The organism is Enterobacter cloacae complex sp. BZL2005 (assembly GCF_049238885.1).
In the GTDB taxonomy this organism is placed as follows: Bacteria; Pseudomonadota; Gammaproteobacteria; order Enterobacterales; family Enterobacteriaceae; genus Enterobacter; species Enterobacter roggenkampii.
Genome location: NZ_JBMKGI010000009.1, coordinates 1 through 113,792 on the forward strand (window position 1 = coordinate 1; position 113,792 = coordinate 113,792).

The following is a 113,792-nucleotide window of genomic DNA, read 5'->3' on the forward strand; positions in this document are numbered from 1 at the left end:
TCAGACACCGTCTGAATTTGCAGCGGGCTGGAGAAAGGGTCATTCTGAGAATGAAGATTCCGACGTTACTAACTGAGTGTTGTATCTAATCGTGGGGGCAGGTCACCTACCCAGTGTGTGGAAATGTTACTTGATGGCAAGGAATGGAGTAATGCATCAATAACATTCAATAAAGAAAACGCATCGTTTAAATGGAGTTAGCCATTATGAAGCCCAACCGCAGATGAACATTGTAATGGTTTATCCGATCAGCAAGTCAAGCCGGGTAAGCCGACGCAGAATGCGTTTATCGAACGGTTCAACCGGACGTACCGGACAGAAATCCTGGATTTTTACCTGTTCTGAACGCTGAATGAAGCACGGGAAATCACTGAACGCTGGCTGAATGAATACAACAGCGAGCGTCCTCATGAATCCCTGAATAACCTGACGCCGGAGGTAGCTTATTGGAATCGTTTTAATCTAGTAGAATTCAACTTTCGTTTGCGCTGTCATTGAAACTGGTTTCGGCGCCGGATTACCTGCGTTCTGTACTGTGGCATTACATATTTCAGGCACAAGCATTTCATTATAATGACAAGAACTGGTTGCTGTATAACCCTCCGAGAAAACTGATGAGTTTATTAGTTTATAATCAAGAGGCTTTCTTTTTTTATCAACATAAGATATTTCATTTTTAGACATAACGCTTTCTGAACTATAAAATTCAGAGCGCGTCAAATTATCGTCTTCATCATAAAAATGTTCAGATATTTTTTTGCCTAAAAAATAGGTGTCTTTAATTAATCCATTCGGGTAAAGAGTGTAACGCAACTCGTCACCGTTTTCATTTTTACTCAAAATGTGACATTTTTCATCAAGTTGTATTGAGAAAGGCTTGCCATCTCTATGGCCAATAAGACTTCCATTTGTATATTTTAGAATAGTTTCATGTCCAGAAGAAACATTATCAAGGTTTAAGCTATCAACACAACCATTTTTATTCAGCCTGATGGAGATTTTATAAGTAATTTTTCCATTCTCCTCAATATCAGTATCTAGGGATTTAACAGCCCCCTTAACTGGATTGAAATCAAACATAGTCGATAAGTTATAAAGTAGAGGTATGTAGTGATTTTCTGCAAAAGCCATGCTTGAAAATAAGGAAGTACAAAGGAAAAGAGTAGAAGTTTTATCATTTTTAAAATCTAAGCTCAAGTTACCCTCAAATTAAGTAAGCTCATTACAGCATGCTTACTGCTTATCTTCAACATTGATACTGGCGGAGATGATTGCGCCACCACTGCGCCGTTTGCCGTAAAGTCGCTATCGTATCCAAACGTCTGAACGCTACCCTTTATCACGTATCGGCGCCAGATTTCACGCAGCAGTAAAACGTGCTGGCATTCGCCGCCGGAATCCGTACCATACGCGGCATACAATTTTTGCCCCTGCTGGCTCCGAAGGTAGTACTCAATGCAACAGAATCAAGAGATTAACAAAAAAGAGCAATACAACCTGAATAAACTGCAAAAGCGACTGCGCCGTAACGTGGGCGAAGCCATTGCAGACTTCAACATGATTGAAGAAGGCGACCGCATCATGGTTTGCCTGTCAGGGGGTAAAGACAGCTACACCATGCTGGAGATCCTGCGTAATCTTCAGCAAAGCGCGCCGGTGAATTTTTCCCTGGTGGCGGTCAACCTTGACCAGAAACAGCCGGGCTTCCCGGAGCACATTCTGCCGGAATACCTCGAAAATCTGGGCGTTGAGTACAAAATCGTCGAAGAAAATACCTACGGTATTGTGAAAGAGAAAATTCCTGAAGGGAAAACCACCTGCTCTCTGTGCTCTCGTCTGCGCCGCGGTATTCTGTATCGCACCGCGACCGAGCTGGGCGCGACCAAAATTGCCCTGGGCCATCACCGCGACGATATCCTGCAAACGCTGTTCCTCAATATGTTCTACGGCGGCAAGATGAAAGGTATGCCGCCTAAGCTGATGAGTGATGACGGTAAACATATTGTGATCCGCCCGCTTGCCTACTGCCGTGAAAAAGACATTGAGCGTTTCTCTCAGGCGAAAGGGTTCCCGATCATTCCATGTAACCTCTGCGGCTCTCAGCCGAACCTGCAGCGTCAGGTGATTGGCGACATGCTGCGCGACTGGGATAAGCGCTATCCGGGTCGTATCGAAACCATGTTCAGCGCCATGCAGAACGTCGTCCCTTCCCATCTCGCGGATGTGGAACTGTTCGACTTTAAAGGCATCAATCACGAGTCAGAAGTCGTGAACGGCGGCGATCTGGCGTTTGACCGGGAAGAGATCCCGATGCAACCAGCAGGCTGGCAGCCGGAAGACGATGACAATCAGTTTGAAGCGTTGCGTCTGAACGTGCTTGAAGTGAAGTAAGCGGTTAGCGTCTCAGAAACACCGTCTGAGACGCTTCATGCTTTATTTCAGCAGACGTACGCGGCAGGTTTTACCCTTAATTTTCCCGTTTTGCAGCTGCTTCCATGCCTTATGGGCAACCGCCTGGCGAACCGCGACGTAGACATGCGCCGGATGGACAGCAATCTTACCGATATCCGCCCCGTCCAGCCCCACATCCCCGGTCAGTGCACCGAGTACATCACCAGGACGCATCTTGGCTTTTTTACCGCCATCAATGCACAGGGTCGCCATTTCGGCCTCCAGCGGCACAAGGCTGACGCCGGCTGGGGGATTCATCCAGTTCAGCTTAATCTGCAGCATCTCAGAGAGAATATTGGCGCGCTGCGCCTCTTCCGGAGCGCAGAAGCTGATGGCCAGACCGCTGTTCCCGGCGCGCGCGGTGCGGCCAATACGGTGCACGTGTACTTCCGGATCCCACGCCAGCTCAAAGTTCACGACCAGCTCAAGCGATTTGATATCCAGACCGCGCGCAGCGACGTCGGTCGCCACCAGCACGCGGGCGCTGCCGTTGGCGAAACGGACCAGCGTCTGATCGCGATCGCGCTGTTCAAGATCGCCATGCAGCGACAGTGCGCTCTGCCCGGCGGCATTCAGAGCATCACAAACCGACTGACAGTCTTTTTTGGTGTTACAGAACACCACGCAGGAGCCAGGCTGATGCTGGCTCAGTAATTTCTGCAGGAGCGGGATCTTCCCCTGCTGCGAGGTTTCAAAGAACTGCTGTTCGATGGCCGGCAGCGCATCTACGCTGTCGATTTCAATGGTAAGAGGATTTTTCTGCACGCGCCCGCTGATGGCGGCGATAGCTTCCGGCCAGGTTGCGGAGAACAACAGCGTCTGGCGATCGGCCGGTGCGAAACGGATCACTTCGTCAATGGCCTCGCTGAAGCCCATATCCAGCATCCGATCGGCCTCATCCATCACCAGCGTTTGTAGCGCATCCAGCGAGACCGTGCCTTTTTGCAGGTGATCGAGCAGGCGTCCCGGCGTCGCGACAATAATGTGCGGCGCATGCTGAAGCGAATCACGCTGGGCACCGAACGGCTGCCCGCCGCAGAGGGTTAAAATCTTGGTATTTGGCAGGAAACGTGCCAGGCGACGCAGTTCACCCGCAACCTGGTCTGCCAGCTCGCGGGTCGGACACAGCACCAAAGACTGGGTCTGAAAAAGCGCCGCATCGATATGCTGCAACAGGCCAAGGCCAAAGGCCGCCGTTTTCCCACTGCCCGTTTTCGCCTGCACGCGCACGTCACGGCCCTCAAGAATGGCGGGTAAGGCGGCCGCCTGAACAGGCGTCATCGTGAGGTATCCCAACTCGTTGAGGTTAGCGAGTTGGGCATCGGGCAGAACATTCAGGGTAGAAAAAGCGGTCACAATTGTCTCTCGTGGTGATCTTTGCGGTCAGATGGCGCGTATCCTCGCAGATCTCGCGGTCCGATGCGACAATTTAATCGGTTCTTCATCGGGCGGCGGGTCGGGCATCGGCTGGGGACGCGGGATGGGATCGGGCATAGGTACCGGATCGCTGGGGATAGGATCGGATTGACGCGATTGTGGCAGTAGCAGAGCGTTAAGGATGCTCATCATTCCCTCCATAATTTGCTGTCATCCCTTTTAGGGTAGACGCTCAGAATCAGGAGGCAAAAAAAAGCCGACTATGAAGTCGGCGTCGTACGAATCAATTGTGCTATGCAGTAATTCAAAAAAGGAAGTAAGACAATATGGAGCGCAACGCCCATCGCTTGACGTTGCATTCACCTGCGGGAGTAATATTGCACCTTACGGGGTAGATGTTTATTGACTTCGCTCAATTAAAAGAGCGTTTTAATCCCGGAAAAAGATGAAAAAAGCTTAAATTTACAGCCATTTACTACGATGCAACCACCATGCAACACCCCCAATCAAAACAACTAACATCACGCAAAACGCCGTAAAACCGTAGCGATAAGCGCCACCCGGAATTCCGCCCAGGTTGACGCCAAACAACCCGGTCAGAAACGTGCTCGGTAAAAACACCATCGCCATCAGGGACATCGTATAGGTTCTTCGCGCCAGCGACTCCTGCATCACCTGCGCGATTTCGTCCGCCATCACCGCCGTTCTGGCAATACAGGAATCAATTTCATCCAGCCCGCGGCCCAGCCTGTCGGCAATATCCTGCATTCTGCGCCGATGGTCGTCGTTCATCCAGGCGAGCCTTTCGCTGGCCAGCCGCGCATACACGTCGCGCTGCGGCGTCATGTAGCGGCGCATAACAATCAGCTGCTTGCGCAATAAGGCCAGAAAACCGCGCGGCGGGATCTGCTGATCGAGCAGGTTATCTTCCAGGTCGATGATTTTGTCGTGCAACTCTTCAATAAACTCACTGGCGTGATCGGTAAGCGCGTCACAGACGTCCACCAGCCAGCTGCCGCAGTCGATCGGCCCTGTGCCCTCTTTCAGATCGTTGACGATGTCATCCAGCGCCAGGACCTTACGCTGTCGGGTGGAGACAATCAGCCCATCGTCCATATAGACCCGCATCGCCACCAGCTGATCCGGACGTTCATCCGTGCTGCCGTTAATACAGCGGAGGGTAATCAGCGTCCCGTCACCCATGCGGCTTACGCGGGGCCGCAGGCTTTCACCCGCCAGCGCATCGCGCACGTTATTGGGCAAGAGCGGGGTCGACGCCAGCCAGTCAGCGCTGTCCGGATGGGTATAGTTCAGATGCAGCCAGCAGGGATGCGCACTGTCGATCACATCATTATCTTCCAGCGGTCGGGCACCGCCGCGGCCGTCCAGCACCCACGCAAAAACTGCGTCAGGAACGTTAAGTTCAGATCCTTTAATGCTTTCCACAGCACCTCCACCTTTTTAACTCTTTCGGTGTCAGTCTAGCTTTCATGAGGGGTTAAGCAACAACTATGTATTCCATCGCGCTGAAATCGCTCGGGAAATGAGCTGGGTGGGCAAATGTATGCAAAAAGCCTGGCATGCCAGGCTTTGTGTCGCTTTCAGAGAGAGTGCTCTGGCTGCTGGAGGAAGGAGGGTGAGCCGGTCGGTAATGGGGACGAAGACCCGTGATCCAATCTGAAATTCCGCGTGCGGGCCTGGAGTTCAATCACCTGATTGCGCAGTACATCCGAGGAGCCATTGAGTTCCTCCGCCATCGCCACGTTGCTTTGCGTGACCCGCTCCAGCTCCGATAGCGCCAGCGTGATCTGGGAAATACCTTTCTCCTGCTCAGACGTCGACGCGGAGATTTCATCCATTAAGCGACTGACGTTTCCCGAGCCCGTCACGATTTCATGCATATTCTTCTCTGCCTGCGACACCACGGTCGCGCCCTGCGTGACGTTACTGCTGGTGACTTCAATCAGCGCTTTGATATTCTTCGCGGCCTCTGCGCTGCGGTGCGCCAGGTTTCTGACCTCTTCCGCAACGACAGAAAAACCTTTTCCATGGTCGCCCGCTCTTGCCGCCTCAACGGCCGCGTTGAGCGCCAGAATATTGGTCTGGAACGCAATGCCGTCAATCAGCGAAATAATCTCCGTCATCTGCTGGGCGCATTCGGTAATGGACTGCATATTGTTGGCAACCTGCCCCATCAGCTCCCCGCCCTTACGCGCCTGCAGCGTCGCCATATTCGCCTGTTCACTCGCCAGGCGGGTGTTATCGGCGTTATTTTTAGTGCTCGCCGCCATTTGCTCCATGCTGGCTGCGGTTTGCACTAAAGACGCGGACTGCTGTTCGGTTTTGACCGAGAGCTGAGCGCTACGTGTCGAGAGCTGATCCGATAAGGTCATGGCGGTTTGCGATGACGCCCTGATCTCACGCACCAGCGTTGCAATGTTGCCGGACAGGCTGTTGATCCCGGGAATGAGTCGCCCCGCACAGTTATTGCCAAACTCCGGGATAGAAACCCCCAGGTTGCCGGCAGTCACCTCTTCAATACTTTTCTTCACCGTATTGATCGGCGTCACAAGATACCGGGTCATATAGACCCAAAGCAAAAATAGCGCAACGAAATTGATAGCGTTAAGGGAAATAAAGAGAGAGGGCTTGCTGGAAATTAGAACAACGACACCTGCGCTTACCAAAAATAGCGATAAAAGGAACCCGATAATAAAGGTTCTGACACTAATATTTCTTAGCATGATGATACCCACATTTTATATTTTGGTCGGCATCTAGACTTATAGCATTGGCACAAACGTTTTTCCTCGGAAACTTCACGGGTTTGTTGTTTCGCCGTTAGCAGCCTGGGATTTAGCTTAAGTCAGATGAAAAAAGCGTATTATTGAAAATGTTCTTCGCAGCATGCTGTGATACTGGTCTGCCGCCACGTTAAGCGATACCATCCGCTGCGGCGAACCGATACAATCGCCGTTATATTTAAGGAGCTTTGCTACTTTTATTCGCTCTTGTTTAGCAATGCTTAATACGTTAACAATGAGAATATATTTTATATTCTTAATGCGATGTAGAGTATTAATATGACTGGTCATGCTTCACGACAAATAACTAATATTGTTTGAATGCGCATGTTCGTTGCCAGATTAAGATGTGCCCGGCAGGCGAAATCGGTAACCCTCTCAGGCGTGGGATTGCATAATGCTCAATATATCGTGGGACCCTGTGTTAATCGCTATCTCTTATCTGGTGGCATTTATCGCCTCCTTTGTGGCGCTGGACAGTGCCGGAAAGATCCCCCTTTCCAGCCGAAAGGCTGCCCTGTTCTGGCGCATTGCCGGGGGTATGACGCTGGGGATCGGCATCTGGTCGATGCACTTTATCGGCATGCTGTCGATGCAGATGCCGATGATGATGCGCTATGACCTCTGGTTAACCCTTGCGTCTCTGGGCGTCGCGATTATTGCGTCGACCACGGCCCTTGATATTGCCGTCGCGGGAAAAAAACGTTCTTCGTTTCGACCGATCGTTGCCACGGCTATCCTGAGCGCAGGCGTGGTATCTATGCACTATATCGGTATGGCTGCCCTGATGCTGGATGGCAGCATTATCTGGGATCGCCGTATTGTGGGGTTGTCGGTGGTCATTGCCGTGGTGGCGTCCGGCACGGCGCTGTGGCTGGCTTTCCGCCTGCGAGACAAAGGGTTTTTTATCGAGCGCCTTCTCGCCGCCCTGGTCATGGGCGCCGCCATTTGTGCGATGCACTATATCGGCATGAGCGCCGCGCATTACCCGGAAATGTCGCATACCCTCCCCGGGGGGATCGGCGAGCTGGGGTTATCCATCTGGGTTTCTGTCACCACGCTCTGCCTGCTTGGCGTGATGTTAATTATTTCCCTTATCGATTCTCACCGGCGCACCGGCCGGCTGACGGATAATCTTCGACAACTCAATCGGCAGCTTGAGCTCCAGGCGCGCTTTGATGCGCTCACCGGACTCGCGAATCGCCATCAGATGGATCTCCGCATGCAGGACTGCCTGCGCAGCGCGTTGCTGAGCAACAGGCAATTTGCCGTTATTTTCCTGAACGTCGATCACTTCAAACGCGTCAACGATACCTGGGGTCACAGCGTCGGCGATGAGTTATTGATCACCGTCGCACAACGCATCACTTCCCGGCTCTCGCGTGAGATGACCCTGGCAAGGCTGGGAGGAGACGCTTTTATCCTGCTGGTGCCGGAATGTGACGACGACAAACTCAACGCCCTGCTCGCGTCGCTGCTAGAGGATGTGCGACGTCCTCTTTCGATCTGTGGTCATACGCTTAACACGACAATGAGTGCGGGCGTCAGCCTCTATCCTCAGGATGGCGAGACGCTGCATGAACTGAAACTCAAAGCTGATGCAGCCCTGCATCACGTCAAAGACGACGGCCGCAACGGCTGGGCGCGTTATAGAACCGAGATGTCGACAGCAATCCCGGCAAAACCCGGTTTTCTTCAGGAGCTCTCACAGGCGCTTGAGCGCGATCAGTTTGAACTGTGGTACCAGCCAACCTGGTATGCGCAAGAGAAGACTATCCATGGTTTTGAAGCCCTGCTGCGCTGGCGGCACCCTGAGCAAGGCGTTGTTCTGCCTGGTCTGTTTATCCCCTCGCTGGAGCAAACCGGCTTAATTATTCCGGTGGGCAACTGGGCCATTGAAGCGGCATGTCGACAGCTGCATTTCTGGACTGAACAAGGGTTCAGCCAGTGGACGTTATCGCTCAACTTATCCCCCGTCCAGTTCGAGCAACCGGACATTTTCCACATCGTATCGTCGATGCTGGAAAAATATAACTTGTCCCCGTCCAGGCTGATCCTTGAGGTCACGGAGAGCACCGCGCTGAAAAATCTCGACCGCAGCATTGAGTTGCTCAACGCCTTTAATCATGCGGGGATCACCGTCTCGATTGATGATTTTGGTACGGGCTACTCCAACCTGCTGATGCTGAGCGTGCTGCCGGCAAAAGAGCTCAAGATCGACAAAAGCTTTGTAACGTCGATGCTAGAAAATGAAAAAACCTACAAGCTGGTTGAAACCATTATGAGTATCGCCCGCACCATGGAGATGAACGTGGTGGCAGAAGGGATTGAAACGGAAGAACAGCAGGCGGTTCTCACCCGTCTCGGCTGCGACTACCTGCAGGGTTACCTCTTCTCCCGCCCCTTACCTGCCGAACAGGTGCCGTGGTTGCTTCTGCAGATAAACTCAGAAAGGCAAATTATCCCCCTTAATAAAATTCAAACGGACGCCGCATTTATTTCACAAAAAAACCATGCCTGACGGGGTTTAGTAGAGTATGTTTCAAAGCAGAACACACGAGTCACGTCTGTCATGATTGTCAGGCGTATTAAGCCGATGAACAGGAAATGCCTATGTCGCAAAACGGTTTTGAAGCGCTGAACGTTATTAAAACACCCGTGTGGCTTATTTCACCCGTTTCGGAAGAGATCGTTTTTGCTAACGTGGTCGCAATGCAGCTTATGGGAGATAAGACGCTCGATCAGCTGCGTAAAGGCATCTATTCCGCGAATGCACAAGCTCTCCTGTCGATGTATGTACCTGAACTGAAAACCGAGCAGGAGATCGTCGAAATCTGGACAATAAGAAGCCGGGATGGGCTGGATACGCCGTTAAGCTGTCGTCTCTCGCTTGCCCGCTACGCTCCCTGGGGAGATGTGATTGTCTTCGAGGGGATCGCCCAACATATCCTCTCAGGACTGAAGGCCAGCCGCTCCGCAACCTACCGGCGAAAAAAACAGGGGTTTTACGCCCGTTTTTTTCAGACCAACAGCGCGCCGATGCTGTTAATCGATCCTGCCCGCGATGGTCAGATTGTTGATGCCAACCTGGCTGCGCTCAATTTTTACGGTTACTCGCATGATGGTATGTGCAGCAAGCATACCTGGGAAATCAATACCCTGGGGCGAGACGTGATGCCCATTATGACCGCGATTGCCGCGCTGCCCGGCGGCCATAAGCCGCTCAACTTTGTTCACCGCCTTGCCGATGGTTCCACCCGCCATGTTCAGACGTATGCCGGACCCATTGAGATCTACGGTGACAAGCTGATGCTGTGCATCATCCACGATATCACCGAGCAAAAAAGACTGGAGCAAGAGCTGGAACATGCCGCGTTACGTGACTCCATGACCGGGTTACTCAACCGACGCCAGTTCTACGCGATTACCGACCCCAACAATCTCAATAATCGACCTGCCCAGCAGCAGTTTAGCCTGCTGCTGGTTGACACCGATCACTTCAAAAACATCAACGACCTGTTTGGTCATTTGAAGGGCGATGAGGTGCTTATTGCCCTCTCCCGAACGCTGGAAGCCTGTAGTCGGGAGAACGACATGGTGTTCCGCTGGGGGGGCGAAGAGTTCGTCATCCTGCTGCCGCATACCTCTCTCGACACCGCGTTGCAGATTGCCGAGTCGATCCGTGCAGCCGTTGCCCGCATTACGATTCCGGGCTTACCACGGTTTACCGTCAGCATTGGCGTGGCGCGACATAACCCGGGGGAGACGATTGATGAGCTGTTTAAGCGTGTAGACGATGCGCTGTATCGCGCTAAAAATGATGGGCGCAATAAAGTCCTTGCAGCATGAAACTGGAGTATACGGGAAAGCCCCGCTACAATGCCTGCCTCGAATAAATTAACGTCAGGTGGGTAATATCTGCAATGGGCAAAACAGAAATAATACTCACCTTAATTATTTTGCTCCTTATTATATTTGGCTTCTGGTTTATTTTTAGCGGGGAAATCTGGTATCTCGTCGAGTTTCTCGAAAATAGTCTTTATCCGACCTTCGACGCCCCTTAACGCACGTTTAATATCGTGTTTCACCTACCGGATTTGTCAGGTATCTGCCAGCCTGACGGCCGCGTAAGATACGCGTCGTTATCCTCCAACTACGTTGATAACGAATTACTTATTCACTTGCTTATGTTGCCCGTGCTCTGACGGGCTTTTTTATTTCCGGCATTTCAGCCACGCCAGGCTATATCTTAATCATCTTTAATGACAAGGGAGAGGAATGATGAGCAAGAAGATCCTGATGCTGGTGGGCGATTATGCCGAAGATTACGAAACCATGGTGCCTTTTCAGGCGTTACAGATGGTTGGTCATCAGGTGGATGCCGTCTGCCCCGACAAACCGAAGGGCGACTACATCATAACGGCAATCCATGATTTCGACGGCGCCCAGACCTATAGCGAAAAACCCGGTCACCGCTTTACCCTCAACGCCGATTTTTCCGCCGTGAAGGAGCAGGACTACGACGCGCTGCTCATCCCCGGCGGGAGAGCGCCCGAGTATCTGCGGCTAAATGAGGACGTGTTAAAGCTGGTACAGGCGTTTGACGCCGCGCGCAAACCGATTGCAGCGGTGTGCCATGGCCCGCAGCTGCTTGCCGCCGCGGGCATCCTGAAAGGCCGTACCTGTAGCGCCTACCCGGCGTGTGCACCTGAGGTCCGTCTCGCGGGGGGACACTATGCCACGATTGGCATCGATCAGGCACATGTCGACGGCAACCTGGTGACGGCTCCCGCGTGGCCCGCCCATCCGCAGTGGCTGGCGAAGTTTAATGCGTTGTTAGAATAATACGTTCCGGTCTTATCGCTGCCGAAAAGCACAGCGCGGTATCACCCATGGCAAAACTGGCGCTCACGTGCGCCAGTTCGCATTAACCATCAGTGCTTCTCAATATACATCGTCCGGCTATACGCCACGTCTTCCGGGTTATTAATCGGATACCCTTTCACCCACGGCTTAATCAGACGACCGTTGGTGTACTGGTAAATAGGCGCGATCGGCGCTTTCTCCATGAGGATTTTCTCCGCCATGTTGTAGTCCGTATTACGTGCTTTCGCCGTGGTTTCGAGCGTCGCCTGGTGGATTATTTTATCGTAAGCCGGATCGTTGAAGCGCGAGATATTGCCGCTGTGGGTTGAGGTCAGCAGGGACAGGAAGGTCGAGGGCTCGTTGTAATCCCCCACCCATGACGCGCGGATCACATCAAAATTGCCGGTGTTGCGGCTGTCGATGTAGGTTTTCCACTCCTGATTTTGCAGCTTGACATCCACACCGAGGTTTTTCTTCCACATGGACGCCACCGCAATGGCGATTTTCTGGTGGTTTTCCGACGTGTTGTACAGCAGGTTCAGCTTCAGCGGACGCTGAGGGCCGTAGCCTGCGGCCTGGAGCAAGGTTTTGGCCTGAGCGTTCAGCTCCTGCTGGGACATCTGCTCGAACGGCGAAGGTTCAGGCGTGAAGCCCGCCGTCACGTCAGGGGTGAAATGCCAGGCCGGTTTCTCGCCGGTACCCAGTACCTTATCCGCCATAATGCGGCGATCGATAGTCATGCTCAGCGCAAGACGAACCCGGGCATCGGCCGTCGGCCCCTTTTGCGTGTTAAACGCGTAGTAATAGGTCCCGAGCTGAGGCGGCGTATACACCTGGCCAGGAATATCCTTCAGGAGCTTCTGATACATGTTTTTCGGGAACGATTCGGTAATATCGATATCCCCTGCCAGATAGCGTTTCGTGGCGGACGATTCCTGATTAATCGGAATAAAGGTCACTTTTTGCAGGACAGTTTTCGCATTGTCCCAGTAGTGGGTGTTCGGCACGACAACCAGTTTTTCATTCACCACGCGCGTGTTCAGAACGTAGGCCCCGTTACCGACCAGCGCTCCCGGACGCGTCCACTCTTTCCCGCTTTCAACATTGGCTTTTTGCACCGGATAGAAGGCGAAGTTTGCCGTCAGGTTGCTAAACCACGGTAGCGGTTTATCCAGCTGGACGCGCAACGTTCTGGCATCCACCGCCGTCACGCCCAGGGTATCTGGCGCCGCTTTACCATCAATAATGGCCTGCGCGTTGCTGATGCCTGCCAGCGCCGCAAACCAGGCAAACGGAGAGGTCGTTTTCGGATCAACCAGACGCTGCCAGCTGTAGACAAAATCCTGCGCGGTAACCGGCGTACCGTCAGACCATTTTGCGTTATCGCGCAGGGTGAACGTCCAGATTCGGTTATCGTTGCTCTGCCAGCGCGTCGCCACGCCCGGAGTCAGTTCCCCTTTCTCATTCTGATTTACCAGCCCTTCGAAAAGATCGCGAATCACCTGAATCTCTGGCAACCCCACCGCTTTTGCGGGATCGAGCGAAGCCGGTTCGTCTTTAATGTGTCTGACCAGCTCCTGTTTTTGCGCCAGCACCGTGCCCTGTGGCACATCAGCAGCATATGAGAGTGAAGAGAGTCCGCACAGGCACAGTGCGGCAAAAAGACGCGAAACAGGATGCTTCATAAGATCCCCTTTAAAAAATTCAGGTAAAAAGCAGATGCGTAATTATTTGTTTCGACAGTAAGAAATGCAAACAACTTACGCCTGAATAGTGATTTAAGGCAATTCTCAGCCGTTAAGGAAACTATTTGATTAACAGCGGCTTTTGCACAACACTGCCTGTAGAGACTACGTTATCAGGATATCGTATGGCAACCACCCGACCCCGCGCGGAACGCGGCGCCTTCCCTCCGGGCGCTGAACAATATGGCCGCTCATTTTTAGGCGCATCGCTGATCTGGTTCCCGGCCCCCGATGCCGATCGCGACAGCGGTTTGGTTATTGCCGGCACGCACGGAGATGAGAACTCGTCTGTCGTCACGCTCTCGTGCGCGCTGCGGACGCTGACCCCGGCATTGCGACGTCACCACGTGATTCTTGCCGTGAATCCGGACGGCTGTCAGCTTGGATTACGGGCGAATGCGCGAGGAATCGACCTGAACCGTAATTTCCCTGCGGCAAACTGGCGCGCAGGGGAAACGGTATATCGCTGGAACAGCTCCGCCGAGGAGCGGGACGTGGTGCTGCTCACGGGCGATAAACCCGGATCGGAGCCGGAAACCCAGGCGCTGTGCCAGCTTATCCATAAGATCCACCCCGCCTGGGTTGTCTCCTTTCACGATCCGCTGGCCTGTATTGAAGATCCGCGCCACTCTGACCTGGGCGCGTGGCTGGCCCGGGCGTTCGCCCTCCCGCTCGTCACCAGCGTGGGCTATGAGACACCCGGTTCATTTGGCAGCTGGTGCGCCGACTTAAGTCTGCCCTGCATTACCGCCGAGTTCCCGGCGATCTCCTCCGACGAAGCCAGCGAAAAATACTTAAAGGCAATGATGGATCTGTTGCGCTGGCAGCCTCAGAGGTGAAGTACGCCGCTGGTAAAATTAAGCGCCGGTGAAACGTCAACGGCCAGCCACGTCGGGCCATCCAGATCGGCGAAACGGACCTGATTGACCAGCGGCAGCGCCGCACCGATCGCCCGCGAGGTGCAAAGCATGCATCCCAGCATCAGGGCGAACCCCTGCGCCCGGGCGTCCGCCGCCAGGGCCAGGGCTTCAGTCAGTCCGCCAGTCTTGTCGAGTTTGATATTGACCATGTCATAGCTGCCCTTAAGCGCGCTTAAATTCTCACGGGTATGACAGCTTTCATCCGCACAGACGGGCAACGGATGGATAAAATTCTTCAGCGCCGCATCCTCTTTTGCCGGCAGAGGCTGCTCCAGCATCGCCACGCCCAGATCGGCCAGCAGCTGGCATCGCGCGGCCAGCCCTTCGGGATGCCACGACTCGTTGGCGTCAACAATGAGCGTGGCTGACGGCACCGCCGAGCGAATGGCGACCATCCTCTCGCTGATCAGACGATCGTCGAGCTTCACTTTTAACAGCGTGGCCCCGGCGTCATAGAGCGCTTTCGCACTGGCGGCCATCTGCTCGGGCTCCCCAATCACGACCGTTTGCGCGGTAACGACGGACTCCGACACGACCACGCCCAGCAGTGACGTCAGCGATTTTTGCTGCTTAGCGGCTTCAAGGCTCCAGAGCGCACAGTCGATGGCGTTGCGCGCCGCCCCGGCGGATAAACGCTGCTGTAACGCGTCGCGCGTGAGGCCTTTTTGCAGGTCAGGTACCAGGGTCATGATCTGCGCCATCACGGATGCCAGACTTTCCCCATAGCGCGGGTAAGGCGTACATTCCCCGACGCCTTTAAACCCCTCTTCTTCGATTTCAACCACGACCACGCTGGCTTCACTTCGGCTGCCGCGAGAGATCACAAACGGGGTATGCAATGGCCAGGCTTCTTCATAGACCTTAACGCTTCTCATCACTGACTCCTTGCGGCCCGGAAAGGCGAAAAATTTGGTTTGCCGTGTTATCTGCTGATGGCATACACTAGCCACGACGTTAACTATATGTAAACAGGAAGATATCTATGTCACAACTCGTTCATTTCCAGGGCAACCCGGTTGCTGTAGCAGGTTCCATTCCGCAGGCTGGCAGCAAAGCGCAGGCTTTTACTCTGGTGGCTAAAGATCTGTCTGACGTCACACTGGCTCAGTTTGCGGGCAAACGCAAAGTACTGAACATTTTCCCAAGCATTGATACCGGCGTTTGTGCCGCATCCGTGCGTAAATTCAACCAGCTGGCGACTGAAATGGACAACACCGTGGTGCTGTGCATTTCCGCTGACCTGCCGTTTGCCCAGTCCCGTTTCTGCGGTGCCGAAGGCCTGAGCAACGTTATCACCCTTTCCACCCTGCGCAGCGCTGATTTCCTCGAGAACTACGGCGTCAGCATCGCGGAAGGCCCACTGAAGGGTCTGGCAGCACGTGCTGTACTGGTTCTTGATGAAAACGACACTGTCGTTTTCAGCGAACTGGTTAACGAAATCACCACCGAGCCGGACTACACTGCCGCGCTGGACGTGCTGAAAGCATAATAAGTCCTTAGCATTCTATACAACTTATTCTCAACCTCGCCACGGCGGGGTTTTTTATTAGAAAATAGCTGAATCGTTAAAGCTAAAATATTCATCGATCACAAAAATCATGCAATAAAGACAGCAACACGTAACATCCACGTGATCATTAACGCATTCTAATTGTTAAAATCACCTAATTTTAACCTCAGTGAAGCCCATCACATTTCCCTTTTTGTCTAAACATTAGATTTGCTTACGAAAGTAAATAATCGTTTCAGCAAAAAGGATAAAATATGAAGATCAAATTCGCTTTTACGCTCCTGGCGGTCCTGGTTTCTGGCCATGCCGCGGCTAAAACCTGGGTGCTGACAAGTGCTGAAAGCAGCGTAGAGAAAGGAAACTGGAAGATTTCCAGTGATGAGCTGAAAGTTAAAGATCAGACGTTCAGCATTGAGCAAAAAGTCTTGCATGGCGGCAAGCAGGAAGGCAGTAAAGTCATCATTATTAGCAGTAAAGATGGCCTGACGATTACGCTGAGCCCGACCCGCGGCATGAACCTTCTGCACGTTGAAGGGTTTGGCACCCGACTGGGATGGAATTCACCCGTCAAAGAGGTCGTCAATCCTGCCTATATCAATCTTGAAAGCCGAAACGGTCTCGGCTGGCTGGATGGTTTCAACGAGATGATGGTGCGCTGTGGCTACGAGTGGACAGGTCATCCGGTCACCGCAGATGGACAGATTTACACCCTTCACGGCAGGGCCGGGAATACCCCGGTATCACAGGTGGAAGTTGAGGTGGCGGATGCCGCCCCGCATGAGATCCGCGTTCGGGGTTTGATCAAAGAGAGCACGTTCAAAAAAGCGGATCTGCAGACCATGACCGAACTGCGCTACGTTCCCGGAACCAACCAGTTCAGCCTGCATGATGTTCTCACTAACCATGCCGATTACCCTCACGATTACCAAATCATCTATCACAGCAACTTCGGCACGCCGATCCTTGAAGAAGGCGCACGTTTCCTTGCGCCAGCGGTGAGCGTAAGCCCATTCAATGACTACGCCAAAGCGGGCGTTAACGACTGGCAAACCTATGCCGGGCCGACAAAAGGCTTTGATGAGATGGTATTTAACATTCAGCCGCTCGCCGACAACAACCACGAAACGCTCGCGGCGGTGGTCAATAAAGCCGGCGATAAAGGCGCATCCATCCAGTTTGATACGCGCCAGCTGCCCGTGCTGACCTTATGGAAAAACACCGATACGCTGAAGCAGGGTTATGTCACGGGCATCGAACCGGGTACCAGCTACGCCTACCCCGTGACGATTGAACGCCAACAGAAGCGGGTTAAGCAGCTGCAGCCTGGCGCCAGCGCGCAGTTTGATCTGACCTATACCCTGCTCCACAGCCCGCAGCAGGTGAAAGAGGTTGAAAGCAGGATTGCGTCGATTCAGGGCGAGACAAAAACAGACATCGTTAACACGCCGCTGGCGAAGGAATAAATCTAAAGTGAAAAGTAAAAAGCCTCTTTGCAGAGGCTTTTTTGTTATTCGTCACCTTTCTTATGATTCAAACCATACTCACGTAGCTTATTGGCGATTGCGGTGTGCGAGACGCCCAGGCGTTTTGCCAGTTTGCGGGTGCTGGGATAGCTGCGGTACAGCTGCGTCAGCACAGAACGCTCGAAACGGCTGGTGATGTCATCAAGCGACCCTTCCATCGCCTCTTCCCCTACCGATACCGTTCCGGCGTCGTAATCCGGCAACAGGATATCCTGCGGGCGCAGCTCATACCCTTCAAGCTGGGTCAGCGCACGATATACGGCGTTTTTGAGCTGACGAATGTTCCCCGGCCAGCCGTAGCGCATAAGCACCGTGCCCAGATCGGCAGACAGCTTCGGACGAGGAACCCCCTGCTCATCGGCAAAGCGGGCGACGAACAGCTCCGTAAGCGGCATGATGTCCTGCGGGCAATCGCGCAGCGGCGGAATGTTCAGCGTCAGGACGTTGAGGCGGTAATAAAGATCCTCGCGGAAGATCCCCTTTTGCACCAGTTCCACCAGATTCTTCTGTGTGGCGCAAATGACGCGCACGTCCACATGCACTTCGTGATCCTCACCGACGCGGCGGAACGTGCCGTCGTTCAGGAAACGCAGCAGCTTAGCCTGCATACGCGGCGACATTTCGCCGATCTCGTCCAGCAGCACGGAGCCGCCGTTAGCCTGCTCGAAGAACCCTTTCTTGCCCTCCGGCGCGTGACCAAACAGCTCGCTTTCAACGGCATCTTCCGGAATCGAGGCGCAGTTAAGTGCCAGATAAGGCTTAGCCGCACGCGGGCTCGCCAGATGCACGGCGTGAGCCAGCAGGTCTTTCCCGGTGCCGGTATCGCCGGTAATCAGCAGCGGCGCGGTCAGGCTCGCGAGCTTACGCGCCTGATCAACCACATGACGCATTTTCGGGCTGACGGCAATAATCTGGCTGAACGCGCCAACGTCCTGACTGGAGAGGTTTTGCAGCTGACGACCCATGCGTAGCGTCGAGCGCAGCATGATCACCGCCCCGGTCAACACGCGGGTATTCCCTTCCCCTTTCAGATAGACCGGCGTGATCTCCATCAGGAAATTCTGCCCGTTAATCACCACATGCTCGCTGTGCGTGTTCTGCGGATTGCTGTCCAGCCAGCGCTGGAAGTTAAAACCGGGGATCAGCTGCGCGGCGTGATGATTGCTGAGCTTCTCCTGGCTCTGCGCGAAAAGCTGGCAGCTCGCGTGGTTAACGCGCTCAACTTTGCTTTTCAAATCCAGAGAGAGGAACGGTTCAGGCATGGCTTCCAGCAGCGCGCTCAGCGCCAGGTGCTCACGCTCGGACGGCATCCAGGGAATAGTGCGTACATCCGTAACGCCAGCGATACGGCGGATTTCCGCCATCAGGCTGCTGAAGGTATTAAATTCAATTTCGGCAAAATTGAGGTAAATTCGCCCGACAGGATCGATCTCAATGCCACGTAAATCAATGCTACGTAAAACAAGAAGATCGAGTAATTCGCGGGTCAGACCGAGACGGTCTTCACAGAAGACTTCAAGACGCATGGGAAATTCACCGTTTTAAGCCAATAACAGTAAAATGATATGTCAGAACACGGTGATCCGGAAGATGGCTGTCAACAAATATTGACAGCCAGCACGATTAGTGAACAAAACCTCACGGCGAAGGTTTTTTATTGAGCGTCTCTTTGAGCTGGCCGATCAGTTCACGCCTGAAATCCCCCAGCCGGGGCTTATCGCCGTCAATCCAGGGCAGCGGACGGCAGACTTCCATCGCTTTAATCCCCAGGCGTGCGGTTAATAATCCCGCACCGATGCCCTGAGCCGCACGGGCAGAAAGACGCGCCGCCAGATCCTGCGACATCCAGTCCATGCCCACTTCGCGCACCAGCTCACTCGCCCCGGCAAACGCGATATTGAGCAGGACCAGCTTAAACAGTCTGATCCGACTGTAGTAACCCAGCTCTATGCCGTAAAGGTTCGCAATACGGTTGATCAGGCGCAGGTTACGCCAGGCGATAAAGGCCATATCGACCAGCGCCAGCGGGCTGACGGCAATCATCAATGTAGATTCCGCCGCAGAACGGCTGATCTCGCGCCGCGCCTGAGCATCCAGCACCGGCTGTACCATGTGGGAATAGAGCGTCACCACTTCCCGGTCATTCTGGGTCTCATGGATGGCAGCATACCAGCGCTGAAGCGCCGGATGCGACTGATCGATTCCGGCCTGGCTGGCCAGCTTTTCACAGAACGCGCGCCCTTTCCCGGTGCCGTGACTGTGGAGCAGATCCCGCGCTTCATCACGCTCGTGCGCGCGCTGTCGCAGACGCCAGAGTCGACGCCATTCGGTGGCAACCGACCCGACGCCAGCCCCCACAATCAGCGCGCCTGCGGCACATCCGCCCAGCGCCACCCAGTCCTGCGTGTGCCAGGCATTCATCGTCCACTGCACGCCCTGACCCACCACGCTTACGCCAAACAGCGCCAGACCGGCGGTGACCATCCTGCGCCACAGGCTGCGTTTTGGACGCAGCGCGGCGTCCACGACCGCCTCCGCCGGACCATCCTCAACAGCCGGCTCGTCCTGCAGCGCCGGGGCAAAGTTATCGGCCTGGGTACCGCTGAACGTCTGCGCCGTTTTGAACGCCTCCTGCGGGTTCTGCTCAAGCGTTCCGGTAAAGTCAATGCGCGGTTTTAACGGTTCCGTCATCGCAATTTATCTCCAATCAAAAACTCCAGCGCCGCATCCAGACGGATATGCGGTAAAGGCCTGTCGACGCTCATGGCCTGCGGGCGGAAGGCTTCAAACTGAAAGCCCTGTTTCTGCCAGAAGGCCTGGCCCGGCAGCCGCGCAGGCACTTCGCCTGGGTAGACAGTAAGCGGTTCACCGTCGCTGAGCCGGTTGCCGCGTAATGCCGGTATTTTCTCGCCGTTAAGGTCAATTAGCCCGCTTTGCGTCGCCTGCACGGACGCGAGCCCAAGGCAATCCATGCTGATCCCTTCGAAGGCGGCGTTTTGCCAGGCGTCCTGTACCAGCTGCTGTAGCAGCGACACCATATTGGCATGCTGGTCGACGGTGACGTGATCGGCTTTTGTGGCCGCAAAGAGCAGTTTATCGATCACCGGTGAGAAAAGACGGCGGAACAGCGTACGCTGCCCGTAGTGAAAACTTTGCATCAGCTGCGTAAGGGCAAGGCGCATGTCGTTGAATGCCTGTGGCCCGCTGTTGAGCGGCTGCAGACAATCCACCAGCACAATCTGACGGTCAAATCGTAAAAAGTGGTTCTTATAGAATCCCTTGACCACCTTCTCACAATAGTAATGGTAGCGCTCGCGCAGCATACCGGCGTTAGTATGCTTATCCGCCTGCGCCAGCGTCGACTCGCCCACCCCATCCACATCCGGCCAGGGGAAAAACTGAAGCGCAGGCGCGCCCGCTAAATCACCCGGCAGAACAAAGCGCCCCGGCTGAATGAAGTGTAACCCTTCCTGTTTACACTGGTGTAAATACGCCGTCCAGGCGTCGGCAATGGCCGCCAGACGGTTTTCATCTGCTGGCGCAAGCGGGTCCAGCCCTTCGCACAGCTGTCGCCATTTGGCCGACCACCCGGCGCGTTGCCCCTGCAGCAATCCCGTCATCTGGCGTGACCAGCTGAGGTAATCCTGCGCCAGCATCGGCAGGTCGAGCAGCCATTCGCCGGGGTAATCGACGATTTCAAGGTATAACGTGGAGGTATCCTTGAAATGGCGCATCAGGGATTCATTCGAGCGGAAACGCAGCGCAAGGCGAATTTCACTGACCCCTCGCGTCGGCGTCGGCCATGCGGGCGGGTCGCCATACAGCTGTGCCAGCCCTTCGTCATAGGTAAAACGGGGAATGCCAAAATCACGCTGTGGAACGCGCTTAACGCCCAGCAGACGCTCTTCCCGCACCGCGCCAAGCAACGGCAGACGCGCCCCGGCGTGCAGGTTCAGGAGCTGGTTCACCATCGCAGTGATAAACGCCGTCTTACCGCTTCGGCTCAACCCCGTCACCGCCAGTCGAAGATGACGGTCAACGCCGCGGTTTACCAGTGAATTGATTTCGTTTTTAAGTCGCTTCATCGCCGTCCTTCGTTGCCTGGAAGCCTTGAATGCATGGCTTCAGAATACAATAAATGGGGGCAGATCGTTGATTATCAATTCTTATTTATTGCTATTGCCGTTTTTTCTCCAGTAAGATGAACGCCATTGCTGTCAGTCCTGAGTGAGTAAGGTGTATGTCACCCACCATTTATGATATCGCACGGGTTGCGGGCGTATCGAAATCAACCGTTTCCCGCGTTCTGAATAAACAAACGAATATTTCTCCTGAAGCGCGTGACAAAGTGCTGAAGGCGATTGACGAATTAAATTATCAGCCCAACAAACTGGCCCGTGCCCTGACCTCTTCAGGATTCGATGCCATTATGGTTATTTCGACCCGTTCAACCAAAACCACTGCCGGCAATCCTTTTTTCTCCGATGTTCTTCATGCCATTACGGCAAAAGCGGAAGAAGAAGGATTCGATGTTATTTTACAAACCTCAAAAAGCAGTGAAGACGATCTCCTGAAATGCGTGAGTAAAATAAAACAGAAGATGATCAAAGGGATCATCATGCTGAGTTCACCCGCAAATGAATCCTTTTTCACCACGCTGGACGCGTATGGCGTACCGGTAGTGGTTATCGGCAAAGTGGAAGGTGAGTATCAGAATATTTATTCCGTCGACACGGATAATTTTCATGACAGCGCCACGCTGACGGAAACCTTTATCAAAAACGGCCGCCGGAAAATTGCCTGCCTGCATGCGCCGCTTGAATATCATGTTTCGATCGATCGCCTGGCGGGTTATAAAGCCAGTCTGGAAAAGCACCATATTGCGATTAACCCGGACTGGATCATGGATGGTGGTTATACCCATGAGAGTGCACTTAAGGCGGCTCTGGAACTGCTCTCTTCACCCACGCCGCCTGATGCCGTATTTGCTACCGACAGCATGAAATTACTCGGCCTTTATCGCGCGGCGGACGAGTTAAATCTGATGATACCGGAACAGGTGGTGATAGCCGGATACAGTGACCCGATGCTGTCTCTCATTTTAACGCCCGCACCAGGCGGCTTTGATATCCCCACCCGCAAACTGGGGGAAGAGAGCTGCGATCTTCTCTTCAGGCGTATTGCGGGTCACCCCGCCCCGCAAAAAGTGCTGGTTGATACCCATTTTTTACTGGCGGCCTCGCTGCGCTAAAACCAGGGGCACCAGGCCCCTGGAAGACCCACGGGTCAGAACGCGTAATTTACCCCAACGCCCGCATAGTGGAAGCGGTCGTTTTTACCCTCGTCATGGTTTTCCCATTCGTAGGCGTATTCAAGCGTCATGGATAAACCGTTGTTGAAGTCATAGGCGTACTGCATACCCAGACGGTTGAAATCATGTCCTTCACGCTCAGGATCGTCCTGCCAGTCCCAGTTCGACCAGCGATCGAGCCCCAGTCGGGTGTAAGGCGTTAAGGTCGTCTGACCCAATGAAATAGGCAGGTAGGCGCGAATTTCCTGAGTGGAGAACTCGCCGTTATTACGTGAACCGTCCATATTGAAACCGCGCTCTAAATAGTAATTCACTTTAGCGGCAAAGGTGTCGTTAATGGTCCAGGTAAAGCCCGTTTCGGTTTCGACGCGGCTGTCTGAGTAGCCTGTTTTTTCCAGATCGTTAGCAAACTGATACATGGCAAACCAGCCGCCGAAACGCCAGTCGTCGGTTAATTTAATATCCCAGTCCGGCTGAATTTTGTAGCGCTGCATATTTGCGCTGCCGTTTCTGGCGCCGTGTTCATCCTTAAAGTGATAGCCATAATTACGGAAACCACCGGTCAGACCGAACGTGAAATCATCGGTACCAATAAAACGATAGCGTAATTCAAATTCCGGGCGATCGAAATAGGTCCCACGGGTCATGCTGCTATAATCAACCGGTCCTTCCTGATACATCGCCAGCGAAATAGTCCAGGCATCCCAGGTCGCATTAAACCACACGGAGGGTTCATATAATCCGTCTTTATCTTCTCCCTGGCCTTCGACGTTTTCAATTTCATACATCGCGCCAATATTAAATTCCCATTGTTTAGCCGTTTCTGTTGCATGTGCGCAGCTCACCCCTGCGCACAGCACGAGCGCAGCACTTTTTAGTAGAGTACTCATAAAATATTCCCTTTATAATTAACAAACAAAAAACCGGAAATTTGCATTTCCGGCAAACACCTTTCTTATCTAATAGCCGCTTCGGTATCGGCGTCGAAGAAATGGCACTTATTCATATCGAACTGGATGCCGATATTATCCCCTGCGGCATAATCATTCGCTGCTCCCGCGCGAACCACCAGCTCATGGCCGCCAACGGTGGCGTAGAGCATGAACTCCGCACCGGTCAGTTCGGCTACGCTGACTTTCGCCGCGATATTTTCACCGCTACTCTGCTGGGTGAGAATATTTTCCGGGCGGATCCCAAAGACCACAGCTTTACGCTGATATCCAGCGGCTTGCAGTGCAGCGAGCTTGTCTTCCGGGATCGCCAGGCGCAGCGTTTCCGTGACGAAATAGCGGTCGTCGATGGCACCACGAACAAAGTTCATGGCTGGCGAGCCAATGAACCCCGCAACAAACATGTTTGCCGGCTCGTTGTATACCTGCTTCGGTGCACCGACCTGCTGAATAATGCCGTCTTTTAAGATCACAATGCGGGTCGCCATCGTCATGGCTTCCGTCTGATCGTGGGTCACGTAAATCATCGTGGTATTGAGCTTCTGGTGAAGCTTGCTGATTTCAGCCCGCATCTGCACGCGAAGCTTGGCATCGAGGTTGGAGAGCGGTTCATCCATCAGGAACACGCCCGCTTCCCGAACGATCGCCCTGCCCAACGCCACGCGCTGACGCTGGCCGCCGGACAGCGCACCGGGTTTACGCTTGAGGTACTCCCGTAAACCGAGGATCTGTGCGGCCCAGTTGACGCGCTCTTCGATAACCGCCGGAGCGATTTTCTGCATCTTCAGGCCAAACGCCATGTTGTCGTAGACCGTCATATGCGGGTAAAGCGCATAGTTCTGGAACACCATGGCGATGTCACGCGATTTGGCGGGCACATCGTTCATACAAACGCCGTCGATCACCAGTTCACCGGCGGAAATCTCCTCCAGCCCGGCAATCATGCGCAGCGTCGTCGATTTACCGCAGCCAGACGGGCCGACAAAAACGATAAACTCCTTGTCCTCGATTTCGAGGTTAAAATCCTTCACCACGTGGACCTGGTTATCGTAAATTTTCTGAATATGTTTCAGTGACAGTTGTGCCATTTTTAATTCCTTATCAATACGCCCGGGAGGCCCAGAAATCGGTCAGGCATTTCCAGGTCAGTTCCTGCGTTGAATGAAGCTGTAATCCCGCATGGGTCAGGCCTGAGCCAATCCCGACCGACAGCATGCCCGCCGCGTTGATCGCTTCCACGCCCGCGGGCGCATCTTCGACCCCAATGGCCGCCTCGGGGCGGACGTTCAGGCCAGCACACGCGGCGAGGAAGATCTCCGGGTCCGGTTTTGAACAGACGATACGGGAGGCATCGGCGCAAAAATCAAAGGCGTCATGAATACCCAGGGCATGCAGTATTCCAGGAGCGTTGAGGGAAACGGAGGCGAGCCCAATTTTGACCTTCGCCGCCCGAATGTCCGCCAGCACCTCCCGGATGCCCGGCAGCAGTGACGCCTCGGTCAACGACGACAGCGATGCGACGTAGAGCGCATTTTTCTTCCCCGCCAGCGCCAGGCATTGTTTGTCGTCAAACGCCCCCTCTTTCCCACCGTGTCGCAGGATCCGCTGCAGGGATTCCATGCGGCTAATTCCCTTCAGCTCCTCGTTGAACACCTCATCGATAGTGATGCCGATCTCCTGCGCGACCGAACGCCAGGCGAGAAAATGGAGATGCGCCGTATCGGTGATGACCCCATCAAGATCGAATACAACAGCTTCAGGCTTCATGGCTGGCCTCCGTGGTAGCGGTCCCATTAAAAGACGTAAGAAATTCCCTACGAGACAGTGCCTGCCGCTCCGATACGCATACCGTTTTTCCCCACAGGGTTAACGTGACGGGCGCGGTGGTCTCGATGGTTAAAACGTCATTTTCAAACGTGAAGCGCAGGCGAGCGTTCTGCCAGCGCAGCGGGAAGGCAAGTTTTCGCCAGCGAGCGGGTAGCTTCGGCGCAAGGTGCAGCTCGCCCTCAACAATCTGCATGCCGGCAAACCCCTGAATAACGCCGGACCAGATAGCCCCCGTGGCAGCGGCATGAATGCCGTCATCGCTGCTGTGCGGATCGTCGCCCAGATCGATAGCCACGCCAGCGCGCCAGAAGGCGTAGGCCCCTTCCGTATCGCCACAGCGGGCGGCCACAATGCCGTGAATGGCCTTGCTCAGCGAAGAGTCATGGATCGTACGTGGCTCGTAAAACGCCAGGTTGGCCGCGCACTGGGCGGGGGTAAATTTCTCCGGCAACAGATAGTTAAGCATCACCACGTCAGCCTGCTTGAGGATCTGCATCTCGTTAACTTCCGCGCGAGAGTAATCCAGCAGGATGGTCTGCTTACCCGCTTTGGCTTTATAGCGGCTTAAATCGATCGCCGGTTTCGCCATGAACGAATCGTCCTGCGGGATAACTCCCCCGGCGTCGGCTTCCGGCAGCCACAAGCGGGCCAGGAAGGTGGTCGCCTTCTCCATGAAGCAGGCATCTTCACGCTCAAACATCGACATAAACCGACATGCGCTGGCCACGTTGTACCAGGCCAGATAGTTGGTGTAGGCGTTGTTATTCACATGTTCGGTGTATTCGTCCGGCCCAATCACATCATGAATTTCCAGGCGCCCGTTAATCTCCGTAGCGCGGCCCATCCAGAACGTTGCCGTCTCTACCAGCAGGGTCAGCCCTTCATTGCGCATAAATGCGTCATCACGCGTGGCCTGCCAGTAGGCCACAACGGCCCAGGCAATGTCCGCCACGATGTGGTGTTCGGCCAGGGCGGAGGCCACTTTCTGCCGCATGCCCGTACGGATGTTGATGGCTGCAAACTCCGGCGTCTCCTCTTTGCCGCTTGCGGCGCTCTCCCACGGGAACAGCGCGCCCGGCCAGCCGTTGCGGCGGGCTTTTTCCCGGGCCCCGGCCAGGTTCAGCCAGCGATAGCGCAGCAGACTGCGGGCCACCTGCGGACGAGTGAAAAGATGGAAAGGCAGCATGAATATTTCGGTGTCCCAGAAGACATGGCCTTTATACCCCTCGCCGGTCAAGCCCTTAGCGGCAATGCTGCTCCGCTCATCATGGGCTGGCGTCATGGTGGTCAGATGCCAGACGGCATAGTCCAGCGCCATCTGATCGTCAGGAGATGGAGATGCAGAAGCCACTTCCACCCTGGCGTCACGCCATACGTCTTCCCATGCGCAGGCTGAACTCTCCAGCAGCGAGGCATAACCCCTTGCTGCACAAACCTTGAGATCCGCCAGCGCGCCGCGCGCGAAAGATTCCTGCGACAGGGCTTTATCGCTGCGATGGGCCACCCAGACCAACTTATCCAGCGTGACAGTGTCACCCTGCGGTATCGTCAGGGAATAGTGAGCAGAGAGCCGACGATTTTTAGCGGTAAAGCAGCTTTCGCTGTCTGCTGATAGCTGACAAAAAGCCGAGATAACAACGTCAGAGGCCCGGTCCTGTGTTTCATACACACCCTGCATATAGTGCTGGTCGAATACCCTGACAGAAATTTCATCCAGATGCTGACGGCCGGTATTGGTTTGTGTGGCATCAATACCGGTTTTCATCACCACCTGCGAGGCTGCATCCAGCGGGGTGATCGCAAGCTGCATGGCCACAAGCGGCAGCTGATCGAGAGAGACAAAACGACGACTCTCCAGGCGATAGCGCTTTCCGTTGGGCGAGCGCCAGACAACGCGGCGATGCAGCTCGCCGTTGGCAAACGCCAGCTCGCGCTGCCACTCAAGAATGTCCCCGGACAGAAGGGTAAAATTCACCCCGTCCAGCTCAACCTCGATACCGGTGATATCGGGCAAATTGATCAGCTCAGTGGTCTCATTACGTCCCGCCTGGTGATACAAGCCCGCAAGATACATCCCTCGGGTTTGCTGGGTGTAATCTTCTTCATGCGCAGCGCGAATGCCCATGTAGCCGTTACCGCATGCCATAATGGACGCGTACTTATTCAGACTGTGCGGACAAAAGCCCGGATCGGTTAATACAGACACGCTCAGCATAATGTTACGCTTTCTCCTGTTTCTGCCGACTGATAAAGCGCCGCGACAAGCTGCTGAATCACCAGCCCCTGTTCAGCATCTGCAATCATTACGGGCTCTCCCTGCACGTGGCGGACAAAGGCCTCCATGCTGCGTAAATGGCGCTGATCGTCAGCCTCTTCACGCTGAATCAGGGTCTGTAACGCCCCGGCGTCATCCTGATAAATATGTGCCGGGAAAAGCGTCGCCCCCGCTTTTTCACCGCAAAACGCGACATTCATGATCGACTGCTCGCGGATATTCAGCGCAAACGAGGTGTCCAGACGCAAAATGCCGCCGTTGCAGAATTCGATGGTGCCAAACAGGGCATCTTCCACCGTAAACTGAGCAGGATCCCACTCGCCAAACTGGCCGCTGCTTTTCCGGGTTCCCAGCCTCTGGAAACCGTGCGCCGTGACCCTTTTGACCGCCGGGAAACCCAGCACGTACATCGCGGCATCCAGCATGTGAATACCAATGTCAATCAGCGGCCCACCGCCCTGCAGCGCTTTATTGGTGAAGACGCCCCAGCCCGGCACGCCGCAGCGCCGCAGCGCCTGCGCCGAGGTGAAGTAGATTTCGCCCAGCGTTCCGTTCATCACGGCCTCGCGCAGCAGCTGCGTGTCGAGCGCAAAGCGGTGATGGAAGTCATATGCCAGCACTTTGCCCGCCTTGCGGGCAGCGATCCGCATCTCGTCGGCCTCTTGCGGCGTCATGGCAGGCGGTTTTTCGCACATCACATGACAGCCGGCCTCCAGCGCCGCCATCACATGCTCAAAATGAAATCGGTTTGGCGAACAAACGCTCACCACGTCCGGCTTAACCGCCTCCAGCATGGCGCACGCGTCCTGCCACGCCGACGGTATGGCATGACGCTCCGCAAAAGCCTGTGCCTGTTCGAGGCGGCTGTCCATGACAGCCACCATCTGAACATCACTGCGCGTGGCGTAATACGAGGCATGCACTTTGTCCGCAACCTGCCCGGCGCCAATGATGGCGACGCGCAGTGGCGACGTTGTTGAAGCACTCATCACGCTCGTCATCCTTAGCATTCGCGTAAATAAGTGAGGGAATCCCGGTAAGCCTGAGCGGGATCTTCAGCACGTACGCGGCACTCGTAAACCACATAGCCCTGGTAATTATCCGCACGCAGCTGATTGAACAGGCTGGCAAAATCGAGGCTACCGCTTCCCGGCTGGTAACGGTGATTATCGGCGATGTGCACATGGCCCAGCAGATCGCGGTGCTGATGCAGCGCCTCCGTCAGCGAATCTTCTTCAATGTTCATATGATAGAAATCGCCGATGATCTGCACATGCTTGAGGCCGTTCTCTTCGATATAGCGTCGTGCGTCAGCCAGGGTGTTGATCATGTGATCCTGATAGCGGTTCAGCGGCTCCAGGTAGACGGTGGTTCCGGTGCGCGCGGCCACCTCATCCAGCCAGCGCAGCGACGCACTCACCGCTTTGCGGTCGCCTTCCAGGCTGCGTGGAGAGGTCATCGGCGGCAAACGGAAGGTAAACATTCCCCAGGCTGCAGGCACAATAATGCCCTTGCCGCCCACTTCGGCCAGGGCTTCCAGAATGCGTTCAATCTGCGCTAAACCGTTCAGACGACGTTCTTCGATAAAGTCACCAATCCAGCCATCGTATCCGCCGCAGGCGGTCGTGACCGGCAGGCCGGTGGCCTTAATCGCCGCTTTCACCTCGGCGAGATTTTCCACCAGCAGCTTGCCGTCAATCTCATAGCCATCAAAACCCATCGCCTTGATGTACTCGAATTTCTCCAGAATGTTTGACGGGAAAAAGGCCTGATTTTGTGTTGCGATTTTCATGAGTTGCTTTCCTTAGCTTAAAAAGTGACGCCCATTTTGATGCTCAGTTCCGGATGCTGATCCACATATTTCATGTAGCTTTCAGCGCTGCTGGTGAAGGTCACAACCGGGTCGATCAGATCTTCACAATTCAGATAACCGTTCATCAGCAGTTCCCAGCAGGTCTCTTCAATACGCTTGCGGCTCCAGCGCGGGTAATCCGGGTTTGGCTCACTGCAGGCGCGGGAGAAGACAATCTTCGCGTTGTTGAAATGCGCTTCACGCCCCAGGTTAAAGCCTGCTGAGAACGGTTTAGCGAACGCAACGTAGGAGATGGTGCCGCCGTAGGCGAGGCCGCGCAGCGCGGACTGCAGCGCATCGGCAAAGCCGCTGGTCTCGATGATCACGTCTGCGCCCTGCTTTCCGGTCAGCTTTTTAATGTCCAGACCAACGTCTGTGCCGATTGGGTTCAGACAGTAGTCCGCACCGTGACGACGGGCGATCTCGCAGCGGTGTTCGATCGGATCAACGCCGATAACAACTGACGCGCCAGCTTTTTTCGCCAGCTGAATCGCAATCTGTCCGATGGCTCCCAGGCCGACCACGACAACAAAGTCGCCCACGCGGACGTTGGCATCACGCACGCCGCTCATGGCAAACTGTGCCGGATCGTAGCAGACGGCGTTCTTCCAGGATGCGCCCTGCGGCATTTTGCGCAGCTTGTAGTTGTTGACGGCATTCACGATAACCGTCTCCTGCAGCGGACCGTAGCAGCAAACGCGATCGCCAGCCTGGTATTCCGTGACGTCCGCACCGCATTCGATGATGTCGCCAACAATCATGTTGCCCAGCTGGAACTTACCGAACTCGATTCCGCGCGCTGCGCCCTCTTCACGCGGCGTGAACATCTGCCACTCCGCGTTGAACTCTTCATCGATAAACGGGCTTGCGGCGCGGAAATCGACCACTTCAGTGCCGTGCTTCGGGGCACCAAAGCGGGCACGAATTTTCACTTCATGTGCTTCCACAGCACGATCTTCATATTCCACCAGCGCCGCCACGCGTGGCGCTGTCGCAACTAATTTTTTCATGATTGACTCCTTGTTAAAATTGGCCGCCTCAGCCCTTCACGCCACCGGCGGTCAAACCACTTTTAATAAAACGTTCAGACAGGGCGTACATAATGACCACCGGAAGTGCCGTCACCAGCGATGCCGCCATCATGCGACCCCAGATATAATCGGGTGTGCTAAAGAGCGTGTTCAGCCCGACCGGCAAGGTGAAGTTGCTGGCGCTGGACAGGAAAATGGACGCAAACAGATAGTCGTTCCACGCCACCATGAAGCAGTAGACAAACACCGATACGAGCCCGGATATCGCCAGCGGTACGGTAATACGGAAGATGATTTGCAGGCGGTTAAGGCCGTCCATCATTGCGGCTTCTTCTATTTCGTCCGGGATGGTGTCGAAGTAGCTGCGCAGCATGAACACCGCCGTCGGTAACGTCTGCGTCACCATGGTGATAATCAGGGCCAGCTCGGTGTCGTAGATCCCCAGCGCGGTGATGATTTTGAACAACGGCACCACCAGCAAGATGCCGGAGAACATGTAGACGGTGTAAAAACTCGCGTTGATCGTCGTGCGTCCCTTAAAACGCAGCTTGGACAAGGCGTAAGCGCCCAGCGTACCGAGAAACACGGCAATCACCGATGAGGTCAGCGACACCACCATGCTGTTTCGGAAGTAATCCACAAACGGGAAGATCAGCGGGTTAAAGATGTCGATGTAATGCTGCAGCGTCCACGCCTGCGGCAGAATGGTCGGATGCAGCGAGATCGCCTCTTTGGCGCTCTTGAATGACGTCATCAGCATCACGAAGAACGGGGAGAGCGTGATGATCAGAAATACCGCCAGCCCGAGATAAAAACCAATACGGCTCAGTACGCGTTTATTTGTTGCCATTGAGGTTCACCCTTTTTCTGGTCAGCAGAATCACAGCGAAGATGATCACGAACAGCACCACGGAGATGGCCGCTGCTTTACCCAAGTCGTTGAAAGCGAAAGCAGTTTTGTAAAGATAGACGCCCAGAATATCGACCTTCGTGGTCAGCAGGTAGACGTCAGCAAACATGTAGAACATCCAGATGGTGCGAAGCGTGACCACCGTGGCCAGCACCGGCATAATCGCGGGCAGCGTGACGATCCGAAAACGTTGCCAGGCATTCGCGCCGTCCATTTCCGCCGCTTCATACAGGGATTTATCAATCGTCTGTAAAATCGCCAGGAATGAGATAAACGCGTACGGGAAGTAACGCCAGATCGCGAACAGCACCACCAGTACGAAGCTGCTGTTCGGGTTGTCGAACCACAGCGGCGCCTGGTCATACAGGTGCAACAGGTCTACGCCCAGATAGTTCACAATGCCGTAGCCGTTGTTGAACATGTATTTCCAGGCAAACACCAGCGAAATAGACGGCGTGACGTAGGATAAAATCACCAGTGAACGTGCCGTCTTACGCAGGCGAAACTCGCGATTAAAGAAGATGGCGACGGCCAGCCCCAGCACCGTGCTGCCAATCACCACCAGCGCGGTGTACCAGAAGGTCATCCACAGCGAGTGCCAGAAAGCGGCATCGCCGAGGATGCGAATGTAATTGTCCAGGCCGACAAACACGGCGCTAATGCGCGGATTGAGCGGCAAGCGTAAAAAACTGATTTCAATATTGGAAATCATTGGCCAGGCCACCAGGCCCCCCAGCAGAATCAGGCTGGGGGCCAACAGCAGCATGGCGAAAGGCATATCTGAACGACCAGAAAACAACGTCTTCATAATTTCCTTCCGCAGAGCGCTCCTATCGTTGTGTAATGAGATCAGTCAGTCGCTTCTGGCTGCTGCTTAACGTTGTGTTAAGGTCCTTCTGCCCCACCGTGACGTTATGTACCATGGAGCTGATAATGCCGGAGCCCGTCACGTCGCCCATGCGGGTGAAGTTTTTATCCCCAACCGCGCCAAACACCTGCACGTTCGGGAACTGTGCAATCAGCTCATAAGGCAACTGCCCAAACGCTTTAATCACGTCGTTGTTTTTCCAGGTATCCGTGCCCACCACCCCTTTGTTTACCGGCAGCGCCGCGCCCGGCGACATCATGACCCAGTCCGTCGCGTTTTGAGCCTGTTCCATCCAGGTAACAAACTTCTCGGCCGCTTTGGTCTCCTCTTCGGTTTGTCCGGTGGTGATCGTCAGCGAGGTGATCATGCCGTACACCGCCGATGAGTTTTCAGTCGGGACAACGAAGCCCAGGTTGGCAGGGTTTCCGTCCTTGTAGACGGCGGGCAGGATGTAGGTGGAGTAAACCGCCATCGGCGCAGAACCGTTCATGAAAGCGTCTTTGATCTCCATAACATCGTTCGAACCCGGCATGGTGGTCGCAGCCAGCGCTTTATAAAACGCCAGCGCTTTGGCCATTTCCGGGGTATCGATGTCGACATTCCCTTTTGCATCAAACACGTTCGCGCCACCGGAAAGGGCAAACTGAGAGAACGACTGTTCGGTCATCACGCTTTCCGCAGTCGGTAACGCGATGCCGTAATGTTTTTTAGCCGGGTCGTTCAGGCGCTGGCTGGCTTGCAGAAGCTGTTCCCAGTTATGCGGCTCCTCAATGCCCGCCGCGGCCAGCACATCTTTGTGGTACCACACGCCGGAGAGCCAGGCGCTGATCGGCACGCCCGTCCAGGCTGCGCCGTCTTCCGTGCGGACAACGCGCAAGATGCCGTCATAGAAGGTGTTTTCCCCCACCGCCTTAATTGCTTCAGCGATTGCGTCACGATCCAGAAGCTGTTCTTTATCCATCACTTTTGCATAGTCATGGCTGACCTCAATCACTTCAGGCAGCGCGCCGGTTCGCGCCAGCGTAATCACCTTAGTGTTGTAGGCATCCTCTTCTACCGGTACCTGTTTTATCGTGATGCCCGGGTTCTCTTTCTCGAATTTTTCGATCAGTTTCGTAATAACGGCCTGACGCTCCTGCTCGACCGACGAGTGCATAAACTCAATGGTGACAGAGGACGCTTTGTCATCCTTACAGCCTGATAACAGGGCGCACGAAACCAGTGCTGATATCAGCACCATTCTGGGTATTTTCATGTTTAAGGTCCTTTTTAGTTTTCTTTAATCCACAATACCTGCCATGGATTTAGGATCAGAGTCGTGTCGGTAATATCTTTTCCGCTAATCAATTCCCTTCCCGAGTGAATATCGGACTCAACCGTTTGAGAATTATCACTGAAATTAAACAACGCTGTTATTTTCTCACCGCAATCCGCCACACGGACAATTTTTAAAACATGCTTCCCTGACGCACTGAAATAAGCCTCACTGTCAGGATGGAATGCTTTTTCCGCCCGGCGCAATACGATTAACTGACTTAACGCACTGTAAACCTGATAACGGAGACTATTTTTATCTTCAAGCGCGCAATCAATTTGACCCGCGGCATATTTTTCACGATTTATCGCACGGTTATATCCCAGGCGCTCTACGCCATCATAATCATTACGGGAGCCGAGAATACTCTGAATATAAACTGCAGGCACACCGGGGAAGCTTAAGAGGACAGCATGGGCCAGAATAAACCGGGCAATGCGTTCGCTATCATGACTTTCTCGCGTACTTAAGGCATCAAGATAGGTCACGTTAATTTCATACGGGCTTCGTGTGCCATCCGGGTTATTTTTCCAGTTAACCAACGCACCTTCGGTCTGGAGCTTTTCTACAAGCGAAAGGATCTCCGACTCCGGTAAAATTCCGCGCAATGGGTTAAGACCAATGCCGTCATGCGAGGCCAGGAAGTTGAACCAGGTGGTTTTGGTGGAAGGCAACGCCAGCGACGCAGCCCACTGGCTCAGCGTGGTGACATCCTGGCTGTGCACGGCATGTAGCACCAGCGGAGGCAACGAGAACTGATAAACCATCTGCGCTTCATTTTCGCCGTTACCGAAGTAAGAGACGTTATCTTTATGCGGAACGTTCGTCTCGGTGATAATCACCGTGCCGGGGGCAACAGCCTCGGTAATGGCGCGGAAAAGCTGGATGAGCTGGTGGGTTTGCTTAAGGTGAATGCAGCTCGTTCCCGGTATTTTCCACATGAACCCAACGGCATCCAGTCGAATATATCGCGCCCCTTCAATAAGGTAATGCAGCAGCACGTCGACCATCGCAATCAGTACCTGCGGAGAGGCGAAGTTGAGATCGATCTGGTCCTCACTGAAGGTGGTCCACAGATGTCGCACGCTGCCATCATGAAGTGTGAAAGGCGTGAGAAGCGGTAAGGCGCGCGGACGCGTCACCGCGGATAAATCTGTCTCGGGATCGACAGAAATGAAGAAATCATCATATCCCGGCATTTGCTTCAGATAATTAGCAAACCAGGCACTTTTGGCCGACATATGATTGCAGACGAAATCAAACATCAAACTGGTTGTCTGTTTTAATTCAGCAACGTCACGCCATGTTCCCGTTTCAGGCGCAACTTCATGATAATCAATAACAGAAAAGCCATCGTCCGAAGACCATGGATAAAAAGGCAAAAGATGGACATGAGAAAAAGAATGCGAAAGCCATTTGTTATAAAAACGTGTAAAAACAGGGAGTGCTTTCTCCCCTTTCGCGGAAAACTGATCGGCATAGGTTATCAGAACGATATCTTTTTCATCCCAGCCCATTTTACGCCTTTCCGTAATAACAGAGGCGGCCTTTTCAATATTTTCCAGCAGCATATGAAGATGTGCTTCAGAAAACGTTTTTCCATAAACAAGATTAATGAGTGCTTTAATTTTTTCGTTCACTTGATTTTCCATGGTAGCGGTCCCACGGAATGGCAATCTACTCCCATGAAAAATATCTGTCAACGGACCGGGCAGGAGAAAAATGCGATTGCAAAGCAGCTCAGCGCAATATTGTGAGCTGCCGCAAAGAAAGCAGGTGAAATGAGGAAGTGCGGGTCATCATCGCCAGCCCCTCTCCTGGAAGAGAAAGGGCTGCTGCGAGCGGAAACTACTGGGATAAGTAGCGGCGTGACAGCCGTTTCGCCACCTTTTGCAACAGCGGTTCGAGCGCCACGGCCAGTACCATTCTGACCGGCTTGCGGGCAACCGATTTAATCGCCCACCCCGCTACCCCAGCCGGACCGTAACGTAACGCGGTCATCAGGACCAGCTTACCTGCGATTTTCAGGCCGGGTTTTACCTTCTGACCGGCCTGTTGCCAGTGTTGTTTCATCTCTTTTCTCTCTTAAAGCTGACGGAAACGACTTCTCAGCGTAAAGGTATCGGATGTGACATAACGTTCCATTTCCCGTAACCGCTTCTCACCTGCTGCGAGTTGCGCATCCACAGCATTGAGGAGATCGCTGCTGGTGGGAGCGCCTTCCGCCGCCAGTTCTGCTTCCGGCATCGGGTCAAGCACAAACGACAACACGATGTACGCAACCAGGGTAATAAATGCCAGACCGAAGAAGATCGACAGCACCGTCACCACGCGTACCAGCTTAACCGGGACGTCAAGATAGTGAGCCAGCCCGGCGCAGACGCCGCGCACCATGCCCTGCTGTGGAATTCGCCACAGCTTTTTGTTCAGATTCAGTCCAGACATTAACGGTCCCTCCAGTTTGGATGTTCAGCATCCAGGATGGCTTCCAGCGCCTGAATGCGTTCACGCATTTTGTTCGCCTCATCGGAGAGCTGTATCAGACGCTGTTGTTCACTCTGGGAAAGTTCGCCCCGTGAGGAACGGTTGCTGTAGTGCAGCCATAACCAAATCGGCAAAACGAACAGCACGAAAATCGTCAGGGGAATAGCCAGAAAAAGCGCGCTCATGTGTACTCCTTGTCTTACGATGCGGCACGTTCAGGTGCCGCAGGCATTATTATTGGTTGTCTTGCTTCATTTTGGCTTTCAGTGCCGCCAGCTGCTCGCTGATTTCATCATCGGCCTTGAGATCAGCGAACTGTTGATCCAGTGACTTCTGCTTACCGATGCCGTGGCTTTCAGCTTCCGCTTCCATCTGGTCGATACGACGCTCAAACGATTCAAAACGGGCCATCGCTTCATCCAGCTTACCGCTATCGAGCTGGCGACGCACGTCGCGGGAAGAGCTTGCCGCCTGGTGACGCAGGGTCAGCGCCTGCTGACGTGCGCGGGTTTCGCTCAGCTTGTTTTCCAGCTCGCCAATCTCTTTCTTCATGCGGGTGAGCGTGTCATCCACCAGCGTCACTTCATGCTCGAGCGTCGCGACCAACTCTGCCAGCTTCTGTTTTTCGATCAGCGCCGCACGGGCCAGATCCTCTTTGTCTTTGCGCAGCGCGAGTTCTGCTTTTTCCTGCCATTCATTCAGCTGAGCGGTGGCCTGTTCAATACGACGCGTAAGCTGTTTTTTCTCAGCCAGCGCGCGGGCGGAGGTAGAGCGGACTTCAACCAGCGTGTCTTCCATCTCCTGAATCATCAGACGCACCAGCTTCTGCGGATCTTCCGCTTTCTCCAGCAGTGAGTTGATGTTGGCGTTCACGATGTCAGCAAAACGAGAAAAAATACCCATAATTGACTCCTCATAGTTCTGTTATCGGGCAATGCCCTGCTGTATGGATAATACAATTCCCGTGCCAACTTTTTATCTTATTGATTTAATAGGCCATGATTGATTTTCATGCAGTGAAGAACTATTCTTACCTGGTGAATATCGCTAAGGAGTGGTTAATTTCATCATGCCCGGATACAAAGACAATTTACTCGGCGAAGCAAACAGCTTTCTGGAGGTGCTGGAACAGGTTTCTCGCCTGGCGCCGCTCAATAAACCGGTGCTGATTATCGGCGAGCGCGGTACGGGCAAGGAACTCATCGCCAACCGTCTGCACTACTTATCCGGGCGCTGGGACGGCCCCTTCATTTCCCTTAACTGCGCGGCGCTGAATGAAAACCTGCTCGATACCGAGCTCTTCGGCCATGAAGCGGGTGCGTTTACCGGCGCCCAGAAACGCCATCCCGGACGGTTTGAGCGCGCCGACGGCGGTACGCTGTTTCTTGATGAGCTGGCCACCGCGCCCATGCTGGTGCAGGAGAAACTGCTGCGCGTGATTGAGTACGGCGAGCTGGAGCGCGTCGGCGGTAGCCAGCCGCTCCAGGTGAACGTGCGCCTGGTGTGCGCCACGAATGCCAACCTGCCGGAGAGGGTGGCGGAGGAAACATTCCGTGCCGACCTGCTTGACCGCCTGGCCTTTGACGTCGTGCAGCTTCCTCCACTGCGCGAGCGAAGAAGCGACATTATGCTGCTGGCAGACCAGTTTGCGATTCAGATGTGCCGCGAGCTCGGACTGCCGCTGTTCCCCGGCTTCAGCGATTATGCGCGGGAGACGCTGCTCGCGTACCACTGGCCGGGCAATATCCGCGAGCTGAAAAACGTCGTGGAGCGCTCCGTCTATCGCCACGGCAGCAGCGAGACGGAGCTGGACAACATCATTATCGATCCTTTTCAGCGCAACGCGCCGCCGTCCGCACCAACGTCTCCAGGCGACGCCCCTGCTCTTCCCCTTGATTTGCGCCAGTTCCAGCACGACCAGGAGAAACAGCTGCTGGAGCAAAGCCTGAAGATGGCGAAATACAACCAGAAACGGGCGGCTGAACTGCTGGGTTTGACCTACCATCAGTTAAGGGCATTGCTTAAAAAGCATCAAATGCGCTAACAATATCAGCATTTAACAGCAGACATTTTACAAAACCAAGCCTGGATAACTGCTCCACTCCTTAGGACAACATACAATGCCATTCAATAATAAAAACATACTTATTACTTTCCTATCCCTCTGCTCATTTCAGACTTATGCCGCACAATGCACAGCGGAAACTTTCGCTAAAAACAAATTGAACAACCTCATCCTCCTGAACCAGCAGACAAGAACCGAAATCCCTAAGTCAGTCGAAATCACTGTTGATAGCCCTGATGGGTATATCCGCGCATCGGCTCAAAGCAACTTTGATCAATGCGGTGAACTCACTGGCAGCAGTGTTAAAGAGGTCAAAACCTCACCGGGACCGAAAAATGTTTTCACGACTACCAATGAAATTCAGTTAAACAGAACGGAATTTGGCTGGCGCATTCAGTTGGATGCGAACGGCGTAATAGTCGATAACAACAGTCAGAAGGCCACACAATTATATCGGCAGACGCTGGAGGGGATGTACCAGCTGAACAACAATGGACTTATCAGCCACGTGGTTAATCGTTCGATTATTGCGGCCACAAAACCAGGAGATAAAGATAAAACCACAGTGGGCGCAATAGACTACGTATTCAATTCATCAGGGTTGCTGGCAAGGGTGGTAAGCAAAGGAAGTTTGGCGATAGATAACTATACAACTGTATACAGCTATGATGACAATGATCGCCTGATCAAAACCGTGTCCCCCTCAACCATAGAAGAGTATACCTACGATAACGAGGGCCGTGATCTGTCCCTGAGCAAGACCCAGACGTATTTCACCATTGAAAAAAACCTGACAACGTGTGAGGAGTGGAACTCGCATGGAGAATGCACACGCGCCAATATGGATACCACGATTGTCCCAGCCGATCGGACGGGTAAACAGTATGTGGAAAAACATAAGGCCGTAATGACGACGAAATATGAATACTGGAACTGACCATTCAACCCGCCAAATAGGGTAGCCAAAATGGTATTGGAATCGAAATTGATGTTCGTGGTGTACCTGACTTCAGTAAATGTGGTGTGAGATGAAAATCATAATATTCGTTGTTTTACTTATTGCCAGTTTACCCTCGTCCCGGACAGCTGGATTAATGATGTTTTCATGCAACATATCCAGATATCAGGCGATGGTGAAGAAGCCATGAATAACTATGATTTCACAGCAATTCTGATCAATTTTGGCCTGTCTGCAATGATAGCGTTTGTACTGATGATGCTTATGAAAGTGCTGAAAAAATGAACCAGGGTGGCAGGTACGCACGTAACAACAAAGTGAGCATTTTTACTCTATGCTATTTAGACTGTTCGTATGCCATTGCCTTACCCGTACTTGATCTGCTCTCAGATCTGGTGATAAACGGCCGCATTTTACCGGCTATTTTTCTTCAGAAAGTATGATCCCAGATCTGATAGCGACAACATGTCTTCCTGTCATTCACGGCATACATTCACAAGCTTGATGCTATCCGCCGGAGCGAATCCTTCGTTTATAGCGAGTCAGATGCGCCACGAAAATGCTAAGATAGTTCATGAGGTATATTCAAAGTGGATTGCAGGTATGAACGTGCATCGGGTTGTGACGCTGAGTGACCGACTGTAAACGTTACTGCCCCCATTATGCCCTCAGGCTTAAACGATACTGGATAATGTCGTTTAAAATTAGTAGGATAGCCACTTCATATTTAATACCTTAAAAATTATGCGTCTGGTTTTATCGTCCTTTTTTGCACTTGGTCTGTTTAGCAGCCAGGCCTTTGCCGCGCCCGGGCAAACGCCGCAGCCTGACATTCGTGACAGCGGCTTCGTCTATTGCGTAAGCGGCCAGGTGGATACCTTCAACCCGCAAAAAGCGGGCAGCGGCCTGATTGTGGATACCCTTGCCGCGCAGCTTTACGATCGTCTGCTTGATGTAGACCCGTACACTTACCGTCTTGTGCCCGAGCTTGCGGAAAGCTGGGAAGTGCTGGATAACGGCGCAACCTACCGTTTTCACCTGCGCGATGATGTCGCGTTTCAGCGTACGCCGTGGTTTACCCCCTCGCGCAAGCTGAATGCGGATGACGTGGTCTTCACCTTCCAGCGTATCTTCAACCGCAATCACCCGTGGCATAACGTTAACGGCAGCAATTTCCCCTATTTCGACAGCCTGCAGTTTGCCGACACCGTGAAAAGCGTGCGCAAGCTGGATAACCGCACGGTTGAATTTACGCTGACGCGCCCGGATGCCTCATTCCTGTGGCATCTGGCAACCCACTATGCGTCCGTCATGTCGGCCGAATACGCGGCGAAGCTGACGAAAAAAGATCGTCAGGAACTGCTCGATCGTCAGCCGGTCGGCACCGGTCCGTTCCAGCTGGCCGAATACCGCGCCGGGCAATATATTCGTCTGCAGCGCCACGAGCATTTCTGGCGGGGTACGCCGCTGATGCCGCAGGTGGTGGTCGATCTGGGTTCCGGCGGGACGGGACGTCTGTCAAAACTGCTCACCGGGGAATGTGATGTGCTTGCCTGGCCTGCCGCCAGCCAGCTCACGATTTTGCGCGACGATCCGCGCCTGCGTCTGACGCTACGCCCGGGGATGAACATCGCGTATCTGGCCTTTAACACCGATAAGCCGCCGTTGAATAACCCTGCCGTTCGTCACGCCCTTGCGCTGGCCATTAACAACCAGCGCCTGATGCAGTCGATTTATTACGGTACGGCGGAAACCGCCGCCTCAATTTTACCGCGCGCCTCGTGGGCCTACGACGGTGAGGCTAAAATTACGGAATACAATCCGGCAAAAGCGCGTGAACAGCTGAAAGCGCTGGGCGCAGAAAACCTCACGCTGCAGCTTTGGGTGCCGACCAGCTCCCAGGCGTGGAACCCGAGCCCGCTCAAGACCGCCGAACTGCTGCAGGCGGATATGGCGCAGGTGGGCGTAAAAGTGATCATCGTACCGGTAGAGGGCCGTTTCCAGGAGGCGCGCCTGATGGACATGAATCATGATTTAACCCTCACCGGCTGGGCCACCGACAGCAACGACCCGGACAGCTTCTTCCGGCCGCTGCTGAGCTGTGCGGCGATAAACTCGCAGACCAACTACGCCCACTGGTGTAACCGGGAGTTTGACGCCGTGCTGCAAAAAGCGCTGGCTTCCCAACAGCTGGCCTCGCGCATCGACGCCTATGATGAAGCGCAGAAGATCTTAGCCCAGGAACTCCCGGTGCTGCCGCTGGCCTCTTCCCTGCGCCTTCAGGCGTATCGCTATGATATTAAAGGCCTGGTGCTGAGCCCGTTTGGCAACGCCTCGTTCGCCGGCGTGTCGCGTGAAAAAGAACAAGAGGTGAAAAAACCATGATTATTTTTACCTTGCGCCGGCTCCTGTTGCTGCTGGTGACGCTCTTTTTCCTGAACTTTGTCGGCTTTAGCCTGAGCTATTTCACGCCCCACGCCCCGCTCCAGGGATCGTCGCTGTGGGATGCCTGGCTCTTCTGGTTTAACGGGCTGCTGCACTGGGATTTCGGCGTGTCCAGCATTAACGGGCAGCTGATTTCCGAGCAGTTGAAAGAGGTTTTCCCGGCCACGATGGAGCTGTGCATTCTGGCCTTCGGTTTTGCCCTGATGGTCGGGATCCCCGTGGGCATGCTGGCCGGGATATATCGCAACAAATGGCAGGATAAGTTTATCAGCGCCCTCGCCCTGCTTGGCTTCTCCATCCCGGTCTTCTGGCTGGCGCTGCTGCTGACGCTTTTCTTCTCGCTGACAATGGGCTGGCTCCCGGTTTCGGGACGTTTTGACCTGCTCTATACGGTTAAATCGTTGACGGGCTTTGCCATTATCGACGCGTGGCTGTCCGATTCCGTGTGGCGGCATGAGATGATCGTCAGCGCCCTGCGCCATATGGTGCTGCCGGTACTGACGCTGGCGGTTGCGCCAACAACCGAAGTGATCCGCCTGATGCGCCTGAGCACCATTGAGGTGTTTGACCAGAACTATGTCAAAGCCGCCGCCACGCGCGGACTGTCGCGCCTGACCATCCTGCGCCGCAACGTCCTGCACAACGCCCTGCCGCCGGTTATTCCGCGTCTGGGATTACAGTTCTCCACCATGCTCACGCTGGCCATGATCACCGAGATGGTCTTTAGCTGGCCTGGCCTCGGGCGGTGGCTGATTAACGCTATCCGCCAGCAGGACTACGCCGCGATTTCCGCAGGGGTGATGGTGATTGGTTCGCTGGTGATTATTGTTAACGTGTTGTCCGATATTCTGGGTGCCATGGCCAACCCATTGAAGCATAAGGAATGGTATGCCCTACGATAACGTATACAGTGAAAAGCGCACGCCCGGTGTGCTGCGTACCGTGTGGCGTAAATTCTATGGTGATACCACGGCAATGATCGGCCTTTATGGCTGCGCCGGTCTGGTGTTGCTCTGTGTCTTTGGCTCCTGGTTTGCGCCGTACGGCATTGACCAGCAGTTCCTTGGCTATCAGCTGTTGCCGCCGTCCTGGTCGCGCTACGGAGAGGTCTCTTTCTTCCTGGGAACGGACGACCTCGGACGTGACGTGTTAAGCCGCCTGCTGAGCGGTGCAGCCCCGACGGTGGGCGGCGCGTTTGTGGTGACGCTCGCGGCCACGATCTGCGGGCTGGCGCTGGGTATTTTTGCGGGATCCACGCATGGCCTGCGCTCGGCGGTGCTTAACCACATTCTGGATACGCTGCTGTCGATTCCGTCTCTGCTGCTGGCGATCGTTGTGGTTGCCTTTGCCGGTCCGCACCTGTCGCATGCCATGTTCGCCGTCTGGCTGGCTATCCTGCCCCGCATCGTACGCTCGGTTTACAGCATGGTGCATGACGAGCTGGAAAAAGAGTATGTCGTCGCTGCGCGTCTGGACGGCGCGACCACCTTCAATATTCTGTGGTTTGCCGTGTTGCCTAACATCGCGTCCGGGCTGGTCACCGAGATCACCCGCGCCCTGTCGATGGCGATTCTGGACATCGCGGCGCTCGGCTTCCTCGACCTCGGCGCGCAGCTGCCGTCGCCTGAATGGGGTGCGATGCTCGGTGACGCGCTGGAGTTAATTTACGTGGCGCCGTGGACGGTTATGCTGCCGGGTGCGGCCATCATGGTGAGCGTGCTGCTGATCAACCTGCTGGGCGACGGTATTCGCCGTGCAATTAACGCGGGGGTGCAATAATGCCGCTTCTTGATATTCGCAACCTCACCATTGAATTCAAAACCGGTGAAGGCTGGGTCAAAGCCGTCGATCGCATCAGCATCACCCTCGCGGAGGGTGAAATCCGCGGGCTGGTGGGGGAATCCGGATCAGGCAAAAGCCTGATCGCCAAAGCCATCTGCGGCGTGGCGAAAGATAACTGGCGCGTCACCGCAGACCGTATGCGGTTTGATGATATCGACCTGCTGCGCCTCTCTCCCCGCGAGCGGCGTAAGCTGGTCGGGCACAACGTCTCCATGATTTTCCAGGAGCCGCAGTCCTGTCTCGACCCGTCCGAGCGCGTGGGCAAACAGCTGATGCAGAACATCCCCGGCTGGACCTATAAAGGCCGCTGGTGGCAACGCGTGGGCTGGCGCAAGCGTCGTGCCATTGAGCTTTTACACCGCGTCGGGATCAAAGATCACAAAGATGCGATGCGCAGCTTCCCGTACGAGCTGACCGACGGTGAATGTCAGAAAGTGATGATTGCCATCGCGCTGGCCAATCAGCCGCGTTTGCTGATTGCGGATGAACCGACGAACGCGATGGAGCCCACCACGCAGGCGCAAATCTTCCGCCTGCTGTCGCGTCTTAACCAGAACAACAACACCACCATTTTGCTGATCAGCCATGACCTGCAAATGCTCAGCAAATGGGCGGATAAAATTGATGTGATGTACTGCGGACAAACGGTTGAAACCGCGCCGAGTGAAGACCTGATCACCGCGCCGCACCACCCGTATACGCAGGCGCTAATCCGCGCTATTCCCGATTTTGGCAGCGCCATGCCGCATAAGAGCCGCCTGAATACCCTGCCCGGGGCGATTCCGCTGCTGGAATCGTTGCCGATAGGCTGTCGTCTGGGGCCGCGTTGCCCGTATGCTCAGCGTAAATGTATCGAGACGCCACGCCTGACCGGGGCCAAAAATCATCTTTACGCCTGTCATTTCCCGCTGAACATGGAGAGAGAGTGAAATGGTCGAAACCTTGCTGGAAGTCCGCAACCTGAGTAAGACCTTTCGCTACCGCACGGGGCTGTTTCATCGTCAAACTGTCGACGCGGTAAAACCGCTCAGCTTTACCCTGCGTGAAAAACAGACCCTGGCAATCATCGGCGAGAACGGTTCCGGGAAATCGACCCTGGCGAAAATGCTTGCCGGCATGGTTGAGCCCACGGCTGGCGAAGTATTGATTGACGATCACCCTCTGACGTTCGGGGATTACTCTTTCCGCAGCCAGCGCATTCGTATGATCTTCCAGGATCCGTCGACCTCGCTCAACCCACGCCAGCGCATTTCGCAGATCCTCGATTTTCCGCTGCGTCTGAACACCGACCTGGAGCCCGAGGCGCGCCGCAAGCGTATCTTCGAAACCCTGCGCATGGTTGGGCTGTTACCGGACCACGAAAGCTACTACCCGCATATGCTGGCACCCGGCCAGAAACAGCGTCTGGGTCTGGCGCGTGCGTTGATTTTGCGCCCGAAAGTGATCATTGCTGACGAAGCGCTTGCCTCGCTGGATATGTCGATGCGTTCGCAGCTGATTAACCTGATGCTGGAGCTGCAGGAAAAACAGGGCATCTCGTATATCTACGTCACCCAGCATCTGGGGATGATGAAGCACATCAGCGATCAGGTGATGGTTATGCACCAGGGTGAAGTGGTCGAACGCGGCAGCACGGCGGATGTGATGGCCTCCCCGCTTCACGAGCTGACAAAACGGCTGATAGCCGGGCATTTCGGTGAAGCATTGACGGCCGATGCGTGGCGCAAAGATCGGTAAACAAACGTTGCACCGTATAATAAGGATTAAATAGCCTTAACACGCTGTTTAATCCTTAACTTTTTCATCTCCATTGCTGCTCCATATTCTCAGCAAAATACATCAACAGTTCTTCTCCAGAATATCCGGACATTACGAAGGAGAAGAAATGAACAACGCCACTTACGTTCTCAAATATACCGAGTACCTCATCAGAAAATGTCGTTCATTTTTAATGACGGACCTGTATTTTCATACTGTGAGGCTCAAGAAAACATCGGGGAAGCACCCTGACATTAAATCACCCACGACGTTGAGTGAAAAAATATGTCATCGTCTGGTCTATGACCACAATAACGTCTATACCCTGCTTGCCGATAAACTCGCCGTTCGGGAATACGTAATCTCCAGAACAACGCGTGCGAAAACGGTGCCATTACTTGGCGTGTACAGCAAGGTGTCCCAGATTGATTTTTCGACGCTCCCTGAAAAATTTGTCCTTAAGTGCAACCATGACAGTGGCAGCACAATAATATGTACGAACAAAGCGCAATTTAACATCAGGGAAGCGTGTAAAAAACTCAGTCTCGCGTTAAAGAAAAATATGTACTACACCACGCGCGAATGGCAGTACAAAAACATTACGCCAAAAATACTTTGCGAACCGTATGTCGATCTCTTCGATGATGCAGACAGGAACACAGCGCCCGAAATGCTAAGGATCCATTGCTTTCATGGCGTTGCCCACTATGTTGAAGCGGATTTTACGGATGACAGCGGCAAAGGTTTCATCAACGTTTACGACAGGTACTGGAACTTACAACCCTTTCAGATGGAATATCCGAATACACCGTTGGCGCCAGGCGAACCGGCCTTGTTCCGACAAGCGTTGCTGGCATCCCAGGAGCTGGCGGATGGCATTGACTACTGCCGCGTTGACCTCATGCTAAAAAAAGATGAAATCTATTTCAGTGAAATAACCTTAAGCCCGAGACGCGGTAAACTGTCGATTACCCCGCAGGAATGGGATGCTAAGCTAGGAAAAATATGGCATTTACCGCCGGCAGGCACATTTGACCTGCCGCTGACGCTCACGAGTCGGGCCAGGTGAGTTTAAATATCGAGTGGTTTTGCGTTGATAAGGTATAGGTGACATCGCCACCATGCGCCAGCATGATGGCTTTTACCACCGACAAGCCCAAACCAAAGCCTTCCGGGTTCAACTGTCTGGCGCCGTTATCGCGCTGAAAGGGCTGAAACAGGAAGTCATGAAACTCCCTGGGGATACCCGGTCCCCCATCCTGAATCAGGATAAAATTGCCTTTATCCGAAACACCATTTTTTACCGTGAGCTTGCGCGAGTTTGAATAGTGTAAGGCATTGTCAAATAAAACGGTCAGACACTGATTGATGCGTAAGGGATCGAATGCACACTGCTGCTCCCTCAGTTCAGTATGGACGGTAAATGCCTTACGGTTGAACTCGGGCATGAAGGTATCGAGCGCGTCCTGTATTGTCCCTTTCAGATCCGTTCTGGCCTGGTATAACGTGTATCCTGCCCCGCCATCTGAACTGATAACCCGGAGATCTTCAATCAGACGGGTTAATCCTTCCGTCTGTTTAAGGAGGTTAGTAAACAGCACCGGATCCGGGGTAAACACCCCGTCAACTAGCCCCTGAAGTCTTCCGCGTAAAATGGTGACCGGGGTTCTCAGTTCATGCGCAATCGCAGCATTCCAGGATTTCCGCTGGATATCCAGCGTTTGCAGCTTTTCTGCCATTTCATTGAAATCCGTAACCAGGTGATTGATCTCTCCCAGCCGGGAGCTGGCACAGAATGCCCTTGCGTCCAGATCGCCCTGAGAAATTTTTTTCAGGCTGGACGCGACCGCGTTTAGCGGGGTGAGTATTCGCGATGAAAGTTTGACCGTAAAGAATACGGCAATGATCAGGCTGATCGTTGTCGCGGTCCCAATCCATACCCAGTCCCACATCGTCATCTGCTCGTCATCGCCCGCAGCAGGGCCGCCGGGAAGATGATCCAGAATAAAGGAGTAAAAAAACCAGGAGCCCAGTATGGCGATGGCAATTATCGTAAACGTCAGCAACAGCATATACGTTAAGATCTGACGACTCAGGACAGACTCTTTATTCATTTCTTTTCCCCAAGCCGGTAACCCATGCCCCTGATGCTCTCGGGAACGCCATAAAGACCGGCCAGCTCCAGTTTTTTTCGCAGCTTGCTCATATGGCTGTCGACGGTTCTGTCGAGCGTATCGCCTTCCGGCAAACACGCGTTGAGCAACTCTTCACGGGAACAGACCTTGCGCGGATACCGCACCAGGTAAGAAAGCAACTTAAATTCGGTCGTCGTTAAGACCGGGGAGATAACCTCGGGCCCCGCAGTAACCTCCACGTAGAAATCATCCGGATAGACCGTAATGAATGGCGTTCTGAGCGGCAGGGCCCCCGCCTGCTGAAGCGCAGGCTTTGTTCTACGCAGCACCGCCTCAACCCGTGCGACAACTTCCGAAGGGTTGAAGGGTTTGATTACGTAATCATCCGCGCCGAGCCTCAGACCCATAAGTTTATCGACGTCCTGATCGAGAGCGGAAACCATAATGACGGGGACAGCGCTTTCATGGCGGAGCGTGGTAAGCACGCTCCAGCCGTCACACACGGGCAGGTGAATGTCCAGCAAGATGAGATCCGGTTTATGGAGGCGATTGAGCGTAATCGCCTGCTCGCCCTGCCTGGCCCTGAGCGTTTTCATTCCCGAACGCTCTAAGTAGCTCATCAGTATATCGGCGATTTCGTCTTCATCTTCAACAACAAGGATCAGCGTATTTTTGTTCATATTATCTCCGCGGGTGAAATCCCTTTAAGCACGCTATCAGATATCTTGAGCACAATAAGACACAGCCTCGGGGAAAAAGTGCCGTAGTCACGAAAATTTCCCGGTTGATTTAAATGCCCGGTTATTTCTCCACACAGCCTACACATTCAGTCAATAAAGACTCGACAATGTCCGTTCAAAATCGCTAATGAGGCATAACGCGTTGTGCATTGTGCGCTGCAAATTACCACTGTTTCTTAAAGATTTTATGAAGTTGGCTGAAATAATGAACATGGAACTTTCTAAATATTTTTCCCCTAAAAAACTGGGCATATATTCCCTGTTTCTGCTGCTGTCGTGGGGATTACTTTATGCCTGGCTGGTGCTGGTACACAGAATGGATGAGAAAGTCGCCTCGACGCTGCTCTCTTCACCCCTTATTTATGGCTGCATCGCATTGTCAGTGGTTTCTCTGGTCATACAAAATAAAGCCGGCGCGTTCATTGAGCTACTTATCATCGCCTTCTGGCTGATGGTGATTTTTGTTTATCTCATTATTACGTTCACCGTGCTGTTAAACGCGATGCCCGATATTGAGGATCTGATCTTTTACTATGAATGTTATTTGATCATTTTTTTTGGTGGAGCACCGCTGTACCTCATGATGAGAATGATCTGAGCCCTTGCTCCACACATCCTCCATAAACCGCCCACTTCCGCTAAACAGGTGCGCGGTAGAGTCTCTGCCTCACTCTTTTGCACAAAAAAACCAATGCCTCATTTTTTTATTGACCGCCCTATTTTCGCCTGGGTCGTGGCGCTGTTTATCGTCCTGACGGGTCTCCTGTCTATTCCTCGTTTGCCGGTTGCGCAGTATCCGGCGGTGGCACCGCCGGGCATCATTATTTCCGTCAGTTACCCGGGGGCCAGCCCCGATATCATGAATACGTCGGTGGTATCGTTAATCGAGCGCGAAATCTCTGGCGTAGATAATTTGCTCTACTTCGAATCATCCAGCGACACAACCGGTTCGGCGTCTATTACCGTCACGTTTAAACCCGGCACGGACATCAAGCTGGCACAGATGGATCTGCAGAACCAGATTAAGATCGTCGAGCCTCGTCTTCCTCAGGCGGTAAGACAAAACGGCATTAACGTCGAGGCCGCTAATTCTGGATTTTTAATGATGGTGGGGCTGAAGTCCACCAGCGGTCAATTCGAGGAAGCCGACTTAAGCGACTATTTTGCCCGAAACGTCAGTGACGAGCTTCGTCGCGTGCCCGGCGTAGGGAAAGTTCAGCTGTTTGGCGGCGAAAAAGCGCTGCGTATCTGGTTGGATCCGATGAAGCTCCACAGCTACGGCCTCTCGGTGAGCGACGTACTTGCTGCTGTTGGCCAGCAAAATGCCCTGGTTTCGCCCGGCAAAACGGGAGATGAACCAGCATCTGCGGGACAAGGCGTAACGTATCCCATCACCGTGAAGGGGCAACTCACTTCGGTAGAGGCGTTCAGAAACATCACCCTGAAATCAGATGCATCGGGCGCGAGGCTGAAACTGTCCGACGTCGCGCGCGTTGAGTCCGGCCTGCAAAGTTACGCTTTCGGTATCCGCGAAAATGGCGTGCCCGCAACGGCTGCGGCAATCCAGCTCTCGCCGGGTGCCAACGCAATGAGTACAGCTTCAGGCGTACGCGCGCGCATCGACGAGCTTTCCCAGGTGTTACCGGAAGGAATGGCGTTTACGGTTCCCTTCGATACCGCGCCGTTTGTGAAACTGTCTATCATGAAGGTGGTTCAGACCTTTGTAGAAGCAATGGTCCTGGTCTTCCTGGTGATGCTTCTGTTTCTGCACAAGATACGCTGTACGCTTATCCCGGCGATTGTTGCTCCCGTCGCACTTCTTGGCACCCTCACGGTGATGTTATTGAGCGGATACTCCATCAATATTCTGACGATGTTTGGCATGGTGCTGGCAATAGGGATTATCGTTGATGATGCCATTGTGGTTGTGGAGAACGTCGAACGACTGATGGCGGAAAAAAGCCTCTCCCCACGGGACGCTACCCGGCAGGCCATGCAGGAGATCGCCCCGGCGATTATCGGGATCACGCTGGTGCTCACTGCCGTCTTTATCCCCATGGGGTTTGCTGAGGGTTCGGTCGGGATTATCTATCGACAATTTTGTATTTCTATGGCGGTCTCCATACTGCTGTCCGCGTTTCTGGCCCTGACGCTAACGCCAGCCCTGTGCGCAACGTTACTCAAGCCGCACAAGGCAGGAAAGAGTGGAAGTGGAAGGTTCGCGGCCAGGTTTAACGCGCGCTTCCGTTTGCTCACCGTCTGTTACGAAGCCGGGCTGGGTGCCGTTCTGAAGCGAACCGGGCGTATGCTGCTCCTGTACGTTGCGCTCTGCACGGCGCTGTTTGTTGGATTGTCTTCGTTACCGTCGTCCTTTCTGCCGGATGAAGATCAGGGCTACTTTATGTCCTCTATCCAACTGCCTTCTGATGCCACGATGCAGCGCACCCTCGACGTGGTCAAAAAATTTGAAGCGGAAATTGCGGCCCGGCCGGACATTGAAAGCAACATTATGATCCTGGGGTTTGGCTTTTCAGGTTCAGGACCGAATTCGGCTATGGCCTTCACCACGCTGAAGGACTGGAAAAATCGGCAGGGCTCGACGGCTCAGGATGAAGCCGACCACATACAGGCCAGCATGGCGAACGTCTCTGATGCCGTCACGATGAGCCTGCTCCCGCCGGCCATTTCGGATATGGGCACCTCCTCGGGCTTCACATGGTACGTTCAGGACAGAGCGGGAGCGGGCTATGACGCTCTAAAGAGGGCCGCCGACGCGCTGGTTCTGCAGGCTAATCAACGCCCTGAACTCAGCGATGTCTATATAGACGGTCTGCCGGAAGGAACCAGCCTTGCGCTCCAGGTTGACCGGGAAAAGGCGGAAGCGATGGGCGTCTCATTCGATGATATCAACCAGACGCTCTCCGTCACCCTGGGCTCAAATTACGTCAACGACTATACGAACAACGGCCGCGTTCAACAGGTGATTATTCAGGCCGATGCCCCTTACCGAATGCAGCCCGAGCAGATACTGAAACTATCAGTGAAAAACCGGATGGGTGAGATGGTGCCGGTATCATCGTTTGCGACGATCTCCTGGAGCGTTGCGCCGCAGCAGTTGACGCGCTACCAGGGTTATTCTGCTATACGGATTACCGGAAGTGCGGCGTCAGGCGTATCCAGCGGCACCGCAATGAAGGCCATGGAGGGCTTGTCCAGGAGCCTGCCTCAGGGCATGGCGGGTGAGTGGGCCGGGAGTTCGTTGCAGGAGAAAAAATCGGAATCGCAGCTTCCGGGCCTGATCGCCCTGTCGATACTGGTCGTGTTTATGGTGCTCGCCGCCCTGTATGAGAGCTGGTCTATTCCTTTTGCGGTCATGCTGGTTGTTCCACTGGGCCTTATCGGCGCGGTGATAGCGGTGTTTGTTGCCGGTATGACCAATGACGTGTTCTTTAAGGTCGGTCTGATTACGCTCATCGGCCTGTCGGCCAAGAACGCCATTCTGATTGTGGAGTTTGCCAGGCAGCTGCATCGCGAAGGGCAACCCCTGCTGGCGGCGACCATTCATGCCGCCAGTCAGCGTCTGCGCCCCATTCTGATGACATCGTTAGCCTTTACCTTAGGAGTTGTTCCTCTGATGCTGGCCAGTGGTGCAAGCGACAGTACGCAGCATGCCATCGGTACCGGCGTATTTGGCGGCATGATTAGCGGTACGCTTCTCGCGATCTTCTTCGTACCGGTTTTCTTTATCGTTATTGCGCGCTTCATCGGCAGCATCAGGAAAGCATGAACACCCTTGCGGGATCGCGCCTCCTCGCTGGTTGGATGAGGCGAAGCTGTTGCCGGATGATATACTGGACGAATGCTGAAATTTCGCGCCCCCGCGAGTCCGCGGCGCATTCTTCGGGGCATGCGACTTCGGAGAAGTGCGAGAAATATCGTGACACAAAGGGCCGTGAGTGGGCTATAATTTCGAGCTAATTTCGAATGATTTTGAAATACTGCCTGTAACGCTATGAATTACAAGGCAAAATAAGCAATGAATATAAGGATTAAAGCTATGGGTTTTCTTTCCGGTAAGCGCATTCTGGTGACTGGCGTTGCCAGCAAACTGTCCATCGCATACGGCATCGCACAGGCAATGCATCGCGAAGGCGCTGAGCTGGCGTTCACCTACCAGAACGACAAGCTGAAAGGCCGTGTTGAAGAGTTTGCCGCGCAGCTGGGTTCCAGCATTGTTCTGGAATGTGACGTTGCACAAGACGAAAGCATCGACGGCATGTTTGCTGAACTGGCAAAAGCATGGCCGAAATTCGACGGTTTCGTTCACTCCATCGGCTTCGCGCCTGGCGACCAGCTGGACGGCGACTACGTGAACGCGGTAACCCGTGATGGCTTCAAAATCGCGCACGACATCAGCTCCTACAGCTTCGTTGCGATGGCGAAATCCTGCCGCGCGATGCTGAACCCGGGCGCAGCCCTGCTGACCCTGTCCTACCTGGGCGCAGAACGTGCGATCCCTAACTACAACGTTATGGGACTGGCTAAGGCGTCTCTGGAAGCCAACGTACGCTACATGGCGAACGCAATGGGTCCTGAAGGCGTGCGTGTTAACGCCATCTCTGCGGGTCCTATCCGCACCCTGGCCGCTTCCGGTATTAAAGATTTCCGTAAAATGCTGGCACACTGCGAAGCGGTTACCCCGATTCGTCGTACCGTTACCATTGAAGATGTGGGTAACTCTGCAGCATTCCTGTGCTCTGACCTTTCCGCGGGTATCTCCGGCGAAGTGGTTCACGTTGACGGAGGCTTCAACATCGCTGCAATGAACGAGCTGGAAATTAAATAAGTTATGACTCTCTTCCCGCCCGGGAAGAGAGTATTTCCCCCCGCGTCACCCCTTCGTTATTCCGTTCTGCTATTTGTTATCACCTAACAATATTTTTCCCTTTATCAGCCTTACGCCAGGATATTGATCGCCATTTTGAGATCAAGGAACGCACATGGAACAACGCCGTTTTTCCGGCAAAGGCCACTGGTATCATGAAACCCAGTCAAACCACGCGCAGACGGATGTTCTGCCCCTGGTGCCCGAAGCCGCTAACGTCGACGATCGTTTTTTGCTCGATTTAGCCCTGCCTGATGAGATTGTCGCCGCCTGTTCTGGCTGGCTTACCCCTGCCAGAGCCTTATGCCACCAGCTGTTTCCGCTCTCAATTCCCGTGAACCGACTGCATACGCTCAGCGCTTACGATCGGCTCAGTACCGCGCTAACGGTCGCTCAGTCCTGCGGCGTTCAGCGGCTCTGTAACCACTACGCCGCCCTCCTCGCCCCGCTTCCCGGCCCGGACTCCTCGCGCGAAAGCAACCGCCGCCTGGCACAGATCACCCAGTATGCCCGCCAGCTCGCCAGCTCACCTGATGTCATTGATGATAAAGCCCGGAACCAGCTTGATGAGGTGGGCCTGTCCACGTACGACATCGTGGTGATTAACCAGATTATCGGCTTTATCGGTTTTCAGGCGCGCGTGGTCGCGATTTTTCAGGCGCTGTTGGGACACCCTGTTCGCTGGTTGCCGGGGCACCATATTCAGCCGCACACGCTTCCCGCGAGCCACGATGCGTGGATGCCGCTTTTACCCGTCGTCGAACTGCGCTACGCGAATGCGCATCAGCTGGAGTCCCTCTCCCGCTGGCAGGCCGAACCCGCGCTCGAGGCGTTGACGCCGGTGCTTTGTCATGAGCCGACGCTGCTCGACCTGACCGGAGAAATCCTGTTAAACAGCCGCGCGGAGATCCCGCAGACGTCACCCGCACTTTCGGCAGCGGTCGAACTGCTGACCCGCTCGCCGGACCGCTTCAGTGCCGCACAGTTTACCCCGCTCACGGATCAAGGACTCCAGGGCGAATATGCCATCACGCTGCTTACCCAAAGTGCGTTTGATGGCTGGCTTAATCGTCTGAAAGTGGCGTTTGGTAAAGAGGAATAACCACACTCATTACCCAAAGACCGCTTGCTGAGACAGTGAGAATCGCGTAAAACTGTCAGCCGCTCAATGGCTACGAAAATAGAACATTATGTTTCAGGACAACCCGCTGCTAGCGCAGCTTAAACAGCAACTGCATTCCCAGACGCCGCGTGCAGAAGGGGTCGTAAAAGCCACGGAAAAGGGCTTTGGCTTCCTTGAAGTTGACGCGCAGAAAAGCTACTTCATTCCGCCACCGCAGATGAAGAAAGTGATGCATGGCGACCGCGTCATGGCCGTCATTCATACCGAAAAGGAACGTGAGTCCGCCGAGCCGGAAGAACTGATCGAACCGTTCCTGACCCGCTTTGTGGGCAAGGTGCAGCGAAAAGACGATCGTCTTTCTATCGTGCCGGATCATCCTCTGCTGAAAGATGCCATTCCCTGCCGCGCCGCCCGTGGCGTTGAGCATGATTTTAAAGAAGGTGACTGGGCCGTAGCAGAAATGCGCCGTCATCCTCTGAAGGGCGATCGCGGTTTTTATGCGGAACTGACCCAGTTCATTACCTTTGGCGCCGATCATTTCGTGCCATGGTGGGTTACGCTGGCACGCCACAATCTTGAAAAAGAAGCGCCGAACGGCGTGGCAACCGAGATGCAGGACGAAGGTCTGACGCGTCGCGATCTCACCGCGCTGGAGTTTGTCACCATCGACAGCGCCAGCACCGAAGATATGGACGATGCGCTCTACGCTGAAGAGAGCGCCGACGGCAAACTGCACCTCACCGTTGCCATTGCCGATCCCACCGCCTGGATTGTTGAAGGCAGCAAGCTTGACGAAACGGCGAAAATCCGTGCGTTCACGAACTACCTGCCGGGCTTCAACATCCCAATGCTGCCGCGTGAACTGTCAGACGATCTCTGCTCGCTGCGTCCGAATGAAGTGCGTCCGGTCCTTGCCTGCCGCATGACCATTGCCGCGGATGGCGCGATTGAAGACGATATCGAGTTCTTTGCTGCCACCATCGAGTCGAAAGCCAAGCTGGCCTACGATAACGTCTCCGACTGGCTGGAAAATACCGGTAGCTGGAAACCAGAATCAGACGCCATTGCCGCGCAGATCCGTCTGCTGCATCGCATCTGTCTGAACCGCGGCGAGTGGCGTCAAACCCATGCGCTGGTGTTCAAAGATCGCCCGGATTATCGATTTGTTCTGGGTGAGAAAGGCGAAGTGCTGGATATCGTGGCCGAGCCGCGACGCATTGCGAACCGCATCGTTGAAGAAGCGATGATTTCCGCCAACATCTGTGCCGCACGCGTGCTGCGCGACAAGCTGGGCTTTGGTATTTACAACGTCCATACCGGCTTCGATCCGGCGAATACCGAAGCGCTGGCGGCCCTGCTGAAGAATCACGACGTGCACGTCGATCCGGAAGAAGTGCTCACGCTGCCGGGCTTCTGCAAGCTTCGCCGCGAACTGGACGCGCAGCCATCGGGCTTCCTGGACAGCCGCATTCGTCGCTTCCAGTCCTTCGCTGAAATCAGCACCGAGCCTGGCCCGCACTTTGGTCTCGGCCTCGAAGCCTATGCGACCTGGACGTCACCGATCCGTAAGTATGGCGATATGGTTAACCACCGTCTGCTGAAAGCGATTATCAAAGGCGAAACCGTTGCCCGCCCTCAGGAGGAGACCACGCTGCAGATGGCCGATCGTCGCCGTCTGAACCGCATGGCAGAACGTGACGTTGGAGACTGGCTGTACGCGCGCTTCCTGCAGGATAAAGCCGGTACGGATACCCGTTTCGCCGCCGAGATCATTGATATCAGCCGCGGGGGGATGCGCGTCCGTCTGGTCGATAACGGTGCTGTCGCGTTTATTCCTGCGCCATTCCTGAATGCTGTTCGTGATGAAATGGTCTGTAGTCAGGAAAACGGTACGGTGCAAATTAAAGGTGAAACAGTTTACAAAGTCACCGACGTGATTGACGTCACTATCGCTGAAGTCCGTATGGAAACCCGCAGTATTATCGCGCGTCCTGTCGCCTGATAACCTGTTCAATTGTCGGTCATTTCCTTTCCGGAAAGGCCGACAATTTTTCTTTTTATCCCCGCCACAAAATCATTATTTTTTCTTACTATTTTCAGCCTCTCCTCGCCCAAATTCGCCATAATTATCTACAGTAAAAGAGTGTTGTTATATTCGGTTACGTGAATTTTTATACGCTTAGTATCCTTTTAAATCTGACTCGTTTTATTATAAGAATTCAGGGAAAAACAATAAGTTCACTTCGGTTTCGCCGCTGCTTCTCAACGGAAAAGTCGGCTGCAAATGAATAATTGGTGCGCGACTGAACAGCTGCGGGAGAAAACATGATGGACGATCTGGAGCAGAATTTGCTGTTTCGCTACATGGGAACCCACAGCCCATGGTGGCGCTTGTCAGCTGACAGCAACGCTCTGCACCTTGCCGCCAGTGAAAATGCCGATGTCACTCAGGTGATTGCGCTGGACGACGATCAGGCCGATCTCATCCGTCATTTAACCGTTATTACCTCCAGCATTTCCATGACGCTCTCGTTATTCGGGGAAGATGTCCCGGTTCACCTTGTAGGCCGTAAAATTACCCGTAACGAGTGGGCCGGTACGGCTTCCGCCTGGAACGATACACCCTCCGTGGCGCGCGACCTGGCTCAGGGACTCTCTTTTGCGGAACAGGTGGTGTCAGAGGCTAACTCCGTGATTGTTATTCTCGATCAGAACGGCAATATTCAGCGTTTTAACCGGCTGAGCGAAGAGTATACCGGCCTCAAAGAGCAAGAAGTGATTGGCCAGAACGTGTTTAAGCTCTTTATGAGCCGCAGCGAAGCGGCTGCCTCAAAGCGCAATATTACCGGTTTCTTCCGCAACGGCAGCTCCTACGAAGTCGAACGCTGGATCAAAACGCGTAAAGGGCAACGACTGTTTCTGTTCAGAAACAAATTCGTTCACAGCGGCAGCGGTAAAAATGAAATTTTCCTTATCTGTTCCGGTACAGATATTACCGAGGAACGCCGCGCTCAGGAGCGGCTGCGCGTGCTGGCCAATACCGATACCATCACCGGCTTACCAAACCGCAATGCGATCCACGACCTGATCTCTGACGCCATCAGTCACCGCGGCGACACGCAGGTTGGCGTGGTGTATCTCGACCTGGATAACTTTAAAAAGGTCAACGACGCTTACGGGCATATGTTTGGCGATCAGCTGTTACAGGCTGTCGCGCTCGCCATTTTGAGCTGTCTTGATGAGGGACAGGTGCTGGCACGACTTGGCGGAGATGAGTTTATCGTCATGGCCACCCATACTTCTCAGGGCTCTCTGGAAGCGATGGCGTCGCGCATTTTAACCCGCCTGCGCCAGCCGTTCCGAATCGGCCTGATCGAAATTTACACCGGCTGTTCCCTGGGCATCGCCCTCGCCCCGCAGCACGGTAACGACCGGGAAAGCGTCATTCGTAACGCCGATACCGCCATGTACACCGCTAAAGAGAACGGCCGGGGCAAGTTCTGCGTCTTCTCGCCCGAGATGAACCAGCGCGTGTTTGAGTATCTCTGGCTGGATACCAACCTGCGTAAGGCGCTGGATAACGACCAGCTCCTGATCCACTACCAGCCTAAAATCACCTGGCGCGGAGAGGTCAGAAGTCTTGAAGCGTTGGTCCGCTGGCAATCGCCCGAACGCGGGTTGATCCCACCGCTGGAGTTTATCTCTTATGCCGAGGAGTCAGGGTTGATTGTGCCGCTGGGCCGCTGGGTGATGCTGGATGTGGTTCGCCAGGTGGCGAAATGGCGCGATAAGGGAATTAACCTGCGCGTGGCCGTGAACGTCTCTGCGCGTCAGCTGGCCGACCAGACTATCTTTAGCGACTTAAAGCAGGCGCTGAAGGATCTGAACTTTGAATACTGCCCGGTCGACGTCGAATTAACCGAAAGCTGTCTCATCGAGAACGAAGAGCTGGCGCTCTCCGTGATCCAACAGTTCAGCAGGCTGGGGGCGCAAATTCATCTCGACGATTTTGGTACCGGATACTCCTCCCTTTCTCAGCTGGCCCGCTTCCCTATTGACGCCATAAAACTCGATCAATCGTTCGTCAGGGATATTCATAAGCAGTCCATCTCCCAGTCTCTGGTGCGCGCCATCGTCGCGGTGGCGCAGGCGTTAAACCTGCAGGTGATTGCCGAAGGGGTCGAAAATGCAAAAGAAGACGCCTTTCTGACCAAGAACGGCGTCAACGAACGGCAGGGTTTTCTGTTTGCTAAGCCGATGCCCGCTGCCGCATTCGAGCGATGGCTAAAACGATATCAGGCGCGGAAACAACATTAACTGGCTTTACGCAACCCCGCCGCGTGATGGCGGTTTTGCAGCATGACCAGACGCTCCATGTAGGCAATATCTTTCGGTTCCAGGCAGAAAGCCGCGTCAACCCAGTCTTCCGTGATGTCCATCAATTCACTGCGCGGCAATTGCAGAACGCGCGTACGGGCGCGCAGCATCGCTCTTACGCCATTCAGTTTTGGCCGTAGCGTGTCGATGAAGGTTCGTGTGGAGACATAGCTTTGTCCGGGTTCAAACAGGAGATCCACCAGGCCATGCTGTTCGTACCATTCCGCCGTATGGGATTCCCCCTTGTAGATGAGTTCCTCCGCCAGCTTCATTCCTGAACGGCGAGCTACCAGAGAATATCCCCCCATGCCCGGGAACAGGTTAAAAGCAATCTCGGGAAAACCTAAACGTGCATCGCGCTGCGCCAGAACGAAATGGTGCGCAAGAGCGGCCTCAAACCCGCCCCCTAACGCGCTGCCTTCGACCATGGCCAGCGAGATGGCCCCCGTATCAAACCCCCGGGAGGCCGCATGCACGCAATCGACACAGGCGCGCGCATAGGCCCGTAACGCTTCACGTCGACCGTGCTGAATGCACTCGACGAAAAACTGCAGGTCACCGCCCACATTGTACATCTCAGGCACCAGCGATCCGGTCACCCAAAAATCGACCGCAAAACCAGACTGGCGGACGAGCCATGAAAGGTTCATGATCTCCTCTATTAACGCATGGTTGAAGCAAGGACGTGGCTGAGCCCGCAACATCATCCAGACTGTATGTCGCTCTGCCTCGTAATAGCCTGACAGCTGGGTGAACCGTTCAGTATCGGTAAACAGTGTGCAGGTAGGCTGATTGATAACTGTCATAGTCTAATTCCTCTTATAAAAAAGCGCGTTGCGCGCAGTTTTAGACTAATCCACTCAATAAGCCCGCAGCATGAGGGGGAATAATTTTATCACTTCCGTTTATGTAATTTGGTTATTGCATTTTTTCCCTTCTCTTTTGAAGCCAATTTCTGCATCATTGAAAATATTAACTTTTCGCGCCTGGGGTGAGATTATGTCAACTATTGACGCACAAGCTGTAGCACAACGAATTGATACCGTGCTGGATATCCTGGTGGCGGGCGATTATCACTCTGCTATCCGTAATCTTGAGATCCTGAAGTCTGAACTTCTTGCTCAGAATGGCGCTGACGATGCGCCCGAAAACAGACAGCCAAAAGCGCCGTGGGAAGTTTAACCCCCACCGTTTCCGACCTCGTTTCGCTTTATTAAATGGATGCTATGAATTCCCGACAACAACTCATTTTGCAGATGGTCATCGATCAGGGACGCGTAAGCGTAGTCGATCTCGCTAAAACCACTGGCGTTTCTGAAGTCACCATCCGTCAGGATCTTAATCTGCTGGAAAAACAGAGCTACCTGCGTCGCGCGCACGGCTATGCGGTCCCGCTGGACAGTGATGACGTTGAGACGCGCATGATGAACAACTACGCGCTCAAACGTGAACTGGCGGAATTTGCTGCGTCCCTGGTGAACAACGGCGAGACCGTCTTTATTGAAAACGGCAGCAGTAATGCCCTTCTGGCGCGAACGCTTGCCGATCAAAAAGACGTCACCATTATCACCGTCAGCAGCTATATCGCGCATTTACTTAAAGAGACGCGCTGCGAGGTGATTCTGCTGGGCGGCATCTATCAGAAAAAAAGTGAAAGCATGGTTGGCCCGCTGACCCGTCAGTACGTCCAGCAGGTTCATTTCAGTAAGGCCTTTATCGGGATTGACGGCTGGCAGCCGGAGACAGGCTTTACCGGCCGGGATATGATGCGCTCTGACGTGGTGAATGCCGTACTGGAAAAAGAGTGCGAAGCCATTGTGCTCACCGACAGCTCTAAATTTGGTGCCGTTCACCCTTACACGATGGGTCCCGCTTCACGCTTTAGCCGCGTGATTACCGATGACCGTTTGAGCGAAGCGCATCGCAATAAACTCGAAGAGAGCGGTTTGATCGTCAATATTATTAAAGCCAACGCCTGATTTCCCTCCGCGCCCGTATTTCGGGCGCACACGTCTTTCTCTGAGATGATTCTTAACCCTGCTTTAAGAGTTTTTACCTGTTTAACCTGCCCTAAAGTCGTAAAATTACTATTAGCGATATAACAGGAAGTGACTATCACCTGCGTGATGAAGTAACGCCTGCGCGACCAGCTTTCACGGGGAAAAGAATTAAGTATTCGATTAGTCTATACTTAACGTGTACATCTTTCCGTGAATCGATAATTCAGGAGAAAGTATTATGACCTTAACCAGCAAAAAATTAGCCGCCGCTGTTCTGGCAATCACTGTCGCTATGTCCCTGAGCGCATGCTCTAACTGGTCTAAACGTGACCGTAACACCGCGATTGGTGCCGGTGCCGGCGCTCTCGGTGGTGCAGTATTAACGGATGGTAGTACGCTGGGTACATTAGGTGGCGCTGCTGTCGGTGGTATTATCGGTCACCAGGTTGGCAAATAACTATTATCTAAGCCTTCCTCGATATTGCGATATTTAAACGCATTTCAGGTCTGACATACGCACGTATATAACACGAGCCACGGCATTTGCCGTGGCTCATTTATTTTAGCCGCCTGCCAGTTTGACTTTCATGCCTTTGGCTTCGAGCAGTGATTTAATTAAATCACGTTTATCACCCTGGATTTCGATAATGCCGTCCTTCACGGCCCCGCCGCATCCACATTTCTTTTTCAGCTCGGCAGCCAGCTTTGTCAGTTCAGCATCATCCAGATCAATACCGGAAATAAGGCAGACCCCTTTCCCCTTACGTCCGCTGGTCTGACGCTGAATGCGCACGATACCGTCCCCCTTCGGACGTTCCACTTTGGCTTTCGGTTCGTCGATACGCCCGCTCTCGGTTGAGTAGACCAGACGGCTGTTGGAATCGGTCATTACGCCCCCTTTTTCAGCGATGCATTGATAGCATTAAGCGTCTCAGCCGGGTTTGCAGACTGCGTCACCGGACGTCCAATGACCATATAGTCAACGCCCGCCGCCAGCGCCTGCTCAGGCGTCATGATGCGGCGCTGATCGCCCACGTCGCTGCCCGCAGGACGGATCCCCGGCGTAACGAGTTTAAAATCCTGGCCCAGCGCTGATTTGAAACGTACCGCTTCCTGCGCGGAGCAGACTACGCCATCCAGGCCGCACTGCTGCGTCAGACGGGCGAGACGTTCGGCATGTTCCGCAGGTGACAACGTCACGCCAAGGTCGCGTAAATCATTTTCGTCCATACTGGTCAGCACGGTGACGGCGATAAGCAGCGGCGCGTCGTTACCGAACGGCAGGAGCGCCTCACGGGCAGCGGTCATCATTCTTGCCCCACCCGACGCATGGACGTTGACCATCCATACGCCCAGCTCGGCGGCTGCAGCAACGGCGTGGGCCGTGGTGTTCGGAATATCATGGAATTTGAGGTCGAGGAAAACGTCAAAGCCGCGCTGTTGCAGATCGCGAACGATTTGCGGTCCAAACAGCGTGAACATCTCTTTGCCAACTTTCAGGCGGCAATCGCGAGGGTCGATACCGTCGACAAACGCCAGTGCAGCGTCACGCTTATTGTAATCAAGCGCAACAACAACAGGAGAATCCGTAATTACGCGGGAAGTGGAGGATGTAACAGACGTCATGACCAGCCCTTTTCGTCTATGGGCGCGCAGCGGCGCGGAACAGATAAACGGCCAGCATTCTACCTGCCGACGCCGCAAATTGACAGAATCCATTTATCTGCCTGCCAGGCCGGCAAACCGCACGGTGCTCAGAAAACGTTAAATACCATCAGTATGTTGTAACTAAAATTAAGGCTTTTAAAAAAATTACTGCCCGTCCAGGCCGCGGATGGGCTTGATGGTGGACCAGGCCCGGCAGGACGGACAATGCCAGTAGAGCGTGTAGGCGGTAAAACCACACTTCTGGCAACGGTAGCGCGGTTTGCTGCGCACCTGCTCGCCAACCATGTCGCGCAGCACCATCAGGCTCTCTTTCGCGCGCCCTTCTTCCGCGTCGTTCAGGTGGTAATCCATCAGCTTATGGAAGACCCGCATGGTCGGATGACGCTGAAGCTGTCGGGTGATATAGACCTGCGCGGTGTCGCCCCCCTCATACTGCTCAACAACGTCAGCAAGCATCAGTTCCGCGGTTGCGCCGGTATTCTCTTCCACGCAGCGACGCAGGAACGCCACCCACTCTTCCCGCTTGTCCAGCTGTTGATAGCAGGTTTGCAGCATTTCCAGCGTTTCACTGACCAGCTCTTTGTCCTGGTCGATAACCCGCAGCAGGCTTTCAACGGCTTTGGCGTAGTCGCCATTCGCCATAAAAACGCGCCCCATCATGATGGAGATACGGGCGCTGTTGCGGTCCGCGGCGGCACCTTTCTTCAGCAACGCCATGGCTTTGTCCATGTCGTCATTGCCCATCTGCTGAAGGGCAAGCTCACAGTAGAAATGGGCGATCTCAACGCGCTGCTTATCTTTACCCAGCTTCACCAGACGTTCAGCCGTATCAATGGCTTTCTGCCAGTCGCTGGTGGCCTGATATATCTGCAGGAGCTGCTGCAGCGCGCCGATGCGGAAATCTGTTTCATCCACCAGCTGTGCGAACATATCTTCCGCGCGATCGTACAGCCCCGCAGCCATGTAATCTCGTCCCAACTGCTGTACGGCCAGCAGTCGTTGATCGTAGGTCAGCGAGGCGCTTTCCATCAGGGTCTGGTGAATACGAATGGCGCGGTCAACCTCGCCGCGCGAGCGGAACAGGTTCCCCAGGGTAAGATGGGCTTCAACGGTCCCCGTGTCCTCTTTCAGCATGTCGAGGAACAGGTCTACCGCTTTGTCCTGCTGATTGCTCAGGAGGAAGTTCACCCCCGCAACGTAGTCGCGGGAGAGCCGGTTGGCCTCATCCTGTTTTGTTTGTTGCGCACTTCTGCGGCCCATATACCAGCCATAGGCTGCGGCGACAGGCAAAAGCAGAAACAACAACTCCAGCATCGTCGATTATTCCTTCACGACCGGCACGCCAGAGCTTTCCGGCATGTCGGACGCAGGCGCAATGTGATGTTCGAGTCGTTTGATTTTACGTTCAGCGCGCGCAAGCGAAACACGGACTTTTAACCAGAACAAACCGCAAACCAGCCAGCCAATGGCAAAGCCTGCAGCAAATAAGACCGCGAGCAGGCTCGACACGCGATACTCGCCCTGAGCCAGCAGATAGTTAAACGTCACCTGCTGATCGTTTTGTGCACCCAATGTGACTGAAATGACAAAAATCGCCAATACCAGTAAGAAAATGAGTAAATATTTCACATTACTTCCCGTTATGTGGTTCAAGCGAATAAAGTATGTTCAACTTACCGCAATCAGCCTTATAAACTACCATTTTAGTGACGGGCGCGAAATGGAAAAAGTGACGCGCCAGTCATGGATCTATGGGCAAAATGCGCAATATCAACCTTCAGGCGTCCGTTTGGTCCCTTTCGGCTATTTCTTCTTTCTCTTCCGGCGGTGGCGTTAGCGGGCCGCAGAATCGTTCAGCCAGCCAGGTCGCCAGCATCACCAGCATCCACGAGATGAGCGTGGCGACGACCAGGTCCCGTGGCCAGTGCATCCCTAGCAGTAAGCGGCTGCCCATCACTCCCGTCGCCCAGACCAGTAAAATCACGATGGTTACCGTTCGACGTCTAGGCCAAAGCAGCCCAACCCCCAGCAGCGCCCAGCTGGCCGCAAACATGGTGTGGCCGGAGGGAAACGCGAACCCGGTCTCTTTCTGCCAGTGTTTACGCAAGAATTTCGGGATATCCTGCTGTTCCGCAAGCTGTTCTTTCACCAGTGCGCCACGATCTTTACGCTTTAAAGTGTAGAACTCATCCACCGGAACATGGTGCGTTTTTTCCAGCCAGACGACAAAAGGACGCGGCTCCTGAACGCGATCTTTCACCCAGGATTTTACGCCCTGACCGATAAGGATAGCGCCACCGAGGATCGCAAAGAGCATTAGCGCCGCGCGCAGACGAAAGCGCAGGCACCACAGAAACCAGGCGCACAGGAGGACGTGGGTGATAATTCCCCAGGGCTGGGTGACCGTTTCCGTAATCCAGTATAACGTTTTCAGCCACGTGGCGTTCTGCCCGGGCTGCCACATCCACCCTGAAAGCCATACGGCCAAAGGCATAATCAGTAAAATGGCCGCACCTGCTGCCGTACGTCTGGCGATTGAATGCATGTCTTCTCCTTTTTGCTAAGCGTCACAATCATAACTGAAATTTGTTCGCTGGGTGGAGATGTCGGATCGTGCTTTTAACGGTCATATCGCATGGTGCCCATTAGGCGAACCTGCTGAGCTTGTGGCAAAATAAACTGATACAGAAAGCAAAACAGGGCACAGGCACGAAACGTGTCAGCCTACTCTGGAGAATCACATGCAGCTTAAACGTGTGGCAGAAGCCAAACTGCCAACCCCATGGGGCGATTTCCTGATGGTGGGTTTTGAAGAACTGGCAACCGGACAGGATCATGTCGCACTGGTATATGGCGACATTTCAGGGCAGACGCCGGTGCTGTCCCGCGTCCATTCAGAGTGTCTCACCGGCGATGCGCTGTTCAGCCTGCGCTGTGATTGCGGTTTCCAGCTGGAAGCGGCCCTTTCTCACATTGCTGAAGAAGGCCGCGGCGTGCTGCTTTATCACCGTCAGGAAGGGCGTAATATTGGTTTGCTGAATAAAATTCGCGCCTACGCGCTTCAGGACCAGGGCTACGATACGGTTGAAGCCAACCATCAGCTCGGTTTTGCGGCTGATGAACGTGACTTCACCCTGTGCGCCGATATGTTCAAGCTGCTGGGCGTAGACGAAGTTCGTCTGCTGACCAATAACCCGAAAAAAGTGGAAATCCTGACCGAAGCCGGGATTAACATCGTTGAACGAGTACCGCTGATTGTCGGCCGTAACCCGAAAAATGCCCACTACCTTGATACCAAAGCCGCCAAAATGGGCCATCTGCTGAAAGAGTGATGCTACCTGAAAATTGATGACAAACCCTGTTATCAACAACTTAGCCATTTTTTGCCGGGTGACGCTGCGCTTACCCGGCCTACTGTAATTTGTAGGCCCGTGCAAGCGTAGCGCCGCCGGGCGAAACGTACATCAAGCACTTTGTCAGCAGTCTGAGCCCGGCATGCGTGCCGGGCTCGTTTCATCAATCCAGCATCTTACGAATCACGTAATGTAAAATGCCGTCGTTCTGGTAGTAGGTCAGCTCGGTTGCCGTATCAATACGGCACCGACAATCCAGCACCTCGGTTTTCCCGTCTGCCCGCGTTAACGTTACCGGCACCGTTTTACCCGGCTGCAGGTTTTGCAGGCCGCTAATATCAATCTGCTCTTCCCCGGTCAGGCCCAGCGTTTTACGCGTCACGCCCTGCGGGAACTCAAGCGGCAGGATCCCCATGCCGATCAGATTCGATCGGTGAATACGTTCGAACGATTCGGCGATGACCACCCGAACGCCAAGCAGGCGCGGGCCTTTCGCCGCCCAGTCGCGGCTGGAGCCGGAACCGTACTCTTTCCCGGCAATCACCGCCAGCGGCGTCCCTTCCTGTTGGTATTTGACCGCCGCATCATAAATCGACACGACTTCCGTCCCCGGCAGATGGCGCGTCATGCCCCCTTCCACGCCCGGCACCATTTCGTTACGAATGCGGATGTTGGCAAAGGTCCCGCGCATCATGACTTCATGGTTACCGCGGCGCGAGCCGTAGGAGTTAAAATCGCGGCGTTCGACACCCCGACTTTGCAGGTAACGGCCTGCCGGGCTATCGGCTTTGATGCTCCCCGCCGGAGAGATATGATCCGTCGTGACAGAATCCCCCAGCATGGCCAGGATACGCGCGCCATGGATATCCTTAAGCGGCGCCGGCTCGGCCAGCATCTCATCAAAGAACGGCGACAGACGAATATAGGTCGAGTCATCCTGCCAGCCATAGGTATCCGAACCTGCAACGTTGATGGCTTTCCATTCCGGCGTGCCTTCAAAGACTTCCGCGTACTCTTTGCGGAACATCTCGGTAGAGACCTTCTCAACGGCCAGCGCGATTTCACGTGAAGTAGGCCAGATATCTTTCAGATAGACAGGATCATTCTTACGATCGTGACCAATCGGATCGGTCACCAGGTTGATATTCATGTTCCCGGCCAGGGCATAAGCCACCACCAGCGGCGGCGAAGCAAGCCAGTTGGTTTTCACCAGCGGGTGAATGCGCCCTTCAAAGTTTCGGTTACCGGACAGTACGGCGCCTACCGTCAGGTCACCCTGCTTGATCGCCGTTTCGATGGGTTCAGGCAGTGGCCCGGAGTTACCAATACAGGTCGTACAGCCGTAGCCCACGAGGTTAAAGCCCAGCTCGTCCAGGTACGGCGTCAGTTTGGCCTGAGCCAGGTAATCCGACACCACTTTGGAGCCCGGCGCCAGCGAGGCCTTAACCCACGGTTGAGGTTTTAGCCCAAGCTCTACCGCTTTCTTAGCCAGCAGACCGGCTGCCATTAATACGCTGGGGTTGGACGTGTTGGTGCAGGAGGTAATGGCGGCAATCACAACCGCGCCGTCCGGAAGCTGATACTGATGTCCGTTCAGAACATAGTCGACGGGACGATGGTCTTTCTGCGCCACGTTCACTTCCAGGGCATTGCTGTCGGCAAACGCTTTCGGCACGTCGGTCAGCGCAACCCTGTCCTGCGGGCGTTTCGGCCCCGCGAGGCTCGCTTCGACGCTTCCCATATCGAGTTCAAGCGTGCTGGTGAAAACAGGCTCATCGCCCGGATTGCGCCACATGCCCTGCGCTTTGGTGTACGCTTCCACCAGCGCGACCTGCTCTTCGCTGCGGCCGCTGAGGCGCATGTACTCCAGCGTGACGTCGTCAATGGGGAAAAAGCCGCAGGTGGCACCGTATTCCGGCGCCATATTGGCAATGGTGGCGCGGTCGGCCAGCGGCAGCGAATCCAGACCGTCACCGTAGAATTCAACAAACTTGCCCACCACGCCGTGCTTGCGCAGCATCTGGGTGACGGTCAGCACCAGGTCGGTGGCGGTAATGCCTTCAGACAGTTTTCCGGTGAGCTTGAAGCCCACCACATCCGGAATAAGCATGGATACCGGCTGGCCGAGCATGGCGGCTTCCGCTTCAATACCGCCGACGCCCCACCCCAGTACCCCCAGACCGTTGATCATGGTGGTATGGGAGTCCGTACCCACCAGCGTGTCCGGATAGGCGACCCACTCTTTATCCTGCAATTCGCTCCAGACGGCTTTACCCAGATATTCAAGGTTTACCTGGTGACAAATGCCGGTGCCTGGCGGGACCACGCTAAACCGGCTGAACGCCTGCTGTCCCCACTTCAGGAAGACGTAGCGCTCGTGGTTACGCTCCATCTCGAGACGAACGTTTTCACCAAAGGCATCGTCATCACCGAAGTGGTCAACGGTCACGGAGTGGTCAATGACGAGGTCAACGGGGGAAAGCGGGTTAACCTTTGCCGTATCTCCGCCGAGACGCTTCACGGCTTCGCGCATCGCGGCTAAATCAACCACGGCCGGAACACCGGTAAAGTCCTGCATCAGCACCCTTGCCGGGCGGTAGGCGATTTCTCTGTCGGCATGGGCCTTCTCAAGCCACCCTGCCAGCGCCTGGATATCATCGAGCGTGACGGATTCACCGTCCTGCCAGCGCAAGAGATTTTCAAGTAAAACTTTCAAGGACTTGGGTAAACGCGAAATGTCCCCAAGCGTTCTGGCAGCCAGCGGCAGGCTGTAGTAATGCCAGGTTTTATTTTCTGCCTGTAATGTGTCCTTACTGGCTTCGCGTAGGGTTAACGACATAAGCTCCTCCTTAATCACAGAGATGTCCCGACAATCATCAGGGCTGTAATTAAAGATAACACAAAGATGTCGTAACGTTTTGATAACAACTCAAATTGATAAATTTCGGATTGGTCCACCAGGGGGAAACAAAAAACCCCGCCGTAGCGAGGTTTTGCAATTTAGTGGAGCGCCAGCCAGATGAGCTGACTCCAGAACAGAATCGACACGGTAAAAACGCCGATCCACGACCAGTATTTGTGAGACGTCATGTTATTCATCATAGGGACACCAGGCATTATTTATAAAAATTCCGAGGTTGTTCCTCAGTGCTATATTGCTGATGTGTATTTATTAAAGAGTACAAAAGTGCAGAGTCGATATTCAGACTATTTGCATCATTAGGCAATAAACTAAATTATTGTTTTTTGGGTTCGTCTTCTGCGAACATATCAATAAACGCTTGCTGCTGCGGCGTCAGTTTCCAGGACGCAGGTACAACAGTTGCAGGTGCTTTACGCCCTCTGTGGCCGTTGTCACGATGCTGACACATCTGTTTTACCGAAGCGGTACGTACCGTCACTGCCATATTTAACCCCAATATCTCCAGGCCAGGAGAGCAACAGCCACCCAAAACAAGGCGGAGACGAGAAAGACCGCCAGCCAGGCTTTACGCTTGAGCGCAGGATCCCTTTGCGGTTCTTCACTTCCTGAAGGCATTGCTAACCTCATACAATCGACATCGCTTATCATTTAGGACCAAACAATTGGTACAATTAATCATCTGTTGAGATAAATCCTAAAGAAACTTTAGCCGAAAAGCCAGTGAATTTACGCACCGGGAGGTATGAAATATTCAATCTTTTGACCAGAAATAAATTATTGAAAAGAAAAATTTGCGGAGGCGTAAATTAGTTTCTACTTTTGTCGCCAATTCACGACATTAAAACCTTACAAAGCAAATGGCTAATGACATTATATGGCAGGGAAAGCAGATGATGATAATTCTAATTTAGCTTTGAGGCGTTATTTCGGTATCTTTCCCTGGGGGAAAGATACCGGGTGTGATTATTTTTCGGGGAGTTTGATGTCTTTAAACATCTCTTCAATATCTTCATTTGAGCGTAATGCCACGGCGGTATCCACCACGTCACGCGTTAAATGAGGGGCAAAGCGCTGAATAAAATCATACATATAGCTGCGCAGGAAGGTGCTGCGGCGGAACCCAATTTTTGTGGTGCTATGGCTGAAAACGTCGTGCGCATCAAGACGCACCAGGTCAGGGTCTGACACCGGATCGACCGCCATGCTGGCGATGACGCCCACGCCCAATCCAAGCCGGACATAGGTCTTAATCACGTCCGCATCGGTCGCGGTAAAGACAATGCGCGGCGTTAACCCTGCCCGGTTAAATGCCGTATCAAGCTCGGACCGGCCGGTAAAGCCAAACGTATAGGTCACCAGAGGATACTGGGCCAACTCTTCGATAGTGACCGACCCTTTACCCGCCAGGGGGTGATCGGGGGTCACCACAATAGAACGGTTCCAGTGGTAGCAAGGGAGCATCACCAGATCGTCATACAGGTGAAGCGCTTCGGTGGCGATGGCAAAGTCTGCATTCCCCTTAGAGACGGCTTCAGCGATTTGCGTTGGCGAGCCCTGGTGCATATGCAACGAGACGCGAGGATAACGCTCGATAAAGCCTTTGATCACGCCGGGCAGCGCATAGCGCGCCTGAGTATGCGTCGTGGCAATATACAGCGAGCCTTTATCCGGCCAGGTATGCTCCCCCGCCACAGACTTAATCGCATCGACTTTAGAGAGGACTTCACGAGCAATGCGGATGATTTCCTGCCCTGCAGGCGTCACCTGAGTGAGATGCTTACCGCTGCGGGCGAAGATCTGAATGCCTAACTCATCCTCCAGCATACGAACTTGTTTGCTGATGCCCGGTTGCGAGGTATATAGCCCCTCGGCGGTAGAAGAGACGTTAAGGTTATGATTCACCACCTCAACGATATAACGAAGCTGCTGTAATTTCATGCCAGACCATCCGATTTAGCGCATGCGGTCAATCGCTTAAGACGATTTAATAATAAGAAACAGGTTAACTATAACCACTATATCATTTATAGCCTGACTGTATAGTACGGAACAAAAAATAATAACAAGGTAATAAAAAAGGGCCGGAAATCCGGCCCTTTTACAGGTAAGTTACGGTTAGGGAAGATTATTTCTTGCCTTCAACCCATTTGCCATCGACAAAGAAGGCTGACCATCCGGTCGCTTTACCCTCTTTCTCTGCCGCAACATACTGCTGCTTTGTTTTACGGCTAAACCGCACCACGGTTTTGTTGCCTTCCGGATCCTGCTGCGGCGCATCGGCCAGATAACGCAGTTTCTCCGGCAGACGATCGCGGAAGCGATATAGCTCTTCCACCAGCGGCGCGCGGGTTTCACGCGATTTCGGGAAGGTGTTGGCGGCCAGGAAGACACCTGCCGCGCCGTCACGCAGCACGAAGTACGCGTCGGATTTCTCACACGGCAATTCTGGCAGCGGAACCGGATCTTCCTTCGGCGGAGCCACTTCACCATTACGCAGAATTTTGCGCGTGTTTTTACATTCGTCGTTGGTACAGGCCATGTACTTACCGAAACGTCCCATTTTCAGGTGCATTTCAGAACCACACTTTTCGCACTCCACAATCGGGCCGTCATAGCCTTTAATGCGGAACTCGCCCTCTTCGATCTCATACCCGTCACACGTTGGGTTATTACCGCACACGTGCAGCTTGCGTTTTGGATCGATCAGGTAGCTGTCCATTGCCGTGCCGCATTTTTTGCAGCGGCGCTTGGCACGCAGAGCGTTCGTTTCCGCATCGTCACCTTCCAGCACGTTGAGAACTTCGTTCTCAGGCACCAGGTTGATGGTGGTTTTGCAGCGCTCTTTTGGCGACAGCGCATAGCCGGAGCAGCCCAGGAACACGCCCGTGGTGGCAGTACGGATCCCCATCTTGCGGCCACAGGTTGGGCAGTCGATGCTGGTCAGCACCATCTGGTTAGGCAGCATGCCGCCCTCTTCAGGGTCTTTCTCCGCTTTTTCAAGCTGGTCGGTGAAGTCGCTGAAGAAGCTGTCGAGGACCTTTTTCCATTCCGCCTGGTGGCTGGCAACCTGGTCGAGGCTGTCTTCCATTTGCGCGGTGAAATCGTAGTTCATCAGCTCGCGGAAGTTGGCTTCCAGACGATCGGTGACGATCTCACCCATTTTTTCCGCATAGAAACGACGGTTTTCAACACGGACGTAACCGCGATCCTGAATCGTCGAGATAATTGACGCGTAGGTCGACGGACGGCCAATACCGCGTTTTTCCAGCTCTTTTACCAGGGAGGCTTCACTGAAGCGTGCCGGTGGCTTGGTGAAGTGCTGAGCCGGGATCAGCTCAACCAGAGACAGTTCATCACCTTTGTTCACCGCAGGCAGCGTTCGGTCTTCATCACCTTTACGCAGCGCAGGCATCACTTTTGTCCAGCCGTCGAAACGCAGAATACGACCGCGCGCCTTGAGACGGAAATCACCCGCGCCAACGGTCAGCGTGGTGGAGTCGTACTGGGCCGGGGTCATCTGGCACGCAACAAACTGACGCCAGATCAGCTGATACAGCTTCTGCGCGTCGGCCTCCATATCTTTCAGCGATTCAGCCAGCACGGAGACATCAGAAGGACGAATCGCTTCGTGCGCTTCCTGAGAATTCTCTTTGCTGGCGAACTGGTTAGCGCTTTCCGGCAGGTATTTCTTACCGAAGTTGTCGCTGATGTAGCCACGCACCATGTTGACCGCGTCCTGACTCAGGTTGGTTGAGTCGGTACGCATGTAGGTGATGTAACCCGCTTCATACAAGCGCTGGGCCATCATCATGGTCTTCTTCACGCCGTAACCCAGACGGGTGCTCGCCGCCTGTTGCAGGGTGGAGGTGATAAACGGCGCACCAGGCTTGCTGCTGGTCGGCTTGTCTTCACGTTCCAGCACCTGATAGCGTGCCTTTTCCAGCAGCGCCACGGCGGCCATGGTCTGGTCGCGGTTTTCTGGACGGAAAGGCTTATCGTTCTGGTGGCTTACCTGCAGCGGCAGAGCGTCACCGCCCGGCGTGGTCACATTGGCATCGACTTCCCAGAACTCTTCCGGCACGAAGGCTTTAATTTCGCGCTCGCGCTCAACGACCAGACGCACGGCGACGGATTGCACGCGACCTGCGGACAGGCCACGGGCAATCTTTTTCCACAGCAGTGGAGAAACCATGTAGCCCACAACGCGGTCCATAAAGCGACGCGCCTGCTGGGCGTTAACACGGTCGATGTTTAGCTCGCCCGGCTTCTCAAACGCCTGACGAATCGCATTCTTCGTAATTTCGTTAAACACTACGCGGCTGTAGCGTTTGTCATCACCCCCGATCACTTCCCGCAGGTGCCACGCAATGGCTTCCCCTTCGCGGTCAAGGTCGGTTGCGAGATAGATGTGGTCTGCTTTTTCAGCCAGCTGCTTCAGCTCGTTAACGACTTTTTCTTTCCCTGGAAGCACTTCATATTGTGCATCCCAGTTATGCCATGGGTTAACACCCATGCGGTTGACAAGCGCGCTACGTTCATCCTTTTTAGGCTTTTTAGCCCCTTTGGTGGAGGTAGAGTCTGCGCTCTTTTTGCTGGCTGAGCCACTGGTCGGCAAATCGCGGATATGACCAACGCTGGACTTAACCACGTAGTCATTACCCAGATACTTATTGATCGTTTTGGCTTTTGCCGGGGACTCAACGATGACGAGAGCTTTACCCATATTCACCTTTACCTAATTTAATTCTTCCAGGAATACGCCGCACGTTGATTTCCCTTCCGCTGACGACGAGCCAATGATATTGCGACTGCGTCAGGAGATATCAACCCCTTTGTCTTACCGGGCGTTAAAGAAAAGACGCCCAGGTGATTGAGTTCTCGGGTATTTTTCTCACATCTCGTGTAATTCGTGACGAATTCCCGGTTGAATGTCAAGCAATTCTGTTGCCAGAATGACGAAAGCGCACACTCTACCTGATAAAATTCGTTACGCAACTTTATTAGCATGCAAAAGCAAATCCTGCCAGCCAGGCCCCTGCACCTTATCCCCTCACATTACAGGGAAAATTTGCCCCCAAAGCGCCCTCGGCGTAGACTATTGTCACTGTTTAAGGAGTGGATTATGCAGAATACGACCCAACCTATTGACCGAGCCTCTCTGCTTATCGAAGCAAACAAGCTTATTCGTGACCATGAAGATACGCTGGCAGGCATTGAAGCCACCGGCGTAGAGCAGCGAAATGGCGTGCTGGTTTTCAGCGGCGAATACTTCCTTGATGAACAGGGCTTACCGACCCCGAAAAGCACCGCCGTGTTTAACATGTTTAAATACCTGGCACATACGCTTTCCGAGAAATATCACCTGGTCGATTAACGCAAAACGCGAGGCATAAGCCTCGCGTTTTTGCTTACAGCAGCGGTTTTTGTCCCCGCTGTAGCCAGCGGAGCAGCAGGCGGTCCGCGCTTTCTGCCGCACTGTTGGTAAAGCGGTCAAGGAGTCGCTTGCGCTGGGCAAAGCGGACGCCCACCAGTTCCCGGCCTTCCATCAGGTTGAGCAGCAGATCGTCGCTGGTTCCGACTTCATCTACAAGCCCTTTCTCCTGCGCCTGAACGCCGTACCAGTGCTCACCCGTTGCGACCTGCTCAATGTCCAGCGTCGGGCGCATACGGTGCACAAAGTCTTTAAAGAGATGATGCGTTTCGTTGAGATCCTCACGGAATTTTTGGCGCCCTTCTTCCGTGTTTTCCCCCAGCAGCGTCAGGGTGCGTTTGTACTGACCCGCGGTGTGAAGCTCGATATCAATCTCTTTATTTTTCAGGAAGCGGTTAAAGTTCGGGATCTGTGCGACCACGCCGATCGAGCCGATAATCGAGAACGGTGCGGCCACAATTTTGTCCGCCACGCAGGCCATCATGTAGCCACCACTCGCTGCCACTTTATCTACGGCCACGGTCAGCGGGATCTGTTTTTCACGCAGGCGCTGCAGCTGAGAGGCCGCCAGGCCGTAGCCGTGCACCACGCCTCCCGGGCTTTCAAGACGAACAACGACCTGATCCTGCGGCGTCGCCACGGCCAGCACGGCAGTGACCTCTTCGCGCAAAGACGCGACTTCATGCGCATCCATGCTGCCTTTAAAATCGAGCACGTAAACCCGTGGCGTGACCTTATCCTGTGGCGTATTGAGCTTCGCCTTTGCCTTTGCCGCTTTGGCTTCCTGCTTATGCTTTTTCTTCTGCGCTTTGAGCCACAGCTTCTGTTGATGACTGTCAAGCAGGGCCAGAGACATCTCTTCCTGCATCTCTTTATACTGCTCGCTCAGGCGGGTGATGCGTAACTCCCCACGCTGACGCTTGCGCTGCGTCAGGTTGACAATCAGAACGGCAACCACCGCAATGGCAATCACCACCGTCGCGATTTTCGCCAAAAACAACCCATATTGAGAAAGTAATTCCACGCGTTCCACCTTGATTTAACCACGAATCTTTCACGGCAGTGTACAACACCCCTGCCCATGCGTCTCGCTCGTGACACTACCTCTGCGAGGCGCCTTCAGGAATCCCCGGCCTGGCGTTTAAATATTTGCAAATTGTTAATTTTACAGTAATGCGTCCTGTAGACTGATTGAATTATCAGGTGAATTCGGGCATAAAGCCGAAAAGTCACAAAAGAAGGCGTGTTTAAGTCACCGTGCGCCGAGGAGTCACCTTGCATTATCAACCGCAAAAAAATCTGCTGCAGAACCGCATCATTCTTGTCACTGGGGCCAGCGACGGGATTGGCCGTGAAGCGGCGCTGACCTACGCTGAGTATGGCGCGAGCGTCATCCTGACCGGCCGCAACGAAGAAAAACTTAAAGGGGTGGCGCAGGAGATTGAAGCCGCAGGTGGGATTCCTGCTCGCTGGTACACGCTCGATCTGCTCACCTGCACGCCCGCGTCATGTCAGGAGCTTGCTCACCGCATCAGCACCCATTACCCGCGCCTGGACGGCGTACTTCATAATGCCGGCTTGCTTGGCGAAGTTCGCCCGATGGAGGAACAGGATCCCGAGATCTGGCAGGAGGTCATGCAGGTCAACGTCAACGGGACGTTTTTCCTGACCCAGGCACTCCTTCCTTTATTACTCAAATCGGATTCGGGTTCACTGGTGTTCACCTCCTCCAGCGTAGGCCGTGAGGGGCGCGCAAACTGGGGTGCCTATGCCGTATCAAAATTCGCAACCGAAGGCATGATGCAGGTGTTGGCAGAGGAGTACCAGAGTCGCCATCTGCGCGTAAACTGCATTAACCCGGGCGGTACGCGCACCAAAATGCGCGCCAGCGCCTTCCCGACGGAAGACCCGCAGAAGCTGAAAACGCCGGCAGACATTATGCCGCTCTATCTCTGGCTGATGGGCGACGACAGCCGCCGCAAAACCGGGATGACCTTTGACGCCCAGCCGGGCCGTAAACCAGGAATCTCGCAATGAGTGAAGAACGTCATCAGCAACGCCAGCAGCGTCTGAAGGAACAGGTCGATGCGCGCGTCGCGGCCGCTCAGGACGAGCGCGGGATCGTCATCGTCTTTACCGGCAACGGCAAAGGGAAAACCACGGCCGCATTCGGCACGGCGACACGCGCCGTCGGCCACGGGCAGAAGGTCGGCGTTATCCAGTTTATTAAAGGTGAGTGGCCTAACGGCGAGCGTAATTTGCTTGAGCCTCACGGCGTTGAGTTTCAGGTGATGGCGACCGGCTTTACGTGGGACACCCAGAACCGCGAAACCGATACCGCAGCCTGTCTGGCCGTCTGGGAGCACGCCAAAAGAATGCTGGCCGATCCCTCGCTGAATATGGTTCTGCTGGATGAGATCACCTATATGGTCGCCTACGACTACCTGCCGCTGGAAGCCGTGCTGGACGCACTGAAAAACCGTCCCGCCCATCAGACAGTTATCATTACGGGCCGCGGGTGTCATCGGGATATTCTGGAACTGGCAGATACCGTCAGCGAGCTGCGTCCGGTTAAACATGCGTTTGATGCGGGCATCAAAGCGCAAATAGGGATTGATTACTAAAGAAAAAAGCCCGGTGTCTTCACCGGGCTTTTACATTAACCGTTGTTATTACGGCTGCCAGAGCGGCGGTTGCTGCTCACCTGGCTGTGACGCTTCACCGCACGGCGAATCTGGTTCGCCTTCATGCGGCGACGATCTTTTTCCACCGCCACTTTAGAGGTGGTTTCCGGCGTCAGGCCGACCAGCTCGCGCAGGTAGTTGGTCTGGGTCAGATCCAGTTCGGTATAACCCCCACGCGGCAGGCCTTTTGGCAGCAGGATGTCGCCGTAACGGACACGGATCAGGCGGCTAACCTGCACGCCTACCGCTTCCCAGAGACGACGCACCTCGCGGTTGCGGCCTTCGGTCAGGGTCACGTTGTACCACTGGTTGATGCCTTCCCCACCGGTAAATTTGATGGTTTTGAACGCCGCAGGACCGTCTTCCAGCTGAACGCCACGCGACAGGTCGCGCAGTTTATTCTCATCAACCTGGCCGAACACGCGCACCGCGTATTCACGTTCCACTTCACGGCTTGGGTGCATCAGACGGTTTGCCAGTTCACCATCGGTGGTAAACAGCAGCAGACCGCAGGTATTCACGTCCAGACGACCAACGGCAATCCAGCGAGCGCCACGCAGTTTAGGCAGACGGTCAAACACCGTCGGGCGACCTTCCGGGTCATTGCGGGTACACAGCTCGCCTTCCGGCTTGTAGTAAGCCAGCACGCGGCAGATCTGCTCAGCGGACTCTTTCACGGAGATAAGATGACCGTCGATACGGATCTTCAGCCCCGGTACGATTTCTACGCGGTCACCCAGCGTGGCGATTTTACCGTCCACACTCACGCGGCCCGCTTCAATAATGGCTTCGATTTCACGGCGTGAACCGTGGCCGGCACGCGCCAGCACTTTCTGTAACTTCTCGCTCATTGAGCTTCCTCAGGTGTCGCCTTCACAGGCGTCGAATCAGGTCAAAAGAGGGCCGAGCCCTGCTTTGATGGCCGCGTAGTATATCTGCTTATACCATTACAAGAAAGGCTTTACGTCACCCACGCCTTCTCGAATCACTTCCGGTGCATCTTCGGTTAAGTCGACCACGGTGGTCGGCTGCTGGCCGAGATAACCGCCGTGAATAATCAGCTCGACCACCTTCTCCAGACGATCTTTGATCTCTTCCGGGTCGGACTCGGTAAATTCGCTGCCGGGCAGCATCAGCGAGGTAGACAGCATCGGTTCACCGAGGGTTTCCAGCAGCGCCTGCGCAATCGGGTTCGACGGCACGCGCATGCCAATAGTCTTGCGTTTTTCCTGCAGCAGACGGCGCGGCACCTCTTTCGTTCCTTTCAGGATGAAGGTGTAGTTGCCCGGCGTGTTGTTCTTAATCAGGCGAAACGCCACGTTATCGACATAAGCATAGGTCGACAGCTCAGAGAGATCGCGGCACATCAGGGTAAAGTTATGGCCGTCCGGCAGCTGGCGAATACGGCAAATGCGTTCCATCGCCCCTTTATCTTCAATTTTGCAGCCCAGCGCGTAGCCGGAATCGGTCGGGTAGACAATCACGCCGCCTTTGCGGACGATCTCCACGGCCTGGTTAATCAGGCGTGGCTGCGGGTTATCCGGATGGATATAGAAAAACTGACTCATACTTCCCTCTCTTCAAATTGCTGCGGCTGTTCCCAGAGCTGCCAGACCGGCTCAACGCCAGCGGGCAGCCAGAGCTTGCGCCCCAGTTCGATCCAGGCGCAGGGCTGATGGAAATCAGAACCCTGTGAGCCAAGCAGGCCGTACTGTCGGGCATAGGTCGCGAGCTGCGCGCGCTCGTTGGGTGCCTGCTGACACTGGGCGACTTCCATCGCCTCTCCACCGTTTTCGGCAAAGTGCGCCAGCAGCCTTTTCAGCCATTTAGCAGAAAGATTATACCGCCCCGGATGGGCCAGCACGGCCTTACCGCCAGAATGATGAATCACATCAATAGCTTGTTTTATTGTACACCACTGTGGCGGAACGTATCCGGTTTTCCCGCGCGCCAGATACTTTTTAAAGACATCCGCCATCGTCGTGGCTTTACCCGCCTCTACCAGAAAACGGGCGAAATGACCGCGCGTAACCGCCCCGCCGTTCGCCAGCTTTTGCGCACCTTCCAGCGCGCCAGGAATATGTGCCTTTTCCAGACGCTCGCCGATCATCTCTGCGCGCTGGTTGCGGCGCGTTTTTTGTTCTTGCAAAAACTCAATAAGTGCCGGATGGTCTATATCGATGTTCAGGCCAACGATATGAATCTCATGGTTTTCCCAGACGGTCGAAATCTCGACGCCGGGCACCAGATTGAGTGCCAGCCCGCAGCGGGCAATCTCGGCGCGCGCTGCCGGAATGGCATCCGTCGTATCGTGATCGGTTATCGCCAGCGTGCCGATGCGCATTTCAACGGCACGATGAACCAGGGCTTCGGGTGTCAGCAGGCCATCAGAGGCCTGAGTATGGCTGTGTAAATCATAAATAATCGCGTAGGTGGTATCGCTCAAAGCACTTCCCATAACAGGTTGAAGACATCCGAAACCGCCATGATACCGACTTAACGTGAAATTCTGAAATCAAGGGTTGACAACACGCCATCGAACTAGTTAACTAGTACGCAAGTTCACACGAGAAAGGTATCTGAAAATGACAGCACATTTCACTCTGCACGGCTGGTGGCGTACTTCCTGATCTTCGGGCAGTGTCACGCGTCTGCGAAATGCAAACAGATACCCGCCCGCTACTCAGCGGGCTTTTTTTTGAACAGAATAAATGAGAACACCAACATGCAAACAGCCAAACCCCATCTCGAATTGCTGACCTGCGAGGCGGCCTATCGCCACAACCCGACCGCGCTGTTTCATCAGGTGTGCGGGGCACGCCCGGCAACGCTGCTGCTGGAATCTGCGGACATTGACAGCAAGGACGATCTCAAAAGCCTGCTGCTGGTCGACAGCGCGTTGCGCATTACCGCTCTAGGTGACACTGTCACAATCAAGGCCTTATCAGACAACGGCGCCTCGCTGCTGCCACTGCTGGATGCCGCCCTGCCTTCAGGCATCGAAAACGAACGTCATCCAGAAATGCGTATTCTGCATTTCCCGCCGGTTAGCCAGTTGCTGGATGAAGACGCGCGCCTGTGCTCCCTTTCCGTCTTCGATGCCTTCCGCCTGCTGCAGAACCTGGTTACCGTTCCACACGATGAGCGTGAAGCGATGTTCTTTGGCGGGCTGTTTGCCTACGACCTGGTCGCCGGATTTGAAGATTTACCGGAAACCGAGCAGGGCAATCGCTGCCCGGACTATTGCTTCTATCTGGCCGAAACCCTGCTGGTGATCGACCATCAGAAACAGTACACCCGTATCCAGGCCAGCCTGTTCACGCCTTCGACCGCTGAGAAAAACCGTCTTGAGCACCGCATCGCGCAGCTTCAGCAGCAGATGACGGAAGCGCCACCTGCACTGCCGGTACAGCGCGTGGAAAAAATGACCTGCGATGTGAACCAGACCGACGATCAGTACGGTGCCGTGGTTCGCCAGATGCAAAAGGCGATTCGCGCCGGGGAAATTTTCCAGGTTGTACCGTCCCGTCGCTTCTCTCTGCCCTGCCCGTCCCCGCTGGCCGCTTACGACGTGCTGAAAAAGAGCAACCCAAGCCCGTACATGTTCTTTATGCAGGACAATGACTTCACGCTGTTCGGCGCCTCGCCGGAAAGCTCGCTGAAATATGACGCCACCAGCCGCCAGATTGAGATCTACCCGATCGCCGGAACCCGTCCGCGCGGACGTCGCGCCGACGGCTCGCTGGATCGCGATCTCGACAGCCGCATCGAGCTGGAAATGCGCACCGACCATAAAGAGCTCTCCGAGCACCTGATGCTGGTTGACCTGGCACGTAACGATCTGGCCCGTATTTGCACCCCGGGCAGCCGCTACGTGGCGGACCTGACTAAAGTCGACCGCTATTCGTTCGTGATGCACCTGGTCTCCCGCGTGGTGGGCGAGCTGCGCCACGACCTCGACGTGCTGCACGCCTACCGCGCCTGCATGAACATGGGCACCCTGAGCGGTGCGCCGAAAGTACGCGCCATGCAGCTGATTGCCGCCGCCGAAGGACGCCGTCGCGGCAGCTACGGCGGCGCGGTGGGCTATTTTACGGCCCACGGTGACCTCGATACCTGCATCGTGATCCGCTCCGCCTATGTCGAAGACGGTATTGCCACCGTCCAGGCGGGTGCCGGGATTGTTCTTGATTCTGTTCCGCAGTCTGAAGCTGACGAAACGCGCAGCAAAGCGCGTGCGGTCCTTCGCGCCATTGCTACCGCACACCATGCACAGGAGATTTTTTGATGGCTGACATTCTGCTGCTCGATAATATCGACTCCTTTACCTATAACCTGGCAGATCAGCTGCGTGCGAATGGCCATAACGTCGTTATCTATCGCAACCACGTCCCGGCGCAGACCCTGATTGACCGTCTGGCAACCATGCAAAACCCGGTGCTGATGCTCTCCCCCGGGCCAGGCGCACCGAGCGAAGCGGGCTGTATGCCGGAGCTGCTGACCCGCATGCGCGGCAAGCTGCCGATTATCGGCATCTGTCTCGGCCATCAGGCGATTGTGGAAGCCTACGGCGGCTACGTCGGCCAGGCGGGTGAGATCCTGCACGGTAAAGCGTCCAGCATTGAACATGACGGCCAGGCGATGTTTGCCGGGCTGCCGAATCCGCTTCCGGTCGCGCGCTACCACTCGCTGGTCGGCAGCAACATTCCCGCCGGGCTGACGATCAACGCCTCGTTTGAAGGGATGGTGATGGCGGTACGTCACGACGCGGATCGCGTCTGCGGGATGCAGTTCCATCCGGAATCCATCCTGACCTCCCACGGTGCCCGCCTGCTGGAGCAGACCCTCGACTGGACGTTACAGAAGCTGGAGCAGACCAACACCCTGCAGCCGATTCTGGAAAAACTGTATCAGGCGCAAACCCTGAGCCAGCAGGAGAGCCACCAGCTCTTCTCCGCCGTGGTTCGCGGTGAGCTGAAGCCGGAACAGCTCGCAGCCGCGCTGGTGAGCATGAAGGTCCGCGGTGAAAGCCCGCAGGAGATCGCCGGTGCCGCCACGGCACTGCTGGAAAATGCCGCCCCGTTCCCGCGCCCGGACTATCCGTTTGCCGATATCGTCGGCACCGGCGGTGACGGCAGCAACAGTATCAATATTTCAACCGCCAGCGCCTTTGTGGCGGCGGCGTGTGGTTTAAAAGTGGCTAAGCACGGTAACCGCAGCGTGTCCAGCCGGTCGGGCTCGTCTGATTTACTCGCGGCATTCGGCATTAATCTCGATATGAACGCCGAACGTTCCCGTGAAGCGCTGGATGACCTGGGCGTCTGCTTCCTGTTTGCGCCGAAGTATCACACCGGTTTCCGCCACGCAATGCCGGTTCGTCAGCAGCTGAAAACCCGCACGCTGTTTAACGTGCTCGGCCCGCTGATCAACCCGGCCCATCCGCCGCTGGCGCTGATCGGTGTCTACAGTCCGGAACTGGTCCTGCCGATTGCCGAGACCCTGCGCGTGCTGGGTTACCAGCGTGCCGCCGTGGTGCACAGCGGCGGAATGGACGAAGTGTCATTGCATGCGCCGACGCTGGTAGCCGAACTGCGCGACGGTGAAATCCTGAGCTACCAGCTCGAAGCCGCTGACTTTGGTTTAACTCCGTATCACCAGGAAGCGCTGGCAGGCGGTACCCCGGAAGAAAACCGTGACATTCTGACGCGCTTATTACAAGGTAAGGGAGAGGTTGCCCATGAGGCCGCCGTTGCCGCCAACGTCGCCATGCTGATGCGTTTGCACGGCGAGGAAGACCTGAAGGCCAACGTTCAAAAAGTTCTGGATGTACTGCGCTCCGGTGCAGCTTACGATCGCGTTACCGCACTTGCGGCAAGAGGGTAAAGAATGCAGACCGTTTTAGCGAAAATCGTTGCCGATAAGGCCATCTGGGTGGAAGCCCGCAAGCAACAGCAGCCGCTTGCCAGTTTTCAGAATGACGTCGTCCCGAGCAGCCGTCGTTTCTATGACGCCCTGCAGGGTGCGCGCACCGCGTTTATTCTTGAGTGCAAAAAAGCCTCTCCCTCAAAAGGCGTTATTCGTGACGATTTCGACCCGGCGCGTATCGCCGGTATTTATAAGCATCATGCGTCGGCAATCTCCGTGCTGACGGATGAGAAATATTTCCAGGGCAGCTTCGATTTTCTGCCGATCGTCAGCGGCATCGCACCGCAGCCGATCCTGTGCAAAGACTTTATTATCGACCCGTATCAGATCTGGCTGGCGCGCTTTTACCAGGCCGACGCCTGCCTGCTGATGCTCTCGGTGCTTGACGACGAGCAGTATCGCCAGCTCTCTGCCGTCGCGCACAGCCTGAAGATGGGCGTGCTGACCGAAGTGAGCAACGAAGAGGAGCTGGAGCGCGCGATTGCGCTGGAAGCCAAAGTGGTCGGCATTAACAACCGCGATCTGCGTGACCTGTCCATTGACCTGAACCGCACGCGCCAGCTGGCGCCGCGGCTGGGCTCTGGCGTCACGGTCATCAGCGAATCCGGCATTAACAGCTACGCCCAGGTGCGCGAGCTGAGCCACTTCGCCAACGGTTTCCTGATTGGCTCCGCCATGATGGAACATGACGATCTCAATGCGGCAGTACGTCGCGTGCTGCTGGGTGAGAACAAAGTCTGCGGTTTAACCCGCGAACAGGACGCCCAGGCCGCGTATGAAGCCGGAGCGATTTATGGCGGGCTGATTTTTGTGGATTCCTCTCCTCGCGCGGTCAGCGAAGAGCAGGCGCGTAAGGTCATCGCCGCGGCACCACTCAGCTATGTTGGCGTGTTCCGCAATGCAGATATCGCAGAGGTGGTTGAAAAAGTCGACGCGTTATCCCTGAACGCGGTGCAGCTTCACGGCGATGAAGATCAGGCCTATATCGATGCCCTGCGCGCCACGCTGGCACCGCAGGTACAGATCTGGAAAGCGCAACGCGTTGACGATACGTTGCCCCCGCGTAACCTGAACCACGTGGATAAATACGTCCTCGATAACGGCCAGGGCGGAACCGGCCAGCGTTTTGACTGGTTTCTGCTGAACGGTGAAAAGCTGGACAACGTCCTGCTGGCGGGCGGATTAAGCCCGGATAACTGCGTAGAAGCCGCGAAAACCGGCTGCGCAGGCCTCGATTTCAATTCAGGCGTAGAGTCCCAGCCGGGTAGTAAAGATGCCAGCAAACTGGCCTCGGTTTTTAAAACTCTGCGTGCATATTAAGGAAGAGAAGATGACAACATTACTTAACCCGTATTTTGGTGAGTTCGGCGGGATGTACGTCCCGCAAATCCTGATGCCCGCGCTGCGCCAGCTGGAAGAAGCGTTTGTAAGCGCACAGAAGGATCCGGCGTTTCAGGCTGAATTTACCGACCTGCTGAAAAACTATGCAGGCCGCCCAACGGCCCTGACCAAATGCCGCAATCTGACGGAAGGCACGAAAACTACGCTGTATCTTAAGCGTGAAGACCTGCTGCACGGCGGCGCGCACAAGACTAACCAGGTGCTGGGCCAGGCGCTGCTTGCGAAGCGTATGGGCAAAACCGAAATCATCGCCGAAACCGGCGCAGGCCAGCACGGCGTGGCCTCGGCGCTCGCCAGCGCCCTGCTCGGCCTGAAATGCCGCATCTATATGGGGGCGAAAGACGTTGAGCGTCAGTCTCCAAACGTTTTCCGTATGCGTCTGATGGGTGCGGAAGTGATCCCGGTGCACAGCGGATCCGCGACGCTGAAGGATGCCTGTAACGAAGCGCTGCGCGACTGGTCTGGCAGCTACGAAACCGCGCACTATATGCTCGGTACCGCGGCGGGTCCGCACCCGTTCCCGACCATCGTGCGTGAGTTCCAGCGCATGATCGGGGAAGAGACCAAAGCGCAGATCCTCGAAAAAGAGGGTCGTCTGCCGGATGCGGTCATCGCCTGCGTCGGCGGCGGGTCAAACGCCATCGGCATGTTCGCAGACTTTATCGACGACACCCGCGTGGGTCTGATTGGCGTCGAGCCTGCGGGTCATGGTATTGAATCCGGCGAACACGGCGCGCCGCTGAAGCATGGCCGCGTGGGGATCTACTTCGGCATGAAATCCCCGATGATGCAGACCGATGAAGGCCAGATTGAAGAGTCTTACTCTATCTCCGCTGGCCTCGACTTCCCATCCGTCGGACCGCAGCACGCCTATCTGAACAGCACCGGTCGTGCGGACTATGTCTCCATTACCGATGACGAAGCGCTGGAAGCGTTCAAAACGCTGTGCCGCAGCGAAGGGATCATCCCGGCGCTGGAGTCTTCACACGCTCTGGCCCATGCGCTGAAAATGATGAAAGACAATCCGGAAAAAGAGCAGCTGCTGGTGGTCAACCTTTCCGGACGCGGTGACAAAGATATCTTCACCGTTCACGATATTCTGAAAGCACGAGGGGAAATCTGATGGAACGCTACGATAACGTATTTGCAGAACTGAAATCCCGCCAGGAAGGCGCGTTCGTTCCCTTCGTCACCCTGGGCGATCCGGGCCCTGAACAGTCGCTGAAGGTCATCGACACCCTGATTGAAGCCGGTGCCGATGCGCTGGAGCTGGGGATCCCGTTCTCTGACCCGCTGGCGGATGGACCAACCATTCAGAATGCGACGCTGCGCGCATTTGCTTCGGGCGTGACGCCAACCCAGTGCTTCGAAATGCTGGCGGCGATCCGTCAGAAGCACCCCACTATCCCGATTGGCCTGCTGATGTACGCCAACCTCGTGTTCAACCGCGGTATCGATGAATTTTACGCCGAGTGCGCACGCGTGGGCGTCGACTCTGTTCTGGTCGCCGACGTGCCGGTCGAGGAGTCCGCGCCGTTCCGCCAGGCGGCGATGCGTCACAACGTCGCCCCGATTTTCATCTGCCCGCCGAACGCCGATGACACACTGCTGCGCCAGATAGCCTCTTACGGGCGCGGTTACACCTACCTGCTCTCCCGCGCAGGCGTGACCGGTGCCGAGAATAAAGCGGCCCTGCCGCTGCATCATCTGGTGGAAAAGCTGGCCGAGTACCATGCCGCGCCGCCGCTACAGGGCTTCGGGATCTCTTCTCCGGATCAAGTCACCGCGGCGATTGACGCGAAGGCTGCAGGTGCCATTTCCGGCTCTGCGATTGTGAAGATCATCGAGAAGAACGTGGACAAGCCCGAGCAGATGCTGGCCGAGCTGAAGGCGTTTGTGACCGCCATGAAGGCGGCGACGCGTAAAGTCTGACCCCTCCACCGTCTGGCATCCCTGCCAGACGGTTAGCCTTTATTCCCCGTCTTCAACAAAGAATGACATCAAAATTGATCCTATCGATATTTTCGGTGTGAATGGCTTTTCAAACTGTCGTGTGAGCGTATGATCTGGACTCTTTTTTATCTTTAATCCTTCTGAGTTCAGAGGCTTATTCATGTCATGGCAATCCTTCAAACAGGCTTACCTGGTTAAGTTCTGGTCACCCGTTCCGGCCGTTATCGCGGCAGGCATTCTCTCTACTTATTATTTTGGCATTACCGGCACCTTCTGGGCCGTGACCGGCGAGTTCACCCGCTGGGGTGGTCAATTGCTGCAACTCGCTGGCGTGCATGCCGAAGAGTGGGGATACTTTAAGCTCATCCACCTCGACGGTACGCCGCTTACCCGCATCGACGGAATGATGATTATCGGCATGTTCGGCGGCTGTTTCGCGGCCGCGCTGTGGGCAAATAACGTTAAGTTGCGTATGCCCAAAAGCCGGATCCGCATTTTGCAGGCGGTTGTCGGCGGGATAATTGCCGGATTCGGCGCGCGTCTGGCGATGGGGTGTAACCTTGCCGCCTTCTTTACCGGGATCCCGCAGTTTTCGCTTCACGCCTGGTTCTTTGCCGTCGCCACGGCCATCGGCTCTTACTTTGGCGCAAAATTCACCCTGCTGCCGCTGTTTCGTATTCCAGTGAAAATGACAAAAGTCAGCGCAGCGTCTCCGTTAACCCAGAAGCCCTCTCAGGCCCGCCGCCGTTTCCGCCTCGGAATGCTGGTCTTTTTCGCCATGGTGGCATGGCCGCTCTGCACCGCCCTGAACCAGCCTAAGCTCGGTCTGGCGATGCTGTTCGGTGTGGGTTTTGGTCTGCTCATTGAACGCGCGCAGATCTGCTTCACCTCCGCGTTCCGCGATATGTGGATCACCGGGCGCACGATGATGGCGAAGGCGATTATCGCCGGGATGGCGGTCAGCGCCATCGGCATCTTCAGCTATGTCCAACTGGGCGTCGAACCGAAAATCATGTGGGCCGGTCCTAACGCGGTCATTGGCGGCCTGCTGTTCGGCTTCGGGATCGTGCTGGCTGGCGGGTGTGAAACCGGCTGGATGTATCGCGCCGTCGAAGGTCAGGTGCACTACTGGTGGGTGGGTCTGGGCAATGTGATTGGCTCGACGATCCTGGCGTACTGCTGGGATGACGTGTCTCCCGTCCTGGCCACCCGCTGGGACAAGGTCAACCTGCTGAATACCTTCGGGCCTCTCGGCGGCCTGCTCGTCACCTACGCCCTGCTGTTGGTCGCTTTTTTACTGGTCGTCGCACAGGAGAGACGTTTCTTCCGCCGTGCGGGCGTTAAAACAGAAACGCAGGAGAATGCAGCATGAAAGAGATCGTGCCTGATTATCGTCTGGATATGGTTGGCGAGCCCTGTCCATATCCGGCGGTGGCTACGCTTGAAGCGCTGCCGCAGCTTAAGAAAGGTGAAATTCTGGAGGTGGTCAGCGACTGCCCGCAGTCCATCAACAACATACCGCTGGATGCGAAAAACCACGGTTATACGGTGCTGGATATCCAGCAGGATGGCCCAACCATTCGCTATCTGATTCAAAAATGATCGCTAAGGGCCTCGTCAGGGGCCTTTATCGTATTGAATTATAAGACATCTTGATCCACGGCAAAAACGCGATTTTTGACTTAAGTAAAATCTCATTTCCCTTTTGAAGGAGGTTTTCGCGGTTTGATGTATTTACGAGCTTTACTGGTCTTCGCCTTATTGATTCCCTTCCACGCGCTGTCCCTGAATTTCTCTTCTACTTTCCTGCGTCTTAATTGTCCGCAAAGAGGACTTGTCGAGGTTATTCTGCACGTTTATGACCACACTCAGGAACGGTGGCGCGGCCATTTTGAAACCGGTGCGGGGCATAAACGTGCGGGTGATACCGAAATGATCCCGTTTGCCAACGGCGATATTCTCTTCCATTCCGTATCCAGCGACGCTTTCAGCTATTTATATGATGGGGAAACGATCCTGAGGCACTGCGTAAAGCTTGATGAGCGGCCGGTTTATCCGTCGTTTTGACGTGATCAAAGCAAACTGGCCACCCTGTGGCCAGTTTGACGGGGGATCAGAAACGATAACCCGCAGAGAACATAAACACCCACGGATCCAGGCGAGTGCTGATACTTTGCTGCTGACCGCCCGCCTTGAAGCGTACGTCCGTATCAATATCCATATACCAGACCGAGGCGTTGATCAGCCAGTCGCGGTTAATCAGATAATCCAGGCCAACCTGCCCCGCCATGCCCCACGAATCTTTCAGGCTGAGATCCGTCAGACCCGCCTCTTTACCGGTATCGTTGAATTTCTCATCAAAGAAGGTGGTGTAGTTCACACCGGCGCCAATATAAGGACGCACCTTGCTGCTTGAGTCACCGAAGTACCACTGCGCCATCAGCGTTGGCGGTAAATGGTGAACCGTGGCGATATCACCGGTAGGCCCGAGGCCCACGCGATGACGGAACGGCGTTGCAGCCAGAAGCTCAACGCCCACGTTATCCGTCGCCATATAGGTGAAAGTTAAACCTAACTGGGTGTTATTACTGACGTTAAAACCGCCCATTCCCAGCACGTTATCCGAACCTTCAGTTGGGCGAGCCGTAGCCGAACCGGCACGAATAAAGAATTCGCCTGCTTCATGCGCATACGCGCCGCCAGAGAGACTACTTAATACAAGGGCTGCCACCGCTAATTTTTTCATATCCGCTCCATCGTTGTGGTTTTAATCGCGGATGAGAATATACTCACAAAAGAGTAATAAGTGATCTGCCACAGATCACATTAAAACCAGTAACTTAACATTCATTGATCTGGATTAATTTTTTGTTACGCACTCAAAACCAATAAGTTGTTTCCATGTCAATTTTTGGCATTTCACGGTTACAAAATTTTCCCTTTTCCCCCTCTTGCTCTTCCTCTGGCGGCTGGATAATTTATCGCTCTCACAAATTGATTTGATGCGTTCTTCTTTTGCAGGTGTGCCATGAGTGATATCAACCCGTGCATGACGTGCGGAGCCTGTTGTGCGTATTTTCGAGTCTCTTTCTACTGGGCCGAAGCCAGCGATGGCGGTGGTGCCGTTCCGGTTCATCTTACCGAGCCGTTAACCCCCTTTTTGCGCTGCATGAGCGGCACGAACCAAAAGCAGGCCCGCTGTGTGGCGCTACAGGGTGAGCCTGGGGTCTCGACCCGATGTTCCATCTATGAGGATCGCCCCAGCCCGTGCCGGGAATTTGCCATGTCGGGGGAGGATGGCCAGGTCAACGAAGCCTGTAACCGCGCCCGCGCGCGGGTTGGATTACCGCCGCTTTACAAAGATATGCTTTTCCATACAAGCCTTGATGCTGCCACAGCAGGTGCATCCGGTGTACAATTGCCGGCTAATTAACACCTGCAATACTCAAGGAGAGTGCATGTCTATCACGGCGAAGTCTGTCTACCGTGACACGGGAAACTTTTTCCGCAATCAGTTCATTACCTTTTTACTGATCGCGTTGCTTTGCGCCTTTATCACGGTGGTGCTGGGCCATGCCTTCTCACCGAGTGAAGAACAGATTGCCAGCCTGAGCCAGGGCGACCATCTTGCGGGTAGCGTGGGATTGTTTGAGCTGGTGCAAAATATGACGCCGGAGCAGCAGCAAATCCTGCTGCGCGCCTCTGCCGCGTCCACGTTCTCAGGCCTGATTGGTAATGCAATTCTGGCGGGCGGCGTTTTGCTGATGATTCAGCTGGTATCGGCGGGTCACCGCGTCAGCGCCTTACGCGCGATTGGTGCGAGTGCACCGGTCTTACCTAAGCTGTTTATCCTGATCTTTTTAACCACGATGCTGGTGCAAATGGGGATTATGCTGGTCGTGGTGCCGGGCGTTTTACTGGCTATCGTGCTCGCATTTGCGCCGGTGATGGTTGTGCAGGATAAGATGGGAATTTTTACCGCGATGCGCAGCAGCATCAGACTGGCATGGGCTAATATGCGTCTGGTGGCGCCCGCCGTGATCGGCTGGCTGCTGGCCAAAACGCTCCTGTTATTGTTTGCACCGAATTTTGCGGTATTAACGCCTAACGTCGGCGCCGTGGTGGCGAATACGCTGAGCAATCTCATTTCAGCGGTACTGCTCGTCTATCTGTTCCGCCTGTACATGTTAATTCGTCAGTAATCCCGAGGCGGGGGCATCGCTGTCTCCCGCCCCGCTCAGAAGATGGAATCACAGAATGAAGCAGTTTCTTGATTTTTTACCGCTCGCGGTGTTTTTCGCTGTCTATAAGTTGTACGACATTTTTGCTGCAACAAAAGCGTTAATCGTCGTGACCGTTGTTGTGCTGATCTACAGCTGGATTCGCTATCGCAAAGTCGAAAAAATGGCGCTTATCACGTTCGTTTTAGTAGCGGTGTTCGGTGGATTGACCATTGCCTTGCATGATGTTGTATTTATTAAGTGGAAGGTGACTGTTATTTATGCGTTGTTTGCAGCAGCGCTGTTGTTCAGTCAATGGTTCATGAAAAAGCCCCTGATCCAGAGCATGTTAGGTAAAGAACTAACGCTGCCGCAGGTGGTCTGGTCGCGTCTGAATACCGCCTGGGCAATCTTCTTTATTCTTTGCGGTCTCGCTAACATCTATATTGCCTTCTGGCTGCCGCAGGATATCTGGGTCAACTTTAAGGTCTTTGGCCTGACCGCGCTGACGCTTATCTTCACGCTGTTAAGCGGCGTATACATCTATCGTCATATGCCGCAGGACGACAACCACTGATTACTGACTGACCAGAACGTCAACGACGGGCGTTCTGGTCTATTCTCTCCGCACGCGAATCATAGTAGCATCCCGCCTGAAGTCTTCCGTTACGAGTTAAAACAATGACAACAACTAACGCCCCTCAGGGCGAACTGGTTTTACGCACACTGGCAATGCCCGCTGACACCAATGCCAATGGCGATATTTTTGGCGGCTGGCTGATGTCGCAGATGGATATGGGCGGCGCAATTCTGGCAAAAGAGATTGCCCACGGGCGCGTGGTCACCGTGAGGGTGGACGGCATGACCTTCCTGCGCCCGGTTGCGGTGGGTGATGTGGTTTGCTGCTACGCGCGCTGCGTGAAGCGCGGTAATACCTCCATTTCCATCAACATCGAAGTCTGGGTGAAGAAAGTCTCTTCTGAGCCGATTGGGCAACGCTATAAGGCCACTGAAGCGCTGTTTATTTATGTCGCCGTGGACAGCGAGGGTAAACCTCGTCAGCTTCCGCAGGCCTGATCGACAGGCAAAAAAAGCCTCCTTTCGGAGGCTTTTTTTATTCCATCTGCGCCCCGCCGTTGAGGCGGAAAACAATATTGACGATCAATCCGCTGCCCGGCTTGCCTGGCTCATAGCGCCATCTGCGCATGGCAGATTTCACTTCGCGCTCAAACATATTAGAAGGTTGCGCAGACAAGATTTCCACATTATCCACGCGGCCATCCGCAGTGACGTCAAATTTCACCCGTACGCGGCCTTCAATACGCAAGGCCTGAGCTCGCGCCGGATACTGAGGCTGATTGCGGCTTACGGCGCGCGGGCCCGCTGGTGCGGTTACGGTTGGCTTTGAAGTCGTTGCCGTATTGTTCATCACCGGACGTGAAGGCGCTGCATTTTCGACTGGCTGGGTCGCGCGCGGTTCAACCGGACGTTCCTCGCGTTTCGGACGCTCCTCGACCTTCTTCACCGGCTTTGGCTTCGGCTTAGGTTTTGGCTTCGGTTCAGGTTTGTGGATCACCACCGGGGCTTCCTTCGGTGGCTCCGGAACGGGCTCGGGTTCTGGCTCCGGTTCAGCCACCGGCTGTGGCGGCGGAGGGGCAACCTGCGGCGGTTCAAGATCCGCTGGCGAGACCATCGTCACCGAGATCGGCTGCGCGGGCGCGGGCATTTCAATAACCTGATGAACCGAGGTATACAGCAGACCCGCCACAACGGCACCGTGAATCACGACAGAAAGCAGCGTCGGCCAGGGAAAGCGGCGAGGTAAATCAAGGGTCATCGAAGTCATAGTCATCAACGTTAAAAAACCGAACCCTGATTTTAAATGCAAATAGCAATCATATTCAATAAGACACTTTGCTCTGGCGCAATTTTAGCGCCCGAGAGGCCAAAAAAGACGCATACAGATCAGGGTATTAACATTGTTTTTATTTTACATTGCAGTCGTTTGCCCTTTCACATAACGTAACTGACACTTTTACAGGTTAAGGAGCTTCGCCGTGTTTTACGTGATTTACTCTGAAGATGTTGCTGATTCGCTCGAAAAACGCCAGTCTGTGCGCCCTGCGCATCTGGCACGTTTGCAGTTGCTTCAGGATGAAGGCCGATTACTGACCGCTGGCCCCATGCCCGCAGTAGACAGCAACGATCCGGGTGCTGCCGGTTTCTCCGGCTCCACGGTCATTGCTGAGTTTGAATCCCAGGAAGCCGCTCAGGCCTGGGCTGACGCAGACCCGTACGTTGCAGCGGGCGTGTATGCAAAAGTGACGGTGAGACCGTATAAAAAAGTGTTCTGATACCAAAGCGGCTCCGAAAGGAGCCTTTTTTAGGGTGGCGATTACGCGCCGCTGTGCCGGGTAAACTGCTGCTCTGTAATAAGGCTTCCCCACTGTTCGCCTTCCCACTCTTTTACCAGCGTAAACCCATACGACTCGTACAGACGCCTGGCGGCGGTCAGCTTATTGAACGTCCAGAGGTGCACAGCTGAAAAACCGGCGCTGTCGCAAAACCGCATGGCTTCATTCAGCAGTTTTTTCCCCACGCCGTGCCCCCGGCAGCCATCATCAAGAATAAACCAGCGAAGATGGGCTTCACCCGGCGCCAGATCCTCGCCATCGATCGCCACCGAGCCGACAATTTTGTCGTTGAGCAGTGCCAGCCAAATCTGGTTACAGGGCTTCTCCAGTCTTTCACTAAACTCAGCCAGCCCCGAAGCCACTTTGGCCTCGAAGAAGCGACCAAAATTATGCTCCCGCGAATAATAACTGCCATGCATCTCCGCGATACGGCCAATCATGCCCGGGATATACCCCTGCACTATCTTCAGCTCATCGGGCTGCATATCATTGCCCGCCTCCCGACACGCCAGCAGCGCGTTGGCATAAAGGGAGAGCCCCTCAGAAATGGTCTGCTGCTGGGCAGGAGCAAGACGTTTTATTGCTGTGACCACGCGCTCATTGCTGAAGGTATTAATTTTACTGACCGTCTCGTGACCCTTCGCGGTCAGCCTGAGGCTCTTTGCTCTCGCATCCTCGGTAGAAATGACCTCCTCGAGTTCGCCTGCGGCAATCAGGCGAGCCAGCATCCGGCTGACGCTGGACTTTTCCAGGCCCAGCAGCTGTACCAGCTGACTCGCCGTCATCTCTTTTCGTAGGGCAATTTCGACCAGAGTATGGACGGCCGAAGGCGAATAATTCGTTGAGGCCAGGGTAGAACCCATAAAACCTAACTCTCGCACCATCAGGCGCGAGGAACGTCGAATAACACTGACTACCGGGGTTTCGCTGTGCATGTTATGTCCTCACCATTTAGTTGTACTATACAACTAAATGGTGAGGGATTGTCAAACAGAATGAAAAAGGCTCCCGCAGGAGCCTTTCATCAATCAGTGCAGCGACGCTAACCTCGCCGCAAACCCGACAAACAGCAGCCCTATCAGCCCGTTCCCCAGCTTTGCCAGTTTCTTTTTCGTTTTGAGATAGCGCGTGACAAATGCACCGGAGAAGATCAGGAAGCTCATGTACATGAAGCTTATCAACTCAAGCGTCGTCGCGAGGATAAGGAAAGAGGTACCGGTGTTCTGCGCATTCACGTCAATGAACTGAACAAAGAACGATACGTAGAACAGAATCGCTTTTGGATTCGTCAGGCTCAGCACCAGCGAACGTTTCATGATCGTGCTGGCAGGCTCGGTGCCGCTTTCCTGAGCGTGATTCTGGCGGGTAATGACCGACCAGAGCATTTTGCCGCCCAGCCACAGCAGGTAGAAGGCGCCGAGATAACGCACGATATTAAACAGTACCGGTGTGGTCTGGATTAATGCCGCGACGCCCGCCCAGGCAAGAAACATCAGCACCGCATCGCCGATAAATACACCCGTGGCGGCCAGGTACCCTTTTTTAACGCCGTGTCCAATTCCAGTTTTAAGCACAAACAGGGTATTCGGCCCCGGTACCAGCACGATAAAAAACGCGCCAACAACATACGTCCAGAAATTCAGTACGCCAAACTCCGCAAACACTTCTTCTCCCTCCTTTTGCTCAACACAACCGGAATAGCGCTGCAACCACGCTACTCCCAAAAATCAGACCTTATAAAATCAGCGGGCACCATTACGGTGCCCTCATGGTACTCAGATATCCTGGACGGCGAACAGCAACGCGTTGCGGTGCCGGGTCATTCCACATTTTCTGATGGCGTGAATACGCATATTGCGGCGGGATTGTGCTTCCAGCCAACGAGCCTTGCGACGACTCACCTGTCGCAACATGCGCCAGCGCCCTACTTCTGTTCTACTGCGCTTCATGTCTACAACTCTTTCTCAAACAGAGACGCCATTATAAACCCAACCCGGCTGCAAACCAGCGCTTTTACCTGGCGTTTTTATTTGCCAGATGAATCCTGATGCGTACACTCATAACAATACGCTTTCAAAAGGATTTTTTTACCTATGACAACCTTCTACACCGTGGTGAGTTGGCTGGTCATTTTGGGATACTGGCTGTTAATCGCGGGTGTGACGTTACGCATCCTGATGAAGCGCAGAGCCGTACCCTCTGCCATGGCCTGGCTTCTGATCATCTATATCCTGCCGCTGGTGGGAATTATCGCCTATCTCTCTTTCGGTGAGCTTCATCTCGGTAAACGCCGCGCCGAGCGGGCCCGCGCCATGTGGCCCTCCACCGCGAAGTGGCTGAACGACCTTAAAGCCTGCAAGCATATCTTTGCCGAGGAGAACAGCAGCGTCGCCTCGTCACTGTTTAAGCTGTGCGAGCGCCGTCAGGGGATTGGCGGCGTTAAGGGTAATCAGCTCCAGCTGCTAACCTCGTCCGACGACGTTATGCAGGCGTTAATCCGCGATATCCAGCTGGCGCGTCATAATATCGAGATGGTTTTCTATATCTGGCAGCCCGGCGGGATGGCTGACCAGGTCGCGGAATCTCTGATGGCCGCGGCGCGACGCGGCATTCACTGCCGTCTGATGCTTGACTCTGCGGGCAGCGTGGCATTTTTCCGCAGTCCCTGGGCAGGGATGATGCGCAATGCCGGTATCGAAGTGGTCGAGGCGCTGAAGGTTAACCTCCTGCGCGTGTTTCTGCGCCGGATGGACCTTCGTCAGCACCGTAAAATGATCATGATCGATAACTATATTGCCTACACCGGCAGCATGAACATGGTTGACCCGCGCTTCTTTAAACAGGACTCGGGCGTGGGTCAGTGGGTGGATTTGATGGCGCGCATGGAGGGGCCGATTGCCACCTCGATGGGCATCGTCTACTCCTGCGACTGGGAGATAGAGACCGGCAAACGCATCCTGCCGCCACCGCCGGACGGCAATATTATGCCGTTTGAAGAGGCCAGCGGTCACACTATTCATACCATTGCTTCCGGCCCGGGCTTCCCGGAGGATTTGATTCATCAGGCGCTGCTGACGGCGACCTACTCGGCGCGTGAATATCTGATCATGACGACGCCCTACTTTGTTCCCAGCGATGACCTCCTGCACGCGATCTGTACCGCGGCGCAGCGCGGCGTGGATGTGAGCATTATTTTGCCGCGCAAAAATGACTCCCTTCTGGTGGGCTGGGCCAGCCGGGCATTCTTTAGCGAACTGCTGGCCGCAGGGGTGAAGATCTACCAGTTCGAAGGCGGACTGCTCCATACCAAGAGCGTGCTTGTCGACGGCGAGTTAAGCCTGGTGGGAACGGTGAACCTGGATATGCGCAGCCTGTGGCTTAACTTTGAAATCACGCTGGTTATTGATGATGCCGGCTTTGGCGGCGATCTCGCGGCGGTGCAGGATGATTATATCTCCCGCTCCCGCCTGCTGGATGCCAGACTGTGGGTAAAACGTCCGCTGTGGCAGAGAATTGCCGAACGACTGTTTTACTTCTTTAGTCCGTTGCTGTAAAACGTGCCCAACGATGTTAAACAGGTAGTCATCATGGAAATGGATCTGAACAATCGCCTGACCGAAGACGAAACGCTCGAGCAGGCCTATGACATTTTTCTCGAACTGGCGGTTGATAACCTCGATCCCGCAGACGTGATCCTCTTTAATCTGCAGTTTGAAGAGCGCGGCGGTGCCGAACTGTTCGACCCTTCAGAAGACTGGGCTGAGCATGTGGATTTCGATCTGAACCCTGACTTCTTCGCCGAAGTGGTTATCGGGCTGGCCGATGAAGACGGTGGCGAAATTAATGATATCTTCGCTCGCGTCCTGCTCTGCCGTGAGAAAGACCACAAGCTGTGCCATATTCTCTGGCGCGAATAATAAAAAAGGCTGCAATTGCAGCCTTTTTTATTTACTCCGGCAACGGATTCCCACAGCGGTGACAATAACGCGCGTTGAGTTCATGTTCCCCCTGATGACATCGCGGACATTTGCGCTGCTGCTTGCGGCTCTGAAATGCGCTACTCATGTGCGTGGTAATCAGCCCGGTCGGAATGGCAATGACCGAATAGCCAATCAAAATAAGCACTGAGGCCACAATTCGCCCCAGCGGCGTATGGGGCGTGATATCCCCGTACCCCACGGTCGTTACGGTCACGATCGCCCAGTAGACGGACGCATTGAGCGTCGTAAAGCCATATTTCGGCCCCTCAATCAGATACATCAGTGCGCCAAAAACAATCATGACAATGGCAATAAACGAATAGAACAGAATAAGCTGATGACGGGCGCTGACGATTGCGCTCCAGAATATGCGCAGTGAGGGCATAAAGCGCAGTAATTTCAGAATACGTAATACGCGAATAACGCGCATCGCTCGCCAGGCAAAGACATAGCTCAGGCTGATTTCCGGCCACAGCCACATGACGTAGAGCGGCAGAATGGTGGCTAAATCGATAAATCCCCAGAAGCTGAAAACATATCGGGCCGGGTTAGGCCAGGCAATCACTCGGAGGAGATATTCAGCGGTAAACACCAGGGTAATCGCCAGCTCAAGCCAGACAAAGACATGCCATTCGTCAAACGTCAGGTGGTATTGCGTTCCGGCACCCGATTCAATAAAGATGATAACCACGCTGAGGAGCGCAAATAAACCACAAAGACCCTCGAAGCGCCGTCCGGATACCGTTTCAGGATCGAATAAAACATGATAAAGCCGCCGACGGGCTGACGTGAATAAACGCGACACAGTGACCTCGCAAAAAATAAGGGCTGACATCATGTCAGCCCTTGCGATTATAACGGGTCTACTTTCAGGCAGGAAACCGCATGTCGGAAACTGCCTTCCAAAACCGGCCGCGTTTTCGCACATTCCGGCCCGGCCATTGGGCAGCGCGTGCGGAAGACGCAGCCCGACGGCGGGTTAATCGGTGAAGGCAATTCCCCTTCCAGAAGCTGGATGGTCTTATTCTTTTCCAGATCGGGATCGGGGATCGGCACCGCCGACATCAGCGCTTTGGTGTAAGGGTGCAGCGGATTGTGGTACACCTCGTCATAGGTGCCCAGCTCCACGGCGTGCCCCAGATACATCACCAGCACGCGGTCAGAGATGTGTTTCACCACGGCCAGGTCATGCGCGATGAAGATCAGCGACAGCCCCATTTCGCGCTGCAGCTTCTGCAGCAGGTTAACCACCTGCGCCTGAATGGAGACGTCGAGCGCGGAAACCGGCTCATCACAGATAATCAGCTTCGGTTCGAGGATCAGGGCGCGCGCAATACCAATACGCTGACACTGACCGCCGGAGAACTCGTGAGGATAGCGGTTGATGAGGTTAGGCAACAGCCCGACTTTCAACATCATCGCCTTAACGCGATCGCGCACTTCCTGGCGAGACATCTTCGGATGATAGGTCCGCAGCGGTTCGGCAATAATCTCACCGATGGTCATACGCGGGTTTAATGACGCCAGCGGATCCTGGAAAATCATCTGGATATCGCTGCGCACGTCGCGCCACTCGTCGGGCTTCATGCCCAGCAGATCTTTACCCAGCCAGGCCACTTTGCCGTCGGTGGCTTTTACCAGACCGATAATGGCGCGCGCAAAGGTCGATTTACCGCAGCCGGACTCGCCCACCACGCCCAGGGTTTCCCCTTCGTACAGGCGCAGCGTGACGCCGTCCACCGCTTTCAGGGTCTTCGACGGCTGCCAAAACCACTGTTTGCCGTCCTTGATGTCGAAATGCACTTTAAGGTCAGCAATTTCGAGCAGGACATTGCGTTTTTCATCTAATGCGTTCATACCAGCTCCTCCTGCGGCTTAAAGCAGGCGCGCAGACGGCCTGGTGCAAACTCTTCCAGCGGCGGTGCGCTATTGCAGATTTCCATCGCGTGCGGACAGCGCGGCTGGAACGGACAGCCTTTCGGCAGGCGCAGCAGGTTTGGCGGGTTGCCCGGAATAGTAAGCAGGGACTCCCCTTCCGCATCGAGACGCGGCACCGCGTTCAGCAGGCCAATCGAGTAAGGATGGGCTGGCTGATAGAACACGTCACGCGCTTTGCCGTATTCCATGGTACGACCGGCATACATCACCAGCACTTTGTCACAGATGCCCGCCACCACGCCCAGGTCGTGGGTGATCATGATAATCGCCGTGTTGAACTCACGCTTCAGCTCGTTCAGGAGGGTCATGATTTGCGCCTGAACGGTAACGTCCAGCGCGGTGGTCGGTTCGTCGGCAATCAGCAGCTTTGGCCGGCACAGCAGCGCCATCGCAATCATCACGCGCTGGCGCATACCGCCAGAGAACTCGTGCGGGAACATGCGCATACGCTTGCGCGCTTCCGGCATTTTTACCGCATCGAGCATTTTGACCGACTCTTCAAAGGCTTCGGCTTTGCCCAGACCTTTATGCAGCATCAGCACTTCCATCAGCTGCTCACCGACGCGCATGTACGGGTTCAGCGAGGTCATCGGATCCTGGAAAATCATCGAGATCTGCTCGGCGCGCAGCTTGTTCAGCTCTTGCTCCGGCAGGTTGAGGATTTCACGACCGTTGAATTTCGCGGAACCGCCAATCACACCGTTAGCGGCCAGCAGGCCCATTAACGCAAAGGCGGTCTGGGATTTACCGGAACCAGATTCCCCCACGATACCGAGCGTTTCACCCGCGCGCAGGTTGAAGTTGAGATCGTTCACGGCGGTCACATCCCCGTCCGGGGTCTTAAAGGTGACGCGAAGATCTTTTACGTCCAGCAGAAGGTCGCTCCGCTGCTGCGCCTGTGGCGCGGTTGCCGTTTCAATAATTGTCATGACGGCGCTCCTTAACGGTCTTTCGGGTCGAGGGCATCACGCAGGCCATCGCCGATAAAGTTAAAACAAAACAGGGTAACGACCAGGAAACCCGCCGGGTATAACAGCAGCCACGGTGACACTTCCATTGAGTTTGCACCGTCACTCAGCAGCGCGCCCCAGCTGCTCAGCGGCTCTTGCGTACCCAGACCGAGGAAGCTCAGGAAGGATTCAAACAGGATCATGCTTGGTACCAGCAGTGAGGCATAGACCACCACCACGCCCAGCACGTTAGGAACGATATGGCGAACCACGATATTCCCGGTAGAGACACCGCCGACCTGCGCGGCTTCGATAAACTCTTTGCGTTTGAGGCTCAGCGTCTGGCCGCGAACAATACGCGCCATATCCAGCCAGGACACCATCCCGATGGCCACGAAGATCAACAGGATATTCTGACCAAAGAAGGTCACCAGCAGGATGACGAAGAACATAAACGGGAAGGAGTTCAGGATTTCCAGCAGACGCATCATCACCGAGTCCACTTTGCCGCCAAGGTAGCCGGACAGTGAGCCATAGAGCGTCCCGACGATCACCGCCACCAGCGCGGCAGCAATCCCGACCATCAGCGAGATACGCCCACCGATAGCGACACGCACCAGCAGGTCACGTCCGGAGGAGTCCGTGCCAAAATAGTGGCCAGACTCCATATCCGGCGCGCTGGACATCATGCCCCAGTCGGTGTCGAAATAGGTAAATTGCGACAGCATCGGGGCAAGGGTCACAAACAGCGCGATGATCACCAGAACTACCAGACTCGCCACCGCCGCGCGGTTGTGCATAAAGCGACGACGCGCGTCCTGCCAGAGGCTACGACCTTCCACTTCCAGTTTTTCACTGAAGTTTTCCAGCGCCTCGCTGTTTTTCTTACTCAACATCATGGCGTGCTCCAGTTAGTAACGGATTTTCGGGTCGATGACGGCATACAGCACATCGACGATAGCGTTAAAGAGAATGGTCAGCGCACCGACGAGAATGGTCAGACTCAGTACCAGCGAATAGTCGCGGTTAAGCGCGCCGTTAACAAACAGCTGGCCAATGCCCGGCAGGCCGTAAATGGTTTCGATAACCATCGAGCCGGTGATGATCCCGACGAATGCTGGTCCCATGTAGGAGAGCACGGGCAACAGCGCCGGTTTGAGCGCGTGGCGGAAGATAATCCGACGCATCGGCAGCCCTTTCGCGCGCGCGGTACGAATGAAGTTCGAGTGCAGCACTTCGATCATTGAACCACGGGTGATACGCGCGATACTGGCGATGTACGCCAGGGATAATGCCACCATCGGCAAAATCATGAACTTTAATGCCCCGCCGTTCCAGCCGCCGCCAGGCAGCCACTTCAGCGTAATGGCAAATATCATCACCAGTAATGGCGCGACAACGAAGCTGGGTATGACTACCCCGGTCATTGCCACCCCCATTACGGCATAATCCCATTTGGTATTTTGTCTGAGCGCGGCGATGACGCCTGCGGTGACCCCGAAAACGATCGCCAGAATGAATGCCGCAGCACCCAATTTCGCCGAAACCGGGAAGCTGGACGCCACCAGATCGTTAACGGAATAGTCTTTATATTTAAATGACGGTCCAAAATCACCGTGGGCCAGCTGCTTCAGGTAATTGAAGTACTGGGTAGAGATAGGATCGTTTAAGTGGTATTTCGCTTCGATATTCGCCATCACTTCTGGCGGCAGCGTACGCTCACCGGTAAATGGACTTCCCGGCGCAAGGCGCATCATGAAGAAGGAAATCGTGATGAGAATAAATAGCGTTGGAATCGCTTCAAGACAGCGACGTAGGATAAATTTCAACATTGCCCGTACCTTCTGGCGTGTGCCTATATAATGTGACGTTGGTTAGACACCGTGGGGCGAGCACGCCCGCCCCACTCATTGCCATTAATGCTTGATAATATACAAGTTTTTAACGTAGATATTATCCATCGGGTCTTTACCGGTGTACCCACCTACCCACGGTTTCACCAGACGGGCGTTAACGTAGTAGTAAACCGGAACGATCGCGGAATCTTTATCCAGCTGCTGCTCAGCTTTAGAGTACAGTTCAGTACGCTGTGCTTCGTCAGTGGTTTTCAGCGTGTCGGCAATCAGCTTGTCAAACGCCGGGCTCTTATAGTGCGCGGTGTTGTTTGAGCTGTCGCTCAGCATGGTGTTCAGGAAGGAGGTCGGTTCGTTATAGTCCGCACACCAGCCGGCACGCGCCACGTCAAAGGTGCCCTGATGACGGCTGTCGAGGAAGGTCTTCCACTCCTGGTTCTCCAGCTTCACGTTCGCGCCCAGGTTCTTTTTCCAGATCGAGGCGACGGCGATAGCCAGTTTTTTGTGCAGATCGGACGTGTTGTACAACAGGCTGAAGGTCAGCGGCTTATCGGCGGTATAGCCCGCTTCGGCCAGCAGTTTCTTCGCTTCTGCGTTACGCTGTTCCTGCGTCTGTTTGAACCAGTCTGGCTCGGTCAGTTTTGCGCCATCGGTGTATGGAGGGGTATAGCTGTATGCCGGCAGATCGCCCTGGTTTTTCACTTTGTTCACGATGATATCGCGATCCAGTGCCAGCTTCAGCGCAGTACGAACACGTACGTCGGTGAACGGTGCTTTCTGGTTGTTGATTTCATAGTAGTAGGTGCACAGGTACGGGTCGACGTGTACTTCTTTCGGGATCTCTTTCTTCAGCTTCTGGAACAGTTCAATCGGCATGTTGTTATAGGTCATGTCGATTTCGCCGCTGCGGTAGCGGTTGACGTCAGTCACTTCGGAAGAAATTGGCAGGTAGGTCACCTGATTAATCACGGTTTTAGCGTTGTCCCAGTATTGCGGGTTACGCTCAAGCACCATACGCTCGTTGACCACCCAGTCTTTCAGCTTATAGGCGCCGTTGGTCACGATATTGGCAGGCTGGGTCCATTTTTCACCAAATTTTTCCACCGCGGATTTTGGTACCGGGGAGACGGACGGGTGCACCAGCAGCTTATAGAAGTACGGAACAGGTTCGCTCAACGTGACTTCGAAGGTATTGGCATCGATCGCTTTAACGCCCAGATCGGTGATCGGTTTTTTGCCCGCGATGATGTCATCAATATTGGCAATATGGCCATATTGCAGGTAGCTCGCATACGGAGAGGCGGTCGTTGGATTCGCCAGACGCTGCCAGCTATAAACGAAATCTTCAGCCGTGACCGGCGTACCGTCGGACCATTTCGCATCTTTACGCAGATGGAAGGTCCAGACTTTGAAATCTTTGTTTTCCCATTTTTCTGCCACGCCCGGTGCCGGGTGGCCGTCTACGTCAGTGACCAGCAGGCCTTCGAACAGGTCGCGGTTAACGTTAGACTCAGGAACACCTTCAATTTTGTGCGGGTCAAGAGACTGAACTTCCGCACCGTTGTTACGCACCAGCGTCTGCTTCTCCGCCAGCTGAACACCTGCAGGAACGTCCGCAGCCATTGCAGCGTTTCCCGCGATTAGCGCAGTTAAAATCCCCGCCGCTACCAGATTTTTTTTTGTGATGATGGACATTGTGTTGATACTCCACTCATTATAATGACTGGCCTTCGCCAGCTGTGTAATCCCCTGTTGGGGCCTGTACAGCGCAGGAGTTTTTTTTGCTGCTGTCAGGTTCTTCTTTTACTGCTTGCTATCACCGACTTTTTTATTACTGACCACTCGTATGGCAGTCTTGCGTCGATTCTTTACAGGCCTCCCCTGTTTGAGACCTGTTCTGGATATCCGAGATGAGAACCATATGAAAATAATTCTCATCTGATTGTTTTATGCTGCAAAATATTAGGCCGGAAAGTATCAAATGGCGTAATCGTGCGCCAATACATTTTGCAAATTTGTTAAGCAATTCTCTTTTACGGTGAGTACCGTATCGTTGAGGGCAGCCCTGCCGGACATCGAACATCACTATAAAGACATGATATTCAATAAGATAGAGAAAATTTTCTCTACAAGCGCGTCGCTGCGCTATCATCGCGTGATTTTGTACAAAAATTTAACAACTGGTTATTATTTAGCACATTCATCTAGGGGAATGTTGAAATTACTAATATCATTTCGGTTATCTCTCAGCAAGCCCCAGAGTATCATGTGAGTAAAATAACAGAGCGATCGAAGATTTTCTGCGCAGGCGGGGTAAGGCGGAATTAATAACCTATTGAAATACAAGAAATGAACATTATTAGTAGAATTTATTATGATATGTGAGCATTTCAACTTTAGTTATATGATTTGCTGATAATCACGTAAAAAAACGGAGCCGTCGCTCCGTTCTTTCATATGAAGTATTAATGCAATAATCCGGGGAAAATGCTTTTAATACCCGTGACGATGAATTCGATCCCTAACGCCATCAGCAACAGGCCCATGATACGCGTAATGACGTTGATGCCCGTCTGACCCAGCAAGCGCACCAGCCAGGGTGCCATGCGGAACACGCCCCAACAGCAGAGCGCAAAAATGGCAATAGCCACGGAAAAGCCAATCAGGTGCATCAGGCTATGATAACGCGTGCCCCAGACAATGGTTGAACTGATGGCCCCAGGACCGGCCATCAGCGGTAAGGCCAGCGGCACCACGCCAATGCTTTCGCGGATGGCGGTTTCTGACTTCTCTTGTTTATTCTGCTTATCCTCGCCCAGCTTACCGCTGATCATGGACATGGCGATGGTCACGACCAGGATCCCACCTGCAATGCGGAAAGAATCTATCGAAATCCCGAAAAGCTGGAGAATGGCGTCACCCAGAAAAAGAGAGGTGAGCAATATGATCGCCACCGACAGGTTAGCGGTGAGGTTGGTCTTATTCCTGGCCGCCGCTGTCTGGTAACTCGTCATACTAATGAAGACAGGAATGATCCCCACCGGGTTGACCAGGGCAAACAAACCAATAAAAAATTTAAAATACGTTGGAAAATCAAAGAGCGTTTGGATCACGTTTTGCTCCGCTTATACATATGCCCTGGACTGACAATTTGTCATGAGAAATCGCGCTGAAGATACCCTTTTTATCAGCATACTTCACTTGAAATCTGTACCAAAACGTTATCATTTCAGGATGTTAAACATTTGTATAATCAATGATAGTGCCGCTTCCAATACTTACGTAATTATTTAACACTGGAAAAATCAGCACGAAATAACCCTGCTGAAAGGTATCAGCTTAGGGGAAAATTGACGCAGATCATGATTTCCGTACTCAGAAGTGAGTAATCTTGGTTACACCCCCAGGGAGGCCACCTGCCAAAAAGGGATGATGCTAAGGTAAGGCTCTTTTAGTAAATTAGTGTGCTGGTGTACAAAGTAACTCTTTGTTTTATTTTGTGTTACGCAAGTGCTATCGGCTCTGTCTATACTGTGTGACGTATCGAGCGCTGGTTTACTAAAAGAGTTTAAACATTATCAGGAGAGCATTATGGCTGTTACTAATATCGCTGAACTGAACGCCCTCGTCGAGCGCGTGAAAAAAGCCCAGCGTGAATATGCCAATTTCACCCAAGAACAGGTTGATAAAATCTTCCGCGCGGCCGCACTGGCTGCTGCAGATGCTCGCATCCCTCTCGCTAAAATGGCCGTTGCCGAATCCGGCATGGGTATCGTTGAAGATAAAGTGATCAAAAACCACTTTGCTTCAGAGTATATCTACAACGCCTATAAAGATGAGAAAACCTGTGGCGTGCTGTCTGAAGACGACACCTTCGGTACTATCACCATCGCTGAACCTATCGGCATTATCTGCGGTATCGTTCCGACCACTAACCCAACGTCTACCGCTATCTTCAAATCACTGATTAGCCTGAAGACCCGTAACGCAATCATCTTCTCTCCACACCCACGTGCGAAAGACGCGACCAACAAAGCTGCAGATATCGTCCTGCAGGCCGCTATCGCTGCGGGTGCACCAAAAGACCTGATTGGCTGGATCGACCAACCTTCTGTTGAGCTGTCCAACGCGCTGATGCATCACCCGGACATTAACCTGATTCTGGCGACCGGTGGTCCAGGCATGGTTAAAGCTGCATACAGCTCCGGTAAACCGGCTATCGGTGTGGGCGCGGGTAACACCCCTGTTGTTATCGACGAAACTGCTGACATCAAACGTGCTGTCGCGTCTGTACTGATGTCTAAAACCTTCGATAACGGTGTAATCTGTGCATCTGAACAGTCTGTTGTAGTTGTGGATTCCGTATATGACGCGGTTCGCGAACGTTTCGCCAGCCACGGCGGCTACCTGCTGCAAGGCAAAGAGCTGAAAGCGGTTCAGGACATCATCCTGAAAAATGGCGCGCTGAACGCCGCTATCGTGGGTCAGCCAGCCTACAAAATTGCTGAACTCGCAGGCTTTACCGTTCCGGCAACAACCAAAATCCTGATCGGTGAAGTGAAAGTTGTTGACGAAAGCGAGCCGTTCGCACACGAAAAACTGTCTCCTACGCTTGCCATGTACCGTGCGAAAGATTTCGAAGAGGCGGTAGAGAAAGCGGAGAAGCTGGTTGCCATGGGCGGTATCGGTCACACCTCTTGTCTGTACACTGACCAGGATAACCAGCCAGAGCGTGTTGCTCACTTCGGTCAGATGATGAAAACCGCACGTATCCTGATCAACACCCCTGCTTCTCAGGGTGGTATCGGTGACCTGTACAACTTTAAACTCGCACCTTCCCTGACTCTGGGTTGTGGTTCCTGGGGTGGTAACTCCATCTCTGAAAACGTTGGTCCAAAACACCTGATCAACAAGAAAACCGTTGCTAAGCGAGCTGAAAACATGTTGTGGCACAAACTTCCGAAATCTATCTACTTCCGCCGTGGCTCTCTGCCAATCGCGCTGGATGAAGTGATTACTGATGGCCACAAACGTGCGCTCATCGTGACTGACCGTTTCCTGTTCAACAACGGCTACGCTGACCAGATCACCTCTGTGCTGAAAGCGGCTGGCGTCGAAACTGAAGTGTTCTTCGAAGTTGAAGCTGACCCAACCCTGAGCGTGGTACGTAAAGGTGCTGAACTGGCTAACTCCTTCAAACCAGATGTGATTATCGCACTGGGTGGTGGTTCCCCAATGGACGCCGCGAAAATCATGTGGGTGATGTACGAGCATCCAGAAACTCACTTCGAAGAACTGGCACTGCGCTTTATGGATATCCGTAAACGTATCTACAAGTTCCCGAAAATGGGCGTAAAAGCGAAAATGATCGCGGTCACCACCACTTCCGGTACCGGTTCAGAAGTCACGCCATTCGCGGTAGTAACAGACGATGCAACCGGTCAGAAATACCCACTGGCTGACTATGCGCTGACGCCAGACATGGCTATCGTTGATGCGAACCTGGTCATGGAGATGCCGAAGTCTCTGTGTGCGTTCGGTGGTCTGGATGCGGTAACTCACGCCCTGGAAGCCTACGTTTCTGTACTGGCATCTGAGTTCTCTGACGGTCAGGCTCTGCAGGCTCTGAAACTGCTGAAAGAAAACCTGCCAGCGTCCTACAACGAAGGGTCTAAAAACCCTGTAGCACGTGAACGTGTCCACAGCGCCGCAACCATCGCCGGTATCGCGTTTGCCAACGCCTTCCTGGGTGTTTGCCACTCAATGGCGCACAAACTGGGCTCACAGTTCCACATTCCTCACGGTCTGGCGAACGCCCTGTTGATCAGCAACGTTATCCGTTATAACGCTAACGACAACCCAACCAAGCAGACTGCTTTCAGCCAGTACGACCGTCCACAAGCACGTCGTCGCTATGCTGAAATCGCTGACCACCTTGGTCTGAGCGCACCGGGTGACCGTACTGCTGCCAAGATTGAGAAACTGCTGGCATGGCTGGAAAGCCTGAAAGCTGAACTGGGTATTCCTAAGTCAATCCGTGAAGCGGGCGTACAGGAAGCTGACTTCCTTGCTCACGTAGATAAGCTGTCTGAAGATGCATTCGATGACCAGTGTACTGGTGCTAACCCGCGCTACCCACTGATCTCCGAGCTGAAACAGATTCTGCTGGATACCTACTACGGTCGTGAGTTCAAAGAAGGTGACGTTGCCGCTGTGAAAACAGAAGCCTCTGTCATCAAAGCTGACAAGAAAGCGAAGAAAAGCGCTTAATTGACATCAGCAGATGAAAAACCCGCCTTTATGGCGGGTTTTTTTATGTGTGAATAATAAGCCAGACGTTATTTTCTGTTGTCGTGCTGAATCGCCGTCAGCGAGCCCACAGACAGCGCTTCTTTATAATGCTTACGGCAGACCGAAACATAGCGTTCATTACCGCCTATCACCACCTGCTCACCATCTGCATAAGGTTTTCCGGCCTGGTCAAGACGAAGTACCATACTGGCTTTACGACCGCAGAAGCAGATCGTTTTCAGTTCGACAAGTTTATCCGACCAGGCGAGCAAATACTGGCTCCCTTCAAAAAGCTCGCCGCGGAAATCCGTGCGCAGGCCATAACACAGCACGGGGATATCAAGCTCATCGACTACCTCTGACAGGGCATGGACCTGTTCACGCGTCAGAAACTGGCTCTCATCGACCAGGACACAATGAATGGGCTGCGCAGCATGTTCTGCACGAATGTCTTCAAACAGATCGGTTTTCGGGTTAAACAGCCTTGCAGGCGACGAGAGCCCTATTCTGGAGCTCACCTTCCCCGCGCCAAAGCGATCGTCAATTTCCGCCGTATAAACAACGGTACGCATCCCTCGCTCCTGATAATTGTACGAGGATTGCAGCAGCGCGGTGGATTTCCCGGCATTCATTGCCGAATAGTAGAAATAAAGTTGTGCCATTGGCCGTAAAACCCTAATCAATGTGTAATATTCCCGATGAGTCATTGTACCATATTTTGTCTGGTCATCAGCGATGCAGCGCACAGAGGATGCAGTTCAGTACGGCGTTCAGTACCGTCTGTTTAACAAAATAACCCGTTAAAACATGAAGTAAACGCATTCAGCCAGACGACGAGGTTATAAGTTCAACCAAACATAACACTTCTTTTTATAGTGGAATCCGTGTTGTTTAAGATTCACTATTTATTAACTATTTCAGGCTTAACACCAGGGGTGAGAACTAATACAAAAGGCTGATATTTCTCCGCCGCAACTATAATTCCTGCGGGAAATGTCACAAAAAAAAGATGCAGGCGGCCTGTTTTAGCATGCCCAGATGATAACAACCGAGACTGCTGGGTGGCGGAATTTAAGTTAGCGTAATTAATAATAGCGGCAATATTTAGTATTTTTTGAATTCCTTACATTCCTGGCTATTGCACAACTGAATTTATGGCTCTATTATTAGGTCAACAAACCACCCCCCATTATAAGTTTGAGATTACTACAATGAGCGAAGCACTTAAAATTCTGAACAACATCCGTACTCTTCGTGCGCAGGCAAGAGAATGCACCCTCGAAACGCTTGAAGAAATGCTGGAAAAATTAGAAGTTGTAGTTAATGAACGTCGCGAAGAAGAAAGCGCTGCTGCGGCTGAAATCGAAGAACGTACTCGTAAACTGCAGCAATATCGTGAAATGCTGATTGCTGATGGTATCGATCCAAATGAATTGCTGAACAGCATGGCTGCCGCTAAAACCGGTACTAAAGCAAAGCGTGCTGCCCGTCCTGCTAAATATAGCTACGTTGATGAGAACGGCGAAACTAAAACCTGGACTGGCCAGGGGCGTACTCCTGCTGTTATCAAGAAAGCGATGGATGAGCAAGGTAAACAGCTGGACGACTTCCTGATCAAGGATTAATCGAGCCTTATTCAGAAAAATCCCGCTTATTGCGGGATTTTTTTTAACCTAAATTTGTCGCAAACATCCTCTTACACTCTGTCATAAAGCATTATTTAGCAATTTCATCGACTGTACTTTAAGACAGGTTTTCGGGAGTGTTACGGGCATAAAAAAACCGGTGGGCAACGCCTCACCGGTTTGAACATTTGCAGCGGTGGCTTATTTCTTAATACCTACGCTCTCTTTGAGCCAGGTTTTAAATTCTTCGCCGAGGGTATTGTGGCGGATACCATATTCAACAAACGCCTGCATATAACCGAGCTTATTACCGCAGTCATGGCTCTTACCTTTCATATGGTAGGCCTCAACGGTCTCTTTCTCGATCAGCATATCGATGGCATCCGTCAGCTGGATCTCATCACCCGCTCCTGGAGGCGTTTTAGCCAGCAGAGGCCAGATCTCAGCACTCAGGACATAGCGACCTACAACAGCAAGGTTTGAAGGCGCTACGTCGGCTTTAGGCTTCTCTACGACGCCCACCATTGGCACACTCTCCCCCGGCTCAAGGTTAACGCCTTTGCAGTCAACCACACCGTATGCCGTTACGTCTTCAACAGGCTCAACCATAATCTGGCTGCTGCCGGTTTCGTCGAAACGTTTGATCATTTCAGCCAGGTTATCCTGAGAAAGATCGGATTCGTATTCGTCCAGAATAACGTCAGGCAGAATTACCGCTACAGGCTCATCACCCACGACAGGGTGCGCGCACATAACAGCGTGGCCCAGACCTTTAGCCAGCCCCTGACGAACCTGCATAATGGTGACGTGTGGAGGGCAAATAGACTGAACTTCTTCTAACAGCTGACGCTTAACGCGCTTTTCCAGCATGGCTTCAAGTTCAAAGCTTGTATCGAAATGGTTTTCGATAGAGTTTTTAGATGAATGCGTAACCAGCACAATTTCAGTGATGCCGGCTGCAATACATTCATTCACGACATACTGGATTAATGGCTTATCAACCAGTGGCAGCATCTCTTTAGGAATCGCCTTGGTTGCTGGTAACATCCTGGTCCCCAATCCCGCTACCGGGATAACGGCCTTTCTGACTTTCGAATTTAGGGCAGCCATTCAAATTCTCCTGAGCTGTTCAAGTTTTGAACTTTTATGCAATAAATAACGCGTTGAGTATATCAGTCTCGCCCCGCAGTCCGGGTCTGAAAAGAACGCGTTGCCGATCAATTAGGATAAATACGCATGAAACCGGGCAGCGATAGTAGCACTCCCCGCAAAACACAGGTAAAGCAATCTTAAAATGACGATCCAATTGCTTATTCCGTGGACAACATTAAGCGTAGCCGCCCCCCGGCGCCCCAAATTTGGCACTGCCACGAGGAACAGCGGTGGCTAATTTGATTAAGATACGCCGTTCCCAACGTCCCAAGCGGTACACCGTTACTCACCCGAATATGGTGTTCACCGGTATTCAGTGATGCATTGAGACCGGCTGAAACGAGGATCAGATTTTTTAAACCGCTGTGGTAATAGCCGACCAATAGCGGAAACTGTCCAGGCAAATTGGCCTGACGAAAAAGCTGGTTTACCTGTTTGAGTAAACTGCCTAACTCCGGCAACCGTTGTCCCTGATGGGATAACTGTTCCTGCAACAAACCATTAAATAGCGCACGAAGAAGCAACGCCGCTAATACACCGTTATCCCCCGCCCGGGTGACATCCAGAGAATAAAACGCAAGGTCGGAATCTGACAGTGGCGCAATATCCAGCACCAGTCCAAGCTGGTCAGCGGCCACCAGCTGCCGATAATTTACGCGACAGTGGGAAATAGTTTGCTGGACGGGTGGCTGGAGTTCTTGCAACAGTTTCGCCGCAGCAGGCGGATTACTCACCAGAGCGTCCCAGTCCTGGAAAAGACGTTCCTCTTCCTCTACCCGGGAATTAAACATATTCGGATAAAGGCACGCTAAGACCGTTTCTCGCAGCCGGTTCAAATCTTTAACCGGTTTAAGCAGAATATCCTGTACCCCAAGACGTAATGCTTTTGCGATATCCGCCATGTTTTCGGTGGCAGAGATCACCAGAATCGGCGTCTGATTGCCTTCGTTACGCAGATGCTCAACCAGCTTCAGTCCATTCATGCGCGGCATCGCAATGTCGCAAATCATCAAATCGGGCGTAATGCTGATCATTTTTTCCAGGGCGTCGATGCCATCTTCAGCCAGTGACGTCATTGCGCCCAGCGAGGATAACCACGAATCCAGTAGCGATCGGAAAACGGGCTCGTCTTCAACAATCAAAATGTGTTTTCCGGCCAATGGCTGCGTCATGGTTCCTCCCCTGGCTGACAGTAACTAAATAGTGGCATGCGATCGGCACTATCGCCTGTCAGATTTTGCTGAAGTAGTCAAAAAAGGTGCTTAACGTGCGGTTTGCATAAAAGGCAACAATTCGTCCATTTTCTTTTCGACGGCTAACGAGCCCGCTGCGATGGCGGCCTCAGCCCGATGGAAATCAAGAGTAGAGATTTGCGGACAGTACGGCTGAATAAGAATATCCGGAGGATCGCCTGCCATACGGTTACGTTTAAGGCGATTCTCGAGTACCTGAATTGACGTGGTCATGATTTCTATCGCCGTCGGCGCAGCAACCGAACGACGTGCGGTCATACGCCCGATTCTTCCGCGCAGGCGCGCGTGCCAGGCCAGTTTCTCGCCCTCAGCATCTTCGCTCTGGAGATTGACCGGCATGAGATCCTGTTGCATCAGGTGGGCGTCGTGCTGCAGGTCGACGGCAATCACGATGTCAGCACCCATTGCACGCGTCAGAGAGATGGGAACCGGGTTAACGACGCCACCATCGACAAGCCAGTAACCGTTGTGTGGGACAGGCGCCATGAGTCCCGGCATACTGCAGGAGGCACGCACGGCAAGATGGATATCCCCTTCGGTTAGCCAGAGTTCGCGACCTGTACTGAGGTTCGTCGCGACGGCGCCGAAAGGCATCTGACAATCAGTGAAGTCTTCGAGGGGCATAACCTGGCGGAACTGGTTAAAGACGCGTTCGCCGCGCAGCAGTCCACCACGCTGCCAGGAGAGGTCCATCAGACGCAGCACGTCCCAGTAGCTGAAGGAGCGCACCCACGTCTCGAGCTCCGGTAGCTTTCCGCACGCGTAAGCGGAGCCGACAAGCGATCCGATTGAGCACCCTGCAACAATATCGACAGTAATGCCCATCTGATTTAAGGCATTAATCACGCCGATGTGTGACCATCCCCGGGCGGCACCTGAACCCAGCGCCAGCCCAATTTTAACCTTTCTCATTAGTCCTGTTTTACGTCCCCTGGATTCCTGACATAGCATCAACGCAACGCCTCAGTTAACATAGTGCTACCCGAAGCGTTTTACGCCTTTATTTTTTTGTTCCAGGAAGAGAATCGTGTCTCAACTCTGCCCTTGTGGTAGCGCTCTGGAGTATAGCCTATGTTGCCAGCGATATCTTTCTGGCGATCAGGTTGCACCAGACCCGTCACACCTTATGCGTTCACGGTACACTGCTTTTGTGATCAAAGACGCAGACTACCTGATTAAAACCTGGCATCCATCCTGCCACGCAGCCGATTTCAAACAGGACATCGAAGCCGGGTTTGCGAACACGCAGTGGCTCGGCCTCACCGTCTATGAATCCTCTCCAGGCAGTCATGAAGATGAAGGTTACGTCAGCTTTGTTGCCCGTTTTACCGAGAACGCTAAGCCTGGCGCCATTATCGAGCGTTCCCGGTTCTTAAAGGAACGCGGGCAATGGTATTATATTGACGGAACGCGTCCACAGTTTGGTCGTAACGATCCCTGTCCGTGTGGTTCAGGTAAAAAATTTAAAAAGTGTTGCGGGCAGTAATGCCTGACAACCCAGACTTCGCAAATACAAACAGGATTTCCCGGCGATGCAATCATTACAACGTAAAGTTCTGCGCACCATCTGTCCCGATCAAAAAGGGCTGATCGCACGAATTACCAACATTTGCTACAAACATGAACTGAATATCGTGCAGAACAACGAGTTCGTTGACCACCGTACCGGCCGCTTCTTCATGCGTACCGAACTGGAAGGTATTTTCAACGACACCACGCTGCTGGCCGATCTGGACAGCGCGCTTCCGGAAGGTTCCGTGCGCGAGCTGACCCCTGCGGGCCGACGCCGCATCGTGATCCTGGTGACCAAAGAAGCACATTGTCTTGGCGACCTGCTGATGAAAGCCAACTACGGCGGTCTGGATGTCGAAATTGCGGCTGTTATTGGTAACCACGAGACGTTGCGCTCGCTGGTCGAGCGCTTTGATATTCCGTTCGAGCTGGTTAGCCATGAAGGCCATACGCGTGAAGAGCACGACGACCTGATGGCGCAGGCCATTGAAGCGCATAACCCGGACTACGTGGTGCTGGCGAAATACATGCGCGTGTTAACGCCGTCTTTCGTGGCGCGTTTCCCGAACAAGATCATCAACATCCACCACTCGTTCCTGCCGGCCTTTATTGGTGCGCGTCCATACCACCAGGCCTACGAGCGCGGCGTGAAGATCATCGGCGCGACAGCCCACTACGTGAATGACAATCTGGACGAAGGTCCCATCATCATGCAGGACGTGATTCATGTGGATCACACTTACACCGCTGAGGACATGATGCGTGCAGGGCGTGACGTTGAGAAGAATGTGTTAAGCCGCGCGCTGTATCAGGTGCTGGCCCAGCGTGTCTTCGTTTACGGTAACAGAACCATCATTCTTTAATCTTTCGGAAAATGAATTGATTAGCTTTGCGCCTTTACGGATAAAAAGCAGGCAAA

General features: G+C 54.0%; 111 protein-coding genes, 2 pseudogenes and 1 other annotated feature. Of the genes and pseudogenes, 53 read left to right on the forward strand and 60 right to left on the reverse strand.

Going from position 1 to position 113,792, the window contains the following annotated elements; genetic code table 11:
- Positions 1-255: 255 nt before the first annotated feature.
- Positions 256-498, forward strand: a pseudogene (locus ACOTXI_RS15615) (integrase core domain-containing protein); the annotation flags it as partial.
- Here the strand turns inward: ACOTXI_RS15615 and ACOTXI_RS15620 are convergent.
- Positions 463-1,197 (reverse strand): YnfC family lipoprotein, encoded by a 735-nt coding sequence (locus ACOTXI_RS15620; protein WP_230964493.1) that lies wholly within the window; start codon positions 1,195-1,197, stop codon positions 463-465. The pseudogene ACOTXI_RS15615 and the gene ACOTXI_RS15620 sit on opposite strands and share 36 nt — an antisense overlap.
- Positions 1,198-1,330: 133 nt before the next feature.
- Between ACOTXI_RS15620 and ACOTXI_RS15625 the strand changes: the two are divergent.
- Together ACOTXI_RS15625 and ttcA are read left to right on the forward strand one after the other, a co-directional pair.
- Positions 1,331-1,420: pseudogene (locus ACOTXI_RS15625) on the forward strand (hypothetical protein); the annotation flags it as partial.
- Between the two features lie 35 nt (positions 1,421-1,455).
- Positions 1,456-2,391 carry a tRNA 2-thiocytidine(32) synthetase TtcA gene (gene ttcA / locus ACOTXI_RS15630; protein ID WP_008501267.1) on the forward strand — a complete coding sequence of 312 codons (936 nt, stop codon included), beginning with the start codon at positions 1,456-1,458 and terminating at the stop codon, positions 2,389-2,391.
- Positions 2,392-2,433: 42 nt separating this feature from the next.
- Here the strand turns inward: ttcA and dbpA are convergent, their stop codons facing one another.
- From dbpA to ACOTXI_RS15650, 4 genes are all read right to left on the reverse strand, one after another.
- Entirely contained in the window at positions 2,434-3,807 is a 1,374-nt protein-coding gene (gene dbpA / locus ACOTXI_RS15635; RefSeq protein WP_047745743.1) for an ATP-dependent RNA helicase DbpA, read from the reverse strand.
- 27 nt (positions 3,808-3,834) lie between these two features.
- Entirely contained in the window at positions 3,835-4,029 is a 195-nt protein-coding gene (locus ACOTXI_RS15640; RefSeq protein ID WP_418251746.1) for a hypothetical protein, read from the reverse strand.
- A 261-nt stretch (positions 4,030-4,290) separates the two neighbouring features.
- Positions 4,291-5,274: a zinc transporter ZntB gene (zntB, locus tag ACOTXI_RS15645; protein ID WP_023292275.1), complete on the reverse strand. Its 984-nt coding sequence runs from the start codon at positions 5,272-5,274 to the stop codon at positions 4,291-4,293.
- A gap of 155 nt (positions 5,275-5,429) precedes the next feature.
- Positions 5,430-6,572 carry a methyl-accepting chemotaxis protein gene (locus ACOTXI_RS15650; RefSeq protein ID WP_065365816.1) on the reverse strand — a complete coding sequence of 381 codons (1,143 nt, stop codon included), beginning with the start codon at positions 6,570-6,572 and terminating at the stop codon, positions 5,430-5,432.
- 457 nt (positions 6,573-7,029) lie between these two features.
- Here ACOTXI_RS15650 and ACOTXI_RS15655 point away from each other — a divergent pair, with 457 nt between their 5' ends.
- From ACOTXI_RS15655 to ACOTXI_RS15670, 4 genes are all read left to right on the forward strand, one after another.
- Positions 7,030-9,153, forward strand: coding sequence for a putative bifunctional diguanylate cyclase/phosphodiesterase (locus ACOTXI_RS15655; RefSeq protein ID WP_058653270.1), 2,124 nt, complete (start codon positions 7,030-7,032; stop codon positions 9,151-9,153).
- Positions 9,154-9,245: 92 nt separating this feature from the next.
- Complete coding sequence (locus tag ACOTXI_RS15660; RefSeq protein ID WP_008501261.1) at positions 9,246-10,481, forward strand: sensor domain-containing diguanylate cyclase; 1,236 nt, start codon at positions 9,246-9,248, stop codon at positions 10,479-10,481.
- Between the two features lie 74 nt (positions 10,482-10,555).
- Positions 10,556-10,696, forward strand: coding sequence for an Ecr family regulatory small membrane protein (locus tag ACOTXI_RS15665; RefSeq protein ID WP_021240268.1), 141 nt, complete (start codon positions 10,556-10,558; stop codon positions 10,694-10,696).
- Between the two features lie 217 nt (positions 10,697-10,913).
- On the forward strand, positions 10,914-11,477 hold the full coding sequence (locus ACOTXI_RS15670; protein ID WP_008501260.1) for a DJ-1/PfpI family protein: 564 nt from the start codon (positions 10,914-10,916) through the stop codon (positions 11,475-11,477).
- Positions 11,478-11,566: 89 nt separating this feature from the next.
- Here the strand turns inward: ACOTXI_RS15670 and ACOTXI_RS15675 are convergent, their stop codons facing one another.
- Positions 11,567-13,183 carry a peptide ABC transporter substrate-binding protein gene (locus ACOTXI_RS15675; RefSeq protein WP_058653272.1) on the reverse strand — a complete coding sequence of 539 codons (1,617 nt, stop codon included), beginning with the start codon at positions 13,181-13,183 and terminating at the stop codon, positions 11,567-11,569.
- A gap of 185 nt (positions 13,184-13,368) precedes the next feature.
- Here ACOTXI_RS15675 and mpaA point away from each other — a divergent pair, with 185 nt between their 5' ends.
- Positions 13,369-14,082, forward strand: coding sequence for a murein tripeptide amidase MpaA (mpaA, locus tag ACOTXI_RS15680; protein WP_058653274.1), 714 nt, complete (start codon positions 13,369-13,371; stop codon positions 14,080-14,082).
- Here the strand turns inward: mpaA and ycjG are convergent.
- Positions 14,073-15,038 carry an L-Ala-D/L-Glu epimerase gene (gene ycjG / locus ACOTXI_RS15685; protein WP_421633947.1) on the reverse strand — a complete coding sequence of 322 codons (966 nt, stop codon included), beginning with the start codon at positions 15,036-15,038 and terminating at the stop codon, positions 14,073-14,075. The genes mpaA and ycjG overlap by 10 nt on opposite strands.
- 107 nt (positions 15,039-15,145) lie before the next feature.
- Between ycjG and tpx the strand changes: the two genes are divergently transcribed.
- Both tpx and ACOTXI_RS15695 read left to right on the forward strand, forming a co-directional pair.
- Positions 15,146-15,652, forward strand: a complete 507-nt coding sequence (gene tpx / locus ACOTXI_RS15690) for a thiol peroxidase (RefSeq protein WP_008501256.1) — start codon at positions 15,146-15,148, stop codon at positions 15,650-15,652.
- Between the two features lie 275 nt (positions 15,653-15,927).
- Positions 15,928-17,136, forward strand: a complete 1,209-nt coding sequence (locus ACOTXI_RS15695; protein WP_058653276.1) for an aldose 1-epimerase family protein — start codon at positions 15,928-15,930, stop codon at positions 17,134-17,136.
- A gap of 44 nt (positions 17,137-17,180) precedes the next feature.
- On the opposite strand, the gene tyrR is transcribed toward ACOTXI_RS15695, so the two are convergent.
- The 3 genes from tyrR to ACOTXI_RS15710 all read right to left on the reverse strand — a co-directional run bounded on the left by tyrR (position 17,181) and on the right by ACOTXI_RS15710 (position 21,281).
- Complete coding sequence (gene tyrR / locus ACOTXI_RS15700) at positions 17,181-18,722, reverse strand: transcriptional regulator TyrR (RefSeq protein WP_008501254.1); 1,542 nt, start codon at positions 18,720-18,722, stop codon at positions 17,181-17,183.
- 112 nt (positions 18,723-18,834) lie between these two features.
- Complete coding sequence (locus ACOTXI_RS15705; RefSeq protein ID WP_023327610.1) at positions 18,835-19,887, reverse strand: YcjF family protein; 1,053 nt, start codon at positions 19,885-19,887, stop codon at positions 18,835-18,837.
- On the reverse strand, positions 19,884-21,281 hold the full coding sequence (locus ACOTXI_RS15710) for a YcjX family protein (protein ID WP_023292267.1): 1,398 nt from the start codon (positions 21,279-21,281) through the stop codon (positions 19,884-19,886). The genes ACOTXI_RS15705 and ACOTXI_RS15710 overlap by 4 nt, the downstream gene beginning before the upstream one ends.
- 155 nt (positions 21,282-21,436) lie before the next feature.
- Here ACOTXI_RS15710 and ACOTXI_RS15715 point away from each other — a divergent pair, with 155 nt between their 5' ends.
- Positions 21,437-22,447, forward strand: coding sequence for a LacI family DNA-binding transcriptional regulator (locus ACOTXI_RS15715; protein ID WP_008501251.1), 1,011 nt, complete (start codon positions 21,437-21,439; stop codon positions 22,445-22,447).
- 35 nt (positions 22,448-22,482) lie between these two features.
- Here ACOTXI_RS15715 and ACOTXI_RS15720 read toward each other — a convergent pair whose 3' ends face one another.
- The 15 genes from ACOTXI_RS15720 to pspA all read right to left on the reverse strand — a co-directional run bounded on the left by ACOTXI_RS15720 (position 22,483) and on the right by pspA (position 36,922).
- A complete protein-coding gene (locus ACOTXI_RS15720; RefSeq protein WP_058653278.1) occupies positions 22,483-23,397 on the reverse strand; it encodes an OmpG family monomeric porin in 915 nt (304 codons plus the stop codon).
- 65 nt (positions 23,398-23,462) lie between these two features.
- Positions 23,463-24,545, reverse strand: coding sequence for an ABC transporter ATP-binding protein (locus ACOTXI_RS15725; RefSeq protein WP_058653280.1), 1,083 nt, complete (start codon positions 24,543-24,545; stop codon positions 23,463-23,465).
- Between the two features lie 13 nt (positions 24,546-24,558).
- Entirely contained in the window at positions 24,559-25,224 is a 666-nt protein-coding gene (gene pgmB / locus ACOTXI_RS15730) for a beta-phosphoglucomutase (protein WP_058653282.1), read from the reverse strand.
- The gene (locus ACOTXI_RS15735) at positions 25,214-27,499 is read right to left on the reverse strand and encodes a glycoside hydrolase family 65 protein (RefSeq protein ID WP_058653284.1); all 2,286 of its coding nucleotides are present in this window, start codon (positions 27,497-27,499) and stop codon (positions 25,214-25,216) included. Before ACOTXI_RS15735 ends, pgmB begins: the two co-directional genes overlap by 11 nt.
- Complete coding sequence (locus tag ACOTXI_RS15740; protein ID WP_031274909.1) at positions 27,493-28,551, reverse strand: Gfo/Idh/MocA family protein; 1,059 nt, start codon at positions 28,549-28,551, stop codon at positions 27,493-27,495. The genes ACOTXI_RS15735 and ACOTXI_RS15740 overlap by 7 nt, the downstream gene beginning before the upstream one ends.
- Before the next feature lie 11 nt (positions 28,552-28,562).
- The gene (locus ACOTXI_RS15745) at positions 28,563-29,351 is read right to left on the reverse strand and encodes a sugar phosphate isomerase/epimerase family protein (RefSeq protein ID WP_021240278.1); all 789 of its coding nucleotides are present in this window, start codon (positions 29,349-29,351) and stop codon (positions 28,563-28,565) included.
- Between the two features lie 17 nt (positions 29,352-29,368).
- Positions 29,369-30,421 carry a zinc-dependent alcohol dehydrogenase gene (locus ACOTXI_RS15750; RefSeq protein WP_058653285.1) on the reverse strand — a complete coding sequence of 351 codons (1,053 nt, stop codon included), beginning with the start codon at positions 30,419-30,421 and terminating at the stop codon, positions 29,369-29,371.
- A 28-nt stretch (positions 30,422-30,449) separates the two neighbouring features.
- Positions 30,450-31,292 carry a carbohydrate ABC transporter permease gene (locus ACOTXI_RS15755; RefSeq protein ID WP_058653287.1) on the reverse strand — a complete coding sequence of 281 codons (843 nt, stop codon included), beginning with the start codon at positions 31,290-31,292 and terminating at the stop codon, positions 30,450-30,452.
- Positions 31,279-32,160, reverse strand: coding sequence for a carbohydrate ABC transporter permease (locus ACOTXI_RS15760; RefSeq protein ID WP_008501242.1), 882 nt, complete (start codon positions 32,158-32,160; stop codon positions 31,279-31,281). Before ACOTXI_RS15760 ends, ACOTXI_RS15755 begins: the two co-directional genes overlap by 14 nt.
- 22 nt (positions 32,161-32,182) lie before the next feature.
- Positions 32,183-33,475, reverse strand: coding sequence for an ABC transporter substrate-binding protein (locus ACOTXI_RS15765; RefSeq protein WP_058653288.1), 1,293 nt, complete (start codon positions 33,473-33,475; stop codon positions 32,183-32,185).
- A gap of 14 nt (positions 33,476-33,489) precedes the next feature.
- On the reverse strand, positions 33,490-35,187 hold the full coding sequence (locus ACOTXI_RS15770) for a sugar phosphorylase (protein ID WP_058653290.1): 1,698 nt from the start codon (positions 35,185-35,187) through the stop codon (positions 33,490-33,492).
- A gap of 196 nt (positions 35,188-35,383) precedes the next feature.
- Positions 35,384-35,608: a phage shock protein PspD gene (gene pspD / locus ACOTXI_RS15775; RefSeq protein ID WP_023292260.1), complete on the reverse strand. Its 225-nt coding sequence runs from the start codon at positions 35,606-35,608 to the stop codon at positions 35,384-35,386.
- 12 nt (positions 35,609-35,620) lie between these two features.
- Entirely contained in the window at positions 35,621-35,980 is a 360-nt protein-coding gene (gene pspC / locus ACOTXI_RS15780) for an envelope stress response membrane protein PspC (protein WP_049122307.1), read from the reverse strand.
- Positions 35,980-36,204, reverse strand: coding sequence for an envelope stress response membrane protein PspB (gene pspB, locus ACOTXI_RS15785; RefSeq protein WP_008501236.1), 225 nt, complete (start codon positions 36,202-36,204; stop codon positions 35,980-35,982). Before pspB ends, pspC begins: the two co-directional genes overlap by 1 nt.
- Before the next feature lie 49 nt (positions 36,205-36,253).
- Positions 36,254-36,922, reverse strand: a complete 669-nt coding sequence (gene pspA / locus ACOTXI_RS15790) for a phage shock protein PspA (protein ID WP_021240283.1) — start codon at positions 36,920-36,922, stop codon at positions 36,254-36,256.
- A gap of 166 nt (positions 36,923-37,088) precedes the next feature.
- Here pspA and pspF point away from each other — a divergent pair, with 166 nt between their 5' ends.
- The 9 genes from pspF to ACOTXI_RS15835 all read left to right on the forward strand — a co-directional run bounded on the left by pspF (position 37,089) and on the right by ACOTXI_RS15835 (position 46,156).
- Entirely contained in the window at positions 37,089-38,063 is a 975-nt protein-coding gene (pspF, locus tag ACOTXI_RS15795; protein WP_058653292.1) for a phage shock protein operon transcriptional activator, read from the forward strand.
- Positions 38,064-38,139: 76 nt separating this feature from the next.
- On the forward strand, positions 38,140-39,021 hold the full coding sequence (locus ACOTXI_RS15800) for a hypothetical protein (protein WP_058653294.1): 882 nt from the start codon (positions 38,140-38,142) through the stop codon (positions 39,019-39,021).
- A gap of 168 nt (positions 39,022-39,189) precedes the next feature.
- Positions 39,190-39,327, forward strand: a complete 138-nt coding sequence (locus ACOTXI_RS15805) for a hypothetical protein (RefSeq protein ID WP_225828787.1) — start codon at positions 39,190-39,192, stop codon at positions 39,325-39,327.
- 459 nt (positions 39,328-39,786) lie between these two features.
- Positions 39,787-41,427, forward strand: coding sequence for an ABC transporter substrate-binding protein SapA (gene sapA, locus ACOTXI_RS15810; RefSeq protein WP_008501231.1), 1,641 nt, complete (start codon positions 39,787-39,789; stop codon positions 41,425-41,427).
- Positions 41,424-42,389 carry a putrescine export ABC transporter permease SapB gene (gene sapB, locus ACOTXI_RS15815; protein WP_058653295.1) on the forward strand — a complete coding sequence of 322 codons (966 nt, stop codon included), beginning with the start codon at positions 41,424-41,426 and terminating at the stop codon, positions 42,387-42,389. The genes sapA and sapB overlap by 4 nt, the downstream gene beginning before the upstream one ends.
- Positions 42,376-43,266: a putrescine export ABC transporter permease SapC gene (gene sapC, locus ACOTXI_RS15820; protein WP_025913072.1), complete on the forward strand. Its 891-nt coding sequence runs from the start codon at positions 42,376-42,378 to the stop codon at positions 43,264-43,266. Before sapB ends, sapC begins: the two co-directional genes overlap by 14 nt.
- Positions 43,266-44,258, forward strand: a complete 993-nt coding sequence (gene sapD / locus ACOTXI_RS15825; protein ID WP_008501228.1) for a putrescine export ABC transporter ATP-binding protein SapD — start codon at positions 43,266-43,268, stop codon at positions 44,256-44,258. Before sapC ends, sapD begins: the two co-directional genes overlap by 1 nt.
- Position 44,259: 1 nt before the next feature.
- Positions 44,260-45,066, forward strand: coding sequence for a putrescine export ABC transporter ATP-binding protein SapF (sapF, locus tag ACOTXI_RS15830; protein ID WP_008501227.1), 807 nt, complete (start codon positions 44,260-44,262; stop codon positions 45,064-45,066).
- Between the two features lie 148 nt (positions 45,067-45,214).
- The gene (locus ACOTXI_RS15835; protein WP_058653299.1) at positions 45,215-46,156 is read left to right on the forward strand and encodes an ATP-grasp fold amidoligase family protein; all 942 of its coding nucleotides are present in this window, start codon (positions 45,215-45,217) and stop codon (positions 46,154-46,156) included.
- Here ACOTXI_RS15835 and ACOTXI_RS15840 read toward each other — a convergent pair.
- Entirely contained in the window at positions 46,137-47,201 is a 1,065-nt protein-coding gene (locus tag ACOTXI_RS15840) for an ATP-binding protein (protein ID WP_058653301.1), read from the reverse strand. The two genes, ACOTXI_RS15835 and ACOTXI_RS15840, sit on opposite strands and share 20 nt — an antisense overlap.
- On the reverse strand, positions 47,198-47,902 hold the full coding sequence (locus ACOTXI_RS15845) for a response regulator (RefSeq protein WP_008501224.1): 705 nt from the start codon (positions 47,900-47,902) through the stop codon (positions 47,198-47,200). Before ACOTXI_RS15845 ends, ACOTXI_RS15840 begins: the two co-directional genes overlap by 4 nt.
- Before the next feature lie 271 nt (positions 47,903-48,173).
- Here ACOTXI_RS15845 and ACOTXI_RS15850 point away from each other — a divergent pair, with 271 nt between their 5' ends.
- The 6 genes from ACOTXI_RS15850 (at position 48,174) to pdeR (ending at position 58,287) form a co-directional block, all read left to right on the forward strand.
- On the forward strand, positions 48,174-48,560 hold the full coding sequence (locus tag ACOTXI_RS15850) for a hypothetical protein (protein WP_058653432.1): 387 nt from the start codon (positions 48,174-48,176) through the stop codon (positions 48,558-48,560).
- Between the two features lie 93 nt (positions 48,561-48,653).
- Positions 48,654-51,749 carry a multidrug efflux RND transporter permease subunit gene (locus ACOTXI_RS15855; RefSeq protein WP_058653303.1) on the forward strand — a complete coding sequence of 1,032 codons (3,096 nt, stop codon included), beginning with the start codon at positions 48,654-48,656 and terminating at the stop codon, positions 51,747-51,749.
- A 270-nt stretch (positions 51,750-52,019) separates the two neighbouring features.
- Positions 52,020-52,808 (forward strand): enoyl-ACP reductase FabI, encoded by a 789-nt coding sequence (gene fabI, locus ACOTXI_RS15860; RefSeq protein WP_003856831.1) that lies wholly within the window; start codon positions 52,020-52,022, stop codon positions 52,806-52,808.
- 154 nt (positions 52,809-52,962) lie between these two features.
- Complete coding sequence (locus ACOTXI_RS15865) at positions 52,963-53,949, forward strand: CMD domain-containing protein (RefSeq protein WP_058653305.1); 987 nt, start codon at positions 52,963-52,965, stop codon at positions 53,947-53,949.
- An 88-nt stretch (positions 53,950-54,037) separates the two neighbouring features.
- Positions 54,038-55,972 carry an exoribonuclease II gene (locus ACOTXI_RS15870; RefSeq protein WP_058653306.1) on the forward strand — a complete coding sequence of 645 codons (1,935 nt, stop codon included), beginning with the start codon at positions 54,038-54,040 and terminating at the stop codon, positions 55,970-55,972.
- A gap of 323 nt (positions 55,973-56,295) precedes the next feature.
- Positions 56,296-58,287, forward strand: a complete 1,992-nt coding sequence (gene pdeR, locus ACOTXI_RS15875; protein ID WP_021240293.1) for a cyclic di-GMP phosphodiesterase — start codon at positions 56,296-56,298, stop codon at positions 58,285-58,287.
- Here pdeR and ACOTXI_RS15880 read toward each other — a convergent pair.
- Positions 58,284-59,153, reverse strand: coding sequence for a crotonase/enoyl-CoA hydratase family protein (locus tag ACOTXI_RS15880; protein WP_008501218.1), 870 nt, complete (start codon positions 59,151-59,153; stop codon positions 58,284-58,286). The two genes, pdeR and ACOTXI_RS15880, sit on opposite strands and share 4 nt — an antisense overlap.
- A gap of 193 nt (positions 59,154-59,346) precedes the next feature.
- On the opposite strand from ACOTXI_RS15880, the gene ACOTXI_RS15885 reads away from it, so the two are divergent.
- The 3 genes from ACOTXI_RS15885 to osmB all read left to right on the forward strand — a co-directional run bounded on the left by ACOTXI_RS15885 (position 59,347) and on the right by osmB (position 60,804).
- The gene (locus ACOTXI_RS15885; protein WP_021240294.1) at positions 59,347-59,529 is read left to right on the forward strand and encodes a hypothetical protein; all 183 of its coding nucleotides are present in this window, start codon (positions 59,347-59,349) and stop codon (positions 59,527-59,529) included.
- A gap of 44 nt (positions 59,530-59,573) precedes the next feature.
- Positions 59,574-60,326 carry a DNA-binding transcriptional regulator YciT gene (locus ACOTXI_RS15890; RefSeq protein ID WP_058653308.1) on the forward strand — a complete coding sequence of 251 codons (753 nt, stop codon included), beginning with the start codon at positions 59,574-59,576 and terminating at the stop codon, positions 60,324-60,326.
- Positions 60,327-60,585: 259 nt separating this feature from the next.
- The gene (osmB, locus tag ACOTXI_RS15895) at positions 60,586-60,804 is read left to right on the forward strand and encodes an osmotically-inducible lipoprotein OsmB (protein ID WP_008501216.1); all 219 of its coding nucleotides are present in this window, start codon (positions 60,586-60,588) and stop codon (positions 60,802-60,804) included.
- Between the two features lie 105 nt (positions 60,805-60,909).
- Here osmB and yciH read toward each other — a convergent pair whose 3' ends face one another.
- From yciH to pgpB, 5 genes are all read right to left on the reverse strand, one after another.
- Positions 60,910-61,236 (reverse strand): stress response translation initiation inhibitor YciH, encoded by a 327-nt coding sequence (yciH, locus tag ACOTXI_RS15900; protein ID WP_023344329.1) that lies wholly within the window; start codon positions 61,234-61,236, stop codon positions 60,910-60,912.
- Entirely contained in the window at positions 61,236-61,973 is a 738-nt protein-coding gene (gene pyrF / locus ACOTXI_RS15905; RefSeq protein ID WP_058653434.1) for an orotidine-5'-phosphate decarboxylase, read from the reverse strand. Before pyrF ends, yciH begins: the two co-directional genes overlap by 1 nt.
- Positions 61,974-62,159: 186 nt before the next feature.
- Positions 62,160-63,329 (reverse strand): lipopolysaccharide assembly protein LapB, encoded by a 1,170-nt coding sequence (lapB, locus tag ACOTXI_RS15910; protein ID WP_023617208.1) that lies wholly within the window; start codon positions 63,327-63,329, stop codon positions 62,160-62,162.
- Between the two features lie 6 nt (positions 63,330-63,335).
- Positions 63,336-63,644, reverse strand: coding sequence for a LapA family protein (locus ACOTXI_RS15915; protein ID WP_008501212.1), 309 nt, complete (start codon positions 63,642-63,644; stop codon positions 63,336-63,338).
- A 148-nt stretch (positions 63,645-63,792) separates the two neighbouring features.
- On the reverse strand, positions 63,793-64,560 hold the full coding sequence (gene pgpB / locus ACOTXI_RS15920) for a phosphatidylglycerophosphatase B (RefSeq protein ID WP_021240298.1): 768 nt from the start codon (positions 64,558-64,560) through the stop codon (positions 63,793-63,795).
- Between the two features lie 196 nt (positions 64,561-64,756).
- On the opposite strand from pgpB, the gene ribA reads away from it, so the two are divergent.
- On the forward strand, positions 64,757-65,347 hold the full coding sequence (gene ribA, locus ACOTXI_RS15925; protein WP_008501210.1) for a GTP cyclohydrolase II: 591 nt from the start codon (positions 64,757-64,759) through the stop codon (positions 65,345-65,347).
- 184 nt (positions 65,348-65,531) lie between these two features.
- Here ribA and acnA read toward each other — a convergent pair whose 3' ends face one another.
- From acnA to topA, 6 genes are all read right to left on the reverse strand, one after another.
- Complete coding sequence (gene acnA, locus ACOTXI_RS15930) at positions 65,532-68,207, reverse strand: aconitate hydratase AcnA (RefSeq protein WP_058653310.1); 2,676 nt, start codon at positions 68,205-68,207, stop codon at positions 65,532-65,534.
- A gap of 161 nt (positions 68,208-68,368) precedes the next feature.
- Complete coding sequence (gene ymiC, locus ACOTXI_RS15935; protein WP_032623144.1) at positions 68,369-68,467, reverse strand: small membrane protein YmiC; 99 nt, start codon at positions 68,465-68,467, stop codon at positions 68,369-68,371.
- Between the two features lie 137 nt (positions 68,468-68,604).
- Positions 68,605-68,775 (reverse strand): hypothetical protein, encoded by a 171-nt coding sequence (locus ACOTXI_RS15940; protein ID WP_032623143.1) that lies wholly within the window; start codon positions 68,773-68,775, stop codon positions 68,605-68,607.
- Positions 68,776-68,777: 2 nt separating this feature from the next.
- The gene (locus tag ACOTXI_RS15945; protein ID WP_213374860.1) at positions 68,778-68,918 is read right to left on the reverse strand and encodes a YmiA family putative membrane protein; all 141 of its coding nucleotides are present in this window, start codon (positions 68,916-68,918) and stop codon (positions 68,778-68,780) included.
- Between the two features lie 336 nt (positions 68,919-69,254).
- The gene (gene cysB, locus ACOTXI_RS15950; RefSeq protein ID WP_008502814.1) at positions 69,255-70,229 is read right to left on the reverse strand and encodes an HTH-type transcriptional regulator CysB; all 975 of its coding nucleotides are present in this window, start codon (positions 70,227-70,229) and stop codon (positions 69,255-69,257) included.
- A 187-nt stretch (positions 70,230-70,416) separates the two neighbouring features.
- A complete protein-coding gene (gene topA, locus ACOTXI_RS15955) occupies positions 70,417-73,014 on the reverse strand; it encodes a type I DNA topoisomerase (RefSeq protein WP_021240303.1) in 2,598 nt (865 codons plus the stop codon).
- Between the two features lie 399 nt (positions 73,015-73,413).
- Here topA and ACOTXI_RS15960 point away from each other — a divergent pair, with 399 nt between their 5' ends.
- Positions 73,414-73,665: a YciN family protein gene (locus ACOTXI_RS15960; RefSeq protein ID WP_003856804.1), complete on the forward strand. Its 252-nt coding sequence runs from the start codon at positions 73,414-73,416 to the stop codon at positions 73,663-73,665.
- A 34-nt stretch (positions 73,666-73,699) separates the two neighbouring features.
- Here ACOTXI_RS15960 and sohB read toward each other — a convergent pair whose 3' ends face one another.
- Positions 73,700-74,746, reverse strand: a complete 1,047-nt coding sequence (gene sohB, locus ACOTXI_RS15965) for a protease SohB (RefSeq protein ID WP_008502812.1) — start codon at positions 74,744-74,746, stop codon at positions 73,700-73,702.
- A gap of 251 nt (positions 74,747-74,997) precedes the next feature.
- Here sohB and ACOTXI_RS15970 point away from each other — a divergent pair, with 251 nt between their 5' ends.
- The gene (locus ACOTXI_RS15970) at positions 74,998-75,759 is read left to right on the forward strand and encodes a YciK family oxidoreductase (RefSeq protein WP_058653312.1); all 762 of its coding nucleotides are present in this window, start codon (positions 74,998-75,000) and stop codon (positions 75,757-75,759) included.
- Positions 75,756-76,346 carry a cob(I)yrinic acid a,c-diamide adenosyltransferase gene (gene cobO, locus ACOTXI_RS15975; protein ID WP_032652163.1) on the forward strand — a complete coding sequence of 197 codons (591 nt, stop codon included), beginning with the start codon at positions 75,756-75,758 and terminating at the stop codon, positions 76,344-76,346. The genes ACOTXI_RS15970 and cobO overlap by 4 nt, the downstream gene beginning before the upstream one ends.
- Before the next feature lie 35 nt (positions 76,347-76,381).
- On the opposite strand, the gene rluB is transcribed toward cobO, so the two are convergent.
- The 3 genes from rluB to rnm form a co-directional block, all read right to left on the reverse strand.
- Positions 76,382-77,257, reverse strand: coding sequence for a 23S rRNA pseudouridine(2605) synthase RluB (rluB, locus tag ACOTXI_RS15980; protein WP_008502809.1), 876 nt, complete (start codon positions 77,255-77,257; stop codon positions 76,382-76,384).
- A gap of 96 nt (positions 77,258-77,353) precedes the next feature.
- The gene (locus ACOTXI_RS15985) at positions 77,354-77,974 is read right to left on the reverse strand and encodes an L-threonylcarbamoyladenylate synthase (RefSeq protein WP_003856793.1); all 621 of its coding nucleotides are present in this window, start codon (positions 77,972-77,974) and stop codon (positions 77,354-77,356) included.
- A complete protein-coding gene (rnm, locus tag ACOTXI_RS15990) occupies positions 77,971-78,852 on the reverse strand; it encodes an RNase RNM (RefSeq protein ID WP_058653313.1) in 882 nt (293 codons plus the stop codon). The genes ACOTXI_RS15985 and rnm overlap by 4 nt, the downstream gene beginning before the upstream one ends.
- Before the next feature lie 139 nt (positions 78,853-78,991).
- Between rnm and trpL the strand changes: the two genes are divergently transcribed.
- From trpL to ACOTXI_RS16035, 9 genes are all read left to right on the forward strand, one after another.
- Positions 78,992-79,036, forward strand: coding sequence for a trp operon leader peptide (gene trpL / locus ACOTXI_RS15995; protein ID WP_106993556.1), 45 nt, complete (start codon positions 78,992-78,994; stop codon positions 79,034-79,036).
- Positions 79,013-79,106 (forward strand) — a sequence feature (Trp leader region). Its footprint overlaps the gene before it by 24 nt.
- A 25-nt stretch (positions 79,107-79,131) precedes the next feature.
- Complete coding sequence (locus tag ACOTXI_RS16000; RefSeq protein ID WP_044596563.1) at positions 79,132-80,694, forward strand: anthranilate synthase component 1; 1,563 nt, start codon at positions 79,132-79,134, stop codon at positions 80,692-80,694.
- Positions 80,694-82,289, forward strand: coding sequence for a bifunctional anthranilate synthase glutamate amidotransferase component TrpG/anthranilate phosphoribosyltransferase TrpD (gene trpD, locus ACOTXI_RS16005; RefSeq protein ID WP_058653315.1), 1,596 nt, complete (start codon positions 80,694-80,696; stop codon positions 82,287-82,289). The genes ACOTXI_RS16000 and trpD overlap by 1 nt, the downstream gene beginning before the upstream one ends.
- Positions 82,290-82,292: 3 nt before the next feature.
- Entirely contained in the window at positions 82,293-83,651 is a 1,359-nt protein-coding gene (gene trpCF / locus ACOTXI_RS16010; protein WP_058653317.1) for a bifunctional indole-3-glycerol-phosphate synthase TrpC/phosphoribosylanthranilate isomerase TrpF, read from the forward strand.
- Between the two features lie 10 nt (positions 83,652-83,661).
- On the forward strand, positions 83,662-84,855 hold the full coding sequence (trpB, locus tag ACOTXI_RS16015; protein WP_008502804.1) for a tryptophan synthase subunit beta: 1,194 nt from the start codon (positions 83,662-83,664) through the stop codon (positions 84,853-84,855).
- The gene (trpA, locus tag ACOTXI_RS16020) at positions 84,855-85,664 is read left to right on the forward strand and encodes a tryptophan synthase subunit alpha (protein ID WP_058653319.1); all 810 of its coding nucleotides are present in this window, start codon (positions 84,855-84,857) and stop codon (positions 85,662-85,664) included. Before trpB ends, trpA begins: the two co-directional genes overlap by 1 nt.
- Positions 85,665-85,845: 181 nt before the next feature.
- Entirely contained in the window at positions 85,846-87,057 is a 1,212-nt protein-coding gene (gene yedE, locus ACOTXI_RS16025) for a selenium metabolism membrane protein YedE/FdhT (protein WP_058653321.1), read from the forward strand.
- Entirely contained in the window at positions 87,054-87,287 is a 234-nt protein-coding gene (yedF, locus tag ACOTXI_RS16030) for a sulfurtransferase-like selenium metabolism protein YedF (protein ID WP_003856774.1), read from the forward strand. Before yedE ends, yedF begins: the two co-directional genes overlap by 4 nt.
- Positions 87,288-87,413: 126 nt before the next feature.
- Entirely contained in the window at positions 87,414-87,752 is a 339-nt protein-coding gene (locus ACOTXI_RS16035) for a hypothetical protein (protein ID WP_071530987.1), read from the forward strand.
- A 46-nt stretch (positions 87,753-87,798) separates the two neighbouring features.
- Here ACOTXI_RS16035 and ompW read toward each other — a convergent pair whose 3' ends face one another.
- Both ompW and ACOTXI_RS16045 read right to left on the reverse strand, forming a co-directional pair.
- Positions 87,799-88,431, reverse strand: coding sequence for an outer membrane protein OmpW (gene ompW, locus ACOTXI_RS16040; protein WP_008502800.1), 633 nt, complete (start codon positions 88,429-88,431; stop codon positions 87,799-87,801).
- A gap of 114 nt (positions 88,432-88,545) precedes the next feature.
- A complete protein-coding gene (locus ACOTXI_RS16045) occupies positions 88,546-88,821 on the reverse strand; it encodes a hypothetical protein (RefSeq protein WP_162790894.1) in 276 nt (91 codons plus the stop codon).
- Between ACOTXI_RS16045 and ACOTXI_RS16050 the strand changes: the two genes are divergently transcribed.
- The 4 genes from ACOTXI_RS16050 (at position 88,714) to yciA (ending at position 90,982) form a co-directional block, all read left to right on the forward strand.
- Entirely contained in the window at positions 88,714-89,118 is a 405-nt protein-coding gene (locus tag ACOTXI_RS16050) for a YkgJ family cysteine cluster protein (RefSeq protein ID WP_048990749.1), read from the forward strand. The genes ACOTXI_RS16045 and ACOTXI_RS16050 overlap by 108 nt on opposite strands.
- A gap of 25 nt (positions 89,119-89,143) precedes the next feature.
- Positions 89,144-89,887, forward strand: coding sequence for a YciC family protein (locus tag ACOTXI_RS16055; RefSeq protein ID WP_023292236.1), 744 nt, complete (start codon positions 89,144-89,146; stop codon positions 89,885-89,887).
- 55 nt (positions 89,888-89,942) lie between these two features.
- Positions 89,943-90,482, forward strand: coding sequence for a septation protein A (locus tag ACOTXI_RS16060; RefSeq protein ID WP_058653323.1), 540 nt, complete (start codon positions 89,943-89,945; stop codon positions 90,480-90,482).
- 104 nt (positions 90,483-90,586) lie between these two features.
- Complete coding sequence (gene yciA, locus ACOTXI_RS16065; protein ID WP_008502796.1) at positions 90,587-90,982, forward strand: acyl-CoA thioester hydrolase YciA; 396 nt, start codon at positions 90,587-90,589, stop codon at positions 90,980-90,982.
- Between the two features lie 37 nt (positions 90,983-91,019).
- On the opposite strand, the gene tonB is transcribed toward yciA, so the two are convergent.
- The gene (tonB, locus tag ACOTXI_RS16070; protein WP_023617069.1) at positions 91,020-91,742 is read right to left on the reverse strand and encodes a TonB system transport protein TonB; all 723 of its coding nucleotides are present in this window, start codon (positions 91,740-91,742) and stop codon (positions 91,020-91,022) included.
- Between the two features lie 220 nt (positions 91,743-91,962).
- On the opposite strand from tonB, the gene ACOTXI_RS16075 reads away from it, so the two are divergent.
- A complete protein-coding gene (locus ACOTXI_RS16075) occupies positions 91,963-92,259 on the forward strand; it encodes a YciI family protein (RefSeq protein ID WP_008502794.1) in 297 nt (98 codons plus the stop codon).
- A gap of 41 nt (positions 92,260-92,300) precedes the next feature.
- On the opposite strand, the gene ACOTXI_RS16080 is transcribed toward ACOTXI_RS16075, so the two are convergent.
- From ACOTXI_RS16080 to ACOTXI_RS16090, 3 genes are all read right to left on the reverse strand, one after another.
- A complete protein-coding gene (locus tag ACOTXI_RS16080) occupies positions 92,301-93,254 on the reverse strand; it encodes a bifunctional helix-turn-helix transcriptional regulator/GNAT family N-acetyltransferase (protein WP_058653324.1) in 954 nt (317 codons plus the stop codon).
- Positions 93,255-93,347: 93 nt separating this feature from the next.
- Complete coding sequence (gene leuE / locus ACOTXI_RS16085) at positions 93,348-93,983, reverse strand: leucine efflux protein LeuE (protein ID WP_008502792.1); 636 nt, start codon at positions 93,981-93,983, stop codon at positions 93,348-93,350.
- 111 nt (positions 93,984-94,094) lie between these two features.
- Positions 94,095-94,268, reverse strand: a complete 174-nt coding sequence (locus tag ACOTXI_RS16090) for a YciY family protein (protein ID WP_021240326.1) — start codon at positions 94,266-94,268, stop codon at positions 94,095-94,097.
- A gap of 144 nt (positions 94,269-94,412) precedes the next feature.
- Between ACOTXI_RS16090 and cls the strand changes: the two genes are divergently transcribed.
- Both cls and ACOTXI_RS16100 read left to right on the forward strand, forming a co-directional pair.
- On the forward strand, positions 94,413-95,873 hold the full coding sequence (gene cls, locus ACOTXI_RS16095) for a cardiolipin synthase (RefSeq protein WP_008502791.1): 1,461 nt from the start codon (positions 94,413-94,415) through the stop codon (positions 95,871-95,873).
- A gap of 33 nt (positions 95,874-95,906) precedes the next feature.
- Positions 95,907-96,236: an HI1450 family dsDNA-mimic protein gene (locus ACOTXI_RS16100; protein ID WP_006810881.1), complete on the forward strand. Its 330-nt coding sequence runs from the start codon at positions 95,907-95,909 to the stop codon at positions 96,234-96,236.
- A gap of 31 nt (positions 96,237-96,267) precedes the next feature.
- Here the strand turns inward: ACOTXI_RS16100 and ACOTXI_RS16105 are convergent, their stop codons facing one another.
- From ACOTXI_RS16105 to ACOTXI_RS16135, 7 genes are all read right to left on the reverse strand, one after another.
- Positions 96,268-97,137: an ion transporter gene (locus ACOTXI_RS16105; protein ID WP_008502790.1), complete on the reverse strand. Its 870-nt coding sequence runs from the start codon at positions 97,135-97,137 to the stop codon at positions 96,268-96,270.
- A 14-nt stretch (positions 97,138-97,151) separates the two neighbouring features.
- Positions 97,152-98,156, reverse strand: a complete 1,005-nt coding sequence (gene oppF, locus ACOTXI_RS16110; protein WP_008502789.1) for a murein tripeptide/oligopeptide ABC transporter ATP-binding protein OppF — start codon at positions 98,154-98,156, stop codon at positions 97,152-97,154.
- Positions 98,153-99,166 (reverse strand): ABC transporter ATP-binding protein, encoded by a 1,014-nt coding sequence (locus tag ACOTXI_RS16115; RefSeq protein WP_008502788.1) that lies wholly within the window; start codon positions 99,164-99,166, stop codon positions 98,153-98,155. Before ACOTXI_RS16115 ends, oppF begins: the two co-directional genes overlap by 4 nt.
- A gap of 11 nt (positions 99,167-99,177) precedes the next feature.
- Positions 99,178-100,086, reverse strand: a complete 909-nt coding sequence (gene oppC, locus ACOTXI_RS16120; protein ID WP_008502787.1) for an oligopeptide ABC transporter permease OppC — start codon at positions 100,084-100,086, stop codon at positions 99,178-99,180.
- Positions 100,087-100,098: 12 nt separating this feature from the next.
- Positions 100,099-101,019: an oligopeptide ABC transporter permease OppB gene (oppB, locus tag ACOTXI_RS16125; RefSeq protein ID WP_008502786.1), complete on the reverse strand. Its 921-nt coding sequence runs from the start codon at positions 101,017-101,019 to the stop codon at positions 100,099-100,101.
- 84 nt (positions 101,020-101,103) lie between these two features.
- A complete protein-coding gene (gene oppA, locus ACOTXI_RS16130) occupies positions 101,104-102,735 on the reverse strand; it encodes an oligopeptide ABC transporter substrate-binding protein OppA (RefSeq protein ID WP_008502785.1) in 1,632 nt (543 codons plus the stop codon).
- Positions 102,736-103,505: 770 nt separating this feature from the next.
- A complete protein-coding gene (locus ACOTXI_RS16135; protein ID WP_021240330.1) occupies positions 103,506-104,153 on the reverse strand; it encodes a YchE family NAAT transporter in 648 nt (215 codons plus the stop codon).
- 478 nt (positions 104,154-104,631) lie between these two features.
- On the opposite strand from ACOTXI_RS16135, the gene adhE reads away from it, so the two are divergent.
- On the forward strand, positions 104,632-107,310 hold the full coding sequence (gene adhE, locus ACOTXI_RS16140; RefSeq protein WP_008502783.1) for a bifunctional acetaldehyde-CoA/alcohol dehydrogenase: 2,679 nt from the start codon (positions 104,632-104,634) through the stop codon (positions 107,308-107,310).
- 68 nt (positions 107,311-107,378) lie between these two features.
- Here the strand turns inward: adhE and tdk are convergent, their stop codons facing one another.
- Positions 107,379-107,993: a thymidine kinase gene (gene tdk / locus ACOTXI_RS16145; protein WP_008502782.1), complete on the reverse strand. Its 615-nt coding sequence runs from the start codon at positions 107,991-107,993 to the stop codon at positions 107,379-107,381.
- A gap of 549 nt (positions 107,994-108,542) precedes the next feature.
- On the opposite strand from tdk, the gene hns reads away from it, so the two are divergent.
- Positions 108,543-108,956, forward strand: a complete 414-nt coding sequence (gene hns, locus ACOTXI_RS16150) for a histone-like nucleoid-structuring protein H-NS (protein WP_008502781.1) — start codon at positions 108,543-108,545, stop codon at positions 108,954-108,956.
- Between the two features lie 201 nt (positions 108,957-109,157).
- On the opposite strand, the gene galU is transcribed toward hns, so the two are convergent.
- The 3 genes from galU to rssA form a co-directional block, all read right to left on the reverse strand.
- Positions 109,158-110,066: a UTP--glucose-1-phosphate uridylyltransferase GalU gene (gene galU / locus ACOTXI_RS16155; protein WP_008502780.1), complete on the reverse strand. Its 909-nt coding sequence runs from the start codon at positions 110,064-110,066 to the stop codon at positions 109,158-109,160.
- Positions 110,067-110,266: 200 nt separating this feature from the next.
- Entirely contained in the window at positions 110,267-111,280 is a 1,014-nt protein-coding gene (gene rssB, locus ACOTXI_RS16160) for a two-component system response regulator RssB (RefSeq protein ID WP_421633948.1), read from the reverse strand.
- Between the two features lie 90 nt (positions 111,281-111,370).
- Positions 111,371-112,273 carry a patatin-like phospholipase RssA gene (gene rssA, locus ACOTXI_RS16165; protein WP_032623057.1) on the reverse strand — a complete coding sequence of 301 codons (903 nt, stop codon included), beginning with the start codon at positions 112,271-112,273 and terminating at the stop codon, positions 111,371-111,373.
- A gap of 115 nt (positions 112,274-112,388) precedes the next feature.
- Here rssA and ACOTXI_RS16170 point away from each other — a divergent pair, with 115 nt between their 5' ends.
- The gene (locus tag ACOTXI_RS16170) at positions 112,389-112,847 is read left to right on the forward strand and encodes a YchJ family protein (RefSeq protein WP_032623056.1); all 459 of its coding nucleotides are present in this window, start codon (positions 112,389-112,391) and stop codon (positions 112,845-112,847) included.
- A gap of 46 nt (positions 112,848-112,893) precedes the next feature.
- Entirely contained in the window at positions 112,894-113,736 is an 843-nt protein-coding gene (purU, locus tag ACOTXI_RS16175; protein ID WP_021240336.1) for a formyltetrahydrofolate deformylase, read from the forward strand.
- Positions 113,737-113,792: the final 56 nt, after the last annotated feature.

Bases quoted from the DNA above. Each gene is read 5' to 3' on its own strand.
- ttcA (WP_008501267.1), top strand. From the start codon at position 1,456: ATGCAACAGAATCAAGAGATTAACAAAAAAGAGCAATACAACCTGAAT.
- ACOTXI_RS15640 (WP_418251746.1), bottom strand. From the start codon at position 4,029: ATGGAGGGAATGATGAGCATCCTTAACGCTCTGCTACTGCCACAATCG.
- ACOTXI_RS15650 (WP_065365816.1), bottom strand. From the start codon at position 6,572: ATGCTAAGAAATATTAGTGTCAGAACCTTTATTATCGGGTTCCTTTTA.
- ACOTXI_RS15655 (WP_058653270.1), top strand. From the start codon at position 7,030: ATGCTCAATATATCGTGGGACCCTGTGTTAATCGCTATCTCTTATCTG.
- ACOTXI_RS15660 (WP_008501261.1), top strand. From the start codon at position 9,246: ATGTCGCAAAACGGTTTTGAAGCGCTGAACGTTATTAAAACACCCGTG.
- ACOTXI_RS15665 (WP_021240268.1), top strand. From the start codon at position 10,556: ATGGGCAAAACAGAAATAATACTCACCTTAATTATTTTGCTCCTTATT.
- ACOTXI_RS15670 (WP_008501260.1), top strand. From the start codon at position 10,914: ATGAGCAAGAAGATCCTGATGCTGGTGGGCGATTATGCCGAAGATTAC.
- ACOTXI_RS15675 (WP_058653272.1), bottom strand. From the start codon at position 13,183: ATGAAGCATCCTGTTTCGCGTCTTTTTGCCGCACTGTGCCTGTGCGGA.
- mpaA (WP_058653274.1), top strand. From the start codon at position 13,369: ATGGCAACCACCCGACCCCGCGCGGAACGCGGCGCCTTCCCTCCGGGC.
- ycjG (WP_421633947.1), bottom strand. From the start codon at position 15,038: ATGAGAAGCGTTAAGGTCTATGAAGAAGCCTGGCCATTGCATACCCCG.
- tpx (WP_008501256.1), top strand. From the start codon at position 15,146: ATGTCACAACTCGTTCATTTCCAGGGCAACCCGGTTGCTGTAGCAGGT.
- ACOTXI_RS15695 (WP_058653276.1), top strand. From the start codon at position 15,928: ATGAAGATCAAATTCGCTTTTACGCTCCTGGCGGTCCTGGTTTCTGGC.
- tyrR (WP_008501254.1), bottom strand. From the start codon at position 18,722: ATGCGTCTTGAAGTCTTCTGTGAAGACCGTCTCGGTCTGACCCGCGAA.
- ACOTXI_RS15705 (WP_023327610.1), bottom strand. From the start codon at position 19,887: ATGACGGAACCGTTAAAACCGCGCATTGACTTTACCGGAACGCTTGAG.
- ACOTXI_RS15710 (WP_023292267.1), bottom strand. From the start codon at position 21,281: ATGAAGCGACTTAAAAACGAAATCAATTCACTGGTAAACCGCGGCGTT.
- ACOTXI_RS15715 (WP_008501251.1), top strand. From the start codon at position 21,437: ATGTCACCCACCATTTATGATATCGCACGGGTTGCGGGCGTATCGAAA.
- ACOTXI_RS15720 (WP_058653278.1), bottom strand. From the start codon at position 23,397: ATGAGTACTCTACTAAAAAGTGCTGCGCTCGTGCTGTGCGCAGGGGTG.
- ACOTXI_RS15725 (WP_058653280.1), bottom strand. From the start codon at position 24,545: ATGGCACAACTGTCACTGAAACATATTCAGAAAATTTACGATAACCAG.
- pgmB (WP_058653282.1), bottom strand. From the start codon at position 25,224: ATGAAGCCTGAAGCTGTTGTATTCGATCTTGATGGGGTCATCACCGAT.
- ACOTXI_RS15735 (WP_058653284.1), bottom strand. From the start codon at position 27,499: ATGCTGAGCGTGTCTGTATTAACCGATCCGGGCTTTTGTCCGCACAGT.
- ACOTXI_RS15745 (WP_021240278.1), bottom strand. From the start codon at position 29,351: ATGAAAATCGCAACACAAAATCAGGCCTTTTTCCCGTCAAACATTCTG.
- ACOTXI_RS15750 (WP_058653285.1), bottom strand. From the start codon at position 30,421: ATGAAAAAATTAGTTGCGACAGCGCCACGCGTGGCGGCGCTGGTGGAA.
- ACOTXI_RS15755 (WP_058653287.1), bottom strand. From the start codon at position 31,292: ATGGCAACAAATAAACGCGTACTGAGCCGTATTGGTTTTTATCTCGGG.
- ACOTXI_RS15760 (WP_008501242.1), bottom strand. From the start codon at position 32,160: ATGAAGACGTTGTTTTCTGGTCGTTCAGATATGCCTTTCGCCATGCTG.
- ACOTXI_RS15765 (WP_058653288.1), bottom strand. From the start codon at position 33,475: ATGAAAATACCCAGAATGGTGCTGATATCAGCACTGGTTTCGTGCGCC.
- ACOTXI_RS15770 (WP_058653290.1), bottom strand. From the start codon at position 35,187: ATGGAAAATCAAGTGAACGAAAAAATTAAAGCACTCATTAATCTTGTT.
- pspD (WP_023292260.1), bottom strand. From the start codon at position 35,608: ATGAAACAACACTGGCAACAGGCCGGTCAGAAGGTAAAACCCGGCCTG.
- pspC (WP_049122307.1), bottom strand. From the start codon at position 35,980: ATGTCTGGACTGAATCTGAACAAAAAGCTGTGGCGAATTCCACAGCAG.
- pspB (WP_008501236.1), bottom strand. From the start codon at position 36,204: ATGAGCGCGCTTTTTCTGGCTATTCCCCTGACGATTTTCGTGCTGTTC.
- pspA (WP_021240283.1), bottom strand. From the start codon at position 36,922: ATGGGTATTTTTTCTCGTTTTGCTGACATCGTGAACGCCAACATCAAC.
- pspF (WP_058653292.1), top strand. From the start codon at position 37,089: ATGCCCGGATACAAAGACAATTTACTCGGCGAAGCAAACAGCTTTCTG.
- ACOTXI_RS15800 (WP_058653294.1), top strand. From the start codon at position 38,140: ATGCCATTCAATAATAAAAACATACTTATTACTTTCCTATCCCTCTGC.
- ACOTXI_RS15805 (WP_225828787.1), top strand. From the start codon at position 39,190: ATGCAACATATCCAGATATCAGGCGATGGTGAAGAAGCCATGAATAAC.
- sapA (WP_008501231.1), top strand. From the start codon at position 39,787: ATGCGTCTGGTTTTATCGTCCTTTTTTGCACTTGGTCTGTTTAGCAGC.
- sapB (WP_058653295.1), top strand. From the start codon at position 41,424: ATGATTATTTTTACCTTGCGCCGGCTCCTGTTGCTGCTGGTGACGCTC.
- sapC (WP_025913072.1), top strand. From the start codon at position 42,376: ATGCCCTACGATAACGTATACAGTGAAAAGCGCACGCCCGGTGTGCTG.
- sapD (WP_008501228.1), top strand. From the start codon at position 43,266: ATGCCGCTTCTTGATATTCGCAACCTCACCATTGAATTCAAAACCGGT.
- sapF (WP_008501227.1), top strand. From the start codon at position 44,260: ATGGTCGAAACCTTGCTGGAAGTCCGCAACCTGAGTAAGACCTTTCGC.
- ACOTXI_RS15835 (WP_058653299.1), top strand. From the start codon at position 45,215: ATGAACAACGCCACTTACGTTCTCAAATATACCGAGTACCTCATCAGA.
- ACOTXI_RS15840 (WP_058653301.1), bottom strand. From the start codon at position 47,201: ATGAATAAAGAGTCTGTCCTGAGTCGTCAGATCTTAACGTATATGCTG.
- ACOTXI_RS15845 (WP_008501224.1), bottom strand. From the start codon at position 47,902: ATGAACAAAAATACGCTGATCCTTGTTGTTGAAGATGAAGACGAAATC.
- ACOTXI_RS15850 (WP_058653432.1), top strand. From the start codon at position 48,174: ATGGAACTTTCTAAATATTTTTCCCCTAAAAAACTGGGCATATATTCC.
- ACOTXI_RS15855 (WP_058653303.1), top strand. From the start codon at position 48,654: ATGCCTCATTTTTTTATTGACCGCCCTATTTTCGCCTGGGTCGTGGCG.
- fabI (WP_003856831.1), top strand. From the start codon at position 52,020: ATGGGTTTTCTTTCCGGTAAGCGCATTCTGGTGACTGGCGTTGCCAGC.
- ACOTXI_RS15865 (WP_058653305.1), top strand. From the start codon at position 52,963: ATGGAACAACGCCGTTTTTCCGGCAAAGGCCACTGGTATCATGAAACC.
- ACOTXI_RS15870 (WP_058653306.1), top strand. From the start codon at position 54,038: ATGTTTCAGGACAACCCGCTGCTAGCGCAGCTTAAACAGCAACTGCAT.
- pdeR (WP_021240293.1), top strand. From the start codon at position 56,296: ATGATGGACGATCTGGAGCAGAATTTGCTGTTTCGCTACATGGGAACC.
- ACOTXI_RS15880 (WP_008501218.1), bottom strand. From the start codon at position 59,153: ATGACAGTTATCAATCAGCCTACCTGCACACTGTTTACCGATACTGAA.
- ACOTXI_RS15885 (WP_021240294.1), top strand. From the start codon at position 59,347: ATGTCAACTATTGACGCACAAGCTGTAGCACAACGAATTGATACCGTG.
- ACOTXI_RS15890 (WP_058653308.1), top strand. From the start codon at position 59,574: ATGAATTCCCGACAACAACTCATTTTGCAGATGGTCATCGATCAGGGA.
- osmB (WP_008501216.1), top strand. From the start codon at position 60,586: ATGACCTTAACCAGCAAAAAATTAGCCGCCGCTGTTCTGGCAATCACT.
- yciH (WP_023344329.1), bottom strand. From the start codon at position 61,236: ATGACCGATTCCAACAGCCGTCTGGTCTACTCAACCGAGAGCGGGCGT.
- pyrF (WP_058653434.1), bottom strand. From the start codon at position 61,973: ATGACGTCTGTTACATCCTCCACTTCCCGCGTAATTACGGATTCTCCT.
- lapB (WP_023617208.1), bottom strand. From the start codon at position 63,329: ATGCTGGAGTTGTTGTTTCTGCTTTTGCCTGTCGCCGCAGCCTATGGC.
- pgpB (WP_021240298.1), bottom strand. From the start codon at position 64,560: ATGCATTCAATCGCCAGACGTACGGCAGCAGGTGCGGCCATTTTACTG.
- ribA (WP_008501210.1), top strand. From the start codon at position 64,757: ATGCAGCTTAAACGTGTGGCAGAAGCCAAACTGCCAACCCCATGGGGC.
- acnA (WP_058653310.1), bottom strand. From the start codon at position 68,207: ATGTCGTTAACCCTACGCGAAGCCAGTAAGGACACATTACAGGCAGAA.
- ymiC (WP_032623144.1), bottom strand. From the start codon at position 68,467: ATGAATAACATGACGTCTCACAAATACTGGTCGTGGATCGGCGTTTTT.
- ACOTXI_RS15940 (WP_032623143.1), bottom strand. From the start codon at position 68,775: ATGGCAGTGACGGTACGTACCGCTTCGGTAAAACAGATGTGTCAGCAT.
- ACOTXI_RS15945 (WP_213374860.1), bottom strand. From the start codon at position 68,918: ATGAGGTTAGCAATGCCTTCAGGAAGTGAAGAACCGCAAAGGGATCCT.
- cysB (WP_008502814.1), bottom strand. From the start codon at position 70,229: ATGAAATTACAGCAGCTTCGTTATATCGTTGAGGTGGTGAATCATAAC.
- topA (WP_021240303.1), bottom strand. From the start codon at position 73,014: ATGGGTAAAGCTCTCGTCATCGTTGAGTCCCCGGCAAAAGCCAAAACG.
- ACOTXI_RS15960 (WP_003856804.1), top strand. From the start codon at position 73,414: ATGCAGAATACGACCCAACCTATTGACCGAGCCTCTCTGCTTATCGAA.
- cobO (WP_032652163.1), top strand. From the start codon at position 75,756: ATGAGTGAAGAACGTCATCAGCAACGCCAGCAGCGTCTGAAGGAACAG.
- rluB (WP_008502809.1), bottom strand. From the start codon at position 77,257: ATGAGCGAGAAGTTACAGAAAGTGCTGGCGCGTGCCGGCCACGGTTCA.
- ACOTXI_RS15985 (WP_003856793.1), bottom strand. From the start codon at position 77,974: ATGAGTCAGTTTTTCTATATCCATCCGGATAACCCGCAGCCACGCCTG.
- ACOTXI_RS16000 (WP_044596563.1), top strand. From the start codon at position 79,132: ATGCAAACAGCCAAACCCCATCTCGAATTGCTGACCTGCGAGGCGGCC.
- trpD (WP_058653315.1), top strand. From the start codon at position 80,694: ATGGCTGACATTCTGCTGCTCGATAATATCGACTCCTTTACCTATAAC.
- trpCF (WP_058653317.1), top strand. From the start codon at position 82,293: ATGCAGACCGTTTTAGCGAAAATCGTTGCCGATAAGGCCATCTGGGTG.
- trpB (WP_008502804.1), top strand. From the start codon at position 83,662: ATGACAACATTACTTAACCCGTATTTTGGTGAGTTCGGCGGGATGTAC.
- trpA (WP_058653319.1), top strand. From the start codon at position 84,855: ATGGAACGCTACGATAACGTATTTGCAGAACTGAAATCCCGCCAGGAA.
- yedE (WP_058653321.1), top strand. From the start codon at position 85,846: ATGTCATGGCAATCCTTCAAACAGGCTTACCTGGTTAAGTTCTGGTCA.
- yedF (WP_003856774.1), top strand. From the start codon at position 87,054: ATGAAAGAGATCGTGCCTGATTATCGTCTGGATATGGTTGGCGAGCCC.
- ACOTXI_RS16035 (WP_071530987.1), top strand. From the start codon at position 87,414: ATGTATTTACGAGCTTTACTGGTCTTCGCCTTATTGATTCCCTTCCAC.
- ompW (WP_008502800.1), bottom strand. From the start codon at position 88,431: ATGAAAAAATTAGCGGTGGCAGCCCTTGTATTAAGTAGTCTCTCTGGC.
- ACOTXI_RS16050 (WP_048990749.1), top strand. From the start codon at position 88,714: ATGAGTGATATCAACCCGTGCATGACGTGCGGAGCCTGTTGTGCGTAT.
- ACOTXI_RS16045 (WP_162790894.1), bottom strand. From the start codon at position 88,821: ATGAACCGGAACGGCACCACCGCCATCGCTGGCTTCGGCCCAGTAGAA.
- ACOTXI_RS16055 (WP_023292236.1), top strand. From the start codon at position 89,144: ATGTCTATCACGGCGAAGTCTGTCTACCGTGACACGGGAAACTTTTTC.
- ACOTXI_RS16060 (WP_058653323.1), top strand. From the start codon at position 89,943: ATGAAGCAGTTTCTTGATTTTTTACCGCTCGCGGTGTTTTTCGCTGTC.
- yciA (WP_008502796.1), top strand. From the start codon at position 90,587: ATGACAACAACTAACGCCCCTCAGGGCGAACTGGTTTTACGCACACTG.
- tonB (WP_023617069.1), bottom strand. From the start codon at position 91,742: ATGACCCTTGATTTACCTCGCCGCTTTCCCTGGCCGACGCTGCTTTCT.
- ACOTXI_RS16080 (WP_058653324.1), bottom strand. From the start codon at position 93,254: ATGCACAGCGAAACCCCGGTAGTCAGTGTTATTCGACGTTCCTCGCGC.
- ACOTXI_RS16090 (WP_021240326.1), bottom strand. From the start codon at position 94,268: ATGAAGCGCAGTAGAACAGAAGTAGGGCGCTGGCGCATGTTGCGACAG.
- cls (WP_008502791.1), top strand. From the start codon at position 94,413: ATGACAACCTTCTACACCGTGGTGAGTTGGCTGGTCATTTTGGGATAC.
- ACOTXI_RS16100 (WP_006810881.1), top strand. From the start codon at position 95,907: ATGGAAATGGATCTGAACAATCGCCTGACCGAAGACGAAACGCTCGAG.
- ACOTXI_RS16105 (WP_008502790.1), bottom strand. From the start codon at position 97,137: ATGATGTCAGCCCTTATTTTTTGCGAGGTCACTGTGTCGCGTTTATTC.
- oppF (WP_008502789.1), bottom strand. From the start codon at position 98,156: ATGAACGCATTAGATGAAAAACGCAATGTCCTGCTCGAAATTGCTGAC.
- ACOTXI_RS16115 (WP_008502788.1), bottom strand. From the start codon at position 99,166: ATGACAATTATTGAAACGGCAACCGCGCCACAGGCGCAGCAGCGGAGC.
- oppC (WP_008502787.1), bottom strand. From the start codon at position 100,086: ATGATGTTGAGTAAGAAAAACAGCGAGGCGCTGGAAAACTTCAGTGAA.
- oppB (WP_008502786.1), bottom strand. From the start codon at position 101,019: ATGTTGAAATTTATCCTACGTCGCTGTCTTGAAGCGATTCCAACGCTA.
- oppA (WP_008502785.1), bottom strand. From the start codon at position 102,735: ATGTCCATCATCACAAAAAAAAATCTGGTAGCGGCGGGGATTTTAACT.
- adhE (WP_008502783.1), top strand. From the start codon at position 104,632: ATGGCTGTTACTAATATCGCTGAACTGAACGCCCTCGTCGAGCGCGTG.
- tdk (WP_008502782.1), bottom strand. From the start codon at position 107,993: ATGGCACAACTTTATTTCTACTATTCGGCAATGAATGCCGGGAAATCC.
- hns (WP_008502781.1), top strand. From the start codon at position 108,543: ATGAGCGAAGCACTTAAAATTCTGAACAACATCCGTACTCTTCGTGCG.
- galU (WP_008502780.1), bottom strand. From the start codon at position 110,066: ATGGCTGCCCTAAATTCGAAAGTCAGAAAGGCCGTTATCCCGGTAGCG.
- rssB (WP_421633948.1), bottom strand. From the start codon at position 111,280: ATGACGCAGCCATTGGCCGGAAAACACATTTTGATTGTTGAAGACGAG.
- rssA (WP_032623057.1), bottom strand. From the start codon at position 112,273: ATGAGAAAGGTTAAAATTGGGCTGGCGCTGGGTTCAGGTGCCGCCCGG.
- purU (WP_021240336.1), top strand. From the start codon at position 112,894: ATGCAATCATTACAACGTAAAGTTCTGCGCACCATCTGTCCCGATCAA.